This is a genomic window from Nocardia vaccinii NBRC 15922, assembly GCF_001613305.1.
GTDB classification, from domain to species: domain Bacteria; phylum Actinomycetota; class Actinomycetes; order Mycobacteriales; family Mycobacteriaceae; genus Nocardia; species Nocardia vaccinii.
Genome location: NZ_BDCC01000019.1, coordinates 230,687 through 340,392, shown reverse-complemented (window position 1 = coordinate 340,392; position 109,706 = coordinate 230,687). Strand labels below are relative to the sequence as shown.

Annotated in this window: 136 protein-coding genes, 2 tRNA genes and 2 pseudogenes (2 of these 140 running past the window's edge); 93 read left to right on the top strand and 47 right to left on the bottom strand. The window is 67.6% G+C overall.

Annotation, left to right across the window (positions count from 1 at the left end):
• The 4 genes from NV1_RS15705 to NV1_RS15690 all read left to right on the top strand — a co-directional run.
• On the top strand, nt 1-313 hold the 3' end of the coding sequence (locus tag NV1_RS15705; protein ID WP_084525394.1) for an ACP S-malonyltransferase. Its footprint begins 602 nt before the window's first position; 313 of the gene's 915 nt are visible here — the last part of the coding sequence; its start codon lies beyond the left edge, outside the window; its stop codon occupies nt 311-313.
• 117 nt (nt 314-430) lie between these two features.
• Complete coding sequence (gene acpM, locus NV1_RS15700) at nt 431-736, top strand: meromycolate extension acyl carrier protein AcpM (RefSeq protein ID WP_067891531.1); 306 nt, start codon at nt 431-433, stop codon at nt 734-736.
• A 10-nt stretch (nt 737-746) separates the two neighbouring features.
• The gene (locus NV1_RS15695; protein WP_067891528.1) at nt 747-1,997 is read left to right on the top strand and encodes a KasA/KasB family beta-ketoacyl-ACP synthase; all 1,251 of its coding nucleotides are present in this window, start codon (nt 747-749) and stop codon (nt 1,995-1,997) included.
• A 154-nt stretch (nt 1,998-2,151) separates the two neighbouring features.
• Nucleotides 2,152-3,582: an acyl-CoA carboxylase subunit beta gene (locus tag NV1_RS15690; RefSeq protein WP_067891526.1), complete on the top strand. Its 1,431-nt coding sequence runs from the start codon at nt 2,152-2,154 to the stop codon at nt 3,580-3,582.
• Between the two features lie 30 nt (nt 3,583-3,612).
• Here the strand turns inward: NV1_RS15690 and NV1_RS15685 are convergent, their stop codons facing one another.
• The 5 genes from NV1_RS15685 to NV1_RS15665 form a co-directional block, all read right to left on the bottom strand.
• Nucleotides 3,613-4,626, bottom strand: a complete 1,014-nt coding sequence (locus NV1_RS15685) for a GAF domain-containing protein (protein ID WP_067891524.1) — start codon at nt 4,624-4,626, stop codon at nt 3,613-3,615.
• Between the two features lie 101 nt (nt 4,627-4,727).
• Nucleotides 4,728-5,261: a DUF3145 domain-containing protein gene (locus NV1_RS15680; protein WP_067891985.1), complete on the bottom strand. Its 534-nt coding sequence runs from the start codon at nt 5,259-5,261 to the stop codon at nt 4,728-4,730.
• A gap of 94 nt (nt 5,262-5,355) precedes the next feature.
• On the bottom strand, nt 5,356-6,189 hold the full coding sequence (locus NV1_RS15675) for a serine hydrolase domain-containing protein (protein ID WP_067891523.1): 834 nt from the start codon (nt 6,187-6,189) through the stop codon (nt 5,356-5,358).
• Between the two features lie 250 nt (nt 6,190-6,439).
• Nucleotides 6,440-7,012 (bottom strand): DinB family protein, encoded by a 573-nt coding sequence (locus NV1_RS15670; RefSeq protein ID WP_067891518.1) that lies wholly within the window; start codon nt 7,010-7,012, stop codon nt 6,440-6,442.
• A gap of 91 nt (nt 7,013-7,103) precedes the next feature.
• On the bottom strand, nt 7,104-8,159 hold the full coding sequence (locus NV1_RS15665) for a phosphotransferase family protein (protein WP_067891516.1): 1,056 nt from the start codon (nt 8,157-8,159) through the stop codon (nt 7,104-7,106).
• A 96-nt stretch (nt 8,160-8,255) separates the two neighbouring features.
• Here NV1_RS15665 and pabB point away from each other — a divergent pair, with 96 nt between their 5' ends.
• Complete coding sequence (pabB, locus tag NV1_RS15655; protein ID WP_157116954.1) at nt 8,256-10,091, top strand: aminodeoxychorismate synthase component I; 1,836 nt, start codon at nt 8,256-8,258, stop codon at nt 10,089-10,091.
• Here the strand turns inward: pabB and NV1_RS15650 are convergent.
• A complete protein-coding gene (locus tag NV1_RS15650) occupies nt 10,021-10,500 on the bottom strand; it encodes a hypothetical protein (RefSeq protein WP_067891509.1) in 480 nt (159 codons plus the stop codon). The two genes, pabB and NV1_RS15650, sit on opposite strands and share 71 nt — an antisense overlap.
• Nucleotides 10,501-10,590: 90 nt before the next feature.
• Between NV1_RS15650 and NV1_RS15645 the strand changes: the two genes are divergently transcribed.
• Entirely contained in the window at nt 10,591-12,216 is a 1,626-nt protein-coding gene (locus NV1_RS15645; protein WP_067891506.1) for a TerD family protein, read from the top strand.
• On the opposite strand, the gene NV1_RS15640 is transcribed toward NV1_RS15645, so the two are convergent.
• Nucleotides 12,217-12,879: a serine hydrolase gene (locus tag NV1_RS15640; protein WP_245713733.1), complete on the bottom strand. Its 663-nt coding sequence runs from the start codon at nt 12,877-12,879 to the stop codon at nt 12,217-12,219.
• Nucleotides 12,880-13,349: 470 nt separating this feature from the next.
• On the opposite strand from NV1_RS15640, the gene NV1_RS15635 reads away from it, so the two are divergent.
• Nucleotides 13,350-13,955: an acetate uptake transporter gene (locus tag NV1_RS15635; RefSeq protein ID WP_067891500.1), complete on the top strand. Its 606-nt coding sequence runs from the start codon at nt 13,350-13,352 to the stop codon at nt 13,953-13,955.
• A gap of 123 nt (nt 13,956-14,078) precedes the next feature.
• On the opposite strand, the gene NV1_RS15630 is transcribed toward NV1_RS15635, so the two are convergent.
• Both NV1_RS15630 and NV1_RS15625 read right to left on the bottom strand, forming a co-directional pair.
• Nucleotides 14,079-14,720, bottom strand: coding sequence for a carboxymuconolactone decarboxylase family protein (locus NV1_RS15630; protein WP_067891497.1), 642 nt, complete (start codon nt 14,718-14,720; stop codon nt 14,079-14,081).
• A gap of 61 nt (nt 14,721-14,781) precedes the next feature.
• Nucleotides 14,782-15,348 carry a VOC family protein gene (locus NV1_RS15625; protein WP_067891494.1) on the bottom strand — a complete coding sequence of 189 codons (567 nt, stop codon included), beginning with the start codon at nt 15,346-15,348 and terminating at the stop codon, nt 14,782-14,784.
• Nucleotides 15,349-15,476: 128 nt separating this feature from the next.
• Between NV1_RS15625 and NV1_RS15620 the strand changes: the two genes are divergently transcribed.
• From NV1_RS15620 to NV1_RS15595, 6 genes are read left to right on the top strand one after another with little or no spacing between them, the layout of a single operon-like run.
• On the top strand, nt 15,477-16,112 hold the full coding sequence (locus NV1_RS15620) for a TetR/AcrR family transcriptional regulator (protein WP_067891982.1): 636 nt from the start codon (nt 15,477-15,479) through the stop codon (nt 16,110-16,112).
• A 28-nt stretch (nt 16,113-16,140) separates the two neighbouring features.
• Nucleotides 16,141-17,403, top strand: coding sequence for a CaiB/BaiF CoA transferase family protein (locus NV1_RS15615; protein WP_084525392.1), 1,263 nt, complete (start codon nt 16,141-16,143; stop codon nt 17,401-17,403).
• A complete protein-coding gene (locus NV1_RS15610) occupies nt 17,400-18,299 on the top strand; it encodes a hydroxymethylglutaryl-CoA lyase (protein ID WP_067891491.1) in 900 nt (299 codons plus the stop codon). The genes NV1_RS15615 and NV1_RS15610 overlap by 4 nt, the downstream gene beginning before the upstream one ends.
• 48 nt (nt 18,300-18,347) lie before the next feature.
• Nucleotides 18,348-18,734: a nuclear transport factor 2 family protein gene (locus tag NV1_RS15605; protein WP_067891488.1), complete on the top strand. Its 387-nt coding sequence runs from the start codon at nt 18,348-18,350 to the stop codon at nt 18,732-18,734.
• Nucleotides 18,734-19,921, top strand: a complete 1,188-nt coding sequence (locus NV1_RS15600) for an acyl-CoA dehydrogenase family protein (RefSeq protein WP_174557446.1) — start codon at nt 18,734-18,736, stop codon at nt 19,919-19,921. The genes NV1_RS15605 and NV1_RS15600 overlap by 1 nt, the downstream gene beginning before the upstream one ends.
• A 14-nt stretch (nt 19,922-19,935) precedes the next feature.
• On the top strand, nt 19,936-21,297 hold the full coding sequence (locus NV1_RS15595) for a phosphotransferase family protein (protein ID WP_067891976.1): 1,362 nt from the start codon (nt 19,936-19,938) through the stop codon (nt 21,295-21,297).
• Nucleotides 21,298-21,370: 73 nt separating this feature from the next.
• Here the strand turns inward: NV1_RS15595 and NV1_RS15590 are convergent, their stop codons facing one another.
• The 4 genes from NV1_RS15590 to NV1_RS15575 all read right to left on the bottom strand — a co-directional run bounded on the left by NV1_RS15590 (nt 21,371) and on the right by NV1_RS15575 (nt 26,653).
• Nucleotides 21,371-22,609 carry a cytochrome P450 family protein gene (locus NV1_RS15590; RefSeq protein WP_067891485.1) on the bottom strand — a complete coding sequence of 413 codons (1,239 nt, stop codon included), beginning with the start codon at nt 22,607-22,609 and terminating at the stop codon, nt 21,371-21,373.
• A 9-nt stretch (nt 22,610-22,618) separates the two neighbouring features.
• Nucleotides 22,619-23,866, bottom strand: coding sequence for a cytochrome P450 family protein (locus NV1_RS15585; RefSeq protein ID WP_245713732.1), 1,248 nt, complete (start codon nt 23,864-23,866; stop codon nt 22,619-22,621).
• A 323-nt stretch (nt 23,867-24,189) separates the two neighbouring features.
• On the bottom strand, nt 24,190-25,710 hold the full coding sequence (locus NV1_RS15580; protein ID WP_067891482.1) for a long-chain-fatty-acid--CoA ligase: 1,521 nt from the start codon (nt 25,708-25,710) through the stop codon (nt 24,190-24,192).
• Nucleotides 25,711-25,747: 37 nt separating this feature from the next.
• Nucleotides 25,748-26,653, bottom strand: coding sequence for a cyclase family protein (locus tag NV1_RS15575; RefSeq protein WP_067891479.1), 906 nt, complete (start codon nt 26,651-26,653; stop codon nt 25,748-25,750).
• A 233-nt stretch (nt 26,654-26,886) separates the two neighbouring features.
• Between NV1_RS15575 and NV1_RS15570 the strand changes: the two genes are divergently transcribed.
• Both NV1_RS15570 and NV1_RS15565 read left to right on the top strand, forming a co-directional pair.
• Nucleotides 26,887-27,159, top strand: a complete 273-nt coding sequence (locus NV1_RS15570) for a hypothetical protein (RefSeq protein ID WP_157116952.1) — start codon at nt 26,887-26,889, stop codon at nt 27,157-27,159.
• Between the two features lie 136 nt (nt 27,160-27,295).
• On the top strand, nt 27,296-27,649 hold the full coding sequence (locus NV1_RS15565; protein WP_067891473.1) for a VOC family protein: 354 nt from the start codon (nt 27,296-27,298) through the stop codon (nt 27,647-27,649).
• A 73-nt stretch (nt 27,650-27,722) separates the two neighbouring features.
• On the opposite strand, the gene NV1_RS15560 is transcribed toward NV1_RS15565, so the two are convergent.
• A tRNA-Ile gene (locus tag NV1_RS15560) sits at nt 27,723-27,796 on the bottom strand.
• A 142-nt stretch (nt 27,797-27,938) separates the two neighbouring features.
• Between NV1_RS15560 and NV1_RS15555 the strand changes: the two genes are divergently transcribed.
• A complete protein-coding gene (locus NV1_RS15555; protein ID WP_174557451.1) occupies nt 27,939-28,367 on the top strand; it encodes a nitroreductase family deazaflavin-dependent oxidoreductase in 429 nt (142 codons plus the stop codon).
• A gap of 25 nt (nt 28,368-28,392) precedes the next feature.
• Here the strand turns inward: NV1_RS15555 and NV1_RS15550 are convergent, their stop codons facing one another.
• The gene (locus NV1_RS15550; protein ID WP_067891964.1) at nt 28,393-29,388 is read right to left on the bottom strand and encodes a zinc-binding dehydrogenase; all 996 of its coding nucleotides are present in this window, start codon (nt 29,386-29,388) and stop codon (nt 28,393-28,395) included.
• Between the two features lie 264 nt (nt 29,389-29,652).
• On the opposite strand from NV1_RS15550, the gene NV1_RS15545 reads away from it, so the two are divergent.
• Complete coding sequence (locus tag NV1_RS15545; RefSeq protein WP_067891470.1) at nt 29,653-30,675, top strand: TerC/Alx family metal homeostasis membrane protein; 1,023 nt, start codon at nt 29,653-29,655, stop codon at nt 30,673-30,675.
• 108 nt (nt 30,676-30,783) lie between these two features.
• On the opposite strand, the gene NV1_RS15540 is transcribed toward NV1_RS15545, so the two are convergent.
• The 4 genes from NV1_RS15540 to NV1_RS15525 all read right to left on the bottom strand — a co-directional run bounded on the left by NV1_RS15540 (nt 30,784) and on the right by NV1_RS15525 (nt 35,164).
• Entirely contained in the window at nt 30,784-32,553 is a 1,770-nt protein-coding gene (locus NV1_RS15540) for an SDR family oxidoreductase (protein WP_084525390.1), read from the bottom strand.
• Between the two features lie 49 nt (nt 32,554-32,602).
• Nucleotides 32,603-33,709 carry a PDR/VanB family oxidoreductase gene (locus tag NV1_RS15535; RefSeq protein WP_067891465.1) on the bottom strand — a complete coding sequence of 369 codons (1,107 nt, stop codon included), beginning with the start codon at nt 33,707-33,709 and terminating at the stop codon, nt 32,603-32,605.
• Nucleotides 33,706-34,611: a metal-dependent hydrolase gene (locus tag NV1_RS15530; RefSeq protein WP_067891459.1), complete on the bottom strand. Its 906-nt coding sequence runs from the start codon at nt 34,609-34,611 to the stop codon at nt 33,706-33,708. Before NV1_RS15530 ends, NV1_RS15535 begins: the two co-directional genes overlap by 4 nt.
• 106 nt (nt 34,612-34,717) lie before the next feature.
• Nucleotides 34,718-35,164 (bottom strand): hypothetical protein, encoded by a 447-nt coding sequence (locus tag NV1_RS15525; RefSeq protein ID WP_157116950.1) that lies wholly within the window; start codon nt 35,162-35,164, stop codon nt 34,718-34,720.
• Nucleotides 35,165-35,481: 317 nt separating this feature from the next.
• Between NV1_RS15525 and NV1_RS15520 the strand changes: the two genes are divergently transcribed.
• The gene (locus NV1_RS15520) at nt 35,482-36,462 is read left to right on the top strand and encodes an FAD-dependent monooxygenase (RefSeq protein WP_067891453.1); all 981 of its coding nucleotides are present in this window, start codon (nt 35,482-35,484) and stop codon (nt 36,460-36,462) included.
• Between the two features lie 82 nt (nt 36,463-36,544).
• On the opposite strand, the gene NV1_RS15515 is transcribed toward NV1_RS15520, so the two are convergent.
• Entirely contained in the window at nt 36,545-36,895 is a 351-nt protein-coding gene (locus NV1_RS15515) for a winged helix-turn-helix transcriptional regulator (protein ID WP_067891450.1), read from the bottom strand.
• 54 nt (nt 36,896-36,949) lie between these two features.
• Here NV1_RS15515 and NV1_RS15510 point away from each other — a divergent pair, with 54 nt between their 5' ends.
• Complete coding sequence (locus NV1_RS15510) at nt 36,950-37,687, top strand: SDR family oxidoreductase (RefSeq protein ID WP_245713731.1); 738 nt, start codon at nt 36,950-36,952, stop codon at nt 37,685-37,687.
• 130 nt (nt 37,688-37,817) lie between these two features.
• Here the strand turns inward: NV1_RS15510 and NV1_RS15505 are convergent, their stop codons facing one another.
• Entirely contained in the window at nt 37,818-38,252 is a 435-nt protein-coding gene (locus NV1_RS15505; RefSeq protein WP_067891447.1) for a nuclear transport factor 2 family protein, read from the bottom strand.
• A 96-nt stretch (nt 38,253-38,348) separates the two neighbouring features.
• On the opposite strand from NV1_RS15505, the gene NV1_RS15500 reads away from it, so the two are divergent.
• Entirely contained in the window at nt 38,349-38,834 is a 486-nt protein-coding gene (locus NV1_RS15500; RefSeq protein WP_067891444.1) for a MarR family winged helix-turn-helix transcriptional regulator, read from the top strand.
• A gap of 77 nt (nt 38,835-38,911) precedes the next feature.
• Here the strand turns inward: NV1_RS15500 and NV1_RS15495 are convergent, their stop codons facing one another.
• A complete protein-coding gene (locus NV1_RS15495) occupies nt 38,912-39,691 on the bottom strand; it encodes an enoyl-CoA hydratase-related protein (RefSeq protein ID WP_067891442.1) in 780 nt (259 codons plus the stop codon).
• A gap of 233 nt (nt 39,692-39,924) precedes the next feature.
• A complete protein-coding gene (locus NV1_RS15490) occupies nt 39,925-41,694 on the bottom strand; it encodes an ABC transporter ATP-binding protein (RefSeq protein ID WP_067891439.1) in 1,770 nt (589 codons plus the stop codon).
• 83 nt (nt 41,695-41,777) lie between these two features.
• On the opposite strand from NV1_RS15490, the gene NV1_RS15485 reads away from it, so the two are divergent.
• Both NV1_RS15485 and NV1_RS15480 read left to right on the top strand, forming a co-directional pair.
• Entirely contained in the window at nt 41,778-42,209 is a 432-nt protein-coding gene (locus NV1_RS15485; protein ID WP_067891436.1) for a MarR family winged helix-turn-helix transcriptional regulator, read from the top strand.
• 71 nt (nt 42,210-42,280) lie between these two features.
• Nucleotides 42,281-43,243 (top strand): LLM class flavin-dependent oxidoreductase, encoded by a 963-nt coding sequence (locus NV1_RS15480; protein ID WP_218026981.1) that lies wholly within the window; start codon nt 42,281-42,283, stop codon nt 43,241-43,243.
• 293 nt (nt 43,244-43,536) lie between these two features.
• Here NV1_RS15480 and NV1_RS15475 read toward each other — a convergent pair whose 3' ends face one another.
• Entirely contained in the window at nt 43,537-43,743 is a 207-nt protein-coding gene (locus NV1_RS15475) for a DUF397 domain-containing protein (protein ID WP_067891433.1), read from the bottom strand.
• Between the two features lie 2 nt (nt 43,744-43,745).
• Nucleotides 43,746-44,639, bottom strand: a complete 894-nt coding sequence (locus NV1_RS15470) for a DUF5753 domain-containing protein (RefSeq protein WP_067891430.1) — start codon at nt 44,637-44,639, stop codon at nt 43,746-43,748.
• Nucleotides 44,640-45,129: 490 nt separating this feature from the next.
• Here NV1_RS15470 and NV1_RS15460 point away from each other — a divergent pair, with 490 nt between their 5' ends.
• Together NV1_RS15460 and NV1_RS15455 are read left to right on the top strand one after the other, a co-directional pair.
• Nucleotides 45,130-45,498, top strand: a complete 369-nt coding sequence (locus tag NV1_RS15460) for a hypothetical protein (protein WP_067891423.1) — start codon at nt 45,130-45,132, stop codon at nt 45,496-45,498.
• A complete protein-coding gene (locus NV1_RS15455; protein WP_067891421.1) occupies nt 45,491-45,682 on the top strand; it encodes a hypothetical protein in 192 nt (63 codons plus the stop codon). The genes NV1_RS15460 and NV1_RS15455 overlap by 8 nt, the downstream gene beginning before the upstream one ends.
• A gap of 124 nt (nt 45,683-45,806) precedes the next feature.
• Here the strand turns inward: NV1_RS15455 and NV1_RS15450 are convergent, their stop codons facing one another.
• Nucleotides 45,807-46,151: a MerR family transcriptional regulator gene (locus NV1_RS15450; RefSeq protein WP_373864619.1), complete on the bottom strand. Its 345-nt coding sequence runs from the start codon at nt 46,149-46,151 to the stop codon at nt 45,807-45,809.
• A gap of 146 nt (nt 46,152-46,297) precedes the next feature.
• Here NV1_RS15450 and NV1_RS15445 point away from each other — a divergent pair, with 146 nt between their 5' ends.
• The 4 genes from NV1_RS15445 (at nt 46,298) to NV1_RS15430 (ending at nt 47,694) form a co-directional block, all read left to right on the top strand.
• Entirely contained in the window at nt 46,298-46,717 is a 420-nt protein-coding gene (locus NV1_RS15445; RefSeq protein ID WP_067891955.1) for an Hsp20/alpha crystallin family protein, read from the top strand.
• Nucleotides 46,718-46,745: 28 nt separating this feature from the next.
• A complete protein-coding gene (locus NV1_RS15440) occupies nt 46,746-47,063 on the top strand; it encodes a hypothetical protein (protein ID WP_157116948.1) in 318 nt (105 codons plus the stop codon).
• 156 nt (nt 47,064-47,219) lie between these two features.
• Nucleotides 47,220-47,447 carry an Rv3202a family protein gene (locus NV1_RS15435; RefSeq protein ID WP_067891411.1) on the top strand — a complete coding sequence of 76 codons (228 nt, stop codon included), beginning with the start codon at nt 47,220-47,222 and terminating at the stop codon, nt 47,445-47,447.
• Nucleotides 47,419-47,694, top strand: coding sequence for a hypothetical protein (locus NV1_RS15430; protein ID WP_067891408.1), 276 nt, complete (start codon nt 47,419-47,421; stop codon nt 47,692-47,694). The genes NV1_RS15435 and NV1_RS15430 overlap by 29 nt, the downstream gene beginning before the upstream one ends.
• A gap of 275 nt (nt 47,695-47,969) precedes the next feature.
• On the opposite strand, the gene NV1_RS15425 is transcribed toward NV1_RS15430, so the two are convergent.
• Genes NV1_RS15425 through NV1_RS15415 form a run of 3 tightly spaced genes read right to left on the bottom strand, consistent with a single transcriptional unit; the run spans nt 47,970 to nt 49,842 of the window.
• On the bottom strand, nt 47,970-48,161 hold the full coding sequence (locus NV1_RS15425; RefSeq protein ID WP_067891405.1) for a hypothetical protein: 192 nt from the start codon (nt 48,159-48,161) through the stop codon (nt 47,970-47,972).
• Nucleotides 48,161-49,555: an 8-oxoguanine deaminase gene (locus tag NV1_RS15420; RefSeq protein ID WP_245713730.1), complete on the bottom strand. Its 1,395-nt coding sequence runs from the start codon at nt 49,553-49,555 to the stop codon at nt 48,161-48,163. Before NV1_RS15420 ends, NV1_RS15425 begins: the two co-directional genes overlap by 1 nt.
• The gene (locus tag NV1_RS15415) at nt 49,552-49,842 is read right to left on the bottom strand and encodes a 2Fe-2S iron-sulfur cluster-binding protein (RefSeq protein WP_245713729.1); all 291 of its coding nucleotides are present in this window, start codon (nt 49,840-49,842) and stop codon (nt 49,552-49,554) included. Before NV1_RS15415 ends, NV1_RS15420 begins: the two co-directional genes overlap by 4 nt.
• 283 nt (nt 49,843-50,125) lie before the next feature.
• Between NV1_RS15415 and NV1_RS15410 the strand changes: the two genes are divergently transcribed.
• The 5 genes from NV1_RS15410 (at nt 50,126) to NV1_RS15390 (ending at nt 56,784) form a co-directional block, all read left to right on the top strand.
• Nucleotides 50,126-51,316, top strand: coding sequence for a PucR family transcriptional regulator (locus NV1_RS15410; RefSeq protein WP_067891951.1), 1,191 nt, complete (start codon nt 50,126-50,128; stop codon nt 51,314-51,316).
• A 187-nt stretch (nt 51,317-51,503) separates the two neighbouring features.
• Nucleotides 51,504-52,982 (top strand): dihydrolipoyl dehydrogenase, encoded by a 1,479-nt coding sequence (lpdA, locus tag NV1_RS15405; protein WP_067891402.1) that lies wholly within the window; start codon nt 51,504-51,506, stop codon nt 52,980-52,982.
• 45 nt (nt 52,983-53,027) lie between these two features.
• A complete protein-coding gene (pdhA, locus tag NV1_RS15400; RefSeq protein WP_084525389.1) occupies nt 53,028-54,236 on the top strand; it encodes a pyruvate dehydrogenase (acetyl-transferring) E1 component subunit alpha in 1,209 nt (402 codons plus the stop codon).
• Nucleotides 54,237-54,439: 203 nt separating this feature from the next.
• Nucleotides 54,440-55,426 (top strand): alpha-ketoacid dehydrogenase subunit beta, encoded by a 987-nt coding sequence (locus NV1_RS15395; protein ID WP_218027007.1) that lies wholly within the window; start codon nt 54,440-54,442, stop codon nt 55,424-55,426.
• Between the two features lie 11 nt (nt 55,427-55,437).
• Nucleotides 55,438-56,784, top strand: a complete 1,347-nt coding sequence (locus NV1_RS15390; protein WP_174557444.1) for a dihydrolipoamide acetyltransferase family protein — start codon at nt 55,438-55,440, stop codon at nt 56,782-56,784.
• Nucleotides 56,785-56,898: 114 nt separating this feature from the next.
• Here the strand turns inward: NV1_RS15390 and car are convergent, their stop codons facing one another.
• Nucleotides 56,899-60,399: a carboxylic acid reductase gene (car, locus tag NV1_RS15385; RefSeq protein WP_067891396.1), complete on the bottom strand. Its 3,501-nt coding sequence runs from the start codon at nt 60,397-60,399 to the stop codon at nt 56,899-56,901.
• A 370-nt stretch (nt 60,400-60,769) separates the two neighbouring features.
• Here car and NV1_RS15380 point away from each other — a divergent pair, with 370 nt between their 5' ends.
• Together NV1_RS15380 and NV1_RS15375 are read left to right on the top strand one after the other, a co-directional pair.
• Nucleotides 60,770-62,164, top strand: coding sequence for a metallophosphoesterase (locus tag NV1_RS15380; protein WP_067891393.1), 1,395 nt, complete (start codon nt 60,770-60,772; stop codon nt 62,162-62,164).
• 310 nt (nt 62,165-62,474) lie between these two features.
• A complete protein-coding gene (locus NV1_RS15375; protein ID WP_373864618.1) occupies nt 62,475-63,365 on the top strand; it encodes a class I SAM-dependent methyltransferase in 891 nt (296 codons plus the stop codon).
• Between the two features lie 166 nt (nt 63,366-63,531).
• On the opposite strand, the gene NV1_RS15365 is transcribed toward NV1_RS15375, so the two are convergent.
• The 8 genes and pseudogenes from NV1_RS15365 to NV1_RS15330 form a co-directional block, all read right to left on the bottom strand.
• Nucleotides 63,532-64,863, bottom strand: a complete 1,332-nt coding sequence (locus tag NV1_RS15365; protein ID WP_067891385.1) for an MFS transporter — start codon at nt 64,861-64,863, stop codon at nt 63,532-63,534.
• A 152-nt stretch (nt 64,864-65,015) separates the two neighbouring features.
• Complete coding sequence (locus NV1_RS15360; protein WP_067891383.1) at nt 65,016-65,984, bottom strand: VOC family protein; 969 nt, start codon at nt 65,982-65,984, stop codon at nt 65,016-65,018.
• A 34-nt stretch (nt 65,985-66,018) separates the two neighbouring features.
• On the bottom strand, nt 66,019-67,158 hold the full coding sequence (locus tag NV1_RS15355; RefSeq protein ID WP_245713728.1) for a 4-oxalomesaconate tautomerase: 1,140 nt from the start codon (nt 67,156-67,158) through the stop codon (nt 66,019-66,021).
• Complete coding sequence (locus NV1_RS15350; protein ID WP_067891380.1) at nt 67,155-67,865, bottom strand: 4-carboxy-4-hydroxy-2-oxoadipate aldolase/oxaloacetate decarboxylase; 711 nt, start codon at nt 67,863-67,865, stop codon at nt 67,155-67,157. The genes NV1_RS15355 and NV1_RS15350 overlap by 4 nt, the downstream gene beginning before the upstream one ends.
• The gene (locus NV1_RS15345; protein WP_067891377.1) at nt 67,865-68,677 is read right to left on the bottom strand and encodes an NAD(P)-dependent oxidoreductase; all 813 of its coding nucleotides are present in this window, start codon (nt 68,675-68,677) and stop codon (nt 67,865-67,867) included. The genes NV1_RS15350 and NV1_RS15345 overlap by 1 nt, the downstream gene beginning before the upstream one ends.
• Before the next feature lie 88 nt (nt 68,678-68,765).
• Nucleotides 68,766-68,867: pseudogene (locus NV1_RS43525) on the bottom strand (PIG-L family deacetylase); the annotation flags it as partial.
• Between the two features lie 163 nt (nt 68,868-69,030).
• Entirely contained in the window at nt 69,031-69,693 is a 663-nt protein-coding gene (locus NV1_RS15335) for a GntR family transcriptional regulator (protein ID WP_084525429.1), read from the bottom strand.
• Nucleotides 69,694-69,778: 85 nt separating this feature from the next.
• Complete coding sequence (locus tag NV1_RS15330; RefSeq protein ID WP_067891370.1) at nt 69,779-70,339, bottom strand: helix-turn-helix domain-containing protein; 561 nt, start codon at nt 70,337-70,339, stop codon at nt 69,779-69,781.
• 48 nt (nt 70,340-70,387) lie between these two features.
• Here NV1_RS15330 and NV1_RS15325 point away from each other — a divergent pair, with 48 nt between their 5' ends.
• A complete protein-coding gene (locus NV1_RS15325; protein WP_067891367.1) occupies nt 70,388-71,260 on the top strand; it encodes a class I SAM-dependent methyltransferase in 873 nt (290 codons plus the stop codon).
• Between the two features lie 163 nt (nt 71,261-71,423).
• Here the strand turns inward: NV1_RS15325 and NV1_RS15320 are convergent, their stop codons facing one another.
• Together NV1_RS15320 and NV1_RS15315 are read right to left on the bottom strand one after the other, a co-directional pair.
• Nucleotides 71,424-72,635, bottom strand: coding sequence for an MFS transporter (locus NV1_RS15320; protein WP_245713727.1), 1,212 nt, complete (start codon nt 72,633-72,635; stop codon nt 71,424-71,426).
• Entirely contained in the window at nt 72,628-73,389 is a 762-nt protein-coding gene (locus NV1_RS15315; RefSeq protein ID WP_067891941.1) for a DeoR/GlpR family DNA-binding transcription regulator, read from the bottom strand. The genes NV1_RS15320 and NV1_RS15315 overlap by 8 nt, the downstream gene beginning before the upstream one ends.
• Before the next feature lie 124 nt (nt 73,390-73,513).
• Here NV1_RS15315 and NV1_RS15310 point away from each other — a divergent pair.
• Nucleotides 73,514-73,786: pseudogene (locus tag NV1_RS15310) on the top strand (rhodanese-like domain-containing protein); the annotation flags it as partial.
• An 8-nt stretch (nt 73,787-73,794) separates the two neighbouring features.
• Here the strand turns inward: NV1_RS15310 and NV1_RS15305 are convergent.
• Nucleotides 73,795-74,397 (bottom strand): phosphoribosylanthranilate isomerase, encoded by a 603-nt coding sequence (locus tag NV1_RS15305; RefSeq protein ID WP_157116946.1) that lies wholly within the window; start codon nt 74,395-74,397, stop codon nt 73,795-73,797.
• A gap of 403 nt (nt 74,398-74,800) precedes the next feature.
• On the opposite strand from NV1_RS15305, the gene NV1_RS15300 reads away from it, so the two are divergent.
• Together NV1_RS15300 and NV1_RS15295 are read left to right on the top strand one after the other, a co-directional pair.
• Complete coding sequence (locus NV1_RS15300; protein WP_084525428.1) at nt 74,801-75,919, top strand: glycosyltransferase family 4 protein; 1,119 nt, start codon at nt 74,801-74,803, stop codon at nt 75,917-75,919.
• 34 nt (nt 75,920-75,953) lie between these two features.
• Nucleotides 75,954-78,095 (top strand): amylo-alpha-1,6-glucosidase, encoded by a 2,142-nt coding sequence (locus NV1_RS15295; protein WP_067891365.1) that lies wholly within the window; start codon nt 75,954-75,956, stop codon nt 78,093-78,095.
• Nucleotides 78,096-78,116: 21 nt separating this feature from the next.
• On the opposite strand, the gene NV1_RS15290 is transcribed toward NV1_RS15295, so the two are convergent.
• From NV1_RS15290 to NV1_RS15280, 3 genes are all read right to left on the bottom strand, one after another.
• On the bottom strand, nt 78,117-78,575 hold the full coding sequence (locus NV1_RS15290) for an SRPBCC family protein (protein ID WP_067891938.1): 459 nt from the start codon (nt 78,573-78,575) through the stop codon (nt 78,117-78,119).
• 38 nt (nt 78,576-78,613) lie between these two features.
• Entirely contained in the window at nt 78,614-78,808 is a 195-nt protein-coding gene (locus NV1_RS15285) for a hypothetical protein (RefSeq protein WP_067891362.1), read from the bottom strand.
• A 121-nt stretch (nt 78,809-78,929) separates the two neighbouring features.
• Entirely contained in the window at nt 78,930-79,484 is a 555-nt protein-coding gene (locus tag NV1_RS15280) for a TetR/AcrR family transcriptional regulator (RefSeq protein WP_067891359.1), read from the bottom strand.
• A gap of 80 nt (nt 79,485-79,564) precedes the next feature.
• On the opposite strand from NV1_RS15280, the gene NV1_RS15275 reads away from it, so the two are divergent.
• Both NV1_RS15275 and NV1_RS15270 read left to right on the top strand, forming a co-directional pair.
• Nucleotides 79,565-80,035 (top strand): DUF4334 domain-containing protein, encoded by a 471-nt coding sequence (locus NV1_RS15275; protein WP_067891356.1) that lies wholly within the window; start codon nt 79,565-79,567, stop codon nt 80,033-80,035.
• A complete protein-coding gene (locus NV1_RS15270) occupies nt 80,035-81,126 on the top strand; it encodes an NAD(P)-dependent alcohol dehydrogenase (RefSeq protein ID WP_067891353.1) in 1,092 nt (363 codons plus the stop codon). The genes NV1_RS15275 and NV1_RS15270 overlap by 1 nt, the downstream gene beginning before the upstream one ends.
• Nucleotides 81,127-81,196: 70 nt before the next feature.
• Here the strand turns inward: NV1_RS15270 and NV1_RS15265 are convergent, their stop codons facing one another.
• Nucleotides 81,197-82,666, bottom strand: a complete 1,470-nt coding sequence (locus tag NV1_RS15265; protein WP_067891350.1) for a dihydrolipoyl dehydrogenase family protein — start codon at nt 82,664-82,666, stop codon at nt 81,197-81,199.
• Nucleotides 82,667-82,698: 32 nt separating this feature from the next.
• Nucleotides 82,699-83,769, bottom strand: a complete 1,071-nt coding sequence (locus tag NV1_RS15260; protein ID WP_245713726.1) for a fused (3R)-hydroxyacyl-ACP dehydratase subunits HadA/HadB — start codon at nt 83,767-83,769, stop codon at nt 82,699-82,701.
• Between the two features lie 298 nt (nt 83,770-84,067).
• On the opposite strand from NV1_RS15260, the gene NV1_RS15255 reads away from it, so the two are divergent.
• A tRNA-Asn gene (locus NV1_RS15255) sits at nt 84,068-84,140 on the top strand.
• Here the strand turns inward: NV1_RS15255 and NV1_RS42155 are convergent.
• Nucleotides 84,102-84,350, bottom strand: coding sequence for a helix-turn-helix domain-containing protein (locus tag NV1_RS42155; RefSeq protein ID WP_281181831.1), 249 nt, complete (start codon nt 84,348-84,350; stop codon nt 84,102-84,104). The genes NV1_RS15255 and NV1_RS42155 overlap by 39 nt on opposite strands.
• 186 nt (nt 84,351-84,536) lie before the next feature.
• On the opposite strand from NV1_RS42155, the gene NV1_RS15245 reads away from it, so the two are divergent.
• From NV1_RS15245 to NV1_RS15005, 51 genes are all read left to right on the top strand, one after another.
• Complete coding sequence (locus NV1_RS15245) at nt 84,537-84,749, top strand: helix-turn-helix domain-containing protein (RefSeq protein WP_067891344.1); 213 nt, start codon at nt 84,537-84,539, stop codon at nt 84,747-84,749.
• Complete coding sequence (locus NV1_RS15240) at nt 84,746-84,955, top strand: hypothetical protein (protein ID WP_067891341.1); 210 nt, start codon at nt 84,746-84,748, stop codon at nt 84,953-84,955. Before NV1_RS15245 ends, NV1_RS15240 begins: the two co-directional genes overlap by 4 nt.
• A complete protein-coding gene (locus NV1_RS43520; protein ID WP_157116944.1) occupies nt 84,952-85,095 on the top strand; it encodes a hypothetical protein in 144 nt (47 codons plus the stop codon). The genes NV1_RS15240 and NV1_RS43520 overlap by 4 nt, the downstream gene beginning before the upstream one ends.
• Entirely contained in the window at nt 85,092-85,373 is a 282-nt protein-coding gene (locus NV1_RS15235; RefSeq protein ID WP_067891338.1) for a hypothetical protein, read from the top strand. Before NV1_RS43520 ends, NV1_RS15235 begins: the two co-directional genes overlap by 4 nt.
• Nucleotides 85,370-85,660: a hypothetical protein gene (locus NV1_RS15230; RefSeq protein ID WP_067891336.1), complete on the top strand. Its 291-nt coding sequence runs from the start codon at nt 85,370-85,372 to the stop codon at nt 85,658-85,660. Before NV1_RS15235 ends, NV1_RS15230 begins: the two co-directional genes overlap by 4 nt.
• 64 nt (nt 85,661-85,724) lie before the next feature.
• The gene (locus NV1_RS15225; RefSeq protein WP_067891333.1) at nt 85,725-86,162 is read left to right on the top strand and encodes a hypothetical protein; all 438 of its coding nucleotides are present in this window, start codon (nt 85,725-85,727) and stop codon (nt 86,160-86,162) included.
• 81 nt (nt 86,163-86,243) lie between these two features.
• Nucleotides 86,244-86,432, top strand: coding sequence for a hypothetical protein (locus NV1_RS15220; RefSeq protein ID WP_067891329.1), 189 nt, complete (start codon nt 86,244-86,246; stop codon nt 86,430-86,432).
• Nucleotides 86,432-87,034: a hypothetical protein gene (locus tag NV1_RS15215; RefSeq protein ID WP_067891327.1), complete on the top strand. Its 603-nt coding sequence runs from the start codon at nt 86,432-86,434 to the stop codon at nt 87,032-87,034. The genes NV1_RS15220 and NV1_RS15215 overlap by 1 nt, the downstream gene beginning before the upstream one ends.
• The gene (locus NV1_RS43515) at nt 87,034-87,210 is read left to right on the top strand and encodes a hypothetical protein (RefSeq protein ID WP_157116942.1); all 177 of its coding nucleotides are present in this window, start codon (nt 87,034-87,036) and stop codon (nt 87,208-87,210) included. Before NV1_RS15215 ends, NV1_RS43515 begins: the two co-directional genes overlap by 1 nt.
• Nucleotides 87,207-87,497 (top strand): hypothetical protein, encoded by a 291-nt coding sequence (locus tag NV1_RS15210; RefSeq protein ID WP_067891324.1) that lies wholly within the window; start codon nt 87,207-87,209, stop codon nt 87,495-87,497. The genes NV1_RS43515 and NV1_RS15210 overlap by 4 nt, the downstream gene beginning before the upstream one ends.
• Complete coding sequence (locus NV1_RS15205) at nt 87,494-87,679, top strand: hypothetical protein (protein ID WP_067891321.1); 186 nt, start codon at nt 87,494-87,496, stop codon at nt 87,677-87,679. Before NV1_RS15210 ends, NV1_RS15205 begins: the two co-directional genes overlap by 4 nt.
• Complete coding sequence (locus tag NV1_RS15200; RefSeq protein WP_067891319.1) at nt 87,679-87,960, top strand: helix-turn-helix domain-containing protein; 282 nt, start codon at nt 87,679-87,681, stop codon at nt 87,958-87,960. Before NV1_RS15205 ends, NV1_RS15200 begins: the two co-directional genes overlap by 1 nt.
• Before the next feature lie 11 nt (nt 87,961-87,971).
• Nucleotides 87,972-88,493 carry a hypothetical protein gene (locus tag NV1_RS15195; protein WP_169813328.1) on the top strand — a complete coding sequence of 174 codons (522 nt, stop codon included), beginning with the start codon at nt 87,972-87,974 and terminating at the stop codon, nt 88,491-88,493.
• The gene (locus NV1_RS15190; protein WP_067891313.1) at nt 88,490-89,323 is read left to right on the top strand and encodes a PD-(D/E)XK nuclease-like domain-containing protein; all 834 of its coding nucleotides are present in this window, start codon (nt 88,490-88,492) and stop codon (nt 89,321-89,323) included. The genes NV1_RS15195 and NV1_RS15190 overlap by 4 nt, the downstream gene beginning before the upstream one ends.
• The gene (locus tag NV1_RS15185) at nt 89,320-90,336 is read left to right on the top strand and encodes a hypothetical protein (protein ID WP_067891310.1); all 1,017 of its coding nucleotides are present in this window, start codon (nt 89,320-89,322) and stop codon (nt 90,334-90,336) included. Before NV1_RS15190 ends, NV1_RS15185 begins: the two co-directional genes overlap by 4 nt.
• Nucleotides 90,336-90,713 carry a hypothetical protein gene (locus NV1_RS15180; protein WP_067891307.1) on the top strand — a complete coding sequence of 126 codons (378 nt, stop codon included), beginning with the start codon at nt 90,336-90,338 and terminating at the stop codon, nt 90,711-90,713. The genes NV1_RS15185 and NV1_RS15180 overlap by 1 nt, the downstream gene beginning before the upstream one ends.
• The gene (locus tag NV1_RS15175) at nt 90,710-91,000 is read left to right on the top strand and encodes a hypothetical protein (RefSeq protein WP_067891304.1); all 291 of its coding nucleotides are present in this window, start codon (nt 90,710-90,712) and stop codon (nt 90,998-91,000) included. The genes NV1_RS15180 and NV1_RS15175 overlap by 4 nt, the downstream gene beginning before the upstream one ends.
• The gene (locus NV1_RS15170; RefSeq protein WP_067891302.1) at nt 90,997-91,386 is read left to right on the top strand and encodes a hypothetical protein; all 390 of its coding nucleotides are present in this window, start codon (nt 90,997-90,999) and stop codon (nt 91,384-91,386) included. Before NV1_RS15175 ends, NV1_RS15170 begins: the two co-directional genes overlap by 4 nt.
• Entirely contained in the window at nt 91,383-92,114 is a 732-nt protein-coding gene (locus NV1_RS15165; RefSeq protein WP_067891299.1) for a hypothetical protein, read from the top strand. The genes NV1_RS15170 and NV1_RS15165 overlap by 4 nt, the downstream gene beginning before the upstream one ends.
• Nucleotides 92,111-92,452, top strand: a complete 342-nt coding sequence (locus tag NV1_RS15160; RefSeq protein WP_067891295.1) for a hypothetical protein — start codon at nt 92,111-92,113, stop codon at nt 92,450-92,452. Before NV1_RS15165 ends, NV1_RS15160 begins: the two co-directional genes overlap by 4 nt.
• An 8-nt stretch (nt 92,453-92,460) precedes the next feature.
• Nucleotides 92,461-92,709 (top strand): hypothetical protein, encoded by a 249-nt coding sequence (locus tag NV1_RS15155; RefSeq protein ID WP_157116940.1) that lies wholly within the window; start codon nt 92,461-92,463, stop codon nt 92,707-92,709.
• Nucleotides 92,710-92,835: 126 nt separating this feature from the next.
• The gene (locus NV1_RS15150; RefSeq protein ID WP_157116938.1) at nt 92,836-93,753 is read left to right on the top strand and encodes a hypothetical protein; all 918 of its coding nucleotides are present in this window, start codon (nt 92,836-92,838) and stop codon (nt 93,751-93,753) included.
• Nucleotides 93,746-94,249, top strand: coding sequence for a hypothetical protein (locus tag NV1_RS15145; protein WP_067891284.1), 504 nt, complete (start codon nt 93,746-93,748; stop codon nt 94,247-94,249). The genes NV1_RS15150 and NV1_RS15145 overlap by 8 nt, the downstream gene beginning before the upstream one ends.
• 154 nt (nt 94,250-94,403) lie before the next feature.
• Complete coding sequence (locus NV1_RS15140; protein WP_067891282.1) at nt 94,404-94,631, top strand: hypothetical protein; 228 nt, start codon at nt 94,404-94,406, stop codon at nt 94,629-94,631.
• Nucleotides 94,624-95,190 (top strand): hypothetical protein, encoded by a 567-nt coding sequence (locus tag NV1_RS15135; protein ID WP_067891279.1) that lies wholly within the window; start codon nt 94,624-94,626, stop codon nt 95,188-95,190. Before NV1_RS15140 ends, NV1_RS15135 begins: the two co-directional genes overlap by 8 nt.
• Nucleotides 95,187-95,414 (top strand): hypothetical protein, encoded by a 228-nt coding sequence (locus NV1_RS15130; RefSeq protein WP_067891277.1) that lies wholly within the window; start codon nt 95,187-95,189, stop codon nt 95,412-95,414. The genes NV1_RS15135 and NV1_RS15130 overlap by 4 nt, the downstream gene beginning before the upstream one ends.
• The gene (locus NV1_RS42150; RefSeq protein ID WP_218026980.1) at nt 95,411-95,749 is read left to right on the top strand and encodes an HIT family protein; all 339 of its coding nucleotides are present in this window, start codon (nt 95,411-95,413) and stop codon (nt 95,747-95,749) included. The genes NV1_RS15130 and NV1_RS42150 overlap by 4 nt, the downstream gene beginning before the upstream one ends.
• A complete protein-coding gene (locus tag NV1_RS15120; protein ID WP_067891274.1) occupies nt 95,749-95,982 on the top strand; it encodes a hypothetical protein in 234 nt (77 codons plus the stop codon). The genes NV1_RS42150 and NV1_RS15120 overlap by 1 nt, the downstream gene beginning before the upstream one ends.
• Nucleotides 95,979-96,350 carry a hypothetical protein gene (locus NV1_RS15115; protein ID WP_067891271.1) on the top strand — a complete coding sequence of 124 codons (372 nt, stop codon included), beginning with the start codon at nt 95,979-95,981 and terminating at the stop codon, nt 96,348-96,350. The genes NV1_RS15120 and NV1_RS15115 overlap by 4 nt, the downstream gene beginning before the upstream one ends.
• Before the next feature lie 2 nt (nt 96,351-96,352).
• Complete coding sequence (locus NV1_RS15110; protein ID WP_067891268.1) at nt 96,353-96,610, top strand: hypothetical protein; 258 nt, start codon at nt 96,353-96,355, stop codon at nt 96,608-96,610.
• 2 nt (nt 96,611-96,612) lie between these two features.
• Nucleotides 96,613-96,849, top strand: a complete 237-nt coding sequence (locus NV1_RS15105; protein WP_067891265.1) for a hypothetical protein — start codon at nt 96,613-96,615, stop codon at nt 96,847-96,849.
• Between the two features lie 4 nt (nt 96,850-96,853).
• Nucleotides 96,854-97,192, top strand: a complete 339-nt coding sequence (locus NV1_RS15100; RefSeq protein WP_067891262.1) for a hypothetical protein — start codon at nt 96,854-96,856, stop codon at nt 97,190-97,192.
• Nucleotides 97,189-97,500: a hypothetical protein gene (locus NV1_RS15095; RefSeq protein WP_157116936.1), complete on the top strand. Its 312-nt coding sequence runs from the start codon at nt 97,189-97,191 to the stop codon at nt 97,498-97,500. The genes NV1_RS15100 and NV1_RS15095 overlap by 4 nt, the downstream gene beginning before the upstream one ends.
• Nucleotides 97,497-98,459 carry a hypothetical protein gene (locus NV1_RS15090; protein ID WP_067891256.1) on the top strand — a complete coding sequence of 321 codons (963 nt, stop codon included), beginning with the start codon at nt 97,497-97,499 and terminating at the stop codon, nt 98,457-98,459. Before NV1_RS15095 ends, NV1_RS15090 begins: the two co-directional genes overlap by 4 nt.
• Complete coding sequence (locus NV1_RS15085; protein ID WP_157116934.1) at nt 98,456-98,713, top strand: hypothetical protein; 258 nt, start codon at nt 98,456-98,458, stop codon at nt 98,711-98,713. Before NV1_RS15090 ends, NV1_RS15085 begins: the two co-directional genes overlap by 4 nt.
• On the top strand, nt 98,710-99,195 hold the full coding sequence (locus tag NV1_RS15080) for a DUF6221 family protein (RefSeq protein ID WP_067891250.1): 486 nt from the start codon (nt 98,710-98,712) through the stop codon (nt 99,193-99,195). Before NV1_RS15085 ends, NV1_RS15080 begins: the two co-directional genes overlap by 4 nt.
• 211 nt (nt 99,196-99,406) lie before the next feature.
• Nucleotides 99,407-99,598 (top strand): hypothetical protein, encoded by a 192-nt coding sequence (locus NV1_RS43510; RefSeq protein WP_157116932.1) that lies wholly within the window; start codon nt 99,407-99,409, stop codon nt 99,596-99,598.
• Nucleotides 99,599-99,924: 326 nt separating this feature from the next.
• Nucleotides 99,925-100,317 carry a hypothetical protein gene (locus tag NV1_RS15075; RefSeq protein WP_067891248.1) on the top strand — a complete coding sequence of 131 codons (393 nt, stop codon included), beginning with the start codon at nt 99,925-99,927 and terminating at the stop codon, nt 100,315-100,317.
• Nucleotides 100,318-100,402: 85 nt separating this feature from the next.
• Entirely contained in the window at nt 100,403-100,819 is a 417-nt protein-coding gene (locus NV1_RS15070; protein ID WP_067891245.1) for a hypothetical protein, read from the top strand.
• Between the two features lie 130 nt (nt 100,820-100,949).
• Complete coding sequence (locus tag NV1_RS15065) at nt 100,950-101,246, top strand: hypothetical protein (protein WP_157116930.1); 297 nt, start codon at nt 100,950-100,952, stop codon at nt 101,244-101,246.
• Nucleotides 101,247-101,724: 478 nt separating this feature from the next.
• Nucleotides 101,725-102,081 (top strand): hypothetical protein, encoded by a 357-nt coding sequence (locus NV1_RS15055; protein WP_067891236.1) that lies wholly within the window; start codon nt 101,725-101,727, stop codon nt 102,079-102,081.
• A complete protein-coding gene (locus NV1_RS15050; protein WP_067891233.1) occupies nt 102,071-103,864 on the top strand; it encodes a terminase in 1,794 nt (597 codons plus the stop codon). The genes NV1_RS15055 and NV1_RS15050 overlap by 11 nt, the downstream gene beginning before the upstream one ends.
• Nucleotide 103,865: 1 nt before the next feature.
• Entirely contained in the window at nt 103,866-105,368 is a 1,503-nt protein-coding gene (locus tag NV1_RS15045) for a phage portal protein (protein WP_067891231.1), read from the top strand.
• The gene (locus NV1_RS15040) at nt 105,365-106,360 is read left to right on the top strand and encodes a VG15 protein (protein WP_067891228.1); all 996 of its coding nucleotides are present in this window, start codon (nt 105,365-105,367) and stop codon (nt 106,358-106,360) included. Before NV1_RS15045 ends, NV1_RS15040 begins: the two co-directional genes overlap by 4 nt.
• Before the next feature lie 63 nt (nt 106,361-106,423).
• On the top strand, nt 106,424-106,987 hold the full coding sequence (locus NV1_RS15035) for a hypothetical protein (RefSeq protein WP_067891224.1): 564 nt from the start codon (nt 106,424-106,426) through the stop codon (nt 106,985-106,987).
• Between the two features lie 18 nt (nt 106,988-107,005).
• Nucleotides 107,006-107,395, top strand: a complete 390-nt coding sequence (locus NV1_RS15030) for a DUF2190 family protein (RefSeq protein ID WP_067891221.1) — start codon at nt 107,006-107,008, stop codon at nt 107,393-107,395.
• Nucleotides 107,396-107,408: 13 nt separating this feature from the next.
• Nucleotides 107,409-108,320: a major capsid protein gene (locus tag NV1_RS15025; RefSeq protein WP_067891218.1), complete on the top strand. Its 912-nt coding sequence runs from the start codon at nt 107,409-107,411 to the stop codon at nt 108,318-108,320.
• A gap of 18 nt (nt 108,321-108,338) precedes the next feature.
• Nucleotides 108,339-108,725: a hypothetical protein gene (locus NV1_RS15020; protein ID WP_067891215.1), complete on the top strand. Its 387-nt coding sequence runs from the start codon at nt 108,339-108,341 to the stop codon at nt 108,723-108,725.
• A gap of 12 nt (nt 108,726-108,737) precedes the next feature.
• On the top strand, nt 108,738-109,145 hold the full coding sequence (locus NV1_RS15015; RefSeq protein ID WP_067891212.1) for a hypothetical protein: 408 nt from the start codon (nt 108,738-108,740) through the stop codon (nt 109,143-109,145).
• Nucleotides 109,127-109,471, top strand: coding sequence for a hypothetical protein (locus NV1_RS15010; protein ID WP_067891209.1), 345 nt, complete (start codon nt 109,127-109,129; stop codon nt 109,469-109,471). Before NV1_RS15015 ends, NV1_RS15010 begins: the two co-directional genes overlap by 19 nt.
• A protein-coding gene (locus NV1_RS15005) for a hypothetical protein (RefSeq protein WP_067891206.1) crosses the window boundary here: on the top strand, nt 109,471-109,706 show its 5' portion. The gene runs 109 nt beyond the window's last position; only the first 236 of its 345 coding nucleotides appear in the window; it begins with the start codon at nt 109,471-109,473; its stop codon lies beyond the right edge, outside the window. Before NV1_RS15010 ends, NV1_RS15005 begins: the two co-directional genes overlap by 1 nt.

The following is a 109,706-nucleotide window of genomic DNA, read 5'->3' as shown; positions in this document are numbered from 1 at the left end:
CGCCGTGGCGAATGCCATCGCACAGATTTCCCCCGGCGAACCGACCCGGACCCTGCTGTCGAATTTCGACGGCAAGCCGGTCACCTCGGGCAAGGACGCCATCGAAAAGCTCGCGGCACAGGTGACCCGGCCCGTCCGGTGGGACCTGTGCACCGAAACCGTTCGCGCGGCAGGGGTTTCCGGCGTGGCTGAATTGCCCCCGGCGGGAACCCTGGTCGGCATCGCCAAACGGGAGCTCAAGGGCACCCCGAACCTGGCGTTGAAGACCCCCGAGAACATCCCCGCGTTGTCCGACCTGTCGGCAACCGGCTAGCTTTTCTGCGGCTTGCAGTGATGCAACCGCAACCGAGTGGATCGAAACATTTGCCCACCCGGTCCCGAAAAAGTGAACAGACCCCATCGAAGAGAAGAACAAGAAGGGAGCCACGCAGTGGCCGCTCTGACCCAGGAACAGATCGTCGAAGAGCTCGGCAAGATCATCGAAGAGGTGACCGGTATCGAGCCCTCCGAGGTGACCATCGAGAAGTCCTTCGTCGACGACCTGGACATCGACTCGCTGTCGATGGTCGAGATCGCCGTGCAGACGGAGGACAAGTACGGCGTCAAGATCCCCGATGAGGATCTGGCCAGCTTGAAGACCGTCGGCGACGCCGTGGCGTACATCCAGAAGCTCGAGGCGGAGAACTCCGAGGCCGCTGCCGAGCTGAAGGCCAAGTTCGGCGCGGACTCCGAGTAGGACCGATACCGTGACCACTCCTTCCACTCTGAACGGGAACTTCCCCAACGTCGTCGTAACAAGCCTGGCGGCGACCACGTCGATCGCGGGTGACGTCGATGCGACGTGGAAGGGACTCCTCAACGGCGAGAGCGGCATCGACGTTCTCGAGGATTCCTTCGTCGAGGAATACGACCTTCCGGTCCGCATCGGCGGTCATCTGAAGGTTCGGCCCGAGACCCTGCTCACCCGGGTCGAGTGCCGGCGCATGGCGTACGTCGAGCAGCTCGCGACCGTTCTCGGCCGCGAGGTGTGGAAGAACGCCGGTACTCCGGAGGTCGATCCGGAGCGCCTGGGCGTCGCCATCGGCACCGGACTCGGCGGCGGCGACGCACTGATCGATTCGGTCGACAAGCTCAAGAACGGTGGCTATCGCAAGATTTCGCCGCTGGCGGTGCAGATGGTCATGCCGAACGGGCCGTCCGCCGTCGTGGGCCTGGAGTTGAAGGCCAGGGCGGGAGTGGTCACTCCGGTCTCGGCGTGCTCATCTGGATCGGAGGCCATCGCGAATGCGTGGCGGATGATCGTCATGGGCGACGCCGACATGGTTGTCACCGGTGGTGTCGAGGGTTATATCGACGCCGTGCCGATCGCGGCATTCTCCATGATGCGCGCGATGAGCACCCGCAACGACGACCCGAAGGCGGCCTCGCGTCCGTTCGACTCCGCGCGCGACGGTTTCGTCTTCGGTGAAGCCGGTGCGCTCATGGTCATCGAGACCGAGGAGCACGCCAAGGCGCGTGGAGCAACGATCCACGCACGGCTGATGGGCGCCGGAATCACTTCCGACGGTTTCCATCTGGTCGCCCCCGCCCCGGACGGGCAGGGCGCGGCACGCGCGATGACACGGGCGATGCAGACCGCTGGTCTGACCAAGAAGGACATCACCCACGTCAACGCGCACGCGACCGCGACGCCGATCGGCGATACCGCCGAGGCGAACGCGATCAACCTGGCCGTGGGCAGCCATGCCTCGGTCTACGCGCCCAAGTCCGCCCTGGGCCACTCGATCGGCGCGGTCGGCGCCCTCGAGTCGGTGCTCACGGTGCTCAGCATCCGCGACGGCATCGTGCCGCCGACGCTGAACCTCGAGAACCAGGATCCGGAGATCGATCTCGATGTCGTGCACGGCGAGGCTCGCCGTCAGGAAATCGAATACGCGATCAACAACTCGTTCGGCTTCGGCGGCCACAACGTGGCGCTGGCTTTCGGCCGGTACTGAGTTTCACCGGTCAACTCCAGAACGAAATCCCCGCGCGGCCCTTCGGCTCGGTCGATCCCACCGAAGGGCCGCGCGTGGTTTTTCTCCGCAACAGCCGATCAGCTCCACTCACAGCCGCGTCAGCGACTCACCATCATCTCGAGGAGAGAACGCGATGACCATCATGGCTCCCGCTCATGCGGATGCCGCCACCGATCCCCGGGATCCGCTGGGCCGGTTGCAGCGATTCTTCGATCCCGGCACGGTGCTGCCGCTGCACCCCCGCGACAAGTCCGGTGTACTGGCCGCTATCGGCGAGGTCGACGGTGTGCGCACCGTCGCATACTGCTCGGACGCCACGGTCATGGGCGGCGCGATGGGCATCGAAGGATGTAAGCACATCGTCGACGCGATCGACACCGCCATCGAGTCCCGGCTGCCCGTCGTGGGCATCTGGCATTCCGGTGGCGCCCGGCTGGCCGAGGGCGTGGAGGCCCTGCACGCGGTCGGTCTGGTCTTCGAGGCCATGGTCCGCGCGTCCGGCCTGGTCCCCCAGATTTCGGTGGTGCTCGGCTTCGCGGCCGGTGGCGCCGCCTACGGTCCGGCGCTGACCGACGTGGTCATCATGGCCCCCGAGGGCCGGGTCTTCGTGACCGGCCCGGACGTCGTGCGCAGTGTGACCGGCGAGAACGTCGATATGGCCACGCTCGGCGGCCCGGATACGCACTACAAGAAGTCCGGTGTGTGCCACATCGTCGCCACCGACGAATCCGATGCCATGCACCGCGGTCGCCGCCTGGTCTCGATGTTCGCCGAGCAGGGCGCGTTCGACATGGTCGCCGCCGAGCACGGCGATGTCGACCTGAAGGCGATGATGCCCGAATCGGCCAAGCGCGCCTACGACGTCAAACCGATCGTGCACGAGCTGCTGGACAACATCAACGGCGAGTCGACGTTCGAGGAGTTCCAGGGCGGTTACGCCCGCAGCATGGTCACCGGCCTGGGCCGTCTGGCCGGGCGCACCGTCGGCGTACTGGCCAACAATCCGCTGCGCCTGGGCGGCTGCCTGGATTCGCAGAGCGCGGAGAAGGCGGCGCGGTTCGTGCGCCTGTGCAACTCGTTCGGCATCCCGCTCATCGTCATCACCGACGTGCCCGGCTATCTGCCCGGTGTCGGCATGGAATGGGAGGGCGTGGTGCGCCGCGGCGCGAAGCTGCTGCACGCCTTCGCCGAGGCTCGCGTTCCGCGCGTGACGCTGGTGACCCGAAAGATCTACGGCGGGGCGTACATCGCGATGAACGCGCGCTCGCTCGGCGCCACCGCGGTATTCGCCTGGCCGGGTTCGGAAGTCGCGGTCATGGGCGCCAAGGCCGCCGTCGGCATCCTGCACAAGAAGGCCATCGCCGCCGCGCCCGAGGAAGAGCGTGAGGCGCTGATCGAGCGGCTGACCGTCGAGCACGAGCAGATCGCGGGTGGTCTGGGCCGGGCGATGTCGATCGGCGTGGTCGACGAGGTCATCGATCCGGCCAAGACCCGCTCCACCATCGCCGCCGCGCTGGCCGCCGCGCCGGCCCGGCCGAGTCACCTCAAGAACATCCCGCTGTAGTCCGCCGCCGGCGGGCCGGTTCGCCGCGTTTCAGGGCTCGGTCGGGTCGGGTTCATCGGAGTATCCGGTGACGGTGAGTTCGATGAGCAACAGCATCGGCGAGTCCGACGTGGGAACCAGGGTGCCGACGGCATCGACCACGGTCCAGCCGCCGCCGGTGCGGCGAAGTCGGATTCCGCTCAGACGACCGCCCGTCTCGTGCGCTCGGACGGCTCGGCCGACCTCGGCGAGGATGCGGGTCACGTCGTCGGGATGTGGGGTGTCGCGGTCGTCGACCACACCCTTCCACTGGATGTCCGGCACCGGATCGGTGACCCAGCGGATCAACCGGACCTTCTCCACGTCGGCGAGTACCAGGTGCGAGCGGCCCGGGCGCTGACGTCCGAGCGCGGCGAGGGCCGCGGTGTCCACCGATGCCGGTTCGGGCGCGAGGAATTCGGTGACGTCGTGCAACAGTCCGCGCCATCGCGCGAGACCGGTTCCCGAACCGTTGCGCAGCGCCATGTGGTAGCGGCGCGGGGTGCCGCCCACACAGGCGCTGACATCGCCTGCCCAGCGCATCCGTTCGCGCGGGCCGAGCGTCTGCAGGATCAATTCCATCGAACCGTCACACCGCCGCACGTGCCGGAACGCCTCGGGGACCGTCCAGTGCGATCTCGACTCCGGCAGATCCCACCCGAAAGGGTTGTGCACCAGGTGGATCGATCGATGTTGTGATGAATAATCGAATGCGACAACGGAATACGGAGCGGGGAGCTTCGAACCCGCTGCGGCACAGCGCACCTGCACCGCGTAGACACGTCCATCCGGCCCGAATACGGGTGAGGCGCACACCGTCTCGCCCTCCCGCGCCCCGCCCGGACGGCGCGGCGTCCACACCTCGACGGTCTCCCCGCGACGCCATACCGGTTCGATCATGCGCTGCGCCGCGGGCCGCAGCACCCGCGCCGCGGATCGCCAGCGCGTGAGACGCTCGTCGACCGCGAGCACGGTCCAGTCCTCGGCGTCCCCCAGTGTTTCGATCAGTACCCGGCCGCTGTCCACTCCGCCCCTCCTCCTCGGTGCCGGAAATCGACTCTGCCACATGCCTGACCGGCCTCCCCGACAGCGTCGGCGGTCCGCGATCCACCAGGCGCGGCGAGAGGTCAGCCGACGTCGCGGCGCAGCCAGGTGACCTCCGCGCCCTCACTGCCGCTGCGGAACGGTTCCAGATCGTCGTCCCAAGCGGTGCCGAGAGCCCGATCCATCTCGGCGGCGATCTCGGCGGAGTTGTACCGGCCTCGTTCGCGCGCCAGGCGCACGATCTCGCGCAACCGCATCTCCCCGACCATCACATCGCCGTTGGCGCTCATCGCGCCGCACCACAGGCCCAGGCCGGGGACGAAACTGTAGCGTTCGCCGTCGACACCCTCACTGGGATCCTCGGTGACTTCGAAACGCAGAACCGGCCAGGCCCGCAACGCATTGGCAATTTTCGATCCGGTGCCGACCGGGCCCGCCCACTCGGTGGTTGCGCGCAGTTGTCCCGAGGCGGCGGGTTGCGCCGTCCACCGCAATTGCGCGGGCGATTTCAGGGTCGAGGAGAGCGTCCATTCGATGTGCGGGCACAGCGCGGCCGGCGACGCGTGGATGTACACCACTCCAGACGTCGCGTCCGCGAACTGACTCGTTCCGCGCACCAGTGCACCTCCAGCCTCGACCTGGAACGTCTTCCCCAACGATCGGTCGAGCTGGCGTTGCCCGAGTGTACTGGAGTGTCCGGAGTTACGTGTGTTACTTCGCCGACGTGTCGCTATCGGCCGCGAACTCGGCGAGTACCGAGTCGCTCAGCGACGGCCAGGCCGCGCGAGCCCAGTCGCCGAAATTCTCGTCGCTCAGTGCCACACACGCCACTCCTAGTGCGGGATCCACCCACAGGAAGGTGCCGGATTGCCCGAAATGGCCGTAGGTGCGCGGTGAATTCGCACTTCCGGTCCAATGGGGAGTCTTGTGGTCGCGGATCTCGAATCCCAGACCCCAATCGTTGGGGCGCTGCGAACCGTAGCCGGGAAGTACTCCGTCGCATCCCGGAAATTGCACGGTGATGGCCTCACCGAGAGTTTCCGGAGACAGCAAACTCGGACTGAGCAACTCACCGGCAAAAATCAGTAGGTCGGCGGCCGTCGACCGGGCGCCGTGCCCCGCGGGGCCGTCCAGGACCGAGGATTTCATCCCGAGCGGCTCGAATACCGCCTCGTACAGATAATCCTCGAAGGCGATCCCGGTCTGGTCGGCCACGAAGCGCGCCAGCACCTCGAATCCGGAACTCGAGTAGATCCGCCGCGTCCCCGGCTCGGCCATGATCACCGTGGTGTCGAAGGCCAGCCCCGAGGTGTGCGCCAGCAGATGCCGCACCGTCGACCCCGGCGGCCCCGCCGGTTGGTCCAACTCGACCGCCCCCTCCTCCACCGCGACCAGAACCGCGTAGGCGACAAGCGGTTTCGTCACCGAGGCCAATGCGAACTCGCGATCGGCGTCCCCCTCGGTCGTCACCGCTCCCGCGGCGGTCGCCACCCCCGCGGCCGCATGCCGGACCGGCCATTCCCGAATCTGCTCCAACGCTCGCACGCTAGAGAGCTTAGAACTCCCACTTCTCCCGCCGCACCGCGACTCTCGCGCGCCGCGAAACCAGTTCCGGCGCTGAGACTTACCGGTCCAGGAAGCCGATGATCCGGGTGTGAAGCCATCCGGGGGGCCTCCCCGACGCGCCGCGCCCGGCGTCGATTCCGGTGTAGCGGGCATCGGCGATGGCCGCCGGCAGTCGCAGTTGTAGTTGCCGTCCGATCCGGATGACCCGGTCGTGGGCGAGGCACAGCGGTCAGGCGTGGATGTCGTGGAGATGGTGAACGAGGTCGTGCAGAAAATAGGTGGCGAGGGAGTCGACGGTGAAGCGGGAGCCGTTGCTGCGGCGGACAGCGCGGGCGCGGTCGGACTCGGGAACCGACGCGAAGGCTCGGGAGATGGTTTCGGCCGCTTCGGTCAGCTCGGCGGCCACCGTCGCGGGGGCCTGGGCGAGGTAGTCGTCGGCCTCGGCGGTGCGATCCTGATTCCAGTTCGCGAAGACGGGCAATCCCTCGGCGAAACCGGTCTCTGCCTCGAATGCGGCGACCGCGGGCGGGGCGGCGGGGTTGCCGAGGGCGATGTCCAGGCGATATCGGAACATTCGGCAGATATCGCGCACATGGGCGACGTATTCGATTGGAGCCCAAGTGGTTCCGTTGGGCCGCACGGCGAAATCCGGACGTTCGAGTGCGGCGGCGAAACGGGCGGCGGCGGCGCGCGTCAGGCCCGGCACCGCATCGTAAGCGGTGGCCGGGCCGTCGAATCCACATTCGGGGCAGGGCCTGTCCAATGTCCAGGTCCAGTCCTTGTCTTCGGCGGCAATCGGCATGCGCAGTAATTTATCGTGGCCGCAAATAATCGGCCACAAATAAAGCGCCAAAGCTCGTCGAGATACGGCCGCATCCGACGAGGCGGGCCACTCACTCCACCAGCTGATTCGCCTTCTCGAACAGTTCCAGGGTGATCGCGTGCAGGAAGTCGCCGACCTGCTTCGGAGCCTTGCCCGCGAAGGCGCGGGCATGCGTGCCTTCGAGCACGATGCCGAGTTTGAAGCAGGCCAGCACCGTGTACCAGGTGATATCGCTCAGGTCGCGGCTGGAGAACTTCCCGTAGTGCGCGATCATCTCCTCGGCGGTCGGCAGCCCGCCGAGCCGGCCGAGCGTGCCGAACAACCCCGCACCGGCGGTACCGGGCTCGGGGCGGGTCGCGATCTGCCACCCCAGATCCAGCAGTGGATCGCCGATGGTGGACATCTCCCAATCGACCAGCGCCGCCACCTGCGGGCCGTCGTAGCGGAACATGATGTTGGCCAGATGGCAGTCGCCGTGCAGAATTCCGGGCTCCCAATGCGCAGGCCGATGGCGCTCGAGCCAATCACCGACCCGGTCGACACCGCGAATCTCCGGCCCCGGATAGCCCTCGTTGGCGCGATAGGAGTCGAGTTCACCGAGCCAGCGCGGCACCTGACGCTGCAGGAAACCTTCCGGTTTGCCATAGCCCTCGAGACCCAGCTCCAGATAATCCAGCGCACCGAGCCGGGCGATCGCCTCCACTGCCGACAGACCCATCTGCCTGCGGATCTCCGCATCACCGGCGTGCAGTTCGGGCAGTTCGGTCTGCGGGTTGAAACCGATGATCGGCTCCATGAGATAGAACACCGCTCCCAGAACCGATTCGTCGGTGCATGCCGCGATCACCTCGGGCGCGCGCACCCCCGTTCCGGCCAGCGCCCCGAGCAGCCGCGCTTCCCGGCGGATCACCTCATTGCTCTTGGCGCGCAGGTGTTTCGGGCCGCGCCGCAGAACGTAATCGCGACCCGCACGGGTGAATCGCAGCATGATGTTCTGGGTGCCGCCGCCGAGCGCGGTCACGTCCTCGAACCGCCCGCCGGGCAGCCCCTGCTCTTCCATCCACTTTCCGACGACCGCGAAGTCGACGACAGCACGGTCCACATCGGCCGGTTGCACCACAGACATGTCCCACATTGTGCACCAGAGGCCACGCAGAACTGAAGGCAGACGCCCTCAATAGGCCATCCGAGACGCCCGCCCCCGCAGACTACGGTGAAACCCATGCGCACGACCCGCCCCGGGGTCCGACCGGGGCCCGCATCCGATGACACGTCCCGCTCGGCGACCGCCGCTCCGGAGTCGCACACCGAACCCACGACCGCGGCTCACGGCAGGACGCTACCCACCGAGCGCGCCGAGTCTCAGCGTGAATCGACGACCGGAGCTCGCGCACCGCACACCTCGGACTCCGCGCCCAGCCGCAGCGCGCGGACTCCGTACGAGCCCGATACACACGCGCAGCGGACGACGACCGAAGGCGCGGCGTCCAGCATCCTTTCCCCGAACAACGCGTCCAGCCACGGCACCCGGACGCCCCGCGAAGCCGATACAGACATGCGGCGGGCCAGGCCGGAGGAGCCGCCGATCACACTGACCGTGCTGTACGAGCGAATCGATCGGGCGCTGGATTCCGAGGCCGTATTCCTGGCGCTGTACCGGGACTCGGAGACGGCGTTCTGGCTGGACAGCACGCACGCCGAACCGGGGCTGGACCGGTTCTCCTATCTGGGTGATGCGGCCGGGCCACTGGCCGAGACGGTGCGATACCGGGTGGGTTCGGAGCGAGTCGACATCGATCGGCGGGCCGGCCGAAGTACCGCACCGGGCAGCGTATTCGACTACCTGACAACGCGATTGCGGCGGATCGAGATCGAATTCCCGGATGTGCCCTTCGATTTCGTCGGCGGATACGTCGGCTACCTCGGCTACGAGATGAAGGCCGACTGCGGCGCCGCCGCCCGGCATCGCGCGGACGCGCCCGATGCCCAGTGGATCTTCGCGGACCGGCTGATCGTGGTGGACCACGTCGCGGAACACACCTATCTGCTCGCCCTCGCCGACGCGGATTCCCTTGCGACAGCGACACATTGGCTGTCCTCGACGCGCGCGTCCGTGGCGGCGCTGCCCGACCGGTCCGCGCTGCCCCGGCTCGAGCTCGCGGCCGACGAGCGGGCCGTGGAATCCCGGCTCACGCGAGGCCGGCAACGCTATCTGGCCGATATCGCCGCGATCGACGCGCAACTGCGAGCGGGCGAGACGTACGAGGTCAATCTGACCGACAGCGCCTACGTCGACCAGGATTGCGACGGGTTGGCGGTGTATCGCGTACTGCGACGGTCGAATCCGGCGCCGTACTCGGCGTTCCTGCGATTCGGCGAACTCGAGATCGCCTGCTCCTCGCCGGAGCGATTCCTCGCAGTGGATCGCGCCCGCGGGGTGGAGACCAAGCCGATCAAGGGCACCGCACCCCGGGGGAACACTCCCGAACAGGACGAAACCCTGCGCCGCACACTGGAATCCGATCCCAAGACCCGCGCGGAGAACCTGATGATCGTCGATCTGCTGCGCAACGATCTGGGCCGGGTCTGCGAATTGGGCAGCGTGCGCGTCGCGGCGCTCATGCATACCGAGACCTACACCACGATGCATCAGCTGGTGACCACCATCCGCGGCCGCCTGCGCCCGGACGTGGACGCGGTCACCTGCCTGCGCGCCTGCTTTCCGGGCGGCTCGATGACGGGCGCGCCGAAACTACGCACCATGGACATCATCGACGATCTGGAAACCGAAGCGCGCGGCGTCTATTCGGGCACCATCGGCTTCCTGGGCCTGGGCGGCACGGCCGATCTGAATATCGTCATCCGCACCGCGGTCCGGCACGGCGGGCGCTGGCGGATCGGCGCGGGCGGCGCGATCGTGCTGGATTCCGATCCGGAGCAGGAATACCACGAGATGGTGCTCAAGGCGACCGCCGCACTGCGCGCGGTCAGCGCGGTCGCCCGCGACCCCGCCTGCGCGGATCGATCGGCTCCGACGGCGCGTTCTCACGTCCGGTGAGGCGTCCGATCATCGACACCCCCGGCAGCCGGGACAGCCGGTTGAAAACCTCCTCGCCCATCGACACCATCGCCTCGAGTCGCGGCAGCAGCCGGTCGTAGGCGGCGAACGCCGGATCGGCCAGCGCCAGGGTCCGGTCCAGACGATCGATGGTCCGGTTGAGCCGATCGATCGCCATCGAGAGGTTCTCGATCAGATCCGGCAGTTGCGCGGCGAGTTGCACCGAGGCCGGGGGCAGCCGGACCGCGGTATCGAACGCCTGTCCGGCGGTCGCCTGCGCGGCGTCCAGGGCCTGTCCGGCGGCCCGCTGCGCCGCCTCCGCCGCGGCCTGGGCGGCGGCGATCAGATCACTCGCGCCGGGCACGCGGGGCGTTCCGGGCTTGCGCGCGGACTCCTTCGGATCGCTCATGCCCCCATGGTGCCGCATCGGGCGCCTCTCGCCCGTGCACGACAGACCCTACGGTCTGTGTCGGTGTCGCCTGGCATAGTTCTCCGGACGATGACCTTCACCGAGAACGGCGCGACGCCGATACCGACTTCGCTGCTGAGCGTGGAACTTTCGTGGCGCTCGGCCCATGCGCTGGACGCGCACGCGCTGTTGCTCGGCGACGACGGCCTGGTCCGCTCCTCGCGCGATGCGGTGTTCTTCAACGCGCCCCGGCATCCGTCCCAGGCGGTGACGCTGGACCAACAACCCGAACCGCGCACGGCCCGGCTCTCGGTGTCGCTGCCCCGCACCGAGTCCACGGTGGAGCGCATCGTCGTGGGCGTCTCGTCGGCAGGCCCGCTGTACGAGCTGGCGGATCTGACGATCGCGGTTCGAGACGCCGCCGGGCTGGTGGCTCGCCGCGACGTCCCGGCGCCGCGGTCGAGCGAGGTGACAGCGATATCGCTCGCGGAATTCGCCCGAGACGAGCAGCACTGGCGCTTCGGACCCTTCGACCGGGAGCGAACCGAATTATCCCGGCTGTTCGAGGATTTCGGCATCGTGGTGGCGGCGGCGGGCCGTGACCGAGTATCACTGCGCCGAAATGGGTTCGATGGCTATGTCACCGAAAAGCCAACGGCCGCAACGCCGCCGGACCCCCGCCCGGACTGGCATCCGCAGGGCGCGACGCTGCGCTGGTGGGACGGCACGCGATGGTCCGATACGACCGTCCCCCTCCCCCCGGCCGACGCCCGCGTCTGCCCGCACTGCGGACGACGACGCGGTTGGCGCGTACTGGGCGCGCCCGCCCCGTGCCGTTCCTGCGCCGCCGAGATCGAGGAGTACCTCGACACCTGGCGGGCCCGCGCCTGGCGCGTCCTGACCGGGGACGGCCCGCGCGGCACGGCCTGGCAGGAGCTGTGGTCGGCACTGCGCTACCGGCGCATTCCCGAGGAGACCGGACGTGCGGCCCTGCGCGGCCCCGGTATGGCCTATGTCGAGCGGCTGGCCGCCTTCGCCGACGCGGAGATCACCGCGGCGGAGGTCGAGGAGTTCGACACCGCCCTGCGGGAACTGGGGCTGTCCGGTCCGCAGGTGGAGGAATTGCGGCGGCGGATGCACCGCGGCCGCACGCTGGCGCGGCTGCGTGCCGGGGAGTTGCCCGTCGTGCGCACGCGGGGGCTGCATCTGGATCCCGAGGAACGCGTGCACCTGGACATCGCCGCGACCCGCATCCGCCGGCTGTCCCGCGGCGAGCGGGCCACCGCGGGCCGATTGATCGGCACGAACAAGAAGCTGCGTTTCGTCGGGCCCGAGGCCGGTATCGAAATGCCTTGGTCCCGAATCGTTTCCGTAACCATCGCGGACGGTCTGGTCGTGCTGGCGGCGAGCTCGGCACGCGGCGGAGCCGAATTCGACGTCGAGGACCCGGATCTGGTGGCCGCCGTGCTGGAAGGCGCTCTGCGCGTGGCCAAACGGCTCACCCTGGCGCCGGGCCGCCGCGATACCCGCGCGATCCCGCCGGAGATCAAGGCACAGGTGTGGCATCGCGACGGCGGTGCGTGCATCGAATGCGGCGCGACCCACTATCTGGAGTTCGACCACGTCATCCCGCTCAGCCGCGGCGGGGCGACCAGTCCGGGGAATCTGCAGGTCCTGTGCCGGTCCTGTAATCGCGCCAAGGGCGCGCGCATCTGATCAGGGGCCGGCATGTGGGCCCGGTCCGGCGTCCGGCACCGGCGGGTGCAGGCCCAGCACTCCGGGCAGTGCCGAGAGCACGTCGGCAGTCTGATCGGCCGGGCTGCCGTCGGTCTGCGCGGAGATCGAGAAGCCGGGCCCGATGGACGCCGAACCCACCTGCTGCTGACCGATATCCGACCAGCCCCATTTATTTCCGATCACGCCGGGCAGCCGGGCGGTGCCCCAGTTCTGTGCGGTGCCGTCGGCGGCGACCGGACTCGCCGCGGCCATCCACCTCAGCACGGGTGAGATCGGATCGGTGGTCATCTTGCGGTCCAGGAACTTCGTGATGTCGGCCGTGCTGGTGTAGGACTCTCCCCAGCTCGGACCCGAATGAGTGGCGGGCAGGCCGTATTCGGCGGCCTCGGCGTCGATGGCATTCGGATATTTCGCCGCGATGGCATCCGCCGCCGAATCATCGGAGTAGCGGATCATTCGCTCAGCGAGCTGACGGTCCTGTCCGGACCGGTCGCCGTGTCGCAGTGCGTAATCCACCATGTAGAGCTTCACCAGCGACAGCCCCGGGCGCGACTCGGTGGCGTTGGCAGTCCCCCACTGCAGGTTCAGGAAGTCCACGCGCAGAGATATCGACGTCCGTCCCGGAACAGTCGGGATATTCATACTGGTCGGAGTGGGGATCGGCGGCACGGGATCTGCCGCCGCCCGCGCTGCGAACAAGCACAGACCGATCGCGAACATTCCTGCCACTACCGTCCGGCAGCGCATGGCCGACCTCCTCGATTCACACTTCTGGTTCCGGTCGGAAATATTCAGCGCCCGGACGTTGCGGATGCGAAACGTTAGCCAGCGTAGCGCGATCGAGCGACGCTCGGCGTCGACACGAGGCGAACGCGCCCGGCGGCTCGGCCGAACGCGCTGATTATCACGGGTTTTCGTAATTCATTGGCATCCTCGGTCCGCCGGGCGTGTCCGGGCCGCGAGGCCGCATCGTGCCGCGCGTGTCGCAATCCCGGAAGCGGGCAAACCGGTCTCTTCGGGACGAAGGCGGAGTTACCCTGACAGAAGCGTTGCGCCCGAGGCGTTCGCGCCGGACGCGACGTCAGGCGAGCCACTCTCCTCGAGGATCAACCATGAGCGTCAAAGACGACCGCACGGTGCAACCCACTCCCGCCATAGCCGATCCGGCCCCGCTGGGTCTGGGGGCATTCGCACTCACCACATTCCTGTTATCGGCGGTCAACGCCGGTTGGGCGACCGCATCCACCGGCGATGCCTGGGTCGGCTACGCCTTCGCCTACGGCGGGTTGTGCCAACTCCTGGCCGGGATGTGGGAATTCCGCAACCGCAACGTCTTCGGGGCGACGGCGTTCTCCACCTACGGCGGATTCTGGATCGGCCTCGGACTGTGGTCGCAGCTGGTGGCCCCGCACGCCACGGGCGCGGGCGCCGCGCACGATCTGGGCTGGATCCTGCTGGCGTTCGCCATCTTCAACACGTACATGCTGATCATGTCCGCTCAGGTGAGCCGGGCGGTATTCGCCGTCTTCCTCACCCTGGAAATCACCGAGATCGTCTTGTTCGCAGGTAATTTCGCGGTCAGCGAGGCGACGGTGAAGGTCGGCGGCTATATCGGCGTGATCACCGCGCTGTGCGCCTGGTACGCCTCGGCGGCGGGCGTGGCCACCGGCATCGGCGGCAAACTCCGACTCCCGGTAGGTGCGCCGCTGGTCGCGTGACTCCCTGCCGGTGGGCCCGAGGCCCAGCGTCACGCGATCGGCGACCGAAACCAGGCCGGGCCCGGCACGTACCGGGCCCGGCCTGTCGCATACCGGGGACTCCTCAGCCCCGGTGACCGGAAGTCACTGGCCTCCAGCCAGATCGGCGGAAAGGTCCGCCACCTCGACACCCTCGGGGATCTGCACCTCCTCGATGAGTTCCGGGCGGTCGTCGAATTCCAGGCGCAATGCGCGGCACATGGTCGCGTGCATGTCGTACAGCGCGGTGATGTAGGTCAGCTGCAGGATCTCCGGATCGCTGAGATTGGCCTTCAGTACCGCGAACACCTCGTCCGGAACCCGCCCGCCGTCGTAGACCAGCCCGTCGGTGTAGGCGAGCACGGCGCGCTCGAGTGCGGAGAAGCAGTCGGCGACCTGCCAGTGCGGGATCGCGGCGATCTTCTCCTCGGCGACGCCCAGCGAACGCATCTGCTTGCAGTGCTGGGAGAATACGAACTGGCTGCCGCGGGCATATCCGGCCCGGCTCTGTCCGAGTTCGCGCAGTTTCGGATCCAGCGTCGCATTGCGGTAGACGGCGAAACCCCTTACCGCATGGCGGAATACGTCCGGAGACTGGGCGAACACGGTCCACCAATCGCCGGGAGTGGCGTGAATGGTGCCGTGGTCGACGGCCGGGTCCTTGTCGGGCCCGAACAGCCGGTCGTAGTAGAACAGAATCCGTTCGTCGGTGACTTCGGCGCGCGGCACTTCGCGAAGACGCGGCATGGTTCGTAATCCTTGAGGTTGTAGGTGTCCGGGTGGTGGAAATTCGGCTGATGCGGGAGGGTCAGAGTCCGGCGGACACGTGCCGGTCGGCGGCGGTCTTCGGCTCGTGTGAGACATCCGCCTCAGTGAAAGTACGTGTCCAGCAGGCGAATTCGAGCAGCACTCCGTCGGGGTCCTGGAAATAGAACGACCGCACGAAGGTGCCCTCGTGCACCTCGCGGGAAACGCCCCGGGGGCTGTCGTCGTGGTTGAGGATCCGGCTGACCTTGATACCCTCGGCCGCGACGCGCTCGTAGTACTCGTCGAACAACTCCGGCGGCACCGCGAATGCGACGTGATTCATCGATCCGACCCCGCTGAGCAGCTCGCCCTCATCGGGCAGGCCCTTCGGCGCGGCGAGCCCCGGGCTGGCGTCTGGAGCGTCGGCGAGCCAGAAGAAGGCGAGGCTGTTCCCTCCACCGCAGTCGAAGAAGAAATGCTGGCCCAGGTTCCCGGGCAGTTCGATAGTCTTGATCAACGGCATACCGAGTGTCCCCGAATAGAAATCAATGGTTCGCCGCATATCGGAGCACACCAGTGCGAGGTGATTGATCCCGCCTAGCTGATATTTCGGATTGGAGGGGCTCATGGCATTCCTTCCTGCTGTGAGGGTTCGACGTCCGGAACCGATCCGCGGGTCGCGACCACGAACTCGGACGGTTTCGCCGCGCACAAAATGACTTGACAGTCATGTCATGTTGTTGGATAGTGTGGTCCGTGGCGAAGTCATCTGTCAATAGCCCCGCCGCCGCGGCCGATACCTTGACGCCGCGGGGCCGCAAGACGCGTGAGGCGTTGCTCGATGCCGCCCGGACGGTCTTCGAATCCGTCGGCTTCCTGGACACCCGGGTCGAGCAGATATCGCAGGAGGCGAACGTCTCCTACGGCACCTTCTATCGCTACTTCGAGTCGAAGGAACACGTCTTCGGCGAGCTGAGCACCCGGTTGTTCGAGGATATGCACCGCCGCGAGCCGACCGCGGCGAACCTGTCCCCCGCGGCGAAACTCATCGCGGCGAACCGTTCCTACTACCGGGCGTATCGGCGCAACGCCCGGATGATGGCGATCGTCGAACAGGTCGCCACGTTCAACGAGGAGTTCCGGCAGCTGCGGCACGAACACCGCCGCGGGCTCATCGAACGCACCTCCAAAGCCATCGCACGCTGGCAGGATGAGGGGCTGGTCCGTCCGAAGCTCGATCCCGAGCTGGCGGCGCGCGTCATGGCCGCGATGGTGGAGCACACGATCTACCTGTGGCTGATCCAGGGCGAGGACGCCGACGAAGACGCCCTGCTGGACACGCTCGACCGGATGTCCGTCGGCGCACTCGGGCTCGATCCGGACGAGCAATGACACATCGGCGCCGAGCCAGGAGGCACCCATGACATCAGCTCTCGCCCCCACGGGCGACACGAGCACCACCCCCGGCCCGCTGGACGGGTTCCGCGTTCTGGAACTCGGCACGCTCATCGCCGGGCCCTACTGCGGTCGCCTGCTCGGAGATATGGGCGCCGACGTGATCAAGATCGAGGCGCCGGATCGCCCCGACCCACTGCGTGACTGGGGTCAGGCCCAGGGCGGTCACCAGTACTTCTGGGCCGTGCACGCGCGCAACAAGCGGTGCATGAGCCTGGATCTGCGCACCGAGGCGGGGCGGAAGATCTTCCTGGATCTCGCGGCCACCGCGGACGTCGTGGTGGAGAGTTTCCGGCCCGGCACGCTGGAACGCTGGGGCATCGGATACGACGAACTCTCCGCCCGCAATCCACGGCTGGTGCTGGCGCGAGTGTCCGGATACGGGCAGACCGGGCCGTACGCCGCGCGGCCGGGGTACGCCTCGGTCGCCGAGGGCATCAGCGGTCTGCGCCATCTGAACGGATTTCCCGGTCAGGCGCCGCCGCGCATGGCGCTGTCCATCGGTGACAGCCTGGCCGGCCTGTTCGCCTTCCAGGGCGTGCTGGCCGCGCTGCTGGCGCGCGAGCGGACCGGGCGCGGGCAGATCGTCGACGCCGCCCTCACCGAGGCATCGCTGGCCATTCAGGAGTCCACCGTCCCCGACTACCACAAGACCGGCCATGTGCGGCAGCCCTCGGGCACCCGGCTGGACCGGGTGGCGCCGTCGAATCTGTATCTGTCCAAGGACGGTCTGTGGGTGATCATCGCGGCCAACCAGGACACGGTGTTCCGTCGCTTGACCGAGGCCATGGGACGTCCCGGACTCGCCGACGATCCCCGCTACGTCAACCACAGCTCGCGCGGTGAGCATCAGGACGAACTCGATGAGCTGATCGCCGCCTGGGCAGCGGATTTCAGCGCCACCGACCTGATCGAGAAACTGGCCGCACACGGTGTCGTCGCGGGGCCGGTGAATACCGTCGCCGAGGTCATGGCCGATCCGCAGTTCCTCGCCCGCGGCATCTTCGTCGATCACGTCGACCCCTCGCTGACCAGCCAGGACACCGGATTCGATCCGGTTCCCGCCAAGGGTGTCGGGGTGGTGCCCCGGCTGAGCGAGACCTCCGGCGGGGTGCGCTGGGGCGGTGCGAGCCGTCCGGGGACGCATACCGACGAGGTGCTGAGCGAGGTGCTCGGTTATGACGACGAGCGCCTCTCCCAGCTGCGCGAACAGGGCACGATCGCATGAACGCCGTCGATATCCGCGAGGTCGGGCCCCGCGACGGGCTACAGATAGAGGAGCCTATTCCGACCGAGGCCAAACTCGAGTTCATCGATGCGCTGGTGGCCACGGGAGTGCGCCGGATCGAGGTGACCTCCTTCGTCTCCCCGCGCGCCGTTCCATCCTTGGCCGACGCGGAAGCCGTTGCGGCCCAGCTACATCGGTGGCCCGGCGTGCAATTCTCCGCCCTGGTCGCGAGCCTCGGCGGTGCGCGGCGGGCCCTGGCCGCGGGGATCACGCGGGTCGAATACGTGGTATCGGCCTCGGACGGGCACAGCCGGGCGAACGTCGGGCGCGACAGCGCCGCGTCGGTCGCGCTCATCGAGCCGATCGCCGAGTTGGTGCACGAGGCGGGCGGATACCTCGAGGTGATCATCGCCATCGCGTTCGACTGCCCGTTCGACGGGCCGACTCCGCCGGAGCGGGTGGCCGAGATCGCCCGGAGCGCAATGGCTTCGGGAGCCGATGCCTTGGCCGTCGCCGATACGATCGGCACCGCCTCACCGATCCGGATGATCGATGTCCTCGGCCGGGTCCGGGCGGCGGCGCCGACGACCGTTCCGGGCGTCCACCTGCACAACACCCGAGGCCAGGGCCTGGCCAACGCCTGGGCCGCCTACGGTGAGGGTGTTCGTCAATTCGATTCCGCTGCAGGCGGTCTCGGCGGTTGCCCGTTCGCGCCGGGCGCCAGCGGCAATATCGCCACCGAGGAGCTGGCCTACATGTTCGAGGACGGCGGGATCGCCACCGGCATCGATATCGACCGAGCCCTGGACGCGGCCCGGCTGATCTCGGATCTGCTGGGCAAACCCGTCGCCAGCAATCTGCTCGCCGCGGGCGGCCGGTCGGTACCGACCCGGTGATCCCACGACGAGAAGCGAATTATCCACCCCGGGAAGAGGTCCCAAACCGTGAATGAACTGGCCGATCGCTTCTTCGCCGCTGTCAGCAGTGGCGATGCGGCGGCGCTCACCGATCTGTACGCACCCGATGCACGCATCTGGCACAACGAGAAGAACACGGAGGAGACCGTCGGAGAGAACCTGCGGGTGCTGCGCTGGCTGGCGCGAACGGTGGAAAACCTTCGCTACGAGGACATCCGGCGTTATCCGCTGCCCGAGGGGTTCGCCCAGCAGCACGTCCTGCGCGGTAACCTGCCCGGACACGGCCCGCTGGAGATCCCGGCCGGAATGTTCGTGCAGGTGCGGGACGGCCGGATCACGCGCATCGACGAATACGTGGACTCCGCCGCGATCCAGCCGCTCTACGCGGTATCCGCCTCGACCCGGGAGCAGTGATGACGACCATGGACCGGCCCGAGGGCCGTATCGCCGAATTGGCCTCGCGGATGCGGGAATTCATCGACAGTGAGGTCATTCCGCAGGAGCCGGTGCTGATCCGGGACGACGCGGCCGCGGCCGCGGAACTCGACCGGCTGCGCGGCCGGGCCAAGGAACTGGATCTGTGGGCGCTCGGACATCCGGCCGATATCGGCGGCGGCGGAGTGCCTTTCCTGGATTTCGTCTATCTCAACGAGATCATCGGCCGATCGGAATTCGGTCAGCTGGCGGTCGGTTCGGTCTCCATGCAGGACACCCTGATGCTGCACCGGCACGGCACCGAGGAGCAGCGCCGACGCTGGATTCCGCCCATGGTGGCCGGTGCTGTGCTGCCCTCGGTCGGGCTGACCGAGCCCGAGGTCGCCGGGTCCGATCCGACTCTCATCGCCACCCGCGCCGAACTCGACGGCGACACCTGGGTCATCAACGGGCACAAGTGGTTCACCACCGGCGCGGCGCAGGCGGGCTACTGCACGGTATTCGCCAATACCGAATCCGACTCCGTGCCGAGACATTCCCGGATCAGCGCGATCATCGTGCCGACCGACACCCCGGGCTTCGAGATCGTCCGGGCCATCCCGACCATGGGGCACGACCCCAGCGACCACTACGAGGTCCGGCTCACCGACGTCCGGGTCCCGGCCGAGAGTCTGCTGGGCGAGCGCGGCAAGGGTTTCGCGGTGGCGCAGGATCGGCTCGGGCCCGGCCGCATCTTCCACTGCATGCGCTGGCTCGGCCAGGCTCAGCGCGCATACGAGCTGATGTGCGAGCGCGCCAACACCCGGTACGCGCACGGTTCCCTGCTCGCCGAGAAGGGTGAGATCCACCGATACATCGCCGAATCGGCCGCCGAGATCCACGCCGCCCGGCTGATGACGCTCGACGCGGCCCGCGCGATGGACGCCGGGGAGGACTACCGGGTGCGAGTCGGACTGATCAAGTTCTGGGGGGCGCGCATGCTGCACAACGTGATCGATCGCGCCATCCAGGTGCACGGCGCGCTCGGCCTGACGGCCGACACCCCGCTCGAACGCATGTATCGGCAGGCCCGTTACGCGCGCGTCTACGACGGCCCGGACGAGGTGCACCGCATGTCCACCGCGCGCCGACTGCTGCGTTCCCCCGAGGCAGCGCCGTGGCTGTGACGCCGGATACCCCTGTGCCGGAAGCGATCACGCTTGCCGAGGGCGTCGGCGAGGTGTTGCGCGCGGCTACCGGACGCAGGATCGGCGAGGTATCTCTGCGCCAATTCACCGGCGGCGCGAGTAAACAGGTCTACGCCGTCGCCGCCCGCGACGATGCGGAGGAGACCGTGCGCGCGGTCCTGCGCCGCGATCCTCCCGGGCACGGCGACGCCGCCCGGATGCGCGCCGAGGCGGCCTGCCTGCGGGCGGCCGCTTCGGCCGGGGTGCCGGTGCCCACCGTACTCGCCGCCGCGGACACCGCTCCCGGAATCGATGCACCGTATCTGCTGATGGAGATGGTCGAGGGCGAGTCGATTCCGCGTAAGCTGCACCGCGATCCGGAGTTCGCACCGGTGCGCGATCGGCTCGCCGCGGACCTCGGCCGCGTCCTGGGCCTGATCCATCGCACCCCGCTGGACACCCTCGACCTGCTCGACGACGAGGACTCGCTGGACACGATCGAGCAGATCTACCGAGATCTGGACGATCCGCGACCGGCGGTGGAGATGGGCCTGCGCTGGCTGCGCGAACATCGCCCGCCGCCCCGCCGGAAGACTTTGGTGCACGGCGATTTCCGGATCGGCAACTTTCTCATCACCGCGGACGGCGTGCGCGCGGTGCTGGATTGGGAGCTCGCCCATCGCGGCGATCCGATCGAGGATCTGGGCTGGCTGTGCGTGCGCGCCTGGCGTTTCGGCGCATCGGCCCCGGTCGGCGGACTCGGAACCCGCGAGCAACTCCTGGACGGCTACGCCCAGGCCACCGGAATCCGGCCTGCACCAGAGGAATTGCACTGGTGGGAGACGTTCGGCACGCTGAAGTGGCTGGTGCTCAGCAGATTCCAGGCGCAGCGTCACCTGGGCGGCGAGGAGCGCTCGGTGGAACTGGCCGCGATCGGGCGGCGCGTCTGCGAATCGGAGTACGATCTGCTGGCCGTACTGGATCTGCTCGACGAATCCGTCAGCGCCCCAACGTCACCCGAACCGGCGTTCACGGTGCACGATCGTCCCCACCTCACCGAAATCATCGATCTGGTCGCCGAGACGCTCACCGAGGAGATCGCACCCACGCTGACCGCCGAACAACAGCGCCAGCGATTCCTGATGCGAATCTGCGTCAACCTGCTCGGCACCGCCGCCCGCGAACTCCGGGCCGGGCCCGCGGCCACCGCCGAGGTCGCGGAGCTGCTCGGCGAGCTGGGCTGCGACTCGGAGGCGGAACTCGCCGCACGATTGCGCGCAGGGTCACTGTCCTACTCCGACAAGAAGGTTCGCCGTGCGGTCTCGCTCGCCGTCCTGTCCCGCCTGCGGGTCGCCAATCCGCGTTACCGGGGATAGCGCTCACGATCGGACCTGAGCTATGTCGCGGACAGCGCCCGATTGGGACCCGGGCGCTGTTCGCACTCGGCCGCTAAGCGCTCAGCCGAGCCGGTAACGACCTGTGGCCGTTCATGACGAAGGTCTGCATCGGCCGCAGTTCGCTCGCCGCAGTGGCCAATCGCAGATCCGGGAAGCGGGACAGTAACGCGGGCACGGCGATTCGCGCTTCGAGGCGGGCCAGCGGTGCACCCAGGCAGTGGTGCACGCCGTAACCGAACGCCAAGTGGCCCTTGCTGTCCGTCTCGCGATCCCACGACGGATCGAACTCGTCGGCGTTGCGGCCGAACGCGTTCGGGTCGCGGTTGGCCCCCGCGAACGATGCCAGGATCGCCTCGCCCGCGGGAATCCGGACACCATCGCCCAGATCGATGTCCGCCCGCGTGTACCGGAACGGCATATTCGCGATCGGCGACTGCCAGCGCAGACTCTCCTCGATCACGTCCTCCCATTCGATCTCCCCGGCGACGGCCTCGGCGCGGGCCCGCGGATGGGTCAGCAGCGCGACGATCGTCTGATCGATCAGATTCACCGTCGTCTCGTGCCCCGCGCTGATGATCAACGTCAGGGTGTCCAGCAGTTCCTGATCGGTCAGCAGCGGACCGGTGGCCTCGTCCGGACCGGTGATCAGGGTGCTGGTCAGATCATCGCCCAGATGTTCGCGCTTGTAGGCGATCAACTGGGCGACCAGATCCAGCAGCGCCGTGAAGTCCCGCTGCACCTGCTCCGGTGCGGCGGAGGTGTCCAACGAGCCGTCCGCATGCTCGCACAGCGGAGTCGCGATCTCCGACGGCACTCCCATCAGCTCGGTGATCACCTTGATCGGCAACGGACGCGCGAAATCCGCGCGCAGATCCGCGATATCGCCCGCCGGGATGTCCGCGAGCGCGTCCAGCAGATCGGTGACGATCGCCGCTATCCTGGGCTGCAGATCCTGTACCCGGCGCGGGCCGAACGCGGGACCCACCGCCTTGCGCAGACGTGCGTGCTCGGCGCCCGAACTCCTGAGCATGTTGCGCAGGCCGATCCACGGATTCATCACCCAGTCGTGTGGAATCCGGCCCTCCCGCAACGTCTTCCAGTCCTGTGGTTCCTTGGAGACCTGCGGATCGGTCATCAGCCGCCGCAGCGCGGCGTAATCGGTGACCATCCACACCACCACCCCGCCGGGTAGTTCCACCCGGGCTGCCGGGCCCAGGTCTCGTATACGGGCAATTTCGCCGTGGATATCGGTAGCGACCGGATCCAGCACAATGGGTTGATTGTCCGTCACGGGAACTCCTTACAGGCGGGCGGACGGTTCGAACCTCGACGACGTGGCGATCATCATCGGCGCCGTGGCCGGGAACTCCACCGGCAGCGAAACCAGTGCGCGATGGAAAGGTCCCGGACGCCAGGATAATTCGCTGACCGGGACCGCGAGCGTCATATCCGGCAGTGCATCGATCAGCAGATCGATCGCATCGTGGGCGATCGTCCTGGCCATCGCCTGCGCCGGACACGCGTGCGGCCCCGCGCCCCAGGCCAGATGCGACCGGTTGCCGGTACGGTCGCCCCCGGCGATGCGCGGATCGTTGTTGCAGGCCGCCAGGCCGATGAGCACCGGTTGGTCCGCAGGCAGCCACACCTCGTCGACGAGGATCGGCTGACGCGGATACATGACCGAGAAGTTCGTCAGCGGTGGGTCTTTGAACAACACCTCGTCGAGCGCGTCCGCGGTGGAGAGCGTTCCGCTGATCAGACCACTGCCGAATCGATCGTCGGTGAGCATCAGCAGCACCGTGTGCAGGATCAGGTTGGCCAGCGGCTCGGTTCCCATGGAGAACAGCAGCGCGGCCTGGTTGATCACCTCCATATCGTCGAGCTTGCCGGGGTCGGTGATCAGCGCCGAGGTGAGATCGTTGCCAGGTCTGGCCCGCTTGTCGGTCACGACCCCGGCCAGCGCCCCGATGAACATCTCCTGTCCGGCCTGGGCGTTGACGGTGTCCAGCATCGCCGCCATTCCGGTCCACGCCTGCCGGGCCGCATCGGTCGGGAATCCCATCAGATTCGCCAGCACCTGGAAGGTCAGCGGGGCCGCGTACCCGCTGAGCAGATCGCAGGAGCCGTCACCGCAGAACCCGTTGATCAGCTGTTCGGCGGCCTGTCCGACCAGATCGTGCAACCGGTTCAGATCGGTCTCACGCAGGGCCCCGAAGCTGCTGCGGAACCGCTGATGCGCCTCACCCGTGGTGCGCAACGCGTTGGCGCGGGCCTCGAGAAACGGCCGGACCGGACAACTCTCGGGGACGGACCGCTGCCAGCGACTCGGATCGGTGGGGAAATGCTCGGGATCGCGCATGATCTGCAACGCGGTCGCGTAATCCAGGACCAATGTGGCCGGTACGCCGGGCGCCAGCTCCACCGGCGCGATCGCACCGAACCGCTCGCGCATCTCGTCGTACGCGCGGTGCGGATCGGCCGCGAACTCCGGGTCGTACAACCGCACCCGGTCCTGTCCCGAAGTGGTCGGCGACGAGTCGTACCTCACCGTAAACCCCTGTGGCGGCATGTTCACCCGGCCACCACCCGGGCCCCCGAACCCCTTCCATCCCTGCCGATCCTGTAGTCCGCACGTCGGCCATGCACGCCGTGATCCTCTTTTCTCGGTCGTACTTCATGGAACAACTCGGCACGTGCCCGCGCCGGACGGTTCGAGCATCTCGGCGGGAGATGGATCGAATTCCGTTGCGGCAGACGCTACATCAGCGGGGTTGAAGACGCGCGAGATGATAGCCGATCAGCACCACGGCGGTACCGCAGACGGCCGATGCCCGCCCCCAGCGGGATCGGGCATCGGCCGATCACATCGGATCAGGAAAACTGCTGGCGCAGCTCCCTTTTGAGAATCTTGCCGGTCACATTCCTCGGCAGCGCCGACACGAATTCCACCCGGCGCGGCACTTGGAATCCGCCCAGATGCTCACGGCATCCGGTGATGATCTCCTCGGCCGTGGCGGTGGCGTCCTCGCGCAAGACGACCACCGCGCACACCACCTCGCCCCAGGTGTCGTCGCGCACGCCGATCGCGGCGGCCTCCGCGACGCCGGGCTGGCGATAGAGGGCCTGCTCGACGGTCAGCGAGGCGACGTTCTCGCCGCCGCTGATGATCAGGTCCTTCTTCCGGTCGACGATATAGACGAAGCCCTCCTCGTCCTGGCGGACCAGATCTCCGGTGTGGAACCAGCCATCGGTGAACGAGTCGGCGGTGGCCTGTGGATCCTTCCAGTAACCGGTCATCACCTGATCGCCACGCACGATCATCTCCCCGACCTGCCCGGCCGGCACGTCGGCGAATTCGTCGTCCACGATGCGAATATCGGCCAGCCGCATGGGTTTTCCGGCCGAGGCGAGTAGTCCGGTCGCACCGTTCGCCGCGCGGCGATGCGCTTGCTCGTCCAGATGCAGGACGTTACCGGCGAGTTCGGTCATGCCCATGCCCTGATAGAAATCGCATCCGAACCGCTCCAGTCCGGCACGCAGCACGGCGGCGGGGATGGCCGAGGAGCCGTAGCCCACCGCTTGCAGCGTATCGAGCGAATGCCTGTCCAGCTCCGGATCCTGTAGCAGGAAATTGATCATCGTCGGCGCCAAACCCGTTTGGGTGACCTGCCATTCGTCCACCAGACGCAGGAATGTCGCGTTGTCGTAGGACCGCAGAATTCCGACCGTGCAGCCGAGCAGATGGTTGATCATCACCACATACCCGCCGATATGACACAGCGGGAAGCAGAACAGGAATACCGTCTCCTCGGGCACCTCCCACTGCAACGCCGACGAGGTCACGCCCGCGAGCAGATTCCGGTGCGAGATCATCACCCCCTTCGGCGCACCGGTGGTTCCGCTGGTGTACACCAGCCAGCCCGGATCGTCGGGGTCCGGAGTGTGCTCGGGCACGTCCGCCGAAGCGCCGGAGTGGAATTCGTCCCAGTCGATCGCTCCGGGAGCCGTTCCGATCGACACCACCGTGGTCACCGACGGGATGCGATCGCGGATGCGCTCCACCACCTCGGCGAATTCCGGCGCGATGATCAGCACTCGCGCCTCGGAATGCTCCAGCAGAGCGACGATCTGATCCGGGTGCAGCCGGACGTTGAGAATCGTCAGCGCCATACCCGCCATCGGAACGCCGTAATAGCAGTCCATGTACTGCGTGCAATTCGAGGACAGGATCGCGACCCTGTCCCCCTGCGTGGTGACCCCGAGCAGCGCATTCGCCAAGCGGCGGCAGCGATCTCGCAACTGCCCGTAGGTGATCTGTTCCTGTTCGAACCGCAGCGCGATCCGCTCCGGGTGTTTGCGCGCACCGTATTCGACGATGTCACCGATCAACATCTGTTCTGCTCCTTGCCGATTCGCATCCGCCGCACCGTCACCGGATCGCCATCGGGTTGATCGGTGAGCCGACACCGCGGGTGAACGACAGCGGCGGCCCGGCGTAGAAGAAGTCCCATCGGCCGTCGGCGGCACAGGCTTGCGCGAGGTCTTCGAAATCCAGCATTTCCGCGAGCGTCACACCCATATCGCGGATGAGCACCATATGCAGTTCGAATGCGGTGCCCGGATGTTCGCCCGGCATCACCTCCACGGCCCAGTTGTCCGAGCCGACGACGGCGATATCCCTCTCCCGCAACCATTTCGCGCAGGCCAGACTCAGTCCGGGCTCACCGGCCATGAAGCCGGCGGCATCGCGCTCGGTCAGGAATTTCCTGCGCCACCCGGTCCGGAACAACAGAATGTCGCCCGCGCCGATCTGCACGCCCTGCGCGGCGGCGACCTCGTCGAGTTCCTCGGGCCCGATCGCGGTCCCGGCCTCGAGCCAGTCCACTCCGCGCGCCCGCGCGATATCCAGCAGCACGCCGCGTCCGGCGATGCCGCCGGCCTGGGTGTGGATGCCGCACTTGTCCGCGCCCTTGACCGTCACCCCGTCACCCGGGTGCCCGTTGTAGAGCTGATCGTCGTAGTGCACGTGTGCCAGCGAATCGTATTGCGACCCGGCCTGCAGCGGCATGAAGACGAAGTCGTCGGCCCATTTGAAACCGCCCGGCAGCACCTGTTCCTGCCCGTTCTCCGACATCAACCGGATCGGATTGATCCGCAATCCCCCCGGCTGCGGCCCGTCCCCGTCGAGCGGAATTCCCAGCGTGAACACCTCGCCGGTGCGGACCAGCCCGGCCGCGGCCAACACCCGCTCGGCCGTCAGCAGATTCGTGGTCCCCCGCTCGTCATCGCTCCCCCACCGCCCCCAATTGCTGACCTCCCGGCCCAACGCGCGCATATCGGGAACTTCAGGCACCGCAGCCTCCTAGCTGGATCATTCATGACGTGACAGTCATGTCAACTTTCTCGCCCAGTGTGATCGACCGCACTACCGGTGTCAATAGCGCATCGCCGGGAGGGTTCAGGGATGGGCCCAGCGGGTGATCCCGGCAAATGGTCATCGACAGTGCAGTGCGGTCCGTACCGTCGATGGGGTGCACGATCGCGCGAAGTGGGATCGAGGTCACCGCAATGACCAAGCGCACCAATGCATCCGCCGCGACAATCGCCTACCTCGCGGCCGTTGAGCAACTGATCATCGCGATGCCCGATGGCAAGCTGTTCATCAGCGCGGACATCCTGAACATGATGCGCGCCAACGGGTCTCCCGAACTCCGCGAACGCCGGAACGTCGGTCCGACGCTGTTGCGTCCGCGCCGACGAGGTCACCCGCGATCTCGCCATCCCCGTCAGTCGCGACGATCACCCAGTCCTCTCGCGCAGCGCATCGAATGCTGCGGCTGAGCACCTTGCCGCCAACCGGGTCCGGTGCTCCGCTCGCGTGTCGGAGACCGCCACACTCGTCGAACAGGCTGGTCGGGCCGGGTGCGGCCTACTATCGTAGGAAATCAGCACCGACACCTTCCGGGAAAGGACCGTCATGAGCAGTCCAGTGGTGCATTGGGAGATCGGGGGGCCGGACGCGCCCGCCCTACGCAAGTTCTACGGCACGGTATTCGGGTGGCAGATGGCGGAGGCCGAGCCCGGCTACACCTTGGTCGAAGCATCCGACGGGGGCCTGGCAGGCGGCATCATGCAGACCAGCGAGGGCACGCCGGCCTATGTGACGATCTACATTCGCGTCGCCGACCTGGAGGCCACGCTCGCTCAGATCCAGCAGTTGGGTGGGACCGTCGTGGTGCCGCCTACGGCAATCAGCGATGCAATGTCGTTCGCGCTGTTCACCGACCCCGGCGGTGCGGTGGTCGGCATCCTGCAGAGCTCCGAGCAGTGACTGCGGCCGATGTGCGCTCACTGGATCGTCTCAGCTCCAGCATCCAGCGTTTCTGCTGATGAGAAGCTGTTTGTGGGGCGGGTGGGGCTCGAACCCACGACCAGCGGATTATGAGTCCGCGGCTCTAACCGACTGAGCTACCGCCCCCGACCGCGTGGTGTGCGCGGGTTGGGGCGATGGTACCGGGTTCGGGGGGCGTTCGCCTATTCGGATCGCCGTGGTCGGCGTTTTCCGGGACACCGAGTAGCAGATAGTGTGGCCGGTGAAGGGGACGGACGGGAGGATCGGCGTGGCGGGTCTGTTCGTGAACGTGTTGCGGGCGCATCAGTGGATCTACGAGCACAGCGGCGGGCTGGTGGGGCACCGGCTGCTGGCGGGCAATCCGACGTTGTTGCTGCGGACTGTCGGGCGGAAGTCGGGGCAGGCGCGGACCAGTGCGCTGACCTATGCGCGCGATGGGCGGGACTATCTGGTCACCGCCTCCAACGGCGGATCGCCGCGACCGCCGGGGTGGCTGGCGAATCTCAAAGCCGCGCCGGACTGCGAGATCCAGGTCGGGCGGCGGAAAATCGCGGTCAGCGCACGGGCGACGTATCCGGACGATGCGGACTACGCGCGCCGCTGGGGACTGGTCGACAAGGTGAATCAGGGGCGGTACACGCAGTACCAGAAGCAGACCCGCCGACCGATCGCGGTGGTCGTGCTCAGTCCGCGCTGACCGGGAACCGCCCCCGAAGCCACTTTCAGACCGTCAGGATCGTGCGTCCCACCGCCGCACGGGATTCGATTGCGGCATGCGCCGCTGCCGCATCGGCAAGCGGAAAGGTTTGCCCGACAACAACTTCCAGATTTTCCGCCGCAGCCTCGGCCAGGGCGCGGCGGCCGAGTACCTGCCAGTCGATATCGGCCCTGGTCATCTCCAGCAGAGTTTGCACCGTAATATTCTGTGCCGCCGCATATTCCGCGCGGTCTTCCAGGAAACCGCCTGCGGCGTTGCCGTATCCGAGGAAGCGGCCGCCGGGGGCGGTGGCGCTCAGGGCGTCCGCGCCGATCGGTCCGCCCGCACCGTCGAGTACTACCGCCACACCCGCACCATCGGTCGCCTCCCGGACCCGGTCCGCCCAGCCGGGGTTCTCGTAATCGACCACGACCTTCGCACCGAGGCGTCGGGCCAGTGCGAGTTTCGTCTCGCCGCGCGCCGCCGCGATCACGGAAGCGCCTGCCGCGGTCGCCAGTTGAGTGAGCAGCGTACCCAATCCGCCGCCCGCGGCGGTGATCAGCACCCACTCCCCCGGCCGAATCCGGGCCCGCTCGGCGATCATCATCGAGGTTCGCCCGTCGTGCACCAGAGCTGCGGCGCGAATGTCGTCCAGGCCGGCGGGGATCTCGTTCAACGTCTGCGCCTTCGCCAGCGCCCGGGTCGCATAGCCACCGGTGGGCAAGCCGCCGCCGATGCCACTGGCCGCGGTGGCCGTGGCCACTCGCTTGCCGATCCAGCCGGGATCGACGTCCGCACCGACGGCGGAAACCACGCCGGCGACCGCGCCGCCCGGAACGTACGGCGGTTCGACCGGGAAGAAGTCCCGGCCCCAGCCACTGCGCAGCCGCACGTCCAGGAACATCACATCGGCCGCCGTGACGTTCACGACCACCTGCCCCGGCCCGGCGACCGGATCGGACACTTCGGCCGGAACCAGAACCTCCGGTCCCCCGAACGACTTGACCTCCACCACATGCATATTCGGCCACATCCTCTCGTCTCGAACGATGGGACCAGCCTGATACCTCGAGTTATATTGAGGTCAATAGCCGTTCGCCGAGAGCGAGAACACATCGCCCGGGATTTGCCGGTCGCGATCGGACCCGACTAAGATCACCGGTGAGGGGAGTACTTCCCAAGTGCTATACCGGTCAGTACGGATTTCACAGTTGAGATCCCCGGGTGGCCGCCCGTTCCACGGGCGAAGGAGACCTCGGGTGTTTTGTCGTACCCGAGGAGTCCCATGAGTTCGACCACGACCGTTCTAGCATCATCCGAACTGCACACCATCGGATCGCCCTGGCTGTGGGCGGCGACCATCGCTGGTGTGTTGTTGCTGCTGGTGCTCGACTTCGCGGTCACCCGCCGCCCGCACGAGGTGTCGATGCGCGAGGCACTCGGGTGGACGGTGTTCTATCTGGCGCTGCCGATCACCTTCGGCATCGTCATCTGGGCGACCTACGGATCGCAACCGGGCACGGAATTCTTCACCGGCTACCTGCTCGAGAAATCGCTGTCGGTGGACAATCTGTTCATCTTCATGCTGCTCCTGGCGGCATTCGCGGTCCCGGCCCGGCTGGCCCAGCGGGTGTTGTTGTTCGGGATCGCGGGCGCGCTGGTACTGCGCGGCGTATTCATCGCACTCGGCGCCGCCGCACTCGCCGAACTGGATTGGGCATTCCTGTTGTTCGGCGCGATCCTGCTGTTCACCGCCGCGAAGTTGCTGAAGGACGCGATCATCGGACAGGAGGCCGAGGTAGAGGCCACCTCGCTGCGTTCGGTGCGACTGCTGCGCCGGGTACTGCCCGTGACCGACGGCTATCGCGGGACGCGGCTGAGCGTGCGGGAGGCAGGACGGCGCGCACTGACCCCGTTGGCCCTGGTGGTCGCCGCGGTGATGACCACCGATCTGGTCTTCGCGGTCGATTCGGTGCCCGCGGTCTACGGCGTCACCGGCGATCCTTATCTGGTGTTCGCCACCAACGCCTTCGCGCTGCTCGGCCTGCGCGCACTGTATTTCGTCCTGCACGCGGCGCTGAGCCGGCTGGTGCATCTCGCCTACGGGCTCGCCGTGATCCTGGCGTTCATCGGCGTGAAACTGGTGCTGCACTGGGCACACGACATCTGGGCGGGCGTCCCGCAGATTTCCACTGCCGCTTCACTGCTGGTGATCGTCGTGGTGCTGGCGGCGGTCACCACGACGAGCCTGTGGGCTACCCGGGGAAAGACCGAGAACGATTCCGCCCCGAAAACCCCCACACCGTAGCGAACAGCCCGGCCAACCATGCGTGGCTCGGCCGGCGATGGGTGATCTCCGGGGTCAGCGTCGACCGATGCCTCGAAAGTGGCGACAACTCGGTCGGTCCCAGCGGGCTCAGGTGAGCTTGACCCGCGCCGCCACGAACCGGGCGACCGCCGGGGCGAACCGCTGGAAGTGATACTGCAAATGGGCCTCCGGGGTCACCGGGACGACCTCGCGCCCGTTCTGGACGGCCCGCACGATCTGCTCGGCCACCTTCTCCGGGCCGTAGTGCCGCTTGCGGTACAGCGCATCGTATTTCGCCTGCTTGTCCGCCTCTTCCTGGGCGGACAGACCCGAGAACCGGGTCGTGGCAACGATATTGGTGTGCACGATGCCGGGGCAGATGGTGTGCACCTCGATACCGTTGCCGGCCAGTTCGGCGCGCAGGCAGTCCGAGAACATGAACACCGCCGACTTGCTCGTCGAATAGGCGCTGAATCCGCGCTGCGGCATATAGGCGGCCATACTCGACAGATTCACGATGTGCCCGCCGAGCCCGCGCTCGGCCATGGCCGCGCCGAAGGTGCGGCAGCCGTTGATCACCCCACCCAGATTCACCCGAAGCACCCGGTCGAAATCGGCCGCCGACGTCTCGAAGAAGTCGCCCGCCTGGCCGATTCCGGCATTGTTGATCAGGATATCGGGCACCGCATGCTCGGCGATGACCGCGGCGGCGTGCTCGGCGACCGCCTCCTCATCCGAGACGTCGACCGAATAAGCATGGGCCACACCGCCTTCGGCCTGCACCAGCGCGACGGTCTGTTTGGCCGCGTCCAGATTCAGGTCCGAGACCACGACCTGGGCGCCACGTCGGGCGAAGGACAGCGCCGTCTCACGGCCGATGCCGCTGCCGCCTCCGGTGATCACGACGAGTTGATCCTCGAACGCGCCGCGTTCGCGGCCCTGCACCACCTCGGCCCGGCGCAGCCCGCGCGTGGTCGTGCCACGGGTGAGCGAGTCGATGAGTTCGGTTGTGGCCGTGGCCAACAGTTCCGGATGCGAGAACGGCAGCCAGTGTCCGGCGGCCACCTCGCGACGCCACAGCCGCGAGGTCCACCGCGACTCGTCGGCGTATCCGGCGGGCCGCACGGCGACGTCGCGACGGGCGATCACCAGTTGCACCGGCACCTCGGTGTGCCGGTCGCGGGCGTTGACCAGGCGCTGCAGGATGTTCGCGCGGTAGATGCGCATGCCGTCGAAGAAATCCTCCTGAAACCTCGGTCCCAGACGTACATTCGCGGGTGCGGTCTCGTTCATGAGCCCGACGAATCGCTGCCAGATCGTAGCCGCCGACAGCGGCCGCAACACCACCCGCGGCACACCCGGAGTCATGAACAGGAAGGTGTACGCCGAGGACAGCAGCTGAGTGAACGGCCCCCACGCCGCCCCGCGAGAAAGCTTGGCGCGCATCCACTTTCCCATGTGATCCAGATTCGGCCCCGAGACCGAGGTGAACGACGCGATCCGCGCGTCGGCCCGCGGCTCGCAGACCGCCTCCCACATCTGCACCGATCCCCAGTCGTGGGCGAGCACGTGGACGGGTCGTTCGGGGCTGACCGCATCGGCCACCGCGAAGAAGTCCCCGGCGAAGGCGTCGAGCCGGTAGTCGCTGGTGCGGCTGGTGCGGGTGGAGCGGCCGTGGCCGCGGGTGTCGTAGGCGACGACGTGAAAATGCCCGGCCAGCAACGGAATCACCCGATCCCACAGATGATGATCGTCCGGCCAACCGTGCACCAGCACGACCGTCTCTGCGTCCGGATCGCCGTATTCGTAGACGGCCAGGTCGAATTCGCCGTTGCGGACGATGCGTTCGGCATCGGGAACGGGGGTCTGATCGGTCACGATATCTCCCTTCGGGGCCGGTGAACGTGAGACTTACGGGTGCGGAACCTCACAGGTCCAGCACCAGACGCTCACCGGCACACCGGGATACGCAGATGAGCATGTCGCCGGCGGCTCGCTCGGCATCGGTCAATACGGTGTCGCGATGATCGACCTGCCCGGACACCGTGCGCACCCGGCAGGTGCGGCAGAAGCCCTGACGGCACGAATACGGGCTGTCCGGGCGGACTTTCAGCAACTCCTGCAGAACCGTGCGATCGGCGGGCACCGCGATGACCTCGCCGGTGCGGGCCAATTCGACCTCGAACGCGACGCCGTCGCGGACGGGCAGAGGCGAGAACCGCTCGGAATGCAGTTCCACACCGGGCATCTCGCGCACGCGGTCGGCGATCAGCGTGGTCATCGGGACCGGGCCGCAGCAGTAGAGCGCGGTGTCGGTATCCACGCCGGGGAGCAGATCCCCGGCGGCGGGCAACCCGGATTCGTCGTCGGTGCGGATCCTCACCCTGGGGCCCAGCCGTTCGAGCTCGTCGAGGAAGGCCATCGAGTCCCGGTTGCGTCCGGTGTAGACCATCGACCAGTCGACGCCGAGCCGATGCGCCATCCGCACCATCGGCAGAATCGGCGTGATACCGATGCCGCCGGCCACGAAATGCACTCGGGCGGCATCGGACCCGTGTCCGGGCAGGACGAAGGGGAAGGCATTGCGCGGGCCGCGCACGATGATCGAACTGCCCACGGCGAGTGCCTCGTGCACCTCGCGCGAGCCGCCCTCACCGTCCGGAATGCGCCGCACGGCAATGCGATACGCGTGTCGCTCGGCCGGATCACCGCACAGCGAATACTGCCGCAACCGGCCCGAGGGCAGCTCCAGGTCCAGATGCGCACCGGGCCGCCAGCGCGGCAGCGCGCGACCGTCGGGTGCGGTGAGCAGCAGGCTGACCACGTCGGTGTCGTGCGCCTCCACCCGCCGCTGCGCGACCGTCAGCGTGATGCGGTGATCGTCCACCGCGCCCGTGGCGGTACCGCGGTTGACCAGGGCCGTCCAGCGCATCCGGGTCTCGGCGACCGCATCGATGACGCGAATCGCCCGGTCGCTGCGGCGCCTGCCGTACAGATCGGCCGGAGGCAGCAGCGGAATCCGCCGGAGGCTCACGACGCCATCGCCTGCGCGGCAGGTGATTTGGCCAGATAGGCGACCGCCTGCGCGGTCGAGCCGACCGATCCGGGGTCGTAACCGGGCCGCAGCACCGTGGCCGCGCTGCACAGCAGTGCCGGCACCCCAGGCAGCGCACCGCGCCACATCGCGCCGAACACCCGCAGCGCCAGGCGGGGGTACCACATATTCGGCAGCGAAGGATCTTGGTGCACAAGGTATTTGGTGCCGCGCAATAGCAGCGTCAGGAAGATCGGGAAGACGATCAGCATCAGCGCCGACCGGCGCAGATAGCCGACCTCGAAATACTGCGCCACATCGTGCGCGACATGCCGGTGCTCGACCTCCTCCGCACCGTGCCAGCGGAACAGATCCAGTACGCGCGGGTCCGCGCCGAAGCGCTCGAGATCGGCGTTGAGCACCCAGTCGCCGAGATAGGCGAAGAAGTGTTCCAGGGTGGCGATGAAGCCGATGCGTTCCACCAGAGTCTGGAATTCCGCCGCGGCGCCCTGTCCGGGCCGGGGGCCGAGGGTCTTGCGGAACAGGAACTCCATCTGACGCACGTACGCGTCGACGTCGACGCCGTGCGCGGTGAGCACCTGTTGCAGCACGTCGTTGTGGGTTTCGGCGTGCATCGACTCCTGACCGATGAAACCGAGCATCTGCTCGCGCAGCTTCTCGTCCCGCACCAGCGGCAGCGCCTCGGAGAACGCCAGCACGAACATCCGCTCCCCTTCGGGCAGCAGCAGGTTCAGCGCGTTGATCACGTGGGAGGCGATCGGCTCGTCCGCCATCCAGCGCAGGGGCGTATCGCGCCAGTCGAACTGCACATTGCGCGCGTGCAGGGCTACCTCGCCCGGATCGGTCCTGTCACGAGGCGGCCACAGGGGAAGTAGCTTCATCGGTACTCCTGGTCTCGTCGTGCGGCGTCACCGCCGCCGATACCCGAGCGTAGCAAAATTTCGGGTATATATGCGACCAGGAGTTACATCTATACCGTCGGGGCTGTCACCGCTGCTCGACCAGGGGAAAGCGCGAGGTCTTGCCGGACGAGTCGGTGGTGGTGGCCTTGGTGTAGAGGTTCGCGGGCTGGACCGGATCGGACAGGACGATGTGCACCGGCTTGGTGACGTAGTTCCCGGCGGCACAGTTGGGCGTGCAGGTGTTGTCGCGTTCGGTGCCGTCGCCCTCGGCCTTGTCCGCAGCCCAGGAGGTCCAGGTGATCTTCTCGACCTGCACGCCCAGATCCGCACAGGCGAGAATCAGGTTCTGCGGGCGTACGGCCGGTTTGTCGAACGAGCAGTCCAGCACGTCGGGCAGCGAGTCGCCCCGCCCCGCGGAACGGACGCCGGTGCCCGGCGCCGGGGAACTCGGTGAACCACATCCGGCAACCGCGGCGATGACCGCCGTCGCCACACAGCATCCGATGCGCACACGCCTGCGATTCGTTCTCATGTCCACCATGTTCACGCTCCCAAGTCCGTCGCCGGTCACCCCGCGTGGTCGACCGCAGCACCGCCGCAGGTTCCGGCAGGCTAACGCACGTTCGTGACACGCCGCGACACACCCGCCGCGAACGTCCCGAACGAGGTGTGATCGATGTCGGCCCGAGACTCTCTCAGTGGCGCAGAATTGTTGACAATGCTAGTAATTGGAGGAGATCGATTCGGACCGGACGTCGTTCCGCGGGGCGCGCGAGGGTCGACGATATAGCCACGCTAGGAGAAAAATTGACCAGGCTGCACCGGACATCGGCGGCCTAGGAATCACATATGGTGACGATCCTCGGAGGCGGCATCGCGGGCACCGTGCTCGCGGGTGGGCTGGCGCGAGCGGGCCACCCTGCCGTCGTCTACGAACGCAGACCCAACGTGCGCGGGGGCGCATTCCTGTTTCTGGACGCCCACGCGCACCGGACGCTGGCCGACCTCGGCGTTCCCGCCGATCAACTCGCCGGCGCGTCCTATCCGGTCGACGGGTTCCGGGTCGGCGCACCGGCCGCCGAGGTGCGTGAATCGCCCGCGGCCGGGCATCGGCTGTATCACCGCACCGACCTTATGCGGGTACTGACCGAATTCGCTTGGGCCGCAGACGCGGACATCCGCTACGGGACGGCGATCAGCGATCTGGACCCGGACCGCGGCGTGTTGTATCCCGGTGGGACCGCGGCCGATCTGCTCATCGCCGCCGACGGAATCGACTCGATCGCCCGCACCCGGCTCGAACCCGAGCGCGTCGCCGAATATGCCGGACAGGTCGTGCTTTACGCGACCGCCGCGCCCGGCACCCGACCCGATACCACACCTTCGGTCCTGCATTTCCACCGGCACGGCACCGACGCTCCGGCCACCTTCGGGCATTTCTGGAACGACAACGTCGCGGTCTGGTTCGTACGACTGACTCGCGGGCCGATCGCGGTGGGCTACACCGGGTTCCACCCACTGGCGCGATGGTACGAGCCGATCCGCGCCGCCCTGCCCGAGATCCCCTATCTGCTGGACACCCTGCTCGACCGCACCGCGATGGTGCACGTCTCCAACGCCCGCCGCGTCCCGTTGACCAAGGCCCTCCCGCCGCGACTACCCGTAATCCTTTGCGGGGATGCCGATCACGCGCTCAGCCCCGAATCCGGAGTCGGTGCGCGCAATGCCATCGACGATGCCGCGGCGTTGTGTCGCGCTCTGCTGAACGGCGATGATCCCGCCGACACCATGGCCCGGCGGCGCGCGGAGATGCTCGCCCAACTCGGTTGAGCCGCAACGCCTCAGAAGGCGAGGACGTGGCTGCCGCGGTCGGCCGCCCGACAGGCGTCGAGGTACGGCCCATACTGATGTTTCAGGCCGGGTCCTCGGCGTCCGGACCGCCGATCGTGTCGTGCCAGCGCTCCGCCCACACCCACAGCTGCTCGAGCGCCCGGCCCAGTTCGACACCCGGATAGGTCAGCTCATACGACTTGTCGGGGCGTTTGACGATGATTCCAGCGGTCTGCAACGTCTGCAGACGTACCGACAGCATGCTGGACGAACAGTTGTCCATGCGGCGGCGCAACTCCAGGAAGCCCAGCGGCCCCGGTTCCAGCTCCCAGATCACACGCAGCATCCAACGCTGGCCCAGCAGCTCCATCGCCTGGGTGGGCGCCGCGGCCGGATCACGCCGGGGTGTTCCCGGATCTCTTGCGCTTCTCATTCAGAACTACCATAGTTGCTTCTGAAATAGAAGCGATCGAGTAAGGAGGCTCGGGTGGGTTCGAGCAGAATCGCGCTGGTGACCGGGGCATCGCGCGGCATCGGAGCGGCCACGGCCCGGATTCTGGCCGCCCGCGGTGATCACGTGATCGTCAACTACCGCGAGAAGCGCAGGCGCGCACAGGATCTCGCCGATGAGATCGCTTCGGACGGGGGTAGCGCGTCGATCGCCGGGGCCAATCTGTCCGACGCGTCCGCCGCGCAGGCGCTGACCCGGCAGATCGTCGACCGCTTCGGACGCTTGGATGTGTTGGTACTCAACGCATCCGGCGGTCTCGAGCGCGGCGCGGCGCCGGACTATCCGATGTCGGTCAACCGCGACGCGCAGTTGCGACTGGTTCGGCTGCTGCTGCCACATATGCCCGCCGGCGCGCACATCGTCTTCGTCACCAGCCACCAGGCGCATTTCCAGGGCCGCAAACCCGTGCCCGCGGAGTACGAGCCCATCGCCGCCAGCAAGCGCGCGGGCGAGGATGCGTTGCGCGATATGATCACCGAATTCGATTCTCGCCGAATTGGTTTCACCGTCGTCTCGGGCGATATGATCGACGGCACGATCATCGTCCGCCTACTGCAACGCCGCGATCCGGACGCGGTCGCCGCCCGAACCGAGCACGGCGCACTGCCGACCGTGGACGAATTCGCCACGGCCGTAGCCGATGCGACCACCGGCGACTACCCGCTCGGGCACACCATGTACATCGGCGGTGAGGATTACCTCGCCCACACGTGAACTCGGGGCATCGGCCACTGCACGCCCCGCAGCTCGGTCGCGCCACCGGGCCTCGAGCGCGACTACGAGCGGGTCCGGACCGCCGTAGCGGCGGGATCACGGTGCCGGTCCTACCTCGTCGCAAGCGCGGTTACAGTACCCGCTCGAGTGCTCCGGTCAGCGCGATCGCGTTGATCTCCAGGCGGTCGAAGCGCCAGCCGTTGTCCGTGCGGCGCGCGTGGTAGTGGGCGATCCCGGCCGCGACGGCTTCGGTCTTGTCGTCGATGAGGAACACGGCGATATCGTGCGCGTGCACCGTGGCGGTGTCGCCGTCGAGGTCGATGACGAGGTTGGACTTGTTGTGCAGGGTGCGCGCGTAGGTGTCGTGGCCTGCGCGAACGAGCCCGATCAGGGCGTCGATGCCGCTGACTTGCCCGCGCGGAGAGGTGACGACGACATCCTCGGTGAAGAGCCGGTCGGTCTCGGCGAAGCGGCCCTCGTCGATCCAAAGGCTGTGGCGGGCAACCAGATCGGCGAGTTCGGCACGGTCGGCGAGGTCACGGATGAGGGTTTCGGTGCTGGTCATGAGAACTTCCCCAATCTGTTCGGAACACTAACGTTCGAGCTACTAATGAACTTAGATCGTTAGTGACACTAACGCAAGTGGGGTAGGCTGACCTTCATGGATAAGGGCGACGACCTGCGATTCGACGACGGTCAGCAGACCCCTGATCGGCTCAAGGCTCAGCTGTCACGTCTGATCGGAATGACGGCCGCCCAGACGCACCGCGTCGCGGGCGAAGCCCTGCGCACGGTCGGAGCCCACAAGGACCACTTCGTGGCGCTCGCCGCGCTCGCCGAATTCGGCCCCGCGAGCCAGGCGGCGTTGTCGGGGCGCGCCCGGATCTACAAGAGCGACCTGGTATCGGTCCTCAACGACCTCGAACAACGCGGCTGGGTCCGCCGCGCCCCCGACCCAGCCGACAAACGACGCAACGTCATCACCATCACCGCAGCCGGAAAGGGCCATCTCGCCGAACTCGACCGCATCCTCGACGGTGTCAACGAGCACATCATGGCGCCGCTCAGCCACGACGAACGTGTACAGCTGTTCGACCTGCTCGGCCGCATCAACACACACCTCGCCGGCCCACCCGGCCACGCCTGATCGCCCGCTCGAATCAGCCCAGCCGAAACTGTCACAACCCTCGTCGTCGAACGGCGAAAGTCGTTGGGAGACATGTCCTAATCCGGCCAGACCGGTGGACGCTTCTCCAGGAACGCGGCCATGCCCTCGCGAGCGCCGGGCAGTTGGGAGGCCGCCGCCATGACCTCGACGGCCAGGGCGTAGGCATCGGCTTCGGGGCGGTCGAGCTGTGCGTACAGGGTGTGTTTGCCGAGGGCCTTGCTGGCGCGGCTGCCGCGGGTCGCGCGGGCGAGCAGCTCGGCGACGGCGATGTCGAGATCCGCATCGGGAACCGCACGGTTGATCAGGCCCCATTCCGCGGCTGTGCGGGCGTCGATCGGATCCCCGGTCAGGGCCAGTTCCATCAGGCGTTTGCGGCCCACGGCACGTGCCACCGGGACCGCCGGCGTATGGCAGAACCAGCCGCCCTTGCCGCCGGGCAGCGCGAACCCCGCCGATTCGGCGGCGATCGCGAGGTCACAGGAGGCGACCAGCTGACATCCGGCCGCGGTGGCCAGGCCGTGTACCCGTGCGATGACCACCTGCGGCGCGGCCTCGATGGCAGTCATCAGTTCGGTGCACAACCTCAGCAGTTCGCGCACGCCGACCAGGTCCCGGGACGCGACGTCGGCGAAGTCGTGACCGGCCGAGAACACCGGACCGCGAGCACCCAGCACGATCCCGGTCGCATCGCTCGCGGCGGCGGCCCGGAACGCGGCCAGCAGTTCGGTCAGATGCTCGGCCGAGAGCGCGTTGCGCCGCTCGGGGCGGTTCATCGTGATGTGGACGGTGTCACCGTCCCGGTCGACGAGCAGATGCTCGAACTCCACGGTGGTCATACCCCCACGGTAGTTCCGACCGCAGCGGAGGTGAACGAAATGAACCACAGACGCCGAGCAGGCAGAGCACCCACCACAGGTAACGGCATAGGTTGTCACCATCACCAACCGCCCGGCTCGGTCACGAGGCTTCGCCGCCATGCGGTCGAGTACTGCAGCAGTTGGTGCGACGCCCTCGCGGCAGCGCGGTCGCGAACACCGCCCTGGTCATCGCGGTTCCGCTGCCCTGACGATCAGGCGGCGGGCTCCAACACCGCATCGCGGGACAACAGTTCAGCATAGAAACCGTTGCGCTCCAGTAGTTCTCGGTGCGTGCCGCGTTCGACCACATGGCCGGCGTCCAGGACGACGATCTGTTCGGCGTCCCGGATCGTGGACAAGCGGTGGGCGATGGTGATGGTGGTGCGACCGGCGGACAGGGCGTCGATCGCGGCTTGGACCTCGCGTTCGGTGCGGGTGTCCAGGGCGCTGGTGGCCTCGTCGAGCACCATGATCGGCGGATTGCGCAGGATGGCGCGGGCCACGGCCAGGCGTTGTTTCTCGCCGCCGGAGAAGCGGTAGCCGCGTTCGCCGACGAGGGTGTCGTAGCCGTCGGGCAGGCTCGCGATGTGGTCGTGGATCTGCGCGGCGCGGGCCGCGGCGACCAATTCCTCGTCCGTCGCATCGGGTTTGGCGAAACGGAGATTCTCCGCGACCGAGGCGTGGAACAGATAGGTTTCCTGGGAGACCACACCCACGCTCGCGGCCAGATCCGCGAAACCCAGATCCCGCACATCGATGCCGTCGATGGTGACCCGCCCCGAGCTCGGGTCGTACAGCCGCGCGACCAGATATCCGAGAGTCGTTTTGCCCGAGCCGGTTTCGCCGACGATGGCCAGCGACGTCCCGGCGGGCACCGTGAGATCGATATCGTCGAGCACCTGCCGGTCCTTCGCGTCGTAGGCGAAACCCACGTGTTCGAACCGCACCGTGCCCGCCACCTCGGCTCGCGGCATCGGCACCGGCCGCGCCGGCTCCTCGATATCGGAACGCAGGTCGAGATATTCGAAGATCCTGCCGAACAACGCCATCGAGCTCTGCATATCCACACCCGTGGACAGCAGTTGGACCGCCGGACGCAGCAGGCTCGTCTGCAAGGTGGTGAACGCGACCAGGGTGCCGATCGAAACCACCGAATGCCCACCGGCGGTGGCCAGCCCGGCCACCCAGTAGATCACCGCGGGCATGGCGGCCATGACGATCTGAATCGTGGCCTGTCGCCAGCGACCGGCCATACTCGAGCGGATCTCCAGATCGACCAGTTCGCGCGATTCGCCGGTGAAGCTGTCGATCAACGCGGGCGCGCGACCCATGGTGCGCCCCAACAGAATTCCGCTCACCGACAGCGACTCCTCCACGATCGCCGACATTCCGGCGAGTTTGCGCTGCCGTGCGGCGGTGATTCGCCGGCGTTCGTCGCCGACGCGCCGGCTGATCCACACGAAGAACGGCAGCATCAGCAGCGAGACCGCCGCCAGCCGCCAATCCAGGGCGAACATGGCGATGATCGCCGCGACCACGGAGGTGAAGTTCGAGACGAGGGAGGTGGCCGTCGTGGTCACCGTGGACTGCATACCGCCGATATCGTTGGCGATGCGTGATTGCACCTCGCCGGTGCGGGTGGTGGTGAAGAACGCCAGCGGCATACTCTGCAGCCGCGCGTAGACCGCCGCGCGCAGATCGTGCATGACCTGCTGGCCGACGGCGGTGGAGATATACGTCTGCAGCACGCTGAACACGCTGGTCAGCACGACGACCGCGACCATACCCGCCGCCAGGACCGTGAGCAGTCCGGTGCGGCCGTGCGGCAGGGCGTCGTCCAGGATGCGACGCAGCATGAACGGCGAGGCGAGCGAGACGACGGACGAGAGCCCCACCAGCGCGGCGACCAGGACCAGGCGCGTGCGATAGGGCTGGAACAGCCGGAGGATCCGGCCGATCTCGGGTGGGGATTGGGCTGCCATAGGCGCCTCCTTCCAGGTACTACCACTCCTAACTGAGCTTGACTCACAATTATTCCACGGAACGATGAGCTAGGCTCAGAATCATGGCAGAGGCCACCGACTCCGATCTCCCCGAACTGTTCCTGCAGGTCAGTAAGCGGATCCGCCGTAATCAGGCGGCCCGGCTCGCTCCCCTGGGCCTCACGCCCGCGCAGAGCCGCGCGTTGCGGATCATCGGCCGGGCCGAGGAACCACTTCGAATGTCCGTCCTCGCGGAACATCTCGGCATCGTGCCGCGCTCGGCGACCACGGTGGTGGACGCGCTCGTCGCGGCGGGACTGATCACACGCGCGCCCGATCCGGCCAATCGGCGTTCCACCCTCGTGACTCCGAGCGAGGAGGGACGTCGCGCGCTGACGCGCATGTCGCAGGCTCGGCGCGCGGCCGCCGCGGAGACGTTCGCACCATTGTCCGATGAGCAGCGCGAGACGTTGCGGGCGTTGCTGGCTGCCTTGGATTCGCCGGATCAGTGCTGAGCGCGAGCGTCACGTCGTTCATACCCTGAAGGGAATTGTCCGCCGTATCGCGTTCGGCGAATCCTGAAGCGGTGAAAGACATTCGATACGGACTCCTGCTACCCGCCGGGCAGGCGCAACTCGCGGCCGGGGGCTCGACTCGCGCACTGCTCGATCTGGTGGTGAGCGCCGAGCAACGGGGATTCGATTCGGCGTGGGTGGGTGATTCGCTGCTGCGCGCGCGAGTCGAACCGCTGACACTGCTGGCCGCCGCCGCAGCAGCGACCGAACGGATCACCCTCGGCACGGCCGCATTGATTCCCGCCTACCGCAATCCGGTGCACACCGCGCTGGTTCTCGCCGCACTGGATCTGCTTTCCGAGGGTCGGATCGTACTCGGGGTCGGCGGCGGATTTCCCGGCATCAGCGAGCCCGAGTTCGAACTGTCCGGCGTGGATTTCCGGACCCGATTTTCCCATCTGGACGATACCGTCCGCCTGTGGCGCTGGTTGTGGTCGGGAAATTCGAATCCCTTCCACGGCAGAGTCCTACACTACGACTGGCTGCCCGAAGTACCGCGCCCGCATCGCCCCGGCGGACCCCCGGTCTGGCTCGCCGGAGCCACCCCCGCCGCCTTGAAACGCACCGGCCGCGGCTATGACGGCTGGCTCCCCTACCCGCCCGAGCCCGCCGACTACGCAACGGGCCTGGCCACGATCCGCACCACCGCCGCAACCGAGGCCCGCGACGAAACAGCCATCACCCCAGCTCTTTTCGCCACCGTCTACATCGACGAGGACCCTGCCCGAGGCCGCGCCACCCTCGACGACTACTGCCAGACCACTTACCGCATGCCCGTGGAACAGGTCGAGCAGATCCAGGTCCTGATGACCGGCTCAGCGAATGACGTTGCCACCCAGCTGAACCGCTATATCACCGCAGGGGCCCGCCATCTCCTGATCCGCATAGCAGCCGTATCCCCCGAGTCCTTCACCACCCAGTTCGACCGGATCACCGACCTGATCCACGCCGAACGCCGATCCGCTGGGGAGTAGGTTCGTTCACTGCCCGCTCGAACGCTCACAGAGATTCGCGTCACCCGCGCCACCGCCTCCTCGAACGCCTTACCGATGTCACCTCCGCCGCATTCGGTCCGACGGACCCCATCTCGGCCACCGGGAACGGATTCGTCCGAATCCGCCTGTGGGACAACTGAATTACAGGAAGCACACAGGCCCTCAGCTACGACAGCGCCGGCCCACTCGCCCACGATCAGGAGACCACGCTGTTGCGGCCTCGGCCCGGCGCGCCATGGACCGAGGCCGCAACCTGCGTCGTTGTGCGGAGGTTAGGCGTTGTGCCCGTTGAATTTTCCGCTCGTCACACCCGCAGTGAAGGCATCCCATTCGTCCGGGTTGAACATCAGCGCAGGGCCGGATGGGTTTTTCGAGTCACGGACCCCGACCAATCCTCCGTCGAGGTGCACGACCTCGACACATTCCCCACCGTGCTGGCTGTAGCTGCTCTTGATCCAGTTCACGTTGGATGGACTCATGCTCACGTGCCGTACTCCTTTGCGATCTCCAGCACCAGACGGCTGGTCGCCTCCTCACTCAACGCTACCTCGCGAATACCTGCCAGCGCTGACCTGTAACGCTCGATCACACGCTCTTCCTCCACATACAACGCACCAGTGAAGCCTTCGACGAACACCACCGGCAGCTCTGCTTCCTTGCCTGAGCGCAACGTCGGAAATTCGAGCAGAGTGAATGATTGCACTGCCAGACCGGGATGCGGCCCCACACCGAACGGGATGGCTCGTATGGACACGTTCGGCAGTTCTCCGGCAACGACAAGACGACGCAACTGTTCCGCCATTACCTCTCGTCCGCCGATCTGATGGCGCAATGCGGACTCCGAAATCAATGCTTCCAAAACGAAATCCGGGTCTTCCGTCAGGCGTTGCTGCCGCCGCGCGACCAGATCCCAGTGCCGGTCCGCCTCTCCAGGTTGGATGCCAGGTGCGGATATCTGCATGATCCATCGGCGATACGCGGGCGTGTGCAGCAAGCCCGGCAACAGCGTCAATTGGAAGCTCGTCATCCGCGAGCAGGCCCGTTCGAGCTCCATGAAGTGGTTGAAGTACGGATTTACCAGGCCGTCGAAAGCGCGCCACCACCCGTCCGACGTATCCCCCCTCGCAACCTTGGCTTCTTGAATCAGACCCATTACTTCGGATCTCCCGGACTCGTCGACTTTGTAGAGATCCAAAAGATACTGGTACTGCGCAGTACTGATCCTTACGTATTGACCTTCTTCCATTCGGCCGATCGTCTGTTTGGACACATCAATATGTACCGCAGCGGACAACAGGCTCTTTTCCGCCTTCAGGCGCAGGTCGCGCAGGCGGCGGCCGAGGGCGCGCCGGGGCAGGGTCGATCCACCTGACATGTGTTCAGCCTCGCTATCTGTCGCGGTCCGTACTGGACCGGTCTACGTAGGACCGCCCCTTACTGGACCTCCGGCGCAATTGCGGGAAAATCCCTTGTCGGGCAGTCATTCTCGACTTTCCTGGTGTCTACTTGTAATCACCCCCGATGACCGGGAAGTTCGGATCACTGGACCGCACAAACCTTTTCGCGGTATCCGATATATCCGGAACACCACACACTTCGCATGGGACGCGAACTGCGCGGTGGCTCTCCGCAGCCTCGGTCATCGGGTGGACCACACACCGAAAGTTTCGAGCGATGACGAATACACGAGTGCCAGAACCACATATAGCACGAACACCGCTGGACCCGGCGATTTCGACCGAGGTCGCATTCGCCTCGGGCGACACACCGACATCCGGCGCGCCGGAGAAGATCGATGCGATTCGGAATAACGAACGCGCGCAATACTCGCGGCAGCGCGCCCCGATCACCGGAGGAACCGCGACATGAGCGGCGGGATCACGACAATCGCAGCGCCGCGGGTATGCGAGGCGGCCGATATCGCGCTGGCGCACGACCAGATGCGCATCCACCGCGGCTGCCGGGTCGAACGATGTGTGTGGAAGGCGGCCGCCTTCCACACGCTGGTACAGACCGGACGCCTCGTGCCGCAATCACTTTCACCACGCGTCCGCGCCGCGATCCGCGGAATCGCCTTTCCCGCATTGGATCACGAGCCTCCCCCGATCGACGGCCCCAGCTCGCACACCCTTCGCACGATCCTGGCCAAGCTCGACGAACTCGCCATGCCGGTCCCCGGCATGCGCCACACCGCGTACCGGCCGCCCCATCCGCACCATTACCCCAATGTCTGACCGGCCTTGGGGAGAGTCCGCCGCCCGGATCCTGCATCTGATCCGCCGCGCCACTCGATCGGGCTACCTCCTCACCCGCGATTCACCGACCCCTTACCTGTGGCAACTCCGTGATGCCGACGACCACACCCCGATCCACTCCGCCGAAACCCTCGACGAGATCGAACGATGGCTCGACGAATAACCGAGGCCCGGGGCCGAGCCGGCCGCCGATCGAACTCCCCTTCCGACAGCTCGGCAGCCCCATCGAACCGGCCTGCCGCCCGGTATCCCCGACGAAGTCCGCCCGGCGGAATCCTCGTCGACGGTCACGAGTCGCGGTGTCCGCGTAGCTGATCGCGTTCGGCGGTGAGCGCGGCGTTGGTGTCGCGCAGTGCGGTGTTGGCGTCTTCGAGGTCCAGGATGCGGGCGATCGCGACGAGGTTGATGCCTTGCCCGGTCAGGGCGGCGATGCGGGCCAGCCGCGCCACGTCGTCGTCACTGTAGCGTCGGGTGCCCCCTGCGCTACGGGCCGGGGTGACCAGGCCGTGCTCCTCGTACAAGCGCAGCGAGTGGGCCCCCATCCCGGCCAGCTCGGCGGCCACCGAGATCCCGTACACCGCCTGCCCCGGGTCCGGACGGTGACCGGACCGGTTGTCGTGTCGATCAGGCAGCATCGACGTTCCTCTCTCTCGGTCTCAAGATTACCTCAGAACGATGCTTGCACTCTCTTCCGGCGAGTGCTAGAACAGATCTAAGTCAGATGACAGAGGTTATCTGAGTCCCTTCGATCGAGAATGGAGTGTTGGAGGTGGCGACCATGTTGATGCGCACCGATCCGTTTCGGGATCTGGATCGTTTGACGCAGCAGGTGTTCGGCACAGCGGCCCGTCCGGTGGTGATGCCGATGGATGCCTGGCGCGAGGGAGATGAGTTCTTCGCCGAACTCGACCTACCCGGCATCGACCCGGACTCGCTGGACCTGGACATCGAACGCAACGTGGTGACCGTGCGAGCCTCGCGCCCGCAGCTGGACCCCGATCGGTCGATGATCGCCGCGGAACGCACCCGCGGTGTGTTCAGCCGCCAGTTGTTCCTGGGCGAGAATCTGGACACCGACGCGATCCGCGCCGAATACCGCGACGGGGTGTTGCGCCTGGTGATCCCGGTCGCGGAGAGAGCCAAACCTCGCAAGATCGAGATCAGCCGCCACGACGAACACCAGGCCATCAACGCCTGACCCGCGGGCGCACGGGAGTCCTGTGATGATGCCCACGACGAGGTGCGTCACCGGCCGCCACGCGGCCACCGAGGCCGTCCCGGAGTTGCCGGACCTCGATGCCCGGCTGCTGGCGTTGGACCCCGATCTCGAGGAATTGTTCGCCGAGATCGACCAGATCTTGTGCGAGGCCCGGGATCGGTGGAGGTCCCCGCAACCGTGCGAACCGCACGCACTGCGGCCACGGCCGGGCGCGCGACACCCGAGCGGATGGACCGCCCGGCTGCGCGGACGCCGACCGGGCATCGGGCCGGCCCGCCAGCGCGGTCCGCCCCTGGGTGCGCGGAGCCCGGGGTATACCCGATGACGAGTGAGAGCGAGGTGATGTCATCCGAGCACCGTCACAAATTCACGTTCGGATTCTTCCGCCGACGGGTGGGCCCGGTCAGCACAAGGGCTTCCGGGCTCACCCGGCCTCTGCCCAGAACGGCAACCCGATGACATTGGAGGGAAGGAGATAGGCGTGACCGCCATCTGGACCGCAACCCCCGCAGGCAGCGACTTCGACCGCGCGGGCCAGAACGTTCCCGCCCGCGACAGCGACCTCGACATCGGCCTGGACACGATGACGCTGCACCAGCTCACCGAGGGCCTGCGCGCAGCGATCGAGCCTGCCGACCTCACCGACCGCATCGAGCAAGCCTGGATCACGCCACACGATGATGACGACTACGACTGCCTCACGCAATGACAGCATCCGGCCCGACGCCGATCGCACCGATCTCGCACGGCTCGCTCCGGCGACCGCGGCAGATCCGGCGGAGCAGGGCCTGCCCGTCGTCTACTGGCCCGACCCCAGCGGTCTCGAGCAGTGGTGGACCGAAGTCATGGACGGGGCCCTGCTGCCGGCCCCTGGGGTCGGGCCGGTCCCACTGCCCGCCCCACCGGCGCAGAGACCGATACGCGGCGGCGGCATCGGCGGGTTCGCCACCACCTGACACCGCGCCGTCGGGAACTCTCCGTGATTCCGCAAGCCCGGCGGTTGGCACGAATCCGGACCCACCGGGGATCAGGAATGCGGTCGGCGCCGACGTGAACCGGGCTCGCCGAGCGACGCGGCGTGTGGGTTTGGCCAACATCGCTCTGGGTATCGCATGGTCAGATCACCGCATCTTCCCGGGAATATGCAGAGATCGAGAACGCGTCGGTTCAAATGAGCAGCCGACGCGCTCGTCCGACTCACCGGGTGCCGGGTGAGTGTCCGGCTCAATCGCTACAACAACACACCGTTGCCCGCGGCGACGCTTTTCCTGCGGCCGACAAGTGAGGCACTGATCACCATCCCGCACGGCGGATTGTAGGTGTCGTTCCGGCGCACCGGCAACCGGCACGCTGAGATATTCGTTGCTGTACAGAGGATTTCGGCGAGCTGGTCGCTGCGCGGCGAGTGGGCTGCGGCGATCATCAGCGGTCCTGCTCGCGCAGCAGCCGATCGCGGGCCGCAGCACCGGCAGCGGCCACGGCATCCTGTGAGACCGTGCGCAGCTCGGCGTTCTCGACCACGGTCCGCCCACCCACCAGCAGCCGCGCCAGCGGCGGGGTCGGGCCGAATACCAGCGCGCACACCGGATCGCCGACGGCGGAACGGAATCCATCGACCCGCCAGATCGCGATATCGGCCAGCTTGCCGGGCTCGAGACTGCCGATCTCGTTGTCCCGGCCCAAATTCCGGGCACCGCCGAGGGTGCCCAGCTCCAGCGCCTGACGGGCGGACAGAGCCGCCGGTCCGTGCACCGCGCGCTGAAAGAGCATAGCCTGGCGCATCTCACCGGCCATCGAAGTCAGCTCGGCGGATGCCGCGCCGTCCACGCCCAGCCCGACCGGTGCCCCCGCGATCAGCAGGTCCCGCACCCGGGCGATGCCCGCACCGAGCCGGGCGTTGGAGCTCGGGCAGTGCGCGGAACCCGAGCCGGCCTCGGCGAAGCGCTGAATATCCCTGTCGTGCAGGTGAACCGCGTGGGCGAACCAGACGTCCGGCCCCAGCCAGCCGATCTTCTCCATGTATTCGACCGGGGTGCAACCCATCTGCTCACGGCAGTGCTGCTCCTCGTCGAGCGTTTCGGCCAGATGCGTGTGCAGGCGAACGCCCTTGTCGCGGGCCAGTTCCGCCGACTCGCGCAGCAGCGTCTCGCTCACCGAGAACGGCGAGCACGGTGCGACGGCAACGCGCAGCATCGAATCGAAGGCAGGATCGTGGTATTCGTCGATCGTCGCCGCCGTGTGGTCCAAGATTCGATCGATCGTCTCCACGACCTCGTCGGGAGGCAGGCCACCGCCGGAGCGACCGCGGTCCATCGAGCCTCGGCAGGGGTGGAATCGAAGGCCCACCTCGCCCGCCGCCCGGACTTCCGCCTCGAACAGATCGCCGCGGCCCGAGGGGAATATGTAGTGGTGATCGGTGGAGGTGGTGGTCCCGCTCAATGCCAGCCAGCCCAGACCGGCCACGGCAGCGCCATGGGTGATGTCGGCATCGATGCGGGCCCAGGTGTGGTACAGACCGGTGAGCCATTCGAACAGCGCGGCGTCCTGATACAGGCCCTGGGTGGCCCACTGGTAGAGGTGATGGTGGGTGTTGACCAGCCCCGGGGTGACCAGGCAGCCGGCGCCATCGATGCGTTCGGCGTCCCGGAGGTTCGGCGCGGGCCCGCTACCCAGGCCGGTGATCCTGCCGTTGTCGACGGTGAGGTACCCGTTGGCGATCTCATCGCCGACAACCGGTGCGATATAGGCGTTTTCGATGATGATCCGACGGCCCGCAGACGATGGTGCCGCCGGATCAGCCTGCGATACCTTACTCATCGTGCCGCCGCCTGCCATCGGGCGGCCATCCGGACCGCGCCCAGGATTTTCTCGTAACCCGTACAGCGGCACTGGTTTCCGGCCAGCGCCTCGCGAATCTCCGCATCTCGATCGGATCGTGCGCCGCACCGCAACGGGCGGCCGGGCCCTCCACCGTGCGCACCGAGCGCCCGTACGCCTGCCCGGCCGCGACCGGGCACGATCAGGCCGGTACGCAACAGGCTCTCGCCTTCCCGGACGTCATCGATACTCTCGTGCGCGCCGTTGACCTGAACGCTCACCCGCATCCGCTCCACCTCCACCGTGTCGTCCGGCCGACCGGCACCCGCGCGTCGGCCTGCGTGTCCATCCGCCTTCGCCGCCTCTCACTACACCATCCAGCCGGCCCGAGCACGCGGCGCGGCACGCACCGGCGCTTCCCCTGCCGTCGATCCATCTGCGATCTTCCACGTGCGGTCCCGGTGAAACGCGCCCCGTCGGGTCGCCCTACGGTGCGCCGCGAGGTCGTTCCCGGTCGATTTCTTCTCGGCCCTCGCGCTGGACTGCGTGATCCGGCGTAGCGTGCAGGCCATGGCATCGCCCCAACCTGCCCTTTCGACCCCGGGGACGCGCACGCTGGCCCAGGCGTGCCGGCCCGATATCCCGGCGATGACGAAGCGACTGCTGGCGGCGATCTTCACCGACAACCCCGAATGGACCGACTACACCTCGGTTCCCCGCGCGGACCTGCGCGAGGGCTGCCGCCGCTATCTCACCCGGATCCTGGATCTGCTCGGCGGTGCGAGCCGCGATCCGGAGACCGACGACGTGGCCGCGGCGATCGGCCGGCATCGCGCCGAACAAGGCGTGCCGATGGAGGCGATGCTGCGCACCTTCCGGCTCGGCGGCGGCATCGTCTGGGAGACACTGCTGGACAAAGCGGGAAACGTTGGGCCGCAGGAGATCCGAGAGTCCGGGACGGCGATGTGGGCGGTGGTCGACGGGCTGTCCTCGGCGCTGGTGACCTCCTACCGCAATACCGAACTCGAACAGGTCCGACGGGACGAGCGCCGCCGCCACGCGCTGATCGAGGATCTGCTCTCGGGCCGCGCGCACGATGCCGCCTTCGCCGCCCGCGCCGCCCGCGAGCTGAATCTGCCCGCACAGGGGGCATATTTGGTGGTAGCGGCCCGCGGGGGCGGGCGACCGCTGCGCGCGGGCACCGAGACGGCGCTGTCGGCCTCGGGTATCCGTTCGGTGTGGCACGACCGGGTGGACACCACGATCGGGATCGTCTCGCTCGAACATCGCACCGGCGAGTCTGTCCTGCGGCAACTTCGGCCGCAGGTGCGCGGGCGGGCCGGGGCCTCGCCCGCGGTTCCGGGGCTGGCACAGGTGGATTCCGGGCATGCGCTGGCACTCATCGCATTACAGACATTGTCCGGGGGCGCAACGGGTTTGGTGTCGCTCGAGCAGAGGTATCCCGAGGCGCTGCTGGTCCGCTCCCCCGATCTGACCGATCTGCTGCTCACCCACACCCTGGGCCCGGTGCTCGAACTGCCGGAAAAGGAGCGCGACATCCTGCTGCGCACACTGTCGATCTGGTTGGCGGAGAACCGTTCCGCGGCCAACGCCGCACCGCGACTGCACTGTCATCGCAACACCGTGATCAATCGGCTGCAACGCATTTCCGGGATGCTGGGGCGCGCACTCGAAGATCAGCGTGCGGCGCTGGAACTTTCGCTCGCCCTCGCGGCGCTCGGACTCGACGCCTCCCGGTAGCGTCCCGCGATGATCTGATCCACCTGCTCGAGTGGTCGCCAGGATTGGGCTCCGCGCACAGTTTGGGAACAGAATTCCTGGGCTCGAGATGCCTTGTCTGTGCTCGGAGTGGCGACAACACTCGACGGAGACGGCGCGCGCCACAACCGGACGCGGCCGTATTCGTTCGAGACGAGGAGCACCACGAGTGCCGGAATTCGATCTACTGGTGATCGGCGGCGGTCCCGGTGGCTATGTGGCCGCCATCCGGGCGGCTCAGCGCGGCCTGACGGTCGGGCTGGTGGAGAAGGAGCGGCCCGGCGGGGTCTGCCTGAACTGGGGCTGCATTCCCACCAAGGCCATGCTGCGTTCCGCCGAGATCTTCCAGACCGTCACCGCCGGAGCTGATTTCGGCGTCTACGCCGATAACGTCCGATTCGACTTCGCCGCTGTGCGGCAACGCAAGGACGGCATCGTCAAGGAACTCACCGACGGTGTCGCGGGACTTCTGAAAGCCAACGGCGTCACCGTGATCGAGGGCCACGCCCGGTTCACCGGGCCGACCACGGTGCAGGTCTTCGAAGCCGGTGGCTCGCCGGTCTTCCCCGGCGGTCCCCGCTACGCCGCCGCTCCCCGCGATGCGGCAGTCCGGGAGATCAGCGCCGCCGACGTCATCGTCGCGACCGGTTCGGTACCGGCGGTACTGCCTGTGCCGGGCGCGGATCTGCCCGGCGTGATCACCTCCGACGGCGCGTTCGGGCTGACCGAGGTACCCGAGCGGATCGTCGTCATCGGCGGAAGCGCGGTCGGCGCGGAGTGGGCCAGCCTGTTCCACGCCTTCGGCGCGGAGGTCACCGTCGTGGAGATGCAGGATCGTCTGGTTCCCTTGGAGGACAGCGCGATCGGGACCGCGCTCGGGCGCTCGTTCACCAAACGCGGCATCACCGTGCTGACCGGATCCACGGTCACCGGTATCGCCCAGGCGGACGACGGGCTGCGCGTCGCGGTCGGCGGACCGCAGGCTCGCGAGGTCGATGCGGATGTGGTACTCGTCGGCGTGGGCCGTCGCCCCAATACCGCCGCGCTCGATCTGGATGCCGCCGGAATCGCCACCGACGCAAGAGGTTTCATCCCTGTCGACGACAAGATGCGCACCGATGTGCCGCACGTCTACGCGATCGGCGATGTCACCGGCAAGGCACTGCTCGCACACGTCGCCTCGCATCAGGGTTTGACCGCGGCCGATGCGATCGCCGGGCACGAGACGCATATCGACTACGCCGTCATCCCGGCCGCCACGTTCACTCATCCGGAGATCGCGAGCGTCGGGCTCACCGAGGAGGCCGCCCGCGCCGCGGGGCACGAGATCGTCACGGCCACTTTCCCATTCGCGGCCCTGGGCCGGGCCAAGACCTTCGGCGACACCGAGGGCATGCTGAAGATCGTTGCCGGGCAGCGTCACAACGAGGTGCTGGGCGTGCACATCATCGGACCTTCGGCCAGCGACCTGATCGCCGAAGGCGCACTGGCCATCTCGATCGAGGCCACCCTCGACGAACTCGCCGGCACCATCCACGCCCACCCGACCCTCGGCGAGATCGGCATGGAGGCGGCCCTGGCCGGTCTCGGGCTGCCCGTCCACATCGCGCCCCCGCGCAAGCGAGCCGGAAGAGGCGGCGGAGCGTAACCACAGCGCAACGCTCAGCCGCAGCCAATTCGAGGAGCACCACGAGTGACTACCGCAACTCCACGCAAATCCAGCCGTAAGACACCACGTCCGGCCGACGGGCGTCCGGCATCCGCAGCCAAAACCGTTCCGGCACAAGATCCGGAGGCCGACACCGCAACCGCTTCGGCGCAGCCGCCGCTCACCGATCGCACCGCCGACGAGGCGGCCACGGTCGAAAGCCGTATCGCCGCTGCCGATCCCGCATCGCTGCGCGATCTGTACCGCGACATGCTGTTCGTGCGCCGCTTCGAGGAGCGCACCGCCCAGGCTTATCAGCAGGCCCGGATCGGCGGCTACTGCCACCTGAACCTCGGTGAGGAGGCGACCGTCGTCGGAGTCGGCGCGGCCATGCGCCCGACGGACTACCTGTTCACCAACTATCGCGAGCACGGCTATGCGCTGGCCAAGGGCATCGAGCCCGGCCGCGTGATGGCCGAGCTGTACGGCCGCTCCACCGGCACCTCGAGGGGCTGGGGCGGCTCGATGCACATGTACGACACCGCGACCCGGCTGCTCGGCGGCTATGCGATCGTCGGCGGTCAGGTTCCGCTGGCCATCGGCGCGGCGCTGGCCATCGACTATCGCGGCGAGGACGACGTGGTGGTCTGCCAGATGGGCGAGGGCACAACGAATATCGGCGCCTTCCACGAATCGCTGAACATCGCGGCGCTGTGGCATCTGCCCGTGGTCTTCCTGGTGATCAACAACTACACCGGAATGGGCACCACGGTCGAGAAGTCCTCCGCGGAACCGGATCTGTGGAAGCGAGCCGCGGCCTACCGCATGCGCGGTGAGCGGGTGGACGGCACCGATGTGCTGGCGGTGCGGCAAGCCGCGAGCGAACTCATCGAATCCGCACGGCGCGAGGGGAAACCGGCGCTGCTCGAAGCGGTCAGCCATCGGCTCAAGGGCCACTCGGTGGTGGACCCGGCCAAATACCGCAGCACCGAGGCTGTTTCGGAAGCCCGCGAACACGACCCGATCACGCTGTGGCACGCCCGGCTGCTGGACGCCGGTGTGCTGAGCGAGGAGTCGGCCGCCGCGATCGAGGCCGAGGTCACCGCGAAGGTGGCCGCCGCGGTCGAATTCGCCGAATCGAGTCCGCATCCGGACCCGTCCAGCCTGTTCGACTACACGTATGCCACCCCCGTCCCCGGCGAATTGCGCCGCCTGCCCGCCGACCCGCTGTTCCCGGCCGATGCCGAAAGGTAATCCCTTGCCCGGCGACCGGTATCGCCCGGCCGAGCGCGAGGCGAGGCGGCCGGGCAGGTCGAACCCCGGCGAGCACATCGTCGTTCCCCCCAGCCCCCGGCACACCCGCAGTCCACACGACGACCTGCTGATCTGGGCGGTGTCCTGCGCGTCGCGCGCACCGCGGTCCATCGTTCATCCCGAAAGGTAATCCCGTGCCCGTCATCACGTATCGCGAAGCTCTGCGCGAGACGCTGCGTCAGGAGATGCGGCGCGACGACGATGTTTTTCTCATCGGGGAGGAGATCGGCGTCTTCGAGGGCTCCTACAAGATCACCGCCGGTCTGCTGGCCGAATTCGGGGAGAAGCGAGTGCGCGACACTCCGATCGCCGAAGAGGGTTTCGTCGGTGCGGCCATCGGCGCGGCGATGCTCGGGCTGCGCCCGGTCGTGGAGATCATGACCATCAACTTCTCGCTGCTCGCGCTGGATCAGATCGTCAATCACGCGGCCAAGATCTACGGCATGTTCGGCGGGCAGACCAACGTGCCCATGGTCATCCGCACGCCCGGCGGCGGCGGTCAGCAGCTCGGCGCGACCCACTCGCAGAACATCGAGCTGTACTACGCGTTCGTCCCGGGCCTGAAGGTCGTCGCGCCCAGTACACCCGCCGATGCGGCCGCACTGCTCAAGGCCGCGATCGAGGACGACGATCCGGTGCTCTTCCTGGAGAACCTCTCGCTCTACAACACCAAAGGTGAAGTACCCGAGGATCTTCCGCCCGCCCAGATCGGCAAGGCGGCGGTCACCCGGGAGGGCTCGGACATCACGCTGATCGGTTACTCCCGGATGGCTACGGTCTGCACCCAGGTCGCCGAACGCCTTGCGGACGAGGGTATCTCGGCCGAGGTGATCGACCTGCGCAGCCTGCGCCCGCTGGACCGCGACACGCTCGTCGCCTCGGTCCGCAAGACCGGCTGCGCGGTGATCGGCGAGGACGACTGGCTCACCTACGGCATCGGCGCGGAGGTGGCCGCCTCCATCTCCGACGGAGCCTTCGACTACCTCGACGCACCGGTGCGCCGCGTGGCCATGGCCGAGGTGCCGCTGCCCTACGCCAAACCGCTGGAGCGGATCGCCCTGCCGTCCGCCGACTCGCTGTACACCGCCGCCGTGGAAACCCTTGCGGCCGTGGGCCGACGACGGGCCTGAGAGGACCAGATATGCCTGAGATCACCATGCCCCGGCTCTCGGACACCATGGAGGAGGGCGTCATCGCGTCCTGGCTCAAACAGGTGGGAGATCCGGTCGCCCGCGGCGAGGTCATCGCCGAGATCGAAACCGACAAGGCTCTGATGGAGCTGGAAGCCTACGACGACGGGGTTCTCGAACAGATCCTCGCCGACGCGGGAGCGCGAGTGCCGATCGGGGAACCGATCGCACTCGTCGGGGACGGCAGCGGGGCCGCGCGCGCCACAAGCGCCACGGCACCGGGGACCTCGGCCGCTACCGGCGGTCCGGAGGTCTCCCCCGCTGCGCCCGGGCCCGATACCCGCACGCCCACAACCGGTCCCGCGACGCACACGTCGGCACCGGGAACCACCGCCGGCGCAGGCGCGACACCGGACGATCGCACATCCGGCGGATCGGCCACGGCGGACGGGCATCGCCGCAAGTCCTCCCCGCTGGCGCGGAAGATCGCCCGTGAACTCGGTGTCGATCTCGCGACCGTGACCGGAACCGGGCCCGGCGGGCGGATCACTCGCCGCGACGTCGAATCCGCGCAGCAGACAACCGATTCCGGCACGGCCCCGGACAATGCGGCGCCCACGGCCGATGCCGCCCCCGCGACGGCGGCCCCGGTCCCGGCCTCGGGCGACTACGAGGAGATACCGCTGACCCGCATCCAGCAGGTCTCGGCTACCCGCCTCACCGAGAGCAAACAGCAGGCCCCGCACATCTATCTGACCAGTGCGATCGACGTGACCGACCTGCTGGCCTTCCGGGCGCAGATCAACGCGACGCTCGAATCCGCCGGAAAGGGCAAGGTCAGCGTCAACGACCTGCTCGTCAAGGCGGTGGCGGCCACCCTGCGCACGGATCCGTCGGTGAACGTCAGCTTCGCCGGTGACAAACTCCTGCGGCACAAGGACATTCATCTCGGCATCGCGGTGGCGACACCGGCCGGGCTGCTCGTGCCGGTGATCCGCGACGCGGACCGCAAGAGCGTCTCGGAGATCGCCGCCGAGAGCCGCGACAAGGCCGAACTCGCGCGGACGCGCAAACTCCGCGCCGAGCACATGTCCGGCGGCACGTTCACCATCTCCAATCTGGGCATGTTCGGCATCGAACAGTTCACCGCCGTGATCAACCCGCCCGAATCGGCGATCCTGGCCGTCGGCGGCGCGAGTGATGAACTGCGACTGGATGATTCGGGCTCGGTGGTGTCCCGCAAGGTGCTGCGGGTCACGCTGTCCGCCGATCATCGCGCCATCGACGGCGCGGTCGCGGCGAAGTTCCTGCAGCAGTACAAGGATCTGCTGGAACATCCGCTGCGGATCATCACCTGACGGCGCCGGCCCATGAGCCGACGGTGCCCCGGTTCTCACCGGGGCACCGTCGGGCTGTGTGCCGAAGCCACGGACACAGCTACCCGCGCATCGTCGAGCGGGTGGAATGGTGGCCTACAACAGCTTCCGCAACCTCAGGTCGGTCGCGTACTTCTCGATCAAGGCCCGGCCCAGATGCGGGATGTCGCGATCGGGGCCCAATTCGGCGGCCTGCACCGCGGCCTGGAACTTCTTGGCGGGCAGGGCCGCACCGCGCTGCGGCATCCCCGGAGCCCGGTAGGCGTGCAGCAGCGGCAGCAGCGAATGCTGCCGCTGTTCCTCGGGCAGCGCCCGCAGCGCGGTCTCGAACCTGCGGAACCATTCGCCGTATTCGTCGATCCGCTCGATCGGATGACCCCCCTCGATCAGCCAGTCCACGAATTCGTCCAGCGAGATGCCGTCGTCGTGCGGGTTGAGCACGTCGAAGGTCTCGAAGCCCGAGGTGACCTGTGTGCCGAGCACGGTGATCGCCGACGCGGTGAAATCGGCGGGCAGCCCGTCGTAGTGCGAGCGCTGCCGTTCGCCCCGAATGTCGGTGGCGTAGAAGGACTTCGGCGCCAGCCCGGTGGCCAGCAGGCTCAACAGCAGCCGGGTGAACATATCGGGGACGTTCAGCTGCCCGGCATAGTGTGAATGGGCCAGGATCATATCGGACCGGAAGACGGCCACCGGAAGACCGCACAGGTCGTGCGCCTCCCGCAGCAGCACCTCACCGGCCCACTTGCTGTTGCCGTAGCCGTTGGCATATCCGTCGTCGATCGCGCGCACCGCGCCGATCTCGCGGATGTCACCGTCCTCGGTGAACGCCTCCGGCGCGATCTGGGCGGCGACGGCCACCGTGGACAGGTAGGTGACCGGTTTGATCGTGGCGGTCAAGGCCAGGCGGATCACCTCCGCGGTGCCGACCACGTTGGGGCCGAACAACTGTCCGTACGGCAGCACGTGGTTGACCAGGGCCGCCGGATGTACGATCAGATCGACCGTCTCCGCGAGTCGACGCCAATCCGGTTCGCTCAGACCGAGATTCGGCTCGCCGATATCACCGGCCAACACCTCGAGGGTGCGGTCGGCGAGTGCGCGGTAGTGCCGGGTGAGTTCCGGATCACCGCTGTCGAAGACCTCGTCCAGGCGGGCGCGGGCCGCAGCCGCGCCGCCGCCGCGAACCACGCAGATCAGCCGGCCGCCCGAGGCGTCCAGCCGCTGCAACCATTCCAGGCACAGGAACCGGCCCAGATAGCCGTTCGCGCCGGTCAGCAACACCGTCGCGGGAGTCCGCGCGGAGCGTGGCAGGTCGGCGGCGGCATCCAGGGTCGCGGGGTCGATGAACTTGTCCAGGGTGAGATCGGATGCGCGGATGCGGGGTCCGGTGCCGTGCACCGTGGCGACGGTGGGTCGTTTGCCGCCGGAATCGCGTTCGGCCTCGATGTAACCGGCCAGCGCGGTCAGATCGGTTGCCGGGCCGACGATCACGCCGACCGGGACCTCGACCCCGAAGATCTCCTGCAGCAGTGTGGAATACGTCAGCGCCGAGAGCGAATCACCGCCCAGATCGGTGAACCGCACGTCCGGGCGCAGATCCGCCGTGGCACAGCCCAGCAGCGCACGCGCGGCGCGCCCGACCGTCGCGAGCACCGGCAGATCGGCGGCCTCGCGGCGCAGCGCGGCCAGTTCGTCGTCCTGTTCGCGCGCCAGATCGGCGTAGAGCTGTTCGAGCCGCGCGCCGTAACGCGCTTTGAGCTTGGGCCGCAACAGTTTCGCGATCCCGGATAGCAGTCCGTTGTCGAGTGTGAACGGCTCGGTCTCGAGCAGGAAGGCGCGCGGGATCTCGTAGGAGTTCAACTCGGCCGCACGCGCGACCCGCTGCAGCGATTCGGTGATCGCCGCGGTGAGATCACCGGGATCGGGGTGTGCGGCAAGGGCTTCGGGCGTCGGCACGACGACCGCGAGCAGATAGGCGCGCTCACTGCTGCCGTACACGTAGATCTGGTGCACCAGCGGGCTCGCCGCGTAGACGGCCTCGAGCTTGGCGACCGTGACGAATTCGCCCTGCGAAAGTTTGAGCACGTTGTTGCGCCGGTCGACGTACACCAGCCGATCGGGGCCGTGTTCGGCCATGATGTCACCGGTGCGGTAGAAACCCTCGGCGTCGAATATCTCCGCATTCAGTTCCGGGCGTTCGAAATAGCCGGGAAAGAGGCTTTCGGACTTGACCAGCAATTCCCCGCGCGGATAGGGCTTGTCGGTGCTGAAGTAGCCCAGCTCCGGAACGTCGACCAGCTTGTAGTCGGTGACCGGCGGCCGGGTCACGAGATTGTCGACGACGATGCCGCCCGCGGATTCGGTCGACCCGTATCCGTCGATCATGCCGAACCCCAACACCGAGGCCATGAACTCGTGCAGCTGCGCCGACAGCGGCGCACTGCCCGTGATGGCCATGAGGAAACGTCCGCCCAGAACCTCTTCCCGCAGTTCGGTTTTCACCTCCCGGTCGACCGCCTCCGGTGCGCCGCCGGCGGCCACCCGGCGATCGACCTCGCCACGGAAGCGCTGGAACAGCATGTCGCATATGCGCGGTACGAAGAACAGCACGGTGGGACGCGCCAGCGCCAGATCCTCGAACAGCGTGGACATGTCGCTGCTGGCCGCGAAGTACACCGTGCCGCCGCGCCCCAGACAGGACAGCAGCGAGCCGCGCCCGGCGACGTGACTCATCGGCATGAAGCTGAACTCGATCGTCGGGAACGGCCGCTCCGCGCCGTTGCGCCACAGCCGGGCGACCAGACGCTCGGGATACATTGCGCCCTTGGGTGTTCCGGTACTGCCGGAGGTGTAGACGAGCAGCGCCAGCGCATCCTCGCCCGCGTCGGTGGGCAGTGGCGCTTCGGGGAGTTCGCCGCCCCGCGCGATCGCCTCCGCGAGGGTCCGCACACGGACCGGGCGATCGGCCAGGCGAGTACGGGCGGATTCGACCGCGGCGCGATGATCGTCGTCCTGCGGATGATGGTCGAAGACGATCAACGTGCTCGCCGATTCGGTGGCCAGCACCAGCTCCACCGCGGTGTCGAGCTGTTCGACGCTCGCGGCCAGCAGGCACGGCCCCGTCTCGGCGACGATCGGGGTCAGCTGGGCCGCGGACGCACCGGTCTGCAACGGCACCGCCACCGTGCCCAGTGCCGTGCAGGCCAGATCCACGACCGTGTAATCGGTGCTGGTGAATCCGAGCGTTGCGACGAAATCACCTGCGCGGACGGGGGATTCGGAATCGTGATACCAGGCCGCGGCGACCGCGGCCACGCGCCGCCACATCTCGCCGTAGGTGATGGTGTCATAGCGCGGCAGCAGGCGTCCGCGGGTGCGACCGGTCTCGTCGGTGACGAACTCCCTCGCCCGCACGGCCAGCGCCGGACGGTCCGCGTACCCGTGCGTCAGCGCCGCAATCGACTGTGCCAGTGGCACATCCGTGCGGGCCATCGCGGCGCTGACCTCGGCATCCGGAATCGCCGCGCGCACCTGCGGGTCGCGAGCGACCAGTTCCATCATGCGCCGCCCCAGTTCCTGCCGCGCCGCCTCGTCCATACCCCGACCTCCCTCGGAATCGTCCGGCGATCCGATGCCGACCGTCCGTCGGACATCCTAGCGATACATGTATTACGCAATTAGTTTCTTACGCTAAATATCCCATCTCGGCACCGGGCGATGTCAAGGCCGGGACCGCCGCCCTCGGCATAGACCGAGGTCACGGCCACTGTCCGATATCTCACTCACCCCGCGCCCGCACGGTGTGCTACCGCTCACACACCGAACGGCAGACCGGCGGACATCGCGCGTCATCGCACGGCACCGAAAAATTCAGCGCAGGCGGCCGAATGGTCACGTGCGGGCTCCGGCCCGTTCAATCGGCAGCCTTACCGTCGGATCATCGGGCCGTACCCGGGCGGAGGTTTCCATGCTGAACGCACGTCTGCGAGCGACCTGGGTCGCCAATGCCGCCTCGGGGGCGGCCGCCGTCACGGTGGGGACCCCGTTCCGCACCCGATCGGCATTCACCGTCCACCGAACCGAACGCGTTCGGGCACAGCGAGATTCGCTGCGGGCCTCGGACCTCGAGGTGGTGACGGTCACCGACCGGTCGGCGATCCTGACCTGGACGACCCGGGCCCGCGACCACGCCGGACGACTGGTTCCGGCGCCGGCGGACACCGAGATCCGCATCGCCCCCGCGGACGCCGCACATCCGCCCCGGCGATACAGTCTCGACTCCCGGCCGACCGCCTACCACTACGCGCAGATCGAAGGCCTCGAGCCGGGCCGCAGCTACCGATTCGAGGCGTATTCCGGTGGTTGCCGCGCCGTCTCGGCCCGCACACTGGTGACGCGCCGCGCCGGATCACCGGAAACCACAGGCGTTTTCACCACGCTCACCCCGCCACCGGGCCCGCTGCTGCGCACGATCGCGCTCGCCAACGACGTGCACTACGGCGAGAGCACCAGCGGCCTGATCGTGGCCGGATTCCCGAACGGGCTGCGGCACGACACCGACAGTCATCCCGAGATCATGCTCGACGCGCTGCTGACCGACCTGCGCGCACCCGATCGCGGCGCCGACCACCTCATCGTGGCCGGTGATATGACCGATTCCGGCACGCTCGAACAGTCGGCCGCGGTGCGTGCACGGCTGGACACCTGGGGTGCGGCGGGCCGGGACTACTTCGTCTGCCGCGGCAACCACGACGTGTCCCGCGACGGCGATCCGTGGGGTTCGGTATTCCGGCCCGGCGGGCGCATGGCCGCCTCGGATGTCGATGGACTGCGCGTCATCGCCCTGGACACCACCCGTCCCCGCGGCTCCGGCGGCACGCTCACCGCACCACAACTGAGCCGCCTGCGCGAGGTACTGGCCGCCGATCCGGACCGGCCCACCTTGATGTTCGGGCACCATCCGGTGACTTCCTCTGCGGCGGTGAGCAATCCGGCCGGACCCGGATTCGTGCTCGACCGTGCCTCGGCCGCCGCACTGCACGCGCTGTACCGCGGCGCGCCGGGTGTCTTCCTGCATCACACCGGCCACACGCACCGTAATCGCGTGGGCCGCCCGGACTCTCCCGTGAACGTGGAATTCCTCGAAGGCGCGGCGATCAAGGAATATCCCGGCGGCTACCTGCTGCTGCGCATCCACTCCGGCGGCTACATGGTGAACTTCTACAAGACCCGCGCCGAGCCGGCGCTGCGCTGGAGCACCCGGACCCGCAGGCAGTATTTCGGATTGCATCCCGATCACGCTCTCGGCAGCTGCGCCGATCGCAATCACGTTGTGCTGCGAGACTTCTCGGGCCTGCGATAGTTCGGCCGCCTCCCGCGCCGTCGGCAGCCGGGCAGCCGACGCGTGCGATCACATCCGCGGTGATCCCGGGCCAGGATGCCAACGCCGCGCGAACCGTATCGAGTCCGCGCACGCGTGGGGGGCGACGATCCGGCTCACCGCACCGGGGCAAGCGCCCGACGCGACCGGGCTCTGCGGCGTGGACGGCCGCAGTCGCCGGGCGTATCCCACCCCGAGATCATCTTTGCGCCTACGCTGGCTCGCGGAGCAAGTACCGACCGGTTGTCGCACGCCTGAGTATTTCAGTGCGCCAGTATGATTGAGGAGAGTAATAGTGCGAACCGATGGAGATACCTGGGACATCATCAGCGGTGTCGGCATCACCGCCCTGGGAGTCGCAACATTCCGGGCGACGGAAACCGCCCAGCCCGACGCTCTGATCCGCGACGACTGCGCCCGCTTGTTCATCGAGGCCGCGGGCGAGCCGCGCTCGCTGCGGGCCCTCGCCGCACCCGATGAGGCGGAATTCCTGCCCGTGGCGCGCTTGATCGGAGTGCGCACGAAATTCTTCGACGAATTCTTCCTCTCCGCCGCCGCATCGGGTGTGCGACAGGCGGTGATCCTCGCGGCCGGGCTGGACGCACGCGGTTACCGGCTCGACTGGCCGGTGGGCGCCACCGTCTTCGAGATCGATCAGCCCAAGGTGCTGGACTTCAAACATCAGGTGCTGGCGGACAACGAGGTGGTGCCACGCGCGGTGCTGCGCGCCGTCCCGGTCGATCTGCGCGACGACTGGCCCGCCGCCCTGTTCGAGGCCGGTTTCGACGCCGACCGCCCGACCGCGTGGTCCGCCGAAGGCCTGCTGCCCTACCTGCCGGGCGCGGCCCAGGATGCCCTGTTCGAGCGGATCGATACGCTCTCCTGCCCCGGCAGCCGCCTGGCCGTGGAGGGTTTCTCCGGTGGCCGCCCCGATATCGCCCGCATCTCCCGGGCCGCCACGCAGGAGATGGCCACCAGCCCGTTCGGCGACGTCGACGTCACCGAACTGTTCTACAACGACGAGCGGACCGATCCGAGCCAGTGGCTGACCGACCGCGGCTGGCGGGTCGATTCGGCCGACGTCACCGAACTCTCGGCCCGCTACGGCCGCCCGGTGCCCGAACTGCCCGGAGATATGGCCGATATGCACGACGTCGCCGCCTATCTCACCGCGATCAAGTAGTTCGCGAGCAGCGCGCGAATCCGCTCGCACGTTCGAGCGGATTCGCGCGCCTCCCGACGCGTGCGCCGGGCCGGTGTCCGCGCCCGGTCGGCTGCGCGCCGACCGCGAGCCGCCGCACCGGCCGATCCCGCGTCGAAAACGGTCCGTTCGCCGCCGGCCATCGGCGTCATCCGGCGGCAGGCACCGGCGCCCCACTCCCGGCCACCTCGTGCACCGGCCGGGCCCGCACCAGCGCCACCATCACCGCCGAAATCAGTGCCGCCGCCGCGAACACCGTGAAACCCCAGTTCGACAGCTCGTGCGCGACCAGGACGCCGCCCAGCCAAGGTCCGAACACCGCACCGAAACGGCCGATCCCCGACACCCAGCCCAGTGAGGTCGCCCGGATACTCGGCAGGTAGTAGGTGCCGACCGCGGCGTAGATCAGCGTCTGCGCACTGAACAGGAAACCACCGGTGAGGAATACGTCCACGTAGGTCAGCCACAGCGGCATGTGCACCGCGAGCAGTCCGATCCCGATCATGGTGGCCGCGAACCAGATGACCGTCACCCGCCGCGGGCCGAACCGATCGGCGAGCCGGCCGGCGACCAGCATGCCGACGATTCCACCGAGGTTGATCACCAGCAGGAAACTGATCGCCGACCCGAGGTTGTAGCCGTGGGCGCGCATCATCGTGGGCAGCCAGGTGTTCACGCCGTAGACCAGCAACAGACCGCCGAACGAGGCGACCCAGAACAGCAATGTCACCGAACGCAGTGCGGGAGTGAACAATTCGGAGACCTTGCCGCGCCGCTGCTGGGCGTCGCGCTCGGGTGCGTAGGCGGCGAGCGAGACGCCGAACCGGTCCGCGACCCGTTGCGCCCGCTCGGTGCGTCCCGAGGCCAGCAGGTAGGTCAGCGATTCGGGCAGCAGGAACAAGATCGCGGGCACCGCGATGACGACCGGCACGGCGCCGAACCAGTACACCGATCGCCAGCCCAGCGATTCGACGATATTCATCGCCACCGCCCCGGCGATCGCACCACCGGCCTGATGCGCGGTCATCAGGAAGGTCACCGCGATGTTCTTGCGCGCGGCCGGCGCGTACTCCATGACCATCGCGATCGCGGTCGGCAGCAGCACGCCCAGACCGATACCGGCGGTGAATCGCGCGGCGCCGAAGGTCAGGACGTTGGGCGCCATACCGCAGACGGCCGCGGACACCGTGAAAACCAGCACTCCGGTGAGGATGATCTTGCGACGCCCGATCCGATCGGTGATCACCCCCGCGGCCAGCGCGCCCAGCAGCATGCCGAAGGTGTTGAAGCTGCCGATATCCCCGGCCACGGCCGGACTCAGCCCGAATGCCTTGTCCTTGAACACACCCGGAAGTGTCGCGCCGTAGACGAACAGGTCGAGCCCGTCGAGCAGGACGAGGAACCAGCAGACCGCGGTGACCTGAAGCCACAATCGCCGGGAGGGGGCGGCCGGAACGCCACCGGGTTCGAGCGAGGACACCTGTGTCCCTTTCGTCCGTAGAGCTGCATCCAGTGATGCAGGTTACATCTGTCGCAATATCATTAACACTATTTCGAGCAAAATTGTTAACATTCTTCTCGACTTCTCGACCGCGGCAACATCACGGCGAGACGATCTACACGGCGGTCTACTCAGTCCTGCGAACGCGCGAGATCTTCGGCGGTCGGCGTCCCGTGGGTATGGAAGGACTCGATCGTCCGCAGGCCCCACGCCTGCCCCTTGGCGCGTTCGGCCTCGGTCCAGTCCACCCGCTTCCAGTCCGGAGCCAGAATCAGCCGCGCACCGGCATTGCACAGTTCGATGCGATTGCCGCCGGGCTCGTAGACGTACAGGAAGAACGTCTGCTGAATGGCGTGCTTGTGCGGGCCGGTCTCGATGAACACCCCTTGATCCAGGGCGACATCACAGGCGCGCAAGATGTCCGCGCGGCTGTCGGCGGCGAAGGCGATATGGTGCAGCCGCCCCGACAGGCCCAGATTGTCGCGGGTGTAGACCAGGTCGTAACTCTTGTTGGTGAACGTGGTCCAGGTACCCGCGACCGAACCGTCGTTCAGCACGATCTGCTCGGTCGTCATCGCGCCCAGCGTCTGTTCCAGGAAATCGCGATTCTCCACCGGGGTGCGGCCGAGGAAGTTGACGTGATCCAGCCTGCGCGCCGGGACGCCGCCACTGGGATAGGCGCGAGCCTGATTCTTCAGCGACGGCCGGTCCTGGTCGCCGCACTCGAACCATTCCGCCTCGTAATAGAGACCGAATTCGTGACCGTCGGGATCGGTGCACAGGTAGGTCGGCCCGAAGCCGGGTTCGCCGTCGGCCCAACCGATTCCGCGGCCCGCGGCCTCCAGTGCCGCCACCCGCCGGGCCAGCGCCTCGGGACTCGTCGCGCGCAGGTGCGTGCGGCCGATACCACCGTGCCGGTATGCGCGCAGGGTGAGGGTGTGGTGCTGATAATCGTCCCAGGCGTGCAGATACACCTCGTCCTTGCTCTCGCCGACGACGCTCAACCCGAGAAAATCGGTGCAGAATGCGACGCTCCGGTCGAGCGTGGGTGTGCGCAGTTGCACGTGCGCCAGGTGCGCGATGTCGTGACCGGGGGCCATCGTCTCGTCCTCCTCGAACAGCGGGCGCGCCTGTTCAGGCGCGTGGAAAAACTTTGCCTGCGAACAGTTTCCGGGCAGTGCGGACCACGCCGGCGCTGCGCACGCGCGGCGGCCGCACCGTGTGATCCAGATCGATGTCGACCAGCAGATGGCCGGACGGATGCTCCACATCCACCCGCCGCAGATCCGCCGGCCAGGCCGCGGTGAGGTCGTGACCGACCGCGCCGGGCGTCGTCATCGCGGTCACCGCACTGATCGCCGCGAACACCCCGATCGCGGTATGCGGGCGCACGGGGATGAACGAGCGCGTGCAGACCCGGCCGCCGTCTCGGGCGGGTGCGAGCAGAATCGTCTTGGGCACAGAGGATTTCGCGACGTCGCCCAGGCCCATCCGCCGCGCGGCCGCGCGGCGCAGCCGATCGACGCGTTCGACCAGCGCGACGTCGGCGGCCAGATCGGCGGGCGACTCGTAACCGGTGAGCCCGAAACTCGCGGCCTCGGCGACCACGACCGGCATGCCGTTGTCGACGCAGGTGATCTCGATATCCTCGACGGTTTCGCGCACGCTGCCGGTGGGGAACAGTCCGGAGGTGGCCGAACCCGCGGTGTCCTCGAACGCGAGCATCACCGGCGCGGCGGTCCCGGGCACCCCGTCGATGCGGGTGTCGCCGTCGTACACCGGACGGCCGTCGCGGACCGGGAACGTCGCCGTGGCCGTACTGCCGGAATTGACCAGATGTATTCGCACGGAACAGGTTTCGCCCGATGCCGGGACCAGCCCGGATTCGACGGCGAACTGACCGACCCCGGCCAGGATATTGCCGCAGTTCTGCCGATCCGAGACCGTGGGCTGTTCGACGCCGAGTTGCAGGAACAGGTAGTCCACGTCGACGCCGGGCCGCTCGGACGGCGATACCACCGCGACCTTGCTGGTCAGCGAGGTCGCTCCGCCGATGCCGTCGATCTGGCGCGGGTCGGGTGTGCCCATGATCCGCAGCAGCAGATCGTCGCGTTCGGCTGGACCGCAGGGCAGGTCCCCGGCCAGAAAATATGCACCCTTGGAGGTGCCGCCGCGCATCCACACGCAGGCGACACCGTCCCGAGCCGCGTTCGGCGAGACGGCCGTCCCCTCATCGGCGGCCATCTCGCCGAACGCATCCGGGCTGTTCGTCACGACGACTCCCGGTTGTCTCGGTAGTCCTCGTAGGAGACATACGTGATGCCGAAATCGTCGAGCCGATCGCGCAGGCCGTACCGGTCCAAGCCCAGTTCACCGGCCGCGAACGCCCTGCGCGCCGCCTCTTCCTTCGCGACCCGCGCGGCCGAGCGTTCCAGGGTCTCGGACACATCCCCGCGCGGTACGCGGACCACGCCGTCGTCATCCGCCACGATCACATCGCCGGGGTGGATAATCTGCCCCTCGATGACGATCGGCACGTTGATCGCGCCCGCGGTGGCCTTGACCGTGCCCTGCGCGCTCACCGCGGTGGACCAGGCCGGGAAGCCCATCGCCCGCAGGTCCGCGACATCGCGTACACCGCAGGCGAGTACCACGCCGCGCACGCCGCGCCGCTGTAGCGCGGTGGCGAACAGTTCGCCGAAAAGCCCGTCGCTGGAGGGCGAATTGGTCGCCACCACCAGCACGTCACCCTCGCGGCACTGCTCCACCGCGACGTGGATCATCAGATTGTCGCCGGGCCAGCACAGGACGGTGACCGCGGTACCGCCGATTCGCGCACCGGACCAGGCCGGACGCAGCCGCGGACCCAGGAAGCCGGTGCGGCCCTGCGCCTCGTGGACGGTGGCGGCGCCGAACTCGCCGAGTGCTGCGGCATCCTCGGCCGATGCCCGCGGGCATCCGGTCACCACGACGTTCTCCATTACTGTCCTCCCGAATCCCCGGTCGCGTCTTCTCGGTCGAAGACGATGTCCTGCAATGCATCTCGTGTAGCCGCGGCGATATGCGGCGTGACGCCCAGCTCGATCAGCTGTTCGGCCGCGGCGCCCATCTCCTCGGCGCGGCGGGCGGCGTGGGCTTGGGTACCGGTGATCAGGCGGTCCAGGGTGTCCTCGTCGAAGGACCGGAATTCCGCGGCGATGTGGTCGCGGAACCAGTCCGCGCATCCCGCCGCCTGCGCACCGGCCAGCCCTTCCACCACCGCGGCGGCCAGGCCCTTGTACACCACGCTGCGCAACAGCTTGCGCGAACTGGCCACACCGACCGGGCCGGGAACGAGCTCGACCGCCACGTCGATCTCGTTCATCATGTCCACGAAACGCGCTGCGGCCGAACCCGATACCTGCATCGGCACGCGAATCCCGCGACCGGGCACCGGGGCCATGATCGCCACGTCGACCAGATCCACCCGCGCCTCGGCGGCCAGCCCGGCCAACCGGACCTTCGCCGCCGGAGTTCCGGTGTTCGCCTCGGCCCACACCGCGCCGGGCGCCAGACTCGAAAAAGACTGCCGCAGCGCGGATTCGGCCTCGTGCGCGGTGGTCAAGGAGAACACCAGATCGACCCCGCGCACGGCGTCGGCGTCGCCCGAACACTCTCGAACACCCTGCGGCGCGGATACTTTCGGGTCGAATCCGCGCACATCCGCGCCCAGGGCGGCCAGATCTCGGGCGAATTCCGTGCCGGCCTCGCCGAATCCCAGTACCGCCACCCGCAACGGCGCGGACTCACTCATCGCCCCACATCGCTTCCCGCCGACCTCTGCGAATATGCACACCGCCGAAGCGCCGACCCCGTGCGCGGCTCCTGCGCGGGGTCGTGCCGCCACGCGCGGCTGCCAGAGCGATGGCGCCACCGGCCCGCCACACGAAATCTCCCGCGTGCGCGCTGACCACCAGTAGCGATTCGGACGCGTTCTCGGGCATCGCCTCTCACCTCGCTTGCTCCGCGGTCGCCCGAACCACCGGATCGAGCGCGAACATGCCGCACGACACGTTCCGCATCGACCGTAAATTATTGCCGACAGAAATGTCAACAATCCTGTCGACAAACAGCGTTGCGGCAGTTCGGGACGTATGCGGGCGCGGGTCAGGCAGCCGGACCGAGCGCGCCTATCACGCTGTCGAGGTGGTCACGCATCGCTTGCTCGGCGGCGATCGGATCGCCCGCGACCACCGCGTCCACGATCGCCAGATGCTCTCCGAGCGAAACCTGTGGCCGACCGGGCCGCAGCGACAGCTGGAACTGGTGCCGCACGATCTGCGCGTTGAGCCGGGCGATCAGATCCGCCGCGGTCTCCTGTCCGGCGATTTCCCTTAGTACAGCATGCATTTCGTGATTCAGCGCGGAGTACTCCAGCAGCTCGCCGTCGTGCACCGCCGCGGACAATTGCTCGGCATACCGGCGCAGGCGATCGGCATCGGGCGGGGTGATGCGCGCGGCAGCCTTGGCCGCGATCAACCCCTCGAGCACCTTGCGACATTCGAGAATCTCCACCGCCTGCTCACGCGAGACCGAACGCACCCGCGCACCGCGATTGTGGATCCGCTCGATCAACCCCTCGGCCACCAGTTCGTCGATAGCCGCGCGCACGCTGCCGCGAGTGACCTCGAACTGCTCGACGAGTTCGGACTCGACCAGACGCTGCCCCGGGGCCACATCGCCCTGCACGATGGCCTGCCGAAGCCGTTCCACCGCAATGGCTTTGCCCTGGGTTCCACGTTCGAGTCCACTGCTCTGCGACACCGACACCGACACCGTCCTCGCGATAGGCGTGACACTCCAATTGTCAATGATTATGCCAACAATTCGCCGAACCCCACTCGGGCGTTGCCACTCAGGACGAGGGCAGGTGCGTGCGCTGCCCCTCGTTGTCCAGGATGCACAGGATTTCGGCGGGGCCGTCGAGGGCGCCGAAGGCATGCGGGACCATGCAGGAGAACTCGGCCGCCTGACCGGCCTCGACGCGAACCCGACGCTCGCCCAGATGTAGCGCCACCGAGCCGGACAGTACGGTGAACCAATCCCTGCCCGGATGCACGCGCTGCTCACCGGCCGGTTTGGTCAGCCGCATCTTGGCCACGGTGACGCCGTTCGGGCCGGAATCGCGAGTCAGCAGCCAGGTGGTGACGCCGCGGAGGGTGTCGCGTTCGGGCCGGATCACCACGTCCTCGTCGCCGACCGACTCCACCAACTGATCGAGCGTGGTGCCCAATGCCCGTGCGATGGGCGCGAGTTGGTCCAGGGCGATGCGGCGGTGACCGGTCTCGATTCGGCTGAGCGTGGACGGGCTCAGGTAACAGCGCGCGGCCAGATCGTCCAGGGACCAGCCGCGTGCCACGCGCAGGCCGCGGATTCGCTTGCGGACCACTCCGTCGAGATCACCGTCTTGCGTCATAAGCAAGATTGTATGCTTTCAAAGCAAACGATCGGTAGCGTCGGATCCATGAGCCACGATCACGCCCATCATCACGGCGGTCACGACCATGACCACGGCGGTCACGACCACGCCGACGAAGCCGCCCTCGCCGACCTGCTCGACCTCGACGCGGCGGCGCTACCCGAATACCTCCCCGAGGTAACGGCGCTGATCCGCGGCCACGCCGACGACCGGCCCGTCCGCCGCATCCTGGACATGGGCGCGGGCACCGGCAACGGCACGCTCGCCCTGACACAGCGTTTTCCGGGCGCCCAGGTGATCGCCGTCGACATCTCCGAGCACATGCTGACCCGCCTGCGCGACAAGGCGACCGCCCGCGGCGTCGCCGAACGCATCCGCACCCTGCGGGCCGATCTCGACGCCGCGTGGCCCGAGCTCGAACCCGTCGACGTGGCCTGGGCGGCGAATTCCCTGCATCACACCGCCGATCCGGATCGCGTGCTGGCCGACCTGTTCGCCACGATCCGTCCCGGTGGCCTGCTGGCCCTCGCGGAACTGCACTCGATGCCCCGTTTCCTCTCCGCCACGGGCGAACTCGCCGAACTCGAGGACCGCGTCCACCAGGCCCTGGCCGCCGAGACCGCCGACCACGTCCCGCATCTCGGTTCGGACTGGGCGAATCTGCTCACCAACGCCGGGTTCGAGATCGAAACCGAACGTCGAATCCTCATCTCACACACTCCCCCACTCGGCGAGGACGCCGCCCGCCTGGCCCACAGCACCCTCCAGCGCATGCGCACCGGCCTCGCCGACCGCCTGACCTCGCAGGATGCGACCGCCCTGGACACCCTGCTGGCCGACGGCCCCGATGCGCTCACCCGTCGCACCGACCTCACCGTCCGCGACGAACGTCCCGTCTGGATCGCCCGCCGCCCTTGAGCGCATCTCTCCACCAGGTCCCGGTTGCCCGAACCGACGCCGTCGCGGCGAATACCTGTCGAGTCGGCAGGCGAACCGCTTCGCGGCGAACGAAGTTCACGGCGGCGCGCGACCCCGCGACCACGTCGTGCGGCTCGCGGGCGGCGGTTCGTGGCGGCGGACCTCATGGCGAGGGCGCGGGTTCGGCGAAGGCTCTGCCGAACCGGGCGACGAGGGCCAGGACGACGGCAAGGGACGGCAGAACCCACAGGGCCGCACCGAGTCCCACGATATCGGCGAGGTGGCCGATCAGCGGTGGACCCGAGACGAATCCGCACCAGCCCAGGGCCGCGACGGCGGCGATCGACGGCCCCGGGTTGGCGTCGGCGGCCACCCGGCCCGCGGCGCTGAACGCGCTGGGCACCACCAGTCCCAATCCCAGTCCCATACAGGCGAATCCGAGCAGGGCCACGACCGGCTGACGCAGGATCAGCGCCGCGCCCATACCGCAGGCGAAGATCGCGGCCAACACCGGAAGCAGTGCGGTGGGGCGGAATCGGCGTTGTAAACCCGTGCCGCTCAACCGCATCGCCACCATCGCCAGAGCGAAGGAGGCATACCCCAGGCCCGCCGTGGCGGCACCGGCGCCGAGTTCGTTCCGCAGATAGGCCGCGGACCAGTCGGCCGCCGCACCCTCGCACAGCATCGAGGCGAACGCGACCGCACCGAGCAGCACGATCACCGCCGACCATCGTCTGCGGTGCGGGGCGGTATCGGATCGCGTTCCCGAGGTCGCGTGATCGCGAATGAGATACCGCGACAGCACTTCCACCGCCACGACCGCCAGGACGCCCAATACCGCCAGCTGAGCGGTCAGGCCGATGCCCAGGCCCACCGCAGCCGAACCGATCAGCCCGCCCGCGAACCCGCCGACACTCCACATGCCGTGCAACCGGGACATGATCGGACGGCCCGCCGCCTTCTCGACGGTCACCGCCTGGGTGTTCATCGCGACGTCGACCATGCCCTGCATCAGCCCCCAGAAGTACAGCGCGACGAACAGCAGAATCGGCGAATCAGCCAGTCCCACACCGATTCCGGCGACCGCGTACCCCGCGATGGAGATTCGGATCACGCGCGGGCTACCCAGTCGCGGCAGCAGCCATCCGCACAGCGCCATCGCGGTGACCGATCCGATCGGCAGGCCCAGCAGCGCCGTCCCCAGAGTGCCGTCACTCAGGCCCAGCGCCGCTTCGACTCCCGGAATATGCGCGGTCCACGAGGCGAACAGGACCGCCTGCACGAAGAAGGTGACGCCGACCGAAAACCTCGCCAGCCCAGCCTGTTTCGATTCGCCGGAACGATCCTGTGAGGTCCGGCAGGGCGTTTCAGACACAGTGCACCTCGATACCGTCCGCACGCAATGCCGCGACCACATCCTCGGGCGCGTCGATGTCGGTGATCACCATGTCCACCGCCGCTGTCGGACATACCACCGCCATCGCGGTCCGGGCGAACTTACTCGAATCGACCATTGCGATGGTGCGCGCCGAGGCGCCCATCGCGGCCCGCTTGACCGCCGCATCCTGCAGGTCGTACGCCGTGACCCCGCGGCGCGGATCGAATCCGCAGCAGGTCAGCAACATGGTGTCCAGCCGCAACTGCGCGAGATTCTGCTCGGCCATCGGGCCGACCAGGGAGGATTCGCCCGATCGCACCGTCCCGCCGGGCAGCAGCAGCGAGACCTCGGGCGCGGCGGCCAGCACACCGAGCCCGGCCAGGGCGAGCGGCACGACCGTCAGCCGCCGCTCGGCCAGATAGCGCGCGGCCACCGAACCCGTTGTGCCACCGTCGAGTACGACCGATTCACCGTCGCAGACGCGGGCCACGGCCGCCGCCGCGATACGCGCCTTGGCCTCGGCGCGCTCGAGCTCACGCATCGGGAACGGCAGCCCCTCCCCGCGCAGCATGGCACTGACCGCGCCGCCGCGTACCCGCCGCAACACTCCGGCCTGCTCGAGTTCGGCCAGATCACGCCGGATCGTCACCTCGGATGCGCCCAGCGCCCGGGACAGGTCGGCCACACTCACCGATTCCGCCGACCGCAGAGCCCGCACGATCTGCGCCTGCCTGGTCTCGCCGTATGCCATCGCTCGAACGTACATCATTTCTGATCATTCGAAAGCAAATTTTGATCGAAACTACCGGAAACGCCGATCCGCGACTTCTTACTCACGGTGATCGGGGGCCGGTGGCAATCGCGATGCGAGGGCGGAGAATTCGAGGGCTCGTTCACCGGGTGCCGTCGTGATGGAACGCATCGTGCTGGAATGGCGGCTGGATCCGAGCGGCGATCATCGACTGCCGGATCCGACCGCCGACACCCCGGTCGTGATCGTCTGCAACGAGGGCTACGCCACGAGTCTGGCCGCCGCCGCGGCCCAGGACCTCGGACTGCATCGGGCCACTGATCTGGCCGGCGGTTTCCGGGCCTGGAAATCGTCCGGATTGCCGGTAATAGCTGGAAAATCGCCAGCAGTTCCGTAAGGCTCGATCTAGGCGCGGGCGGCGGCGAGGAAGGCCCGGATCAGCTCGGGTGATTTGACGCCCCGCTCGCTCTCCACGCCGCTGGAGACGTCCACTCCCCACGCCCCGGTCGCCTCGACCGCAGCGCGCACCGTGTCCGGGCGCAGGCCACCGGCCAGCAGCCAGCGCCCGGCAGGCGCGGCGAAGTCGGGCGCACCCCAGTTCCACGCCTTGCCCGAGCCGGGGTCCGGGGCGTCCAGCAGCAGCAGGTCCTCGCCGAACTCACCGGTGCGCGGCGGCTGCCGCCCGGCCGCGACCGCACGAATCAGGGTGCGGCCGGGCAGGCGCAACGTCGCGTAGTAGTCCGGCCCCTCGTCGCCGTGCAACTGAACCGCGCGGATACCGCTGTATTCGGTCAGTTCGCGAACCTGCTCGACCGATTGGCCGCGGAAGACGCCGACGGTCAGCACATCGGCGGGCACACGAGCGGCGAGCCGGCGCGCGGTCGGCCCGTCGACGGTGCGCGGACCGGCCGCGAAGACGAATCCGATCGCGTCGGCGCCGGCCGCCACGGCGACATCCACGTCCCGCTCGGTCCGCAGCCCACAGATCTTGACGAAGAGATCGGCCATATCCGAAGTCAACCAAAACATCACCGGCACGCCCACACCGGCCTCGAGCGCCGCAGGGTCCGCCCGGCCGCGCACCGAAAGGTTGCCAGGAGTTGTCCAATTGCCCGGCAATCGTAGTAGCGTGGTATCGGTATCAAGGGCAGGAGGCACCTGCGACGTGTGCGCCGCCCGCGTTGCCGCAGCTGAAAAGTTTCGCTCCGATTCACCCCGGTGCTCGGCGGTGCCAGCACCGAGTTCTCGTATGTCCAGCGCCTGTTCGGTTCGACAAATCCACACCGATGTTCTGCTTCGTCACTGACTCACAGCACCGTAGCTGAGGAGGAATATCGTGAGCAGCACCGTTTCCCCTGCCGATTCGACGGTTCGCGAACTGCCCGTTCCCGGTGGTCCACTGCACATCGTCATGGTCGCGCCGCCGTATTTCGACGTGCCGCCGGCCGGTTACGGCGGCGTGGAGGCCGTGGTCGCCGAACTGGCCGACGCCCTGATCGAGCGCGGACATCGGGTGACCCTGCTCGGCGCCGGAAAGAACGGTACGAGAGCACGTTTCGTCCCGGTGTGGGATGCCACGATTCCCCAACTACTGGGCCAGGCGGGCCCGGAAGTCCACAATGCGCTCAAGGTCCGGCAGGCGATCGAGCGGATCGCGGCGGTCGATCACATCGATATCGTGCACGACCACACCTTCGCCGGGCCGCTCAACGCCCCCTTCTACACCGAACTGGGCATTCCGACGATCGTCACCGTGCACGGCCCGGTCGACGGCGATCCGGGCGAGTACTACCGCGCCCTGAACGACACCGCCCATCTGGTCGCCATCAGCGACCGGCAACGCAGTCTGGCCCCGGATCTGAACTGGGTCGGACGCGTATACAACGCGGTCCGCCCGAGCGAATGGCCGTTCCGGCAGGAGAAGAAGGACTACGCGCTGTTCCTGGGCCGCTACGCGGAGTACAAGGGCCCGCACCGGGCGCTGCGGGCCACGCACGCCGCGGGCCTGCGGCTGGTGCTCGCCGCGAAATGCAATGAGCCGGAAGAGAAAGCGTTCTTCGAATCGCACGTGCGACCGCTACTCACCGCCGACGACAGCGTCTTCGGTGAGGCGGACGCCGTCGCCAAACGACTGCTGCTGGCCTCGGCGCGCTGCCTGCTGTTCCCGATCGGCTGGGAGGAACCCTTCGGCATGGTGATGATCGAGGCGATGGCTTGTGGCACACCGGTTGTCGCGCTGCGGGGCGGCGCGGTCGAGGAGGTGGTCGAGGACGGCGTCACCGGCATCATCTGCGATGACGAGGCCGAACTGCCCGCAGCACTGGAGGCGGTGCGCGAGATCGATTCCGAGAAATGCCGCCGCCGCGTCGAGGAGCATTTCTGCGTCGACCGGCTCAGCGCGGGATACGAGTCGGCATATCTCGAAGCCCTTGCCCCACAACACGCCACGGCGCTACTCGGCGGCGGTTCGGTGAGCACCATGGTCGTGCGACCCCCGGCCGTCGCGCAGACCCGGGTGAGCAACGCATGAGCGCGGCGCTCGCATTCATCACGGAGGTGGCATCGTGAACGCGCCGCAGGTGTTCAACGTCGGACCGCCCGTCGGCCTGGGCGGCGGCCAGTCGACGATCACGCTGGTCGAAGCGAATACGTTCTGTCTGTCCGACAATCTCGGCGATATCCATCCCGGCACCGCGCAGGGCCTGTTCTACCGGGACACCCGCACGATCTCGCGCTGGGAGCTGCGGGTCGAGGGAACCCACGCCGAACAACTGACGGTGCTGACCCCCGAATCGTTCAAGGCGCGCTTCGTGATGCGCGTTCCACCGCGGGCGGGCGCGGCCGACAGCACACTGCTGATCGTGCGCAGCCGCCTGATCGGCGACGGGCTGAAAGAGACTGTGACAGTGCATAATCTCGGTCACGAGGACACCGCCCTGCGGCTGACTCTGCACGCCGAGGCGGATTTCGCGGACCTGTTCCTGGTCAAGGAGGGCCGCAGTCATCACGGCAGCGCCGAGGTCACCGTCGCCGGATCGGAACTGCACTTCACCGACCACACCGATCCCGGTCGTGGCCTGATCGTCAGTGCCACAGGCGATCCCGTGGTGCTGCCGGGCGCGCTGAGCTGGCGGGTGGTGGTGCCCGCGCGCAATCAGTGGCGGGCCCAGGTGTTCGCCCAGCCGGTCGCCGGGCACCGCCGGGTGCAGATCTCCTGCGGTGAGGACGACAGCCCGACCACCCGGATGACCGCATGGCGGGCCACCTCAACGGATCTCACCTCCACCGACCCGCGCCTGACCTACATCCTGCGGCGCACCGAGAACGATCTGGGCGCGCTGCGGATCGACGAGGGCGGCGGACTGCCCACCTATGTCGCGGCGGGTGCGCCCTGGTTCATGACGTTGTTCGGGCGGGACAGCCTGCTCACCTCGTGGATGGCGCTGCCGCTGGATTCCGAACTGGCCGTGGGCACGCTGCGTCAGCTGGCGACATTGCAGGGCACGACGGTCGATCCGATCACCGAGGAGGAACCCGGGCGCATCATGCACGAGATGCGGCGCGGGCCCGCCGGTGAGCGCGTGCTGGGCGGTAGCGTCTACTACGGATCGGTCGATGCCACACCGCTTTTCGTGATGCTGCTGGCCGAGTGCCGCCGTTGGGGCGCGGACGAGTCCGTGGTCGCCGAGCTGGCCCCGGCCGCCCACGCGGCGCTGGATTGGCTGGAACATTTCGGCGACTGCGATGACGACGGTCTGGTCGAGTATCGCCGCAAAACCGATCGCGGACTGGTCAATCAGGGATGGAAGGACAGCTTCGACTCGATCAGCGATGTCACCGGCCGGCTGGCCGAGCCGCCGATCGCCCTGTGCGAGGTACAGGGTTACACCTACGCCGCGCGGTTGGCCGGTGCGGAGCTGGCGCGGGCGCGGGGCGACGAGCACGCCGCGCTGCGCCTGGAGCATCAGGCCGCGGAGCTGAAAGAGCATTTCGACCGAGCGTTCTGGGTCCCTGAAAAGGGTTGGTACGCATTGGCGCTCGATCATCGCAAACGCCGGATCGACGCGTTGTCCAGCAATGTCGCGCATTGTCTGTGGACCGGCATCGTCTCCGACGAGCGCGCCGAGCAGCTCATCGCGCGGCTGGCCGGCCCGGATATGGACAGCGGATTCGGATTGCGCACCCTGTCCACCGCGATGGGCGCGTACAACCCGATGAGCTACCACAACGGTTCGATCTGGCCGCACGACACCGCCCTGGCGGTGGCCGGACTGATGCGGTACCGGCACATTCCCGGCGCGTGCGAACTGGCCGAACGCCTGGCGAGGGGACTGCTCGACGCGGCGCTGTACTTCCACGGGCGGCTGCCGGAGCTGTTCTGCGGATTCGGCCGCGAGCAGTTCCGCGCACCGGTGCCGTATCCGACGTCGTGTTCACCGCAGGCCTGGGCCAGCGCCGCCCCGCTGCTGCTGGTGCGGTCGTTCCTGGGCCTGTCCCCGGACGTGCCGAACCGGACGCTCGAGCTCGCACCTCGGCTACCCGAGCGCTGGGGACAGCTGATGCTGACCGACCTGCGACTCGGCCCGATCACGGTCGGCATCGAGGCCGAGGGCGACACCATGCGAGTGGAGGGGCTGCCCGGGGACTGGACGTTGAACGGGGAACGCTCCGTTCTGGCCGAGGAACTCGTTCCGGTCGACGTGTGACGGCCCGAACGGCGTTGCGTCTCAGTCCTTCTCGCTGATCTCCGCGAGCCGGTCCACCGAACCGAGGAGTTTGTCCGCGGTGGTGGCGCGAGCACGGACCTGGCGCTTCTCGTCGGTCAGCAGCGTCCAGTCGTAGGTGTGGGTGACCAGAGTGCGGCCCGGACCCGCCGGTTCGAGCTCCCACCGCCACAGATGTCCCGGCGGCTCACGGTCGGGTTCGGCGGGCCGCCAGGCGATGCGGCGGCCCTCCTCGAACTCCACCACATGGTTCTGCCGGATCTGGCCGATGGTGAGCTCCATGGTGAACACCTCCCCGGCCGCGCGCACACGCTGTCCCTCGGATGCGGATGCGAGATTGTCGTTCCCGTCCCAGCGCGGCTGCTGTGCGGGATCCGCGATCAGTTCGAAGATCCGCGCGGCGTCGGCCGCGATTTCGCGTCGGGCGGTGACGATTCGGGGGTTGTCGACGTGGTCGGTCATGATCCGATCGAACCACGACATCCGGGAGCGAGAAAGGTTCAGGCCGCCCGGTTCTGCGTCGGTCCGGGCAGGCGCCTGTGCACCGGGCCGGGCACCCGGCACAACTCCGCACGCAGGGCGCGGTGTTCCGGGCACAGATACCGGGATCCGTGGCGGATGAACGCCGGATCCAGACGCTGAGCGAAGGTCAGATTTTCGCGGCGCCAGCAGTCGCCGCAGACGAGTTCGTTCATGACGGACCTCCTCGTTCCCCCTGCACTCGGGGGTTGCACAGGAGTTCCCGGTCCGGATGCCGTTCAGCCCTCTCTACGCCGATATCGGCCGAACCGTTATGGACCTCACTCGCGTCCCCCCTCACGGGGCGATGAGCCGCCGCGCGGCGAGCATCGTTGCCGCCCGGAGTTCACCGACATCGGCGCGATGGTCGTGCATCGCGTGCACCGCCGAGGTGCGGGCCAGATCGGTGAGCAGAGTGAGCAGCGTCAGCGGGTGGAAGGTGTCGGTGATCAGTCCCGCCGCCTGACCTCGCCGGATCTCGGCGAGCTTGGGCGTCACCGCGTCTCGGATGGCCGCCTCGGCCGCGGGGATCTCGGTGCGTTCGATATCCGCCCACGCCTGTAACCGGGCGTCGTCCGGATACCGCAGGTAGTGGTCGAACAGGCGGCCGATGTACCCGGGGATGTCCCCGGCGTCCAGCGCGGTCTCGGCGGTCGTCTCGGTCACCCACTGCGCGGTCACCGCCGCGTACAACTCCTCTTTGCCCGCGAAGTACGCGTACAGCCGGTCCTTGCTGGCGTGGGCGGCCGCGGCGATCCGGTTGATCCGCGCCCCCGCGACCCCGTACCGAGCGAATTCCGCCTTGGCGGCGGCGAGAATCCGCTCCTTCGTGGCATGTCCGGCTGAACGCATCCTGGAATCCTATCTTGCCGAACCATTTGGTTCGGGTGTAGATTTCCCGAACCAAATGGTTCGGCAAGAGCGGAGATGAGATGACCGACACGATCCGACCCTGGCGCGAGCTCGCGGCGCTGCCCGGCGGAGTTCCCACCACGGAGCTGGACCAGCTGTGGGCCGGACTCGAGACCGTGCGCGCCGAGGACATCCTGGGCGAATGGCAGGGAGCAGCCTTCCGCACCGGACATCCGCTGTGCCGCGCGCTGGACCACAGCCGCTGGTACGGCAAGACGTTCGTCTCCCTGTTCGAGGCCAAACCACTGATCTGCCGGGCCGAGGACGGCTCGTTGTTCTCCAATGTCGAACTCGGCGGCGGCGGTGAGGCGTCGCTGTGGAACGTCGAGTTCCGCGGCGAGGTCACCGCGACGATGGTCTACGACAAGCGTCCGGTCTTCGACCACTTCAAGCGACTCGGCGACAACGCGCTCATGGGCATCATGAACGGCCGCCCCGATCTGGTGCTGGCCGACGGCGAATACTTCTACTTCCTGCTCGAGCGCGCCTGATGCCGACCACATCGGCCGCGATCTCCCGCGACCCCCGCAGCGAGTTCACCATCGAGCCGGTCGAGATCGACGACCCGCGCGGGGATGAGATCCTGGTGCGCATCGTGGCCGCCGGGATCTGTCACACCGATCTGGTGTCCCGCGCGGCCGGTGCGGCCGACCGGCCGGTGCTGCTCGGGCACGAGGGCGCGGGCGTCGTGGAAGCGGTCGGCGCGGACGTGCGGGATGTGCGGCCGGGTGACCAAGTCGTGCTGAGCTTTCGGCATTGCGGTGCGTGCCGGAACTGCCGCCTCGGCCGTCCGGCGTACTGCGCCCGCGCGACCGAGCTGAACCAATTCGGAGCGCGGCCGGACCGCACGCCGCGGGTGCGCATCGGCGAGACCGCCGTGCGCGACGGCTTCTTCGGGCAGTCCAGCTTCGCCGGATACGCCCTGACCACCGCGGACAACACCGTGGTCGTCCCGGCCGGAACCGATCCGGTGCTCGCCGCTCCCCTGGGCTGCGGATTCCAGACCGGCGCGGGTGCGGTGCTCAATGCCCTGCGGCCCGAACCGGGAGCCGCAGTCGTCGTCTACGGGGCCGGAGCCGTCGGCATGGCCGCGCTGCTGGCCGCGAAGACGCTCCCGGACATCGATGTGATCGTGGTCGAGCTCTCTCCCGAACGTCGTTCCCTGGCACTGGAATTCGGCGCGGCTCAGGCGCTCGATCCGGCCGACGGCGATACCACCGCGGCGATATCGGGCCTGACCGGGGGCGGCGCCACACACGCGCTGGATACGACCGGGCGTCCCGAGGTGCTCGCGAATGCAGTGGCGGCCTTGGGAATCGGCGGCGTGGCTGTGGTCGTCGGTCTCGGCGCCGGAGTCCCGCCGATCGATCTGCGCGATATCGTGCTGTCCGGTAAGATGATTCGCGGTTGTCTCGAAGGTGACGCGGTGCCCCGGCAGTTCATTCTCGAGCTGCTGGCCCTGCACGCCGCCGGACGGCTGCCGCTGGAACGCCTGGTGCGCGGGTATCCGTACACCGAGATCAATGCGGCCCTGGCCGATCAGCGCGCGGGGCGCGTCGTCAAACCTGTGCTGACCTGGTAGCAGCCCGGATATCGGCAGCTGTCCTCCGGATCACGCACGATCCGGAGGGCAGCCGGGCCGACATCGAAAACTATTGCCCGCCAGTCGAACCGGCCTGCCGGTCGCGGTAGGCCTCCAACAGCCGCAGCCAGACCTCGCTGATGGTCGGGAACGACGGGACCGCGTGCCACAGTCGATCGATGGTGACCTCCCCGGCGATCGCGATCGTCGCCGAATGCAGGAGTTCGGCGACTCCGGCGCCGGCGAAGGTGGCGCCGAGGAGTGTGCGACGCTCCGGATCGATCAGAACACGCGCTCTGCCAACGTATTTCGGATCGTGCTGGACCGCACCGGCCACATGACCGATCTCGTAGTCGACCACATCCACCGCGCGGCCCTCACGCTCGGCGTCCTGGCTGGTGAGCCCGACCGCGGTGATCTCCGGATCGGTGAAGACCACCTGCGGTACGGCCAGATGATCGGCGGTGCCGACGCTCCTGCCCCAAGTGCCGGTGTCCAGCCCCGCCCCGCGCGCCCGATCCGCGATCACGCCGCCGGCGATCCGCGCCTGGTATTTGCCCTGATGAGTAAGCAGCGCACGGTGATTCACGTCGCCGACGGCGTACAGCCAGTCGCCTTCGACCGCGTCGACGGTGAACGTGTCGTCGGTGGTGAGCCACGTCCCCGGCTTCAGACCGATGGCGTCGAGCCCGATATCGTCGGTGCGGGGTGCGCGGCCGGTCGCGAAAAGCAGTTCGTCCGCGACGATCCGGCTGCCGTCGGTGAGGGTCACGCGGATCTCGCCGTCCGGGCCGTCCGGACGTTCGGCCGCGGCGATACCCGAGCCGAACCGCAGGTCCGCCCCCGCGGTCCGCAGCCGATCGGCGACCAGGTCCGAGGCGAAGGATTCCATGCGGCCCAGCAGTCCGGAGCCGCGTGCGACCAGCGTGACCTGCGCGCCCAGCGCCTGCCAGGCGGTGGCCATCTCGACGGCGACCACGCCCGCGCCGAGGATCACCAGACGCCCCGGCACCTGCTCGGCGCTGGTGGCCTCGCGACTCGTCCAATAACGCAGCGTGTCCAGATTCGGCAGCGACGGCAGAGCCGCCCGGCTGCCGGTGCATACCGCCACGGCCTGCCGGGCGGTCAGCCGGACGGTTTCACCCTCGGTGGTCTCGACCGTCACCTGCCGTGGCCCGGCGAGCCTGCCGTGCCCGCGCAACAGCGTGATACCGGCCGAAGCGACCCAGTCCACCTGACCTTTGTCGTCCCAATCGGCGACCATATAGTCGCGATGCCGCAGCACCGCCGCCGCATCGATCGGCCCGGTGACCGCGGAACCCACTCCCGGGAACCGCGACGCCTCCCCGTACAGCAGCACCGGCCGCAGCAATGCCTTGCTGGGTTCGCAAGCCCAGTACGAACATTCGCCGCCGACCAATTCGGATTCGACGATGGCGGTACTCAGTCCGGCGGCGATGGTCCGGTCGGCGACGTTCTCGCCGACCGGACCCGCACCCAGCACGATGACGTCGTAGGTCCGGGTGTTCTCGTCTGCCATGAATATACTTCCGATCGTGTCGTCGGCGGCGATCAGTCTTGCGCCAGACGGACTTTCATCGCCGTGCGGTGTCCGAATATCCTCCGGCCCCCGCTGGTGGCGTTCATCGCGATCACCGCGGTGCCGGTGTCCGGGTCCAGCGATTTGACAGTCCCGGCGAGAGCGATCGTCGCACCGCGCAACTGCTCGACGTAGACCGGGTTGGCGAACCGGACCGAATATTCCTGCACCGCGCTCGGATCGCGCAGCCAGGAGGTGATATGACCGGCGGCGATGCCCATGGTCAGAACACCATGCGCGACAACGGTATCGAGCCCGACGAGGACAGCGAACTCGTCACTCCAGTGGATGGGATTGCCGTCGCCGGAGACACCGGCGTAGTTCACCAGATCCCCTCGGCTCAGGCGGACGCTGCGTTGCGGTAACTCCTCGCCCACCGACACCTCACCGATGCGGCGGCCACGCGGCGCGGGCGATTCGACGGTCATGAGCCCATCACGGCCGGGCTGAGGCGTCCGGACGGGCGTGGTGGGACCGGTCCCATGCGTGCGCTCGGGCACCATACTCGACATATCGTGCGCGACCAGGCGGCGCGCGGTGTCGGCGAGCGTGTCGGCGGTGTCGTCGCGATATCCCAGGAACAGCGTGCCGTACGCGGTGTGCACGAGTTCGTCGCGCTGATTCGACACGCGGGTCACCAGCACCATCATGTCGCGGCCGCGTACCTGCCGGAACGAGTCCAGCGCTACTTCGCAGCTCAAACGGTCACCTGCCACGATCGGCCGATGGAATCGCATGATCTGATCGGTCTGGATCATCTGACTCAGGTCGTATCCGATCGCGATCTGTTCGAGCAGTTTGCGCTGTGCGTGCATAGTCATCGGAGAGACGAATGTCAGCGGTGCCAGCAACCCCCCTGATCCCGAAGCGAACTCGTCCTTCTCATCGTGATGTGCGGGGTGGTAGTCCTGAACAGCCTTGGCGTATTCGCGGATCTTCTCCCTGCCGACGACATAGTGATCCTCGGCGATGTAATGGTGGCCCACCATTGCCGTCGCATGTGTGGCCGGGTCCGGTGACTCCAGAGTCGCTAGATGCTCCACGGGGTTAACATACGGCAAATAGGTTGTCCGGGTGGCCGACTCGCGCCAATGCATACGAAAACGGCTCCGTCGACGATGACGACGGGGCCGACGCGCATCTCAGCCCGCGGTGATCCGCTCGCAGCCGACCGTGCCGTCCGGCGAGATCGAGCACTGGAACCACCACCCCAACCCCACCACTCCCACCAGCCCCTCCCTACTCATCCGAACAACTCCCAGGTAGAGGCACGATTTGGGGTCGCGACCAGCGATACGCTAAAGTTTCTCCTCGGTCGCCCGATACGGCAACCGGGAGCAATCCCCTATAGCTCAATTGGCAGAGCAGCCGACTGTTAATCGGCAGGTTTCTGGTTCGAGTCCAGATGGGGGAGCTTTGCCGACAATCCCTCCTCCGGTCCTCCATCCGGGTGGGGGATTTTTCCTGTCTTCAGCCATTCGAACGGCACCCCCGTGCGCAGCGCCCAGAGGCGCAGCGTTTGCACGCTGGGTGTGATCCGGTCGCTCGTCCAAGTGGTGACGGTCGACTGCCCGACGCCGAGGTACTCGGCCATCTCAGCCCGCGATATGCCGGCCAACTTCATTCCCTTGGTAAGTCTCTCCCCCAGGCTCTGGGCGAGTTCGGACGGCGTGTAGGCCATCGTCTCTAGTGCGTCGCTCATGCACTAATTATTGCGGGTTGGGTCACCGTTGCGCAACAGTTGATGCACCGCGTTTCAGCAGACCGACAGCTATTGCACGACCATTAGCCATTGTGCAATAGTTGGCGTATGGACATCCCAACAGACCTCCTCACCTCCGAGGAGGCGAGCAAGTTGCTCGAGGTCGACAAGAGCACCCTGATCCGCTGGGTGAGCAGCGGAGACGTCAAGCCCGTGCGCAAGCTGCCCGGCAAGACCGGCGCGTTCCTGTTCGAGCGCTCCGACATCGAAGACCTGCGCGATCGGCGTGCCGCCGAGAACGCGGAAGCGGCGGCGTCGTGAGCATCTACTCTCCGGAAGCCGCGCGGGCGTTCGGATTTCACGACGACATCCACCTGGCCAAGGTGCTGAAGGGTGAAGCGCCGTCCGCGCTCGCCGACCACGTAGGCCGCCTCACGCCCGAGCAAAAGGCGAAGCAGGACGCGAAGCTGCGCCCGTTCATGGTCGGCACGCCCGAGTACTACGAGCGCACGGGCCGACGCCGGTGAACCGCCGCCAGATCCCGACATGGCGTGACTTCGGACAGCGTCACGCTTTCGGCCTGTGGCTGGCGGCCGCGAGCGCGGTCGTGTTCGTCACGCTCGGTATCGCGTGGCTGCTCACCGCGACGATGGGCCCGCTGTCGTGATCACGCTGTTCGCCTCCGCTGCCGCCATCTGCGTCGTGGCGGCGGTCGTGGCCATCCATAAGGCGAACATGGCCAGCGCAGCCGCCGAACTGGCTCGGCAGCGTCTCGCCGACGCCAACGCCGAACACCGCCGGGCTGCCGAGAAACGCGCCGCCGATCCGGCCCCGCTGGAAATCGACCGCGGCAACGTCCGCCCGCTGCGCATCGTCCACCTGCACGAGCGCGACGAGCAGCTCGCCGGAGCGATCCGCCGGCACCCCGCAGGCGGTGCCCGGTGAGCGACGTCCACGTCAGCATCTCGCTCAACCTTGCTGCGGCACTGGATGAAGCGCAGATCGTTCTGGTTATTCGCCCCAGCTCTCTGGGCCCAGAAGGCTACCAACTCACCTATTTCGAAAGGGACGAAATCGCCGTCCCGTCCGACGTGGTCGCTCATCTCCTGCGCCAATACGCCGACCAGCACGCGCAGGCACATGCAACTCAATCGTCCCCTGACGCAGATCAGGAGACCGTGCGCCCGGCGCAGGCTGATCCGCTCCATGCGCCGGGCAGCACGCCCAACTGACCCCATAGAAAGCCCCGGCGAGGTCGTAGCTCGCCGGGACAGTGAACACCCTTCAGGAGAAAAGATGTTCAACATCCAGCGTGCCGCACTCGTCGCCGTCGGCGCTACCCTCGCGGCCGTTTCGCTCGCGGCCTGCAAGCCGGACTCCGCGTCAGGCGAGTACGCGGCGAAGTACACCGACCCGAACTTGTCCTACGTCGCCCCCACCTCCGAGATGCCGATCGCGCCGACCACCACGACCGCGCCGAACCCGCTGACCACGGACGGCCGCTGGCTGATCGGGACCGGCGCGGACCAGATCGCCGCCGGAACCTACCGCGCAACTCCGCACGGCTACAACGGCACCGGTTACTACGAGGTCTGCGCCGATTTGGCGTGCGAGATCGGGACGCCCGGCTTCATCAAGAACGACTTCCTGACCGGCCCCGACTTCATCGTGATCCCGCCCAACGCCGTCGCGGTGAAGGTCCAGGACCTCACCCTCACCCGCGCCGACAACTAACCCCCGAAATGGCCGGGCGCGCTCCAGCATCCACCGCAGAGCGCGCCCTCTAGGCCACAAACGAACGGAAGGACTATAGCAGTGGCACACCACATCAGACACAACGGCAGCGTCCAGGAATTCGCCGCGCACATGATCACACGCCTCGGCGGCATCCTCCACTACTCCGCCTACGCCGAGCCGAAGCACGCGGCGGCCGAGGCGGCTGCGGCCGAATGGGATACGCCGGACGCCTGGGCGGCGAAGCACTCCCGCAAGGCGGGCGCGTGATGACCGAGGATACGAGCCCCATCGGGGCTGCCGAGATCACCACGAGCCGCCAGCAATGCGTCGTCGAGACCGCGTCGCTGCGCGTACCGGACGGCGTCGACGAATTCTATCTTTCCGATCTGCGCCAGCTCGTCGATATTTCGGCGCTGATCCCTGGTGATGCCGTCGTCCGTCCGCGCCACGACGGCATCGACATCACGTACACCACGACCGTCGACACCGTCCGGGCCCCCGAAGTCGACGAGCCCGCTGCCGAGGCGGTCCGCGTCCCGAGCGATGACGCGATGGACGATCTGCGGGCCCGCCTCGCCGCCGTCGAACCGCGGCCGACTCGACCACCCGCGATCGTGCCCGCGGCGACCGGCGAAAGCGTTCCGGTAGAAGAGGTTCGGCGCGTCGTGGAGCTGATCAGGCAAGCCACCGGCGAGAGCATCCGCGCTATCGCTGAGATGGTCGACATTCCGCCGACGTCGCTGATCTCGCTCATGGCGCCCAGTTGGAAGCACTCGACCGCGCGCCGCAGCACCTACGACAAGCTCGGCCGCTTGCTCGACGAGCTGGCCGCCGAGGGATCCTCCGACCGCGCCAAGGCGGTGAGCTGATGGCCTGGTACGAGCCCTACGAGAACGCGCACCAGCGCGGTGCGCGCATGCACATCCGTCACGCGCATTCGTACGAGGCGAACTGGTGCGAGTACTGCCTGCAGGTGCACGCCGTGCGCGCTGCTGAGCTGAACTCCGCTCCGCTGTCGGCGATGACCGGCGGGAGCGTGCAGTGAGTGAGTTCACGTTCGTTGCGGAGCTGCCCAAGCCTTCGCCTCGGCCGCGCCCGGCCGCTAGCTGGGGCCGCGAGAAGTCCGCCATGCTGCGCCGATTCGCTGACGCCCTGCGTGCACGCCCCGGCGAGTGGGCCATCTGGCCTACCTCACTGACACCCAAGAGCGCAGGACAGGTCCGCGTGCGCATCTGTCGCGACATCTTCCCGGCTCTGCCAGCCGACGAGTTCGAAGGCCGCTCGGTCAACGGCGTCGCGTACGTCCGCTACATCGGCGGGAGCATGCAGTGAGCGACATCGAGTTCATCGGGAGGCGGCTCCAGCCGTGCGCATCGTGCGTCGGCACCGGCCTCGACGATCCCCGCGACGACTCCGATTGTGACGCCTGCGGCGGCACTGGCGCGCCCACCGTCGACGGCCCCGAGGACTACGCCGCCGACCGTGAGCGCGACGAGCAGATCGGGGTGTGGTGATGGACGCACATTCGCGATTTGTCCGCAACTTCATCTCGGCGCGCAACGCCCTCGAGCTGACTCACCAGCACGTCGCCCAGCGCATGCGGTACAGGCTCGGGCGCGGCTGGAATGCGGCCACGGTCACCAACTTCGAGCATGGCCGACGCGCGGTCACAATCCCGGAGGCCGAACAGCTGGCCGTCGTCGTCTGCGTGCCGTTCGATCGCATGTTCACCGAGAGTGCCTCGAAGATCGCCCGGATCGCCCAGCTCAACGCACGGACGGGGGCGATCCGGTAATGCCCGCCGAGATGACCGAGCACCAGCTCGAGGTACCGCGTCTCGACGCGAAGACCGTGACCGCCGCGCGGCTCACTGTCGCCACGCACGCGCTCGACGCCGCCGACTGCGCCGACCTGCTCGACATGCTTGGGTTGCGGCAAGAGGCGCTGTGCAGCGAGTGCCACGAACCCATGTCGCGGCCCGCGCCGGACGGCCGCGATCACCGTGAGGGCACGGGCGGCGTGTGCTCGCGGTGCCACTCGAAGCTGAAGCGCCGCAAGGCGACCCGGGTGTGCGACTACGGGCACCGCATCCCAGCCGACGACAAGGTCTGCGACGTGTGCCGGGAATACCTCCCGATCGGCGAGCTGCACATGGTGATCGAGCGCATCAAACGCGACACCGGGTGGAGCACCTACAAGATTGCCCAGGAGGCGGGGCTCAGGCCACCGAGCCTCATCTCTGCACTCACCCCGAGCAAGGCACAGAAGAGCATCCGGCGGTACACGTATCAGGCCGTGCTGCGCGTCGCTGAGGAGCTGAGCGCATGAGCCACGGTGCACCGAGCGATCCGGACTTCTACAGCGGCGTTCCGGAGTCGGTCTATCACGCGGACCGGGACTCGATCTCGTCCACGCAGGTGCGTCGCCTGCTCGAGGTGACACCGCACCGCTGGCTGTGGGAGCGGGACAACCCGAAACCGCCGTCGGACGAAATGGATTGGGGCACCGCGGTACACACGCTCGTGCTCGGCACCGGCACGTCGATCGTCGACAGCGGACACCAGCTGTGGAACTCGAAGGACGCCAAGAAACGCGTCGCGGAGATCCGGGCCGACGACAAGATCCCGATGCGGCCGAAGGAGTACGCGGCCGCACACGAAGCCGCGGACCGGATCCGCGCACACCCGGTCGCGGCGAACCTGCTCGCGTCGGGCGAGCCGGAACTCTCGGCGTGGGTGCGTGACCCGGACACCAGCGTGATGCTGCGGGTGCGCGCGGACTGGACGCACTGGACCGGCGCGAACAGCGCGGTGATCGCGGACCTGAAAACCTCGGCCGAGCCGGGCCCCGACCAATTCATGTGGAGCGTCGAGAAGTTCGGCTACCACCGGCAACAGGCGTTCTACCAGAAGGCGTTTCGGCTGCTCGGTGTGACCACCGGGTTCGTGTTCGTGGTCGTGTGCAGTTCGCCGCCGTACGAGCCGTACGTCGTCGAGCTGCCGGACCGCGCCGTCGAACTCGGCGAGCGCGACAACGCTCGCGCGCTCGAGATCTACGCCCAGTGTCTCGCCACCGGGGAATGGCCGAGCCACGAAACCTGCATTCACGCAATCGACCTGCCCACTCGGGCTTACAAACGGGAGGAATACGCCCAGTGACCACCGAACTCGATATCACCCGGCCGTCCGCTGGTCTCGCGCTTGCGCCTGCCGCGAACATGGCCGCGCATCTCAACGACCACCTCGCAGCACTGCACGCCGCAGACCAGATCGCGGCCCTCATCCACAAAACGGTCCGCGCCTACGACGGCGGAGTCGACAAGGACGGCAAGAAGCGCGGCGGCCAAAAGGAAGCCGCGGTCGCGATCTACCACGGCCAGCTGATCGGCCTCGACCCGATTCAGTCGCTGCAGAACATTTTCGTCGTGCACGGCACGCCCTCGATGTACGCGCGCACCATGAAGGCCCTCCTCATACGCGCCGGTCATCAGGTCGAGACCGTCGAGAGCAACGACCGCCGGGCCATCGTGCGCGCCAAGCACCGCGCGGCCAGCGAATGGGAAGAGTCGACCTGGACGATTGAGCGCGCTCAGAAGGCCGGCTACACGTCGAATGCGAAATACCGGACCGACCCCGAAGGGATGCTGTACGCCCGCGCGCTCGCCGACGCCTGCCGCCGGGCCGCGCCTGACGTGCTGCTCGGTATGGCCTACTCGGCCGAGGAACTCGAAACCGATCAGGTGCCGGTCCGGGCGACCTCCGAGCGCATTCACGTCGCCGAGGTTCTCGATCAGGACGACACAGCCGAGGCGCCGAAGGTACAGCAGTGGCAGGCCCCGGCGACCGATGTGCAGACCGAGGTAGCGCCGCCCACCCAGCCTGACCAGGACGACCACGCCGCAGCCGCAGGTGAGCAGGAGACCGTCCCGCCTGAGCCGATGAGCACGGTCGCCCAGCAGCGTAAGGTCGCGATCCTGCTCGAGCAGCACGGCGTCGAGGACAAGGACGCCAAACTGGCCTATCTCGCCGAGCAGTTCAAGCGCGAGTTCACCAGTTCGAAGGAGCTGACCAAGCGCGAGGCGTCCGAGCTGATCGAGTTCCTCGAGCGGCCCATCGAGACCGGCGACGCTGCCACGCAGCTGCCGATGGACGGCGCGGAAGGCGGCGAGTGATGCCGATCCAGACACTCGAGCAGCTCGCCCTGGCGCGCAAGGTCCGCGACCACATCAAGGCCCATCCGGCCGAGCATGCTCAAGAGAATTGGTTCCGCGCGGGCGACCACTCCTGCGGCACAACAGCTTGCATCGCCGGATGGACGGCGTACTTCGACGGCGCGGAGCTGATCATCGGACTCGACGGCTACGTGGACCACGTGGAAACAGAATCCGGTGCGGGCGAGCATGTCGCCGACTACGCCCTCCGCGCACTCGGGCTCGACCGCGACGAGGGCGAAGAGGAGTTCTTCTACGACGACAACGCGCAAGCCCTCGAATACCTCGACAAGCTGATCGCCGACGGCGAGGCCGCGGTGAGCGGGGCGACCCGATGACCGCCCCCGATCCGCTGGCCGAAGCCACTCGATTGCTCGGGCTGCCTGCGCAGTGGGACAACCCGATTGAGATCACCAGCGCCGCAACCGCTCTCGCTCTACTCGGCATCGCGCCGCTGCTCCGCGAACTCGTCGAGCAGCAGAAGCTCGCGAACGTGATTGCCGCATACCAGAGCCCGGCCCGGGATGACTTCCTGACCGTCGACGAGCAGGAAGACGCGGCCGTCTACGTGAACGGCCGCGTCAACGACATCGTGTACCGCCTCTCTGGAAGCGAGACAGCGTGACTACCACTCTGCCCCCACATATCGCGCGCCCGTCGCGCGATCTCGTCGGCCCGGTCGTCTACTTCCGTAGCCAACCGGTCGCGGTCACCAGCTCGCCGCCGCGCGACACCGCCGACCCTCGGTACGACCGGTGCACCGATCATCACCTCGCCTGCGACTGCCGCGAGGCCGAGCAGAACGAGCAGCTCGCCGAGAGCCGGATGGATCGGTTCTATCTGCGCGACCAGCTCGAGGTGGTGATCGTCGACCACCCGACCGAGGTCTACATCAACGGCGATCTGCGCCCGGACATGTGCTGCCAGTGCGAGGGCTGCAAGCTCGCGCGCTCGCTGAGCCTCGTTCCCTTCCGCAACGTCCGCTACCTCACCATCGGGAGCCGAGTATGACCACTCTCATCGTCGGTACCGCCGACCTGCGCCAGGCGCTCACCGCGGTGCGTCCGCATGCCTGCACCGACCCCGAAATCCCCGAGCTCACGCGGATCCGGTTCACCATCGGCACCGAGAACCTCACCGTCACCGCGACCGACCGGTTCACCGCCGGCCTCGCGATCGCGTCCACATGGGAGCACGACGGCGAACCCGGCGAGATCGTCGAGCTGCTGCCCGATGACACCGCGAAGATCCTCGCGATCTTCAAGTCCGGCAAGGAGTCCGGCGACGACAGCCCGCAATACCTGCTGCGCCTGGACGTCGACGCCGAGCATGTCACCATCACCGACTGCTCCGGCATGATCGACGGCCGCCGGTTCCGGATGCCCAGGCTCGTCACCGAAAGCGCCCTGGACTCTGTCCCGGACCTGATCCAGCGCGCCCACTCCGGCGAAATGGTGCTGCTCGACGACATCGAGAACATGACCGTAAGCGGCGATCACCTCGGCCGGTTCAAGGTCGCCGCCAGCACCTACAAGGAGCCGCTGAGCCTGGAGACGCGGACGCTGGCGACGCACCGGTCGGTGTCCATCCTCATCCGCTGCGGCGAGTCGTTCCTCGGGCTGATGATGCCGACCCGGCTCACCGACGAAAGCCTCGTGCGGTCGCGAGAATGGGCCGACGGATGGACCGCGCGCCTGCCCGAGATCGTCAGCGCCGCGGCGGGAACGGGTGCGTCGTGAAGACGTACGAGGAGTACGAGAAGGGCGCCCAGGCCGGGCGTCCGTTCTCGAACTCCACCACCTGGGAGACCTGGCAGTGGAACGTGTGCCTCGGCCGCGAGATCCCCGAACGCCGGTGCGTGAACGACGACGGTGAGCCGGAGAACAACTGCCCGCTGATCCTGCTCATGCTCGACGACAAGACCCCCGCCCAGTGGCACGTCGAACACCGGCCGCACTGCACCGAGAAGACCACGCCAGCCGAAGCGCGACGCGCCGAACGCGAGGCACAGGAGGCGGCCGACAAGGCTGCGCTCGAGGCGGCGCACTACCCGATGTTCCCGGCGGGTGAATCGTGATGGACCGCATGGACATTCGCGTCGCCGCAACCGCCCCGGAGGCGCGTCGTATGCGCGCCGCCGCGGCGGACCTGAGCACCTACGGGCACGTCTCCGTCGTCGTCGCGCTCGACCCCGACAATCCGGCCGCCGTACGCGCCGAAGTGGAGGTGACGCCCGGCGCGCCCTGCTGGGCGCACGCGGCGAAGGTGCTGCGCGAGATCGCAGGGGCGCTCGAGGAGCGGCACGCGGGGACGCAGTGCGGGAGGCATCAGTGAACCCATCTCACGCCCCGTAGATCGCGATGCCCGGCAGCCCCACCGTGGGCGCCGGGCATCACATCGCATTCGTACTACCGCGCCGATATCGAAAGGAGGTGAACCGCCCGAATGACATGGTTCCGCGTGGACGACTCGTTCTATGACCATCCGAAGGTGCTCGACGCTGGCGTCGCCGCGATCGGATTGTGGACCCTTGCGGGCGCGTACTGCGCGCGTCACCTCACCGACGGAGTGATCACCGACCGGCAAATCCGAGCCATCGGAGGCACCCGCAAACAGGCGGCAAAGCTGGTCGAAGTAGGGCTCTGGTCGTGCGACGACGCGTCGCCGAACGCGCGCCGATACTTTTTCAACGATTGGTCAGAGTATCAGCCGTCGCGCGCCGACGTGACGACGCGACGCCGAGACGACGCCGAACGCAAGCGCGAAGCGAGGGCCAAGAAGGCCCGCGAACAGCAGAAACGCGAAAACGTCCGGCCGGACGTCCAGCCGGACGGCGCGCAGACGCGTCCGGACGTGTCCGACGACCGTCCGCTCTACCCGACCCGACCCGACCCATATATAGGCGCTGACGCGCCTACTAGTGGTCCCGTTCTCGACGTAGCTAACGACCGCGCGCACTCGCGCGGCGACGAGGGGCAGACGGCAACCGCCGGCGGCACCCTCGTGCCACTGCGGCCGCCACGCGGAGGACGCGAAGTCGCCGAACGCCTCAACGCCACCTCGCACAGTCCCGAAGCGCACTCCATCGCCCGCCAGTACGAGCAGTCCATCGGCGCCCGCGTCCCGGGCAACGTGCTCACCGATATCGCGCAGCGCGTCGACGACTGCCTCGCCAGCGGAGTCGGTGTCGAGCAGATCGCCCGCGGCCTCGTCGCCTGGCACAACTCGCCCATCACAGCCACATCCCAGATCCCCAGCTTCGTCAACAAAGCCGCGCCGAAGACCGCCCAGAACGGGCACGGGAAGCCCACCACGCGCGCCGTCAGCGCGATGGAGCTGGCCGAGCAGATGATCGCCCAAGGAGTCACCCGTGAATGACATCGCCGCCAGCGACAGCGCGATGCGCGCCGCGGCCGCGGCCTGGTCCCGAGCACGCATCTACGACGACAAGCTCGGCGATCCCGACACCGCCCGCCTCGCCGCCTGGGCCGAATCCATCGAACGCTGGAAGCTGGAGACCCCCGACCTGCTCGAGGCCGTGAACCGCTACTACGAGGGCTGCACGGACGGCCGCACCATCGGCATCGGCGACCTGCTGCACCACGCCCGCGAAGTCCGGCGCCAGCGCGCCGAGAGCGAGAAGGCCGCGCAGGTGCACGCCGAAGTCGTCACCGCCGCAGCGCTGCCCGGTGCACCGTTCCGCGTCGCCGGTGATCCCGTCTGGGCTGCGTACGACGTGAACGGCGCGATCGACCGCGAATGCCCGCGCTGCCACGCCGCACCGAACGACGCCTGCATCACCGCACGCGGCACGGCGCAGAAGATGCCCTGCGTCGCACGCCTCACCGGCAAATCCATCGTCCAGTCCGTCTGAGCCCCAACCGAACTCGCAAGGAGAACCACCGCAATGCGTGACCTGCTCGCCATCCTCGCCTACCTGCACCTGCTGCACGAGACGCCCGGCGTCGTGCCGCACGCCGTCGAGATCCCGCTGCGCGTGCTGTCCGTCCAGCACTGGGGGGCGTGAGATGCCGCGACAGCTGACCACCGAAGAGTTCCTCAACGTCGCGTTCCGGAAGTTCCCCACCGAACGCGAGGAGTACGCCCGCGTCTGGAACGCCGCCGCGGACGCCTTGACCGCCTACTGCGCCGAGAACAGCCTGCCCCGACCGCGTTTCAGCGCACGCAACCGCTTCGGCAACCGCGTGTGGCGCGAACTGTGCCCCAACAGCGAACTGGGGCGTGGCGATGTCTGAGATCACGGTTGTCGCCAGCCAGGTCGAGCAGCAGATCGCCGAATGGCGCAGCGTCGCGCAGGCCGCGCACGAGGAAATTCTGCGCGGCGTCAACTTCGGCCCCGCATGGACACGATTCGCCGGCGACTACGGCTCCCCCGCTTCCGTGCTCGCGCTGCTGGATGCTTTCGACGCCGTCCGCGAGCATGTAGCCGCGCTGCGAGCCGCTGGCCCGTCCACGGCCACGCTGGCCGGTCGCAACGACGGCTCTGATCTTGCTGCGTCGCCCAGTGATCCGTATGAGCAGCACGCCGAGGTGGTCACCGTCGACGGCCATCCCGCGCTCGTACATAGCGACCAGCCGCTCGAGGCCGCAGGCCGCGCCGCCATCGAGATCGTGATCCGCGCGGCCCGCGAAAAGCTCGCCGACGATCGGCCCACCGACGAAGACCTGCAACGGTGGGCCGAACGCATCACCCGCATGCCGATGAGCAGCGCCCGATCATGGGCCGGGCGACTGCTCAACGAGCTGGTCATGGAGCGACAGCGCAACGCCGCTCGGAACGGTGATGCGAAGTGACCGACACCTTGCTCACCTCATGTGTGCTCCCCGGCTGCCGTACGCCCGTGGCGCTGGTCGGCGATGTGTGCGACGGCTGCATCGAGGCATTCGGGCCGATGCTCCAGCACGACCCGGACGGCCAGCGGATGACCGCCGATGAAATCGCCGAGCGCGACCGCTCGATTCACAACGTCTACGCCTGGCAAGCCCAGCAACGACGAAACGCCGAGGTGACCCCGTGACCAACCCGGACTGCCCGTTCTGCCAGCGCATCACCCTCGGCCAGTACGTCGGCCGCGTCAGCGGCGTCGCCTGGTTCGAACCACTCAACCCGGTCACGCCCGGCCACATGCTGTTCGTGCCCGTCTGGCACGCCGAACACCCGAGCGCGAAAGCCGTCCGGAACGTGATGTTCTGCGCCGCGCACTACGCCGCCGGACGCGGCGAGGACTACAACCTCATCACCTCGAGCGGATCCGCTGCCACGCAAACGGTTCCCCACGTTCACGCGCACTATGTGCCCCGACGCGAGGGCGATGGGCTGCACCTGCCGTGGACCGGACAGGGGGCGCACTGATGAGCCGAGGCCAGAAACCGCGGACCCTCGCCTACTTCCCGCGCATGCGAAACCGCAACCCCGGGCGCGAACGCCTGTGGACGTTCGTCGCCTACGACCAGCACCGGCAGCCGATCCACCGGCCGCGCAGCGCACGCCACCGGCGCACACCGCCCGCTGTCGCGTGCTGGTGCGGGCCCAGCAACGAGCTGCCCGCGGAGTTCCTCGCGTGGCTTCGGGAGGGACACCGATGACCCGTTCCCGCGCCAGCGCCAAGACCGCCGGCACCCGCCACGAAAGTTCGATCGCCGCCTACCTCGCCGAGCACGTCGACGACCGCATCGAACGCCGCGCGAAAACCGGTGCTAAAGACCGTGGCGACCTGTCCGGACTGCGTGCGCCCGGCGGCGGCCGGATCGTCGTCGAGGCCAAGAACGTCACCCGCACTGCGCTCGCCGAATGGGCGGCCGAGGCCGAGGCCGAGCGCGGCAATGACGACGCCCTCGCCGGGGTCGTCATCCACAAACGGCACGGCGTCGGCGACCCCGGCGCGCAATGGGTGACCTGCACGCTCGCCGATCTCGTCGCCATCCTGACCGGCCGCCGACCCGAGGAGCACTGACCATGAACGAATTCCGCACCGAGACCGGCGAAACGGTCCGCGTCGGCGACCACTTCCGCGACAGCCGCAAATCCAACATCCGCACCCTGCGCGTCGACTCCATCGAAACACGCCACGCAGGCGAGCACGCGTACGTCGTCGCGCACTGCGTCGTCGTGCGCCAGGAGTACGACGGCGAGGTCACCACGCCGATGCGTTCCACCTCGATGGACGCCGACCGGCTCCTCAGCCGCGCATTCGTGCGCGCGGGGTTGGACTGACCGTGTTCGAGATTGGTCTCATCGCCGCGCTCGCGGCCGTCGCCCTGGGCAGCCTCGGGCTGTTCGTTGCCTGGCGCGGCGGCCACGTCGGCCCGGAGCCCGACGAGCACGCCGAATGCCGGTGCGGGCACCCGTATTACGCACACTCGCCGATCTTCGACCTGTGCGAAACCCCGATCCCGCACACCGGAACGCACTGCCGGTGCACGCAATTCCGGGCGCCGGCAGGGCGGTCGTGAACTCATGCTGCGAGCCTTCGGCGATCTCGTGCTCGCCTGGATCTGCAACATGATCACTGGTTCAACCGGCGGAATGGTCGACCTGCGGCCGTGGGCCGACGAACTCACCGCGCAGGCCGCAGGCACGCAGCAGGCGCTTAACGCTGTAAACCCGCATCCCGAACGGCAGCTACCGCGCCGGTTTGAGGCGTTCACCGACTGTCCGAAATGTGGCCATTTCGCTTGTCACTCACTGCGCGTCCCCGGGGCGCGACCGCAACCGGCTGCGCGGTCCAGCGAACTGGTCGACATCGAAGTAATCCGCACCTGCACTCAGTGCCAGCACGAATGGGGAATGACGTGAGCGACCTGCCCGACCGCGCCCGTGAATTCGCGCGCATCTACACCGACCATGCCGTCCTGAGCCCCGGCGGCAAACAAGAACTGCGGCAACTGCTCAACGATCTGGCCGACGAGTTGGAACGCTTGTACAGCGACGACGCCGGAGCACGACGCCGCCAAATGGGGGCCCGGCTCGAACAGCGGGGCGCACGAACACTCGGCCGCCGACTCGCGCGAAACATCCGCGACGGCAACACCGTCGACTACGACGACCTCGGGCTGAGCGAGGACGAACTGAACGTCGTGCTGAACGAGGAGGGGCGGGGATGACCGCCATCGAATGCGCCGAATGCGCACGGCCCCTCGGCCACAACGCCGTCATCTGCCGCAACTGTGTCGACGGCCTCGCCGAGCAGCTGCTCATGGTTCCCGCGCTGATCGGCGAACTGACCGTCACCCGCGCCGGACTCGGCCGCAGCGGCACACCCAGCATCGGCGGACGACCCTCGGAGCCGCCGCTACCCATCCGCGCCACCGGGCGCGGACGTCGCATGATCGGCGACAGCGCCGTGCTGCGGCTCGAAACCGCCGTCATCGGGTGGGCCCGGGTGATCAGCGAAGAACTCGGCGTCATCCCCGCCGTGAATGTCGCCTACCTCGTGCAGATGACCCAGGACCGGCGCAGGCTGCCCGACTGGCCCGTACCACGGCCGGACGCCGCCGCATTGGGACACCCCGTCTCAGCGGTCGAACAAGCCGCCGTGTGGCTCGCCCACCACCGGCGCGAGATTGCCATGCACGACGCGGCCGACGAACTCGCCCGCGACGTGTCCGGCGCGATCGGGTCACTCGCCGCCATCATCTGGCCGGCCGAACGGCAATACCTCGGACTGTGCACCACCAAGGACGCCAAAACGTTCGAGCCGTGTGGGCAAGAACTGCGCGCCGAGATCGGGCAGGCGTACGTGCACTGCCGCCGCTGCAAATGGCGGTACGACGTCAGCGAACTGAAAGCCGAAGCGCTGGAGCACGCCGACGATCGGCTGTTCAAGGTCGCCGACCTGCTGCGCGTCATGGACGGATTCGGGCAGCCCATTGCACGCAGCACCCTGTACCGGTGGGCGCGCGAACGCCGGATCGAACCACGCGGATGGGAACACCGCGACGAATACGGGACCAGGATCACCGACCACCGGATCGGCGAGAATGACGTGCAGGTGTACCGGCTCGGCGACGCACGGAAACTCGCCGCCGGAGAACACGCGAATCAGGGAGGATCAGCAGCGTGAGCACACCAGGACAACCCAGCGACCTCGAGGCGATGGCGAACGCGCTCGTACTCATCGAAGACCTCCGCATGTCGACCGCGCTGGAAGACTGGGAGCTGATCGTGCCCGAGAATCTGCTCGTCGGCCGCGTGGTCGCATGGGGAATCCCCGTGCGGCACATGCCCGGCATCGACTGCGTATTCGTCGCCAAACGGGTCGAAATCCGCGACAAGCCGTTGTTCAGCCGCGAGCTGTTGGGAGGACCGAAAGAGTGACCATCGAGGAATTCATCGAGGCTCGGCTCGCCGAGGACGAGCAGATTGCGCGATCCGCGATCGACCCGGAACGTCCTGGTATGCATTGGTGCTGGGAAGACGGCGAGAGAGATCCGTTGCAGCCTGGGGTTGAGGTGGAAGGGCTGGATACCCACCCGATTTCGCTGCGCACGGTCGAGGAGTATCCGACACGCTCCGTGGGCCCGCTGCCTGCGTTCATCCTCGCCCAGGTAGAGGCGCGCCAGCAGGGCGGCTTGTGGCACATCGCTCGGCACGATCCGGCGCGCGTGCTCCGGCAGTGCGCGGCGATGCGGAAGGTGTTCGAGGAGGAGCATTTCCCCGATGCCCGCTCGTGCTACACCTGCCACGAAATCGCCGACGGCCCGTACACAAACCGAGTGCCGTGGCCGTGTCCGACCGTGCGCGCTATCGCGGTCATCTGGTCCGATCATCCCGACTACCAGGAAGAATGGGAAGCATGAGCCGCATAGCTTGCGAGACAGACGGTTGCGACTGGGCGGTACACGCCGAGATCGGCACGGCGGCACTGGACGCATACGCCAGGCACCTGAGCACCGACCCGCGCCACAGGAACGGGGAATGGATCGACCGCGACGGCCGCGAACGGCGAGGGCTGGAAGTGTTGCCCGAATAGGGCGTGTCGCACCGCGATCGGCGATACCGTCGGTAGCTGTGAAGTTCCAGAAACGCCAACCACCAAGCCTCCGGTGGTCGCAAACCCTGAGCATCGCCTCAGCCGTCGCATGCGGAGCGCTTGCCGTGGCCGCGTTCTGGAACGGCGGCATCTTCCTCGGCCTCGTCGCACTCCTCGGCGTGTGCGGAGCGATCTACGAATTCGCGACGCTCGACAGCGAAACCGAATAGTCTCGACACGTCACCGTATGCAGTGAACCCGAAGCCCCGGAACGAACCGCCGGGGCTTCACTCATATCGGACATCAGACACGCGGGCCAGTCACGTTGCCTACCAACCGCGCGATCTGATGTACTCTTGGCACAACAAACCGCTGCTGACTACCCGACCCCGAAATCGGACAGCAGCGGTTTTTTCATGCCTCGAACCCCCCATCCCCGACCTCGGAGGTCACCCATGCTCGTCACCTTGTCCGCTGCCGCCGGTGCATCGCTGCCCGCCCTCGCGAGCGTCATCGGGACGCTGGTCAGCGGCCTGCTCGGCATCGTCCTCTGACCATGATCTTCGGCATCGGTGCCGTAATCGCGAAGTGCGACGAGATCCTCGTCGCGCTCGCAAACCAGAGCAGCCGAGTCAACCTCCTGCACAACAAGATCGGAGAATTCATCGTGTCCAGCCAGCAAGACGCCGACCAGCTCGCCCAGGCCATCGCCGACGTCGAATCCAAGTGGGAAGCCTGGGCGTCCAACGCTCAGACCGTCCTGACCAACGTCGAGAACGCCCTGACCGCGGCGCAGCAGCAGGCCGCCAACGGCGGCACCGTCGACCTCACCGCCGCGCAGAACGCGCTCGCGCAGGCCCAGACCGCTGTCGGCAACCTGCCCACCGAGACCGACCCCACCGTCGCGCCCACCCCGGCGCCGACGCCCGACCCGAACGCTGGTGCCTGATCATGAACCTGCTCGAATTGGCCTGGCAGGCGCTGAAGTCCGATGACTTCGCGCTCGAGAAGTTCGTCGCCGGACTGCTCGGCCTGTGACCACTGGTTACGACCTTGTGCGCGTCACCTGGGTGGACGCGCACAACAACCAGGGCGCATGGATGACCGCCGACGAACTCGCCGGGTTCGCTCGCGACGAGGCATACCGCGTCACCCAGGTCGGCTACAAAGTGCACGAGGACGATTTGTGCATCGTGCTCGCCGCACGGTTGTCCACGCCCAGTTCTGAATACGGGCAGTCGTTCGGCATGTGCGAGCGCATCCCGAAGAAGCTGATCGACAGCGAGGTGCTGATCCAGAGCGCCGAACCCGGACCGTTCCGGATCGGCTGGATCGAGCGTCCCTACCCGGCAACGAAGGGCGTGCACGTCACCTGCTCCGATCCAGCCGACGCGGTCAAGCTCGCCGAGTCGGTGCGGGACAGCTGGAACGGCCTCAACCCGATCGTGTGAAGTCGAGTGGCTGTTCGCTCCGGCTAGCACAGAACAGGTCGCCATCCCAGTCGGCTGGCTGCCCGCACCGACCAAACGGGTCGCCGTAATCGTAACCCGCTCGAAGCCCATCGCATCGAAGGAGATCGCCATGGCAATGAGCAAGCCGCGCAAAGGCGTCGGTAGCGGTAGCGGCACCAGCTCCAACCGCACCGCATCCGGCGGCGTCAGCGCCACCGCACGCGCCAAGACCGGCAGCGGTAAGGACAAGTCGTACCCGCTGCCCGACAAAGCCGCGGCGAAGTCCGCGATCAACCTGCGGCACAACGGCAAAGACATGAGCGCCTCGCAGGTGCTCAACAAGGTTGCGCGCAGCAAGTTCGGCAAGGATCCCGAGATCAAGGCCAAGCTGGAGCGGGCGCGCAAGGTAGACCGCGGCGGCAAGTGATGGCGTGGGAAGGCAGCGACCGACGCGCGCGGCTCCCCGCCAACTGGCCGTCCATCCGCGCCCAACGGCTCGAGATGGACGGCCAACGCTGCACATGGACCACCCGCGGCCAACGCTGCACCGCGGTCGCGGTCGAGGTCGACCACCGCGACGCCAAGACCGACGACCATCGGATCGAGGCACTCCGAAGCCTGTGCCGAGAACACCACGCGGCGAAGTCCTCAGCCGAAGGCAACGCCGCCCGCGCCGCCCAACGCGCACGGCTCCGGCTGCCCGTCGAAGACCATCCCGGGCTGCGGCGCCGACACCGGCCGCGAGGCCCTGGGGGGTGACCCCCGATCGGTCCGCAGCCCTACCGGGACGCATAGCACTCCGGATCATGCGTGCGCCGTTTCCGGGTTTTGCCGCAGCTCGCCGCGGCCGATCCGCTCCCCCCGCGCCCTGGAGGCGCTGAAACAGACCCTGGAGGTCGACCGCCATGGCGAAAGTGACTGCCCCACGCAATCTGTCGGCCGCCGGCCGGAAGCTGTGGACGAAGATCACCACCGATTACGATCTGCGCGCCGATGAGCTGCGTGTGCTCGAGGATGCGTGCCGAGAGTCGGATCTGATCGACACGCTGGAGGCCGAATCACGCGGCGCGCAACTGGTTGTGCAGGGTTCGACGGGCCAACCGGTGATCAACCCCCTGATTTCAGAGCTGCGCCAGCATCGTTCGACGTTGGCGTCCTTGTTCCGTCAGCTGAAGCTGCCGGACGAGGGAGCGAACCCGGAGGCTCGCTCGGCGAGTGCCCGCGCCGCGGCGAACGCTCGCTGGTCAAGGCGTGGCGCGTAGCCGCTCTGCGGCACTGATCTCGACTCCGGAAGACGATTTCGCGGAGATCATCGCCTGGTACGAGGAACAGCTCGCTACCACGGTGCCGCCCCTCGATCTCGAGTGGGAACCGGTCAAGATCGGCCCCACATGGCAGTGGGATCCCGCGACCGGCTGGCATCTGCCAGAGCACACGCTCGGCTGGCGGGTGCTGGCCTGGTGCGGGAAGTGGCTGCGGGACAAGAAGGGCGAGCCCTGGCAGTTCACGCCGGAGCAAACCCGGTTCGTGCTCTGGTATTTCGCGATCGACGAGCACGGCGATTTCCTCTACCACTCGGCTGTTCTGCAGCGACTGAAGGGCTGGGGTAAGGATCCGGTCGCGGCGTGTCTGTCGATGGCGGCGTGTTTCGCCGAGGTCGTGTTCGATCACTGGGACGGCGACCGTCCGATCGGGCGTGAGGAGCCGGACGCGTGGGTGCAGATCGTCGCGGTGAACCAGGAGCAGACGAAGAACACGATGAAGCTGTTCCCGTCGCTGGTGCCTGCGGAGACGCGGGCGCACTACGGGATCCAGATCGGGAAGCTGAACGTCTGGGGCTTGGGGGACACCAGGCAGATCGAGGCGGTGACCAGTAGCCCGCTGGCGATCGAGGGTGGCCGGCCGAAGCTGGTGATCCGCGCGGAGATCCAGAACTGGAACAAGTCCAACGGCGGCCATGAGATGACCGGCGCCCTGGAGGGTAACGCGGCGAAGGCTGCCGTCGAGTCACCTGCCCGAATCCTGGACATCTGCAACGCCTACCGGCCTGGTGAGGACTCGGTTGGGGAGCGAACCCGCGAAGCGTACGAGGCCACGCTCGGCGAGGACGCGCGGGCAATGGATTTCGGGTTGCTGTACGACTCCCTCGAGGCACCACCGGATGCGCCGTTGACCATCGAGGCGGCCCCCGAGGTGCTGAAAGCGATTCGGGGCGACAGCGTTTGGCTCGATGCCCGGCCGACAGGCCGCATCGTGAAGTCGATCATCAACCCGAACAACAGCGTGAACGAGTCTCGCCGCAAGTGGTACAACCAGGTCACCGCGACCGCGGATGCATGGGTGGATCCGAAGTGGTTCGAGATGTGCACGGCGAAACCGAAGCCCGAGATCGGGCCGCGCGAGCCGGTGGTGCTGTTCTTCGACGGCTCGAAGTCCGACGACTCGACCGGGGTGGTCGGGTGCCGGATCTCCGACGGCTACATCTTCGTCATCGGCGTCTGGGAACGGCCAGCGCAGGTGCAGGTATGGACGGTCAACCGTGACGCTGTCGACCACAAGGTCACGAAGGCCATGGCTGAGATGAACGTTGTTGGCCTGTGGGGTGATCCGTCCGACGCCCGCGACGACGAGACCGGCGAACGGTTCTGGGAAGACCTACTCGACGACTGGGCGCGCCGCTGGGGCGATCGGCTGCTGCTCCCGGCGGTGAAGTCCGGCGACAGTGCCCACAAGGTCATCTGGGATATGCGTGCGGTGCGGCATCAGCAGGCGTTCGTCGGCGAGTCGGAGCGCGCGATCACCGATATCCGCGAGAAGACGTTGACCCACGACGGCAACCGAAAGCTGATCCAGCACACCCGCAACGCGCGGCGCCGGCCGAACAAGCACGGCGTCTCGCTCGGCAAAGAGCACCGCGAATCGGCACGAAAGGTCGATCTCACGGTGTGCATGGTCGGGGCCCGGCTGATGCGCCGCACATACCTGGCGTCCGGCATCAAAGAGCAGAGCAATCAGGCCATGTTCATCGGCAAGCGCAGGAGGTGAGATGGCACTGAGTGCTCAGGCAGCGATCGACCGCGCCAAGGAGCTGTTGTCGTTCGGCGCGATGCCACGCGAGCGCGGCCCGGTCGAGCCGAAGGCGATGCCGCCCGAGACCGCGCAGCAGGTCGCATTGAATCTGCTGATGGGCGCGAAAGCGTATGAGGAGCCGCGGCTGGCGCGGATCTCTGCGGCGTTGAAACCGAACAAGCGGCACGACGAACTGGGTATCGAGATTCCGGACGATGCGCCGGAGAAGATGAAGCGGCTGGCCGAGAAGGCGCAAGCGAACTTCTTGCCGCTGATAGTTGACGCGTTCTCGCAGGTCATGACCGTTACAGACTATATCGCGTCCGACACGAAGAAGACCTCGGCGGCGTGGCAGTACTGGACCCGCAACCAGATGAACGCGCGCCAGACCGGCCTGCACCGGTCGACGCTGAAATACGGTGCGTCGTATCTTGTGTGCCTGCCCGGCAACAACGGGCCGGTGATGAAGGGCGTCAGCCCGCTGCACATGACCGCGGTCTATCAGGATCCGGTCAACGACCAGTGGCCGATGTTCGCGCTGCAGACCGACCGGCGTCTGATCTACCTGTACGACGAGGTTGCCGAATACATCCTCGGCATGGAGAACATGCCGACCTCGAGCTTCGGATTCCCGAACTGGCAGAACGTCTCCGACATCACGTTCATCGAGTCCCGCGCGCACGGCGCCGGGGTGTGCCCGGTGGTTCGATACCGCGACTCGATGCTGCTTGAGGGCGAGGAGCAGTACGGCATCATCGAGCCGCTGCTGTCGATCCAGAACCGCATCAACGAAACCAACTTCGGAATGCTGGTCACCCAGTTCTTTTCGGCATTCCGGCAGCGATACGCAATGGGCTGGTGGCCCGAGAGCGAGCAGGAAGCGCTGCGCGCCACCGCATCCGATTTGTGGCTGTTCAAGGATCCGAACGTCGAGGTTGGTCAGTTCGACGAGACCGACCCGAAGTTCTATGTCGCGGGCAAGGATGACGCGGTGCAGGACCTGTCCAGCATCGCGCAGGTTCCCGCGACTCAGCTCGGCGTCTCCCAGATCGCGAATATTTCCGCCGAGGCGCTGACCGCCCTCGAGGAAGGCAAGACTCGCAAGGTCGACGAGATCACGACGAGTCTCGGCGAAAGCCACGAGCAGGCGTTGCGGTTGTGCTGCCACCTCGACGGAGATGAGGCCGGCGCGTCCGACTTCGAGGCGCGAGTGCGGTGGAAGGACGCCACCGCGCGCGCTCTGGCCGCCACGGTGGATGCCCTGGGCAAGATGGGCCAGATGCTCGGCGTGCCCGATGAGCTGCTGTGGGAGGACATCCCGGGCTGGGATCACTCGAAGGTGGCCCGCGCCAAGGAGATCCGCACCAACGCCGATCCGCTCGAGGCCCTGTACTTGCAGGCCGCGCAGGGTGCGCCCGCGGTCGCCCGCGGTATCCAGGCCGAGGAAGCTGTCGATCCGTCCGGCCAGCCGGGGCAATGACCACTCCCGAGATCGTCGGCGTCGACTATGCGGCGGCACGCGCGGGGACGGTCAGCGCTTCGCAGCTCGAATACGCCGAGTCGGTGATCTCGTCGAACATGATGCGGCTGGTGTCGCGGATGATGCGCAAGTTCGGCATCCCGCTCACCCGCCGCGACCGGACTCAGTTCGCGGAACGGCTGTATGCGCCGGTGCAGGTCGCTCGCGGCCAGTCTTATGTGCTGGCTGTCCGGAACATGGAGCATTCGGCAGCTGTGGCCGGTGAGTCGATCCCGGATCCAGCGCCGATCGCCCCATATCAGCCGGACGCTCTGGTGAAGATCCTCGAGCGCACCACCGAACCGGTGCAGAAGATGATCGACGAGGCCAAGCCCGGACGCCGCGCAAGCGTGACGATCACCACGCCGGTGCCGCGCCGGGCGACGGTGAACGCGCCGAAGGTGACGGTCGTCGAACGCCGGACGAACGTGTCGATCCCGAATCTCGACGAGGGCCCGAGTTCGCCTCGCGTGGTTGTCCGGATCGCGGAGAGCACGGGCGAAGCGGTTGCGCGGCATGCGCGGCAGGCCGGCCGGGACGCGATCCTGCGGACTGCGGATGTTGCCGGGTCGGCGATCGGTTGGGCGCGAGTGACTTCCGGCGCGACACCGTGTCCCTGGTGCGCGATGCTCGCCAGCCGCGGACCCGTCTACCGGTCCGAACAATCGGCGATCTTCCGGGCGCACGATCAATGCCACTGCCGCGCGGTCCTCGTCTTCCGAGGCCACGAATGGGAGGGCGAAGACTCCTACCAGCGGTGGAACGCGCTGTGGACCTCCGCGACGAAGGGCAAACGCGGCAAAGACGCGGTGCGCGCGTTCAACCGCGCGGTTGTCGCGCAGCACCGCCAGCACCACGCCGGAGTCCGGGCGCTGCACGCCGAGTACGCCCGGCAGATGTTCCCGATCCTGACCAGCGCGGATCTGCGCCGGTCGCTCGCGCATCACCACTAGACGTTCGCGCCCCGGAGGCGCGGCATTTCAACACCCATCGAAAGGCCCAGGAGGCCGTTACACATGACCGCACCGCAGGAACAGACCCCCGACCCGAACATTCCCGACCCGAACGCGGAACCGTCCAACGCCCCGGAGGCACCGGAAGGGAACGAGAACGAGTTGCCGGACTGGGTTCGGGCGAAGCTGCAGAAGGTCAACCGCGAGGCGCAGAACCTGCGGACTCGAGTGCATGAACTTGAGCCGCTGGCCCAGGAGGCCGAAGCACGCCGCCAAGCGGAAATGACGGAGATCCAGCGCTACACCGAGGCGAACCAGACCCTCACCAGCGATCTCGCCGCTCAGCGCGAGCTCAACGAGCGCCTGGTGCTCGCCAACCGGTACACCATCCCGGAATCCCACCACCGCTACATCGTCGGCAGCTCCCCGGAGGAGCGCGAAGACGCAGCGAAGGGGATCGCCGAGATGCTCAGCGCCGTAGCGACTCCGCCTGTCACCCCACCCCCGTCGAACCGGCCGACCGCGAATCTTCGTCCAGGCGCATCGCCTGCGACACAGGATGATTCGCCGCCGACCGCGTACCCGCCGGAGTGGATTCCGAACCGAAACCGCCCCAAGCAGGGGTAATCCTCGAAAGGAGGGGCCATGGCCAACGAGTGCATTCCGCTGTATGACGACGGTGACAACGTGCCCATGCTCGCCAGCGTCGCCCTCACCGGCAAGAAGTGCGTCGCGCTGAGCGGCGTTCAGGACGCGACCTACAACGTATTTCAAGCCGGGCTGCCGACTGCTGGCGGGAAGATCGCGGGCGTCGCCGCTCAGGACGCCGCGTCCGGCGCTGTGGTGAACGTGGTTCGCCGCGGCACGTCCCGGATCATCCCGATCACCTGCTCTGCCGCGATCACCGCCGGCGCGGACCTGATGGTCGACGCCACCGGCGCGGTACTGCCGCAAACCTCGACCAACGTTGTGATCGGCAAGGCGTGGACCACCACGACCGCGTCCGGTCAGGACGTTTTCGCCGAGCTGTACTGAAAGGAGCAGGTAAATGACCGCACCGAATCCGTCCTATTACCCGCTCGGGCCGGCCAGCGTCTCCGGCAGCCAGATCACCCTGGATGTCCTGCTGAACGAGCCGACCCGGATCACCGCCTACCTGGCGGATCTGAGTCTGCAGAACTTCTTCGCCGACCGCATTTTCACCAACGGCGGCGGCGTGTCCGGCGGCTCGGTGATCTACAACCAGATCACCTACAACGACCTGTACCCGACGCGTGACGTCGCGACGGTCGCCCCCGGTTCCGAGTTCCCGAACCTCACCTCGAGCCGTCCCACCCCCTTGGTGGCGGTGCCCGAGAAGTTCGGTGGCAAGTTCGGCGTCACCGATGAGGAGAAGCGCCGCAACGATCCGTGGGTGATTCAGTCCCAGGGTGTGAAGGTGATGAACGCGATCACCCGCAAGATCAACACGCGGGCGATGACCGCCCTCGCATCGGCGGTCGCTCAGACCGGCGGCGCGACCACCATGGTCGGCAACAACTGGGCCAGCACTGTCACCGGTGGTTCGTCGCAGACCACGAACCAGCAGTGGCCGTCCGCGGATTTCGCGAAGGCGCAGATGCTGGCCGACGAGACCGAGCTCGGTTACTCCTACGACACGTGGATCGTGAATCCGCAGGAGGCCGCCCACTTCCGGGAGGTCTACTCCGGTAACGGGGCCGCTCAGGAGCAGCTCGACAGCTACGGCATCACCATGTTCTCCACCAACCGCTGCGCCGCCGGCACCGCGTACGCGGTGGCGACCGGCCGTGTCGGTCAGATGCGCATGGAGGTCCCGCTGTCCACGGAGAGCTGGCGCGATCCGGAGGAGCAGGTGACTTGGGTGCAGTCGTTCTGCGCCCCCGCGTTCGCCGTGACCGAACCGTACGCGGTTGTCAAAGTGACCGGCTTGGCCGGCTGATTCCGAGGAGATATCGCTATGCCCGCTCCGTCCGCCAAGGCGGCCACCGGCGTGAAGCGCGTGATCAACGTCGCGATCCACACCTACGTCAACCCCGAGCGGCGTGCTGTGCACGGCCGCATGGGTGAGACGGTGATGGTGCACCCGGAGCACGTCGACAGGTTCGACGAGCTGAATCAGCCTCCGTCGTTCCAGGAGATCGTGGACAACAGCCCGAACATTGTCGATGTGCGGGCGCCCACCCAGGTGGAGCAGCGCATCATGCAGGGATTCGGCACGCAGCCGGTCACCGTCGAGGCGCAGGCGCAGATTCTCGCCGCCGAGGAAGTGCGCCGCGAAGCGACCACTGCCAAGTCCGACCCGGATGAGGCGGCGGCGGATTCCGGCGACGGCGACTCGGCGTAACGAGCCCTCGTCATGACGAATCCGCTGCTGTCGCCGTACGCCACGGTCGAACAGCTGGGGGCGCGGTGGCGCAATATGCCCACCGACGCCGCTAGCGAGGCGACGGCCACGACGCTGCTCGGAGACGCGAGTTTCTGGCTGCGCCAGTGGTTCCCGTCGATCACTGGCCTGATCGACGCCGGACAATCCGACGGCACCGGCGCGATGCTGCTGGTGTGCGCGATGGTCAAGCGGGCCTTGATCAACGTCGACAACGAGGGCGTACGTCAGGCCTCGGACGGTATGGCCGGGATGAGCGAGACCCGCGTGTATAGCAACCCCGACGGGTCCTTGTACATCACGGCGAACGACATGACCCTCATCCAGGGCGGCGCTCGGGCGAAGTCCATGACGATGTCCACGTGGGGTTGCCGGTCGTGATCCGGGTACGCAACGGCGAAACCGTTACCCGGGAACGCATCGACCGCGACAACAACGGCAACCCAGTCGGCGCACCCGCCACCGAAACGATCGGCGACGTTGTGACGTGGGTGAATTCAGCGACCCCGAACTTCGATCGACGGCAGATCTCTGTCATCGACCGCGGTTTCGGGCTGCCGGCGGGCGCGGATGTGCAAGTGCGTGACCAGCTTGTGCGCGCGGACGGCACGCGGTGGGATGTGACGGCGATCGAATCCGGCAGCGTCCAGCCGATCTCCGCGCACGACTTCGGGTATTTCGTGATCCGCACGCAGGGGGTGGTGTGATGCGCCACGACATCCCCGCGGACCCGAACCCGTTCATCACTGCGTGGCTGGTCGGGCCCGAATGCAAGGCGATGATGACGTACGTCGGATTCGTCGTACAGCAGCTGTATCGGGCGCTCGAGGTGAAACGCACCGGCGAGATGGCCGCCTCCGCGGTCGTCGACGTGCACCTCGGCGGCGTGAAGCACGACCGGTACATCACGGACGTGTGGGTTACCGATCCGGGCGCACCCGC

What these genes read in the sequence shown, in the direction of transcription:
- NV1_RS15690 (WP_067891526.1), top strand. Translation starts at nt 2,152, where the DNA reads ATGACCATCATGGCTCCCGCTCATGCGGATGCCGCCACCGATCCCCGG.
- NV1_RS15670 (WP_067891518.1), bottom strand. Translation starts at nt 7,012, where the DNA reads ATGCCGATTGCCGCCGAAGACAAGGACTGGACCTGGACATTGGACAGG.
- NV1_RS15665 (WP_067891516.1), bottom strand. Translation starts at nt 8,159, where the DNA reads ATGTCTGTGGTGCAACCGGCCGATGTGGACCGTGCTGTCGTCGACTTC.
- pabB (WP_157116954.1), top strand. Translation starts at nt 8,256, where the DNA reads ATGCGCACGACCCGCCCCGGGGTCCGACCGGGGCCCGCATCCGATGAC.
- NV1_RS15650 (WP_067891509.1), bottom strand. Translation starts at nt 10,500, where the DNA reads ATGAGCGATCCGAAGGAGTCCGCGCGCAAGCCCGGAACGCCCCGCGTG.
- NV1_RS15645 (WP_067891506.1), top strand. Translation starts at nt 10,591, where the DNA reads ATGACCTTCACCGAGAACGGCGCGACGCCGATACCGACTTCGCTGCTG.
- NV1_RS15640 (WP_245713733.1), bottom strand. Translation starts at nt 12,879, where the DNA reads ATGAATATCCCGACTGTTCCGGGACGGACGTCGATATCTCTGCGCGTG.
- NV1_RS15635 (WP_067891500.1), top strand. Translation starts at nt 13,350, where the DNA reads ATGAGCGTCAAAGACGACCGCACGGTGCAACCCACTCCCGCCATAGCC.
- NV1_RS15630 (WP_067891497.1), bottom strand. Translation starts at nt 14,720, where the DNA reads ATGCCGCGTCTTCGCGAAGTGCCGCGCGCCGAAGTCACCGACGAACGG.
- NV1_RS15625 (WP_067891494.1), bottom strand. Translation starts at nt 15,348, where the DNA reads ATGAGCCCCTCCAATCCGAAATATCAGCTAGGCGGGATCAATCACCTC.
- NV1_RS15615 (WP_084525392.1), top strand. Translation starts at nt 16,141, where the DNA reads ATGACATCAGCTCTCGCCCCCACGGGCGACACGAGCACCACCCCCGGC.
- NV1_RS15610 (WP_067891491.1), top strand. Translation starts at nt 17,400, where the DNA reads ATGAACGCCGTCGATATCCGCGAGGTCGGGCCCCGCGACGGGCTACAG.
- NV1_RS15600 (WP_174557446.1), top strand. Translation starts at nt 18,734, where the DNA reads ATGACGACCATGGACCGGCCCGAGGGCCGTATCGCCGAATTGGCCTCG.
- NV1_RS15580 (WP_067891482.1), bottom strand. Translation starts at nt 25,710, where the DNA reads ATGTTGATCGGTGACATCGTCGAATACGGTGCGCGCAAACACCCGGAG.
- NV1_RS15575 (WP_067891479.1), bottom strand. Translation starts at nt 26,653, where the DNA reads ATGCGCGCGTTGGGCCGGGAGGTCAGCAATTGGGGGCGGTGGGGGAGC.
- NV1_RS15570 (WP_157116952.1), top strand. Translation starts at nt 26,887, where the DNA reads ATGACCAAGCGCACCAATGCATCCGCCGCGACAATCGCCTACCTCGCG.
- NV1_RS15565 (WP_067891473.1), top strand. Translation starts at nt 27,296, where the DNA reads ATGAGCAGTCCAGTGGTGCATTGGGAGATCGGGGGGCCGGACGCGCCC.
- NV1_RS15550 (WP_067891964.1), bottom strand. Translation starts at nt 29,388, where the DNA reads ATGCATGTGGTGGAGGTCAAGTCGTTCGGGGGACCGGAGGTTCTGGTT.
- NV1_RS15545 (WP_067891470.1), top strand. Translation starts at nt 29,653, where the DNA reads ATGAGTTCGACCACGACCGTTCTAGCATCATCCGAACTGCACACCATC.
- NV1_RS15530 (WP_067891459.1), bottom strand. Translation starts at nt 34,611, where the DNA reads ATGAAGCTACTTCCCCTGTGGCCGCCTCGTGACAGGACCGATCCGGGC.
- NV1_RS15525 (WP_157116950.1), bottom strand. Translation starts at nt 35,164, where the DNA reads ATGAGAACGAATCGCAGGCGTGTGCGCATCGGATGCTGTGTGGCGACG.
- NV1_RS15520 (WP_067891453.1), top strand. Translation starts at nt 35,482, where the DNA reads ATGGTGACGATCCTCGGAGGCGGCATCGCGGGCACCGTGCTCGCGGGT.
- NV1_RS15515 (WP_067891450.1), bottom strand. Translation starts at nt 36,895, where the DNA reads ATGAGAAGCGCAAGAGATCCGGGAACACCCCGGCGTGATCCGGCCGCG.
- NV1_RS15505 (WP_067891447.1), bottom strand. Translation starts at nt 38,252, where the DNA reads ATGACCAGCACCGAAACCCTCATCCGTGACCTCGCCGACCGTGCCGAA.
- NV1_RS15500 (WP_067891444.1), top strand. Translation starts at nt 38,349, where the DNA reads ATGGATAAGGGCGACGACCTGCGATTCGACGACGGTCAGCAGACCCCT.
- NV1_RS15495 (WP_067891442.1), bottom strand. Translation starts at nt 39,691, where the DNA reads ATGACCACCGTGGAGTTCGAGCATCTGCTCGTCGACCGGGACGGTGAC.
- NV1_RS15490 (WP_067891439.1), bottom strand. Translation starts at nt 41,694, where the DNA reads ATGGCAGCCCAATCCCCACCCGAGATCGGCCGGATCCTCCGGCTGTTC.
- NV1_RS15485 (WP_067891436.1), top strand. Translation starts at nt 41,778, where the DNA reads ATGGCAGAGGCCACCGACTCCGATCTCCCCGAACTGTTCCTGCAGGTC.
- NV1_RS15475 (WP_067891433.1), bottom strand. Translation starts at nt 43,743, where the DNA reads ATGAGTCCATCCAACGTGAACTGGATCAAGAGCAGCTACAGCCAGCAC.
- NV1_RS15470 (WP_067891430.1), bottom strand. Translation starts at nt 44,639, where the DNA reads ATGTCAGGTGGATCGACCCTGCCCCGGCGCGCCCTCGGCCGCCGCCTG.
- NV1_RS15460 (WP_067891423.1), top strand. Translation starts at nt 45,130, where the DNA reads ATGAGCGGCGGGATCACGACAATCGCAGCGCCGCGGGTATGCGAGGCG.
- NV1_RS15455 (WP_067891421.1), top strand. Translation starts at nt 45,491, where the DNA reads ATGTCTGACCGGCCTTGGGGAGAGTCCGCCGCCCGGATCCTGCATCTG.
- NV1_RS15445 (WP_067891955.1), top strand. Translation starts at nt 46,298, where the DNA reads ATGTTGATGCGCACCGATCCGTTTCGGGATCTGGATCGTTTGACGCAG.
- NV1_RS15440 (WP_157116948.1), top strand. Translation starts at nt 46,746, where the DNA reads ATGCCCACGACGAGGTGCGTCACCGGCCGCCACGCGGCCACCGAGGCC.
- NV1_RS15430 (WP_067891408.1), top strand. Translation starts at nt 47,419, where the DNA reads ATGACGACTACGACTGCCTCACGCAATGACAGCATCCGGCCCGACGCC.
- NV1_RS15425 (WP_067891405.1), bottom strand. Translation starts at nt 48,161, where the DNA reads ATGATCGCCGCAGCCCACTCGCCGCGCAGCGACCAGCTCGCCGAAATC.
- NV1_RS15420 (WP_245713730.1), bottom strand. Translation starts at nt 49,555, where the DNA reads ATGAGTAAGGTATCGCAGGCTGATCCGGCGGCACCATCGTCTGCGGGC.
- NV1_RS15415 (WP_245713729.1), bottom strand. Translation starts at nt 49,842, where the DNA reads ATGCGGGTGAGCGTTCAGGTCAACGGCGCGCACGAGAGTATCGATGAC.
- NV1_RS15410 (WP_067891951.1), top strand. Translation starts at nt 50,126, where the DNA reads ATGGCATCGCCCCAACCTGCCCTTTCGACCCCGGGGACGCGCACGCTG.
- NV1_RS15390 (WP_174557444.1), top strand. Translation starts at nt 55,438, where the DNA reads ATGCCTGAGATCACCATGCCCCGGCTCTCGGACACCATGGAGGAGGGC.
- car (WP_067891396.1), bottom strand. Translation starts at nt 60,399, where the DNA reads ATGGACGAGGCGGCGCGGCAGGAACTGGGGCGGCGCATGATGGAACTG.
- NV1_RS15380 (WP_067891393.1), top strand. Translation starts at nt 60,770, where the DNA reads ATGCTGAACGCACGTCTGCGAGCGACCTGGGTCGCCAATGCCGCCTCG.
- NV1_RS15360 (WP_067891383.1), bottom strand. Translation starts at nt 65,984, where the DNA reads ATGGCCCCCGGTCACGACATCGCGCACCTGGCGCACGTGCAACTGCGC.
- NV1_RS15350 (WP_067891380.1), bottom strand. Translation starts at nt 67,865, where the DNA reads ATGGAGAACGTCGTGGTGACCGGATGCCCGCGGGCATCGGCCGAGGAT.
- NV1_RS15345 (WP_067891377.1), bottom strand. Translation starts at nt 68,677, where the DNA reads ATGAGTGAGTCCGCGCCGTTGCGGGTGGCGGTACTGGGATTCGGCGAG.
- NV1_RS15330 (WP_067891370.1), bottom strand. Translation starts at nt 70,339, where the DNA reads ATGACGCAAGACGGTGATCTCGACGGAGTGGTCCGCAAGCGAATCCGC.
- NV1_RS15325 (WP_067891367.1), top strand. Translation starts at nt 70,388, where the DNA reads ATGAGCCACGATCACGCCCATCATCACGGCGGTCACGACCATGACCAC.
- NV1_RS15315 (WP_067891941.1), bottom strand. Translation starts at nt 73,389, where the DNA reads ATGGCATACGGCGAGACCAGGCAGGCGCAGATCGTGCGGGCTCTGCGG.
- NV1_RS15305 (WP_157116946.1), bottom strand. Translation starts at nt 74,397, where the DNA reads ATGGCCGATCTCTTCGTCAAGATCTGTGGGCTGCGGACCGAGCGGGAC.
- NV1_RS15300 (WP_084525428.1), top strand. Translation starts at nt 74,801, where the DNA reads ATGGTCGCGCCGCCGTATTTCGACGTGCCGCCGGCCGGTTACGGCGGC.
- NV1_RS15290 (WP_067891938.1), bottom strand. Translation starts at nt 78,575, where the DNA reads ATGACCGACCACGTCGACAACCCCCGAATCGTCACCGCCCGACGCGAA.
- NV1_RS15285 (WP_067891362.1), bottom strand. Translation starts at nt 78,808, where the DNA reads ATGAACGAACTCGTCTGCGGCGACTGCTGGCGCCGCGAAAATCTGACC.
- NV1_RS15280 (WP_067891359.1), bottom strand. Translation starts at nt 79,484, where the DNA reads ATGCGTTCAGCCGGACATGCCACGAAGGAGCGGATTCTCGCCGCCGCC.
- NV1_RS15275 (WP_067891356.1), top strand. Translation starts at nt 79,565, where the DNA reads ATGACCGACACGATCCGACCCTGGCGCGAGCTCGCGGCGCTGCCCGGC.
- NV1_RS15270 (WP_067891353.1), top strand. Translation starts at nt 80,035, where the DNA reads ATGCCGACCACATCGGCCGCGATCTCCCGCGACCCCCGCAGCGAGTTC.
- NV1_RS15265 (WP_067891350.1), bottom strand. Translation starts at nt 82,666, where the DNA reads ATGGCAGACGAGAACACCCGGACCTACGACGTCATCGTGCTGGGTGCG.
- NV1_RS42155 (WP_281181831.1), bottom strand. Translation starts at nt 84,350, where the DNA reads ATGAAGTTGGCCGGCATATCGCGGGCTGAGATGGCCGAGTACCTCGGC.
- NV1_RS15245 (WP_067891344.1), top strand. Translation starts at nt 84,537, where the DNA reads ATGGACATCCCAACAGACCTCCTCACCTCCGAGGAGGCGAGCAAGTTG.
- NV1_RS15225 (WP_067891333.1), top strand. Translation starts at nt 85,725, where the DNA reads ATGTTCAACATCCAGCGTGCCGCACTCGTCGCCGTCGGCGCTACCCTC.
- NV1_RS15215 (WP_067891327.1), top strand. Translation starts at nt 86,432, where the DNA reads ATGACCGAGGATACGAGCCCCATCGGGGCTGCCGAGATCACCACGAGC.
- NV1_RS43515 (WP_157116942.1), top strand. Translation starts at nt 87,034, where the DNA reads ATGGCCTGGTACGAGCCCTACGAGAACGCGCACCAGCGCGGTGCGCGC.
- NV1_RS15200 (WP_067891319.1), top strand. Translation starts at nt 87,679, where the DNA reads ATGGACGCACATTCGCGATTTGTCCGCAACTTCATCTCGGCGCGCAAC.
- NV1_RS15195 (WP_169813328.1), top strand. Translation starts at nt 87,972, where the DNA reads ATGACCGAGCACCAGCTCGAGGTACCGCGTCTCGACGCGAAGACCGTG.
- NV1_RS15190 (WP_067891313.1), top strand. Translation starts at nt 88,490, where the DNA reads ATGAGCCACGGTGCACCGAGCGATCCGGACTTCTACAGCGGCGTTCCG.
- NV1_RS15180 (WP_067891307.1), top strand. Translation starts at nt 90,336, where the DNA reads ATGCCGATCCAGACACTCGAGCAGCTCGCCCTGGCGCGCAAGGTCCGC.
- NV1_RS15175 (WP_067891304.1), top strand. Translation starts at nt 90,710, where the DNA reads ATGACCGCCCCCGATCCGCTGGCCGAAGCCACTCGATTGCTCGGGCTG.
- NV1_RS15165 (WP_067891299.1), top strand. Translation starts at nt 91,383, where the DNA reads ATGACCACTCTCATCGTCGGTACCGCCGACCTGCGCCAGGCGCTCACC.
- NV1_RS15155 (WP_157116940.1), top strand. Translation starts at nt 92,461, where the DNA reads ATGGACATTCGCGTCGCCGCAACCGCCCCGGAGGCGCGTCGTATGCGC.
- NV1_RS15140 (WP_067891282.1), top strand. Translation starts at nt 94,404, where the DNA reads ATGCCGCGACAGCTGACCACCGAAGAGTTCCTCAACGTCGCGTTCCGG.
- NV1_RS15135 (WP_067891279.1), top strand. Translation starts at nt 94,624, where the DNA reads ATGTCTGAGATCACGGTTGTCGCCAGCCAGGTCGAGCAGCAGATCGCC.
- NV1_RS15120 (WP_067891274.1), top strand. Translation starts at nt 95,749, where the DNA reads ATGAGCCGAGGCCAGAAACCGCGGACCCTCGCCTACTTCCCGCGCATG.
- NV1_RS15115 (WP_067891271.1), top strand. Translation starts at nt 95,979, where the DNA reads ATGACCCGTTCCCGCGCCAGCGCCAAGACCGCCGGCACCCGCCACGAA.
- NV1_RS15110 (WP_067891268.1), top strand. Translation starts at nt 96,353, where the DNA reads ATGAACGAATTCCGCACCGAGACCGGCGAAACGGTCCGCGTCGGCGAC.
- NV1_RS15100 (WP_067891262.1), top strand. Translation starts at nt 96,854, where the DNA reads ATGCTGCGAGCCTTCGGCGATCTCGTGCTCGCCTGGATCTGCAACATG.
- NV1_RS15090 (WP_067891256.1), top strand. Translation starts at nt 97,497, where the DNA reads ATGACCGCCATCGAATGCGCCGAATGCGCACGGCCCCTCGGCCACAAC.
- NV1_RS15075 (WP_067891248.1), top strand. Translation starts at nt 99,925, where the DNA reads ATGATCTTCGGCATCGGTGCCGTAATCGCGAAGTGCGACGAGATCCTC.
- NV1_RS15065 (WP_157116930.1), top strand. Translation starts at nt 100,950, where the DNA reads ATGGCAATGAGCAAGCCGCGCAAAGGCGTCGGTAGCGGTAGCGGCACC.
- NV1_RS15055 (WP_067891236.1), top strand. Translation starts at nt 101,725, where the DNA reads ATGGCGAAAGTGACTGCCCCACGCAATCTGTCGGCCGCCGGCCGGAAG.
- NV1_RS15045 (WP_067891231.1), top strand. Translation starts at nt 103,866, where the DNA reads ATGGCACTGAGTGCTCAGGCAGCGATCGACCGCGCCAAGGAGCTGTTG.
- NV1_RS15040 (WP_067891228.1), top strand. Translation starts at nt 105,365, where the DNA reads ATGACCACTCCCGAGATCGTCGGCGTCGACTATGCGGCGGCACGCGCG.
- NV1_RS15035 (WP_067891224.1), top strand. Translation starts at nt 106,424, where the DNA reads ATGACCGCACCGCAGGAACAGACCCCCGACCCGAACATTCCCGACCCG.
- NV1_RS15030 (WP_067891221.1), top strand. Translation starts at nt 107,006, where the DNA reads ATGGCCAACGAGTGCATTCCGCTGTATGACGACGGTGACAACGTGCCC.
- NV1_RS15025 (WP_067891218.1), top strand. Translation starts at nt 107,409, where the DNA reads ATGACCGCACCGAATCCGTCCTATTACCCGCTCGGGCCGGCCAGCGTC.
- NV1_RS15020 (WP_067891215.1), top strand. Translation starts at nt 108,339, where the DNA reads ATGCCCGCTCCGTCCGCCAAGGCGGCCACCGGCGTGAAGCGCGTGATC.
- NV1_RS15015 (WP_067891212.1), top strand. Translation starts at nt 108,738, where the DNA reads ATGACGAATCCGCTGCTGTCGCCGTACGCCACGGTCGAACAGCTGGGG.